Origin of the sequence: Streptomyces sp. NPDC050509, from assembly GCF_044457965.1 — a bacterium.
GTDB lineage: Bacteria > Actinomycetota > Actinomycetes > Streptomycetales > Streptomycetaceae > Streptomyces.
This window is the reverse complement of the sequence record NZ_JBITHL010000010.1, coordinates 115,344-229,515: the sequence shown is the minus strand read 5'-3', so window position 1 is coordinate 229,515 and position 114,172 is coordinate 115,344. Positions and strand designations below refer to the sequence as shown.

94 protein-coding genes, 2 tRNA genes and 4 pseudogenes (2 of these 100 only partly in view) are annotated in these 114,172 nt (G+C 70.6%); 56 read left to right on the top strand and 44 right to left on the bottom strand.

Annotation, left to right across the window (positions count from 1 at the left end; genetic code table 11):
- Positions 1–1,103, top strand: the end of a protein-coding gene (gene mgtA, locus ACIBJC_RS28250; RefSeq protein WP_399297141.1) for a magnesium-translocating P-type ATPase. The gene continues 1,651 nt to the left of window position 1, outside the view; 1,103 of the gene's 2,754 nt are visible here — the last part of the coding sequence; the start codon falls outside the window, past its left edge; it ends in the stop codon at positions 1,101–1,103.
- Positions 1,104–1,117: 14 nt separating this feature from the next.
- On the opposite strand, the gene ACIBJC_RS28245 is transcribed toward mgtA, so the two are convergent.
- A complete protein-coding gene (locus ACIBJC_RS28245) occupies positions 1,118–2,689 on the bottom strand; it encodes an LCP family protein (RefSeq protein ID WP_399297139.1) in 1,572 nt (523 codons plus the stop codon).
- 162 nt (positions 2,690–2,851) lie between these two features.
- Here ACIBJC_RS28245 and tatA point away from each other — a divergent pair, with 162 nt between their 5' ends.
- A complete protein-coding gene (gene tatA, locus ACIBJC_RS28240) occupies positions 2,852–3,118 on the top strand; it encodes a Sec-independent protein translocase subunit TatA (protein ID WP_399297137.1) in 267 nt (88 codons plus the stop codon).
- Between the two features lie 32 nt (positions 3,119–3,150).
- Here tatA and ACIBJC_RS28235 read toward each other — a convergent pair whose 3' ends face one another.
- Positions 3,151–3,381 carry a hypothetical protein gene (locus tag ACIBJC_RS28235; RefSeq protein WP_329824139.1) on the bottom strand — a complete coding sequence of 77 codons (231 nt, stop codon included), beginning with the start codon at positions 3,379–3,381 and terminating at the stop codon, positions 3,151–3,153.
- Between the two features lie 169 nt (positions 3,382–3,550).
- Positions 3,551–5,575 (bottom strand): molecular chaperone HtpG, encoded by a 2,025-nt coding sequence (gene htpG, locus ACIBJC_RS28230; protein WP_399297135.1) that lies wholly within the window; start codon positions 5,573–5,575, stop codon positions 3,551–3,553.
- A 378-nt stretch (positions 5,576–5,953) separates the two neighbouring features.
- Between htpG and kdpF the strand changes: the two genes are divergently transcribed.
- From kdpF to ACIBJC_RS28205, 5 genes are all read left to right on the top strand, one after another.
- On the top strand, positions 5,954–6,043 hold the full coding sequence (gene kdpF, locus ACIBJC_RS28225) for a K(+)-transporting ATPase subunit F (RefSeq protein ID WP_037727062.1): 90 nt from the start codon (positions 5,954–5,956) through the stop codon (positions 6,041–6,043).
- Between the two features lie 7 nt (positions 6,044–6,050).
- Positions 6,051–7,796, top strand: a complete 1,746-nt coding sequence (gene kdpA, locus ACIBJC_RS28220) for a potassium-transporting ATPase subunit KdpA (protein WP_399297132.1) — start codon at positions 6,051–6,053, stop codon at positions 7,794–7,796.
- Complete coding sequence (gene kdpB / locus ACIBJC_RS28215) at positions 7,793–9,982, top strand: potassium-transporting ATPase subunit KdpB (protein WP_399297130.1); 2,190 nt, start codon at positions 7,793–7,795, stop codon at positions 9,980–9,982. The genes kdpA and kdpB overlap by 4 nt, the downstream gene beginning before the upstream one ends.
- A 5-nt stretch (positions 9,983–9,987) precedes the next feature.
- A complete protein-coding gene (locus ACIBJC_RS28210; protein ID WP_399297128.1) occupies positions 9,988–10,671 on the top strand; it encodes a potassium-transporting ATPase subunit C in 684 nt (227 codons plus the stop codon).
- A 119-nt stretch (positions 10,672–10,790) separates the two neighbouring features.
- Positions 10,791–14,090, top strand: a complete 3,300-nt coding sequence (locus ACIBJC_RS28205; RefSeq protein WP_399297126.1) for a type ISP restriction/modification enzyme — start codon at positions 10,791–10,793, stop codon at positions 14,088–14,090.
- 11 nt (positions 14,091–14,101) lie between these two features.
- On the opposite strand, the gene ACIBJC_RS28200 is transcribed toward ACIBJC_RS28205, so the two are convergent.
- The 6 genes and pseudogenes from ACIBJC_RS28200 to ACIBJC_RS28175 form a co-directional block, all read right to left on the bottom strand.
- A complete protein-coding gene (locus tag ACIBJC_RS28200) occupies positions 14,102–14,389 on the bottom strand; it encodes a hypothetical protein (protein ID WP_399297124.1) in 288 nt (95 codons plus the stop codon).
- A gap of 236 nt (positions 14,390–14,625) precedes the next feature.
- Positions 14,626–14,817, bottom strand: coding sequence for a hypothetical protein (locus ACIBJC_RS28195; protein WP_399297123.1), 192 nt, complete (start codon positions 14,815–14,817; stop codon positions 14,626–14,628).
- Between the two features lie 56 nt (positions 14,818–14,873).
- Positions 14,874–15,056 (bottom strand): histone-like nucleoid-structuring protein Lsr2, encoded by a 183-nt coding sequence (locus ACIBJC_RS28190; RefSeq protein ID WP_399297338.1) that lies wholly within the window; start codon positions 15,054–15,056, stop codon positions 14,874–14,876.
- 15 nt (positions 15,057–15,071) lie between these two features.
- A pseudogene (locus tag ACIBJC_RS28185) lies at positions 15,072–15,563 on the bottom strand (SMI1/KNR4 family protein); the annotation flags it as partial.
- Between the two features lie 17 nt (positions 15,564–15,580).
- On the bottom strand, positions 15,581–15,772 hold the full coding sequence (locus ACIBJC_RS28180; RefSeq protein WP_399297121.1) for a hypothetical protein: 192 nt from the start codon (positions 15,770–15,772) through the stop codon (positions 15,581–15,583).
- 10 nt (positions 15,773–15,782) lie between these two features.
- On the bottom strand, positions 15,783–16,634 hold the full coding sequence (locus ACIBJC_RS28175; protein WP_399297119.1) for a helix-turn-helix domain-containing protein: 852 nt from the start codon (positions 16,632–16,634) through the stop codon (positions 15,783–15,785).
- Between the two features lie 213 nt (positions 16,635–16,847).
- On the opposite strand from ACIBJC_RS28175, the gene ACIBJC_RS28170 reads away from it, so the two are divergent.
- The 3 genes from ACIBJC_RS28170 to ACIBJC_RS28160 all read left to right on the top strand — a co-directional run bounded on the left by ACIBJC_RS28170 (position 16,848) and on the right by ACIBJC_RS28160 (position 19,700).
- Entirely contained in the window at positions 16,848–17,372 is a 525-nt protein-coding gene (locus ACIBJC_RS28170) for an ATP-binding protein (protein WP_399297117.1), read from the top strand.
- A 70-nt stretch (positions 17,373–17,442) separates the two neighbouring features.
- Positions 17,443–18,642: an ATP-binding protein gene (locus ACIBJC_RS28165; RefSeq protein WP_399297115.1), complete on the top strand. Its 1,200-nt coding sequence runs from the start codon at positions 17,443–17,445 to the stop codon at positions 18,640–18,642.
- Complete coding sequence (locus ACIBJC_RS28160) at positions 18,639–19,700, top strand: ParA family protein (protein WP_399297113.1); 1,062 nt, start codon at positions 18,639–18,641, stop codon at positions 19,698–19,700. The genes ACIBJC_RS28165 and ACIBJC_RS28160 overlap by 4 nt, the downstream gene beginning before the upstream one ends.
- Here the strand turns inward: ACIBJC_RS28160 and ACIBJC_RS28155 are convergent.
- Positions 19,669–21,174, bottom strand: coding sequence for a hypothetical protein (locus ACIBJC_RS28155; RefSeq protein ID WP_399297111.1), 1,506 nt, complete (start codon positions 21,172–21,174; stop codon positions 19,669–19,671). The two genes, ACIBJC_RS28160 and ACIBJC_RS28155, sit on opposite strands and share 32 nt — an antisense overlap.
- A gap of 73 nt (positions 21,175–21,247) precedes the next feature.
- Here ACIBJC_RS28155 and ACIBJC_RS28150 point away from each other — a divergent pair, with 73 nt between their 5' ends.
- Both ACIBJC_RS28150 and ACIBJC_RS28145 read left to right on the top strand, forming a co-directional pair.
- A complete protein-coding gene (locus ACIBJC_RS28150; protein ID WP_399297109.1) occupies positions 21,248–22,054 on the top strand; it encodes an SDR family NAD(P)-dependent oxidoreductase in 807 nt (268 codons plus the stop codon).
- Positions 22,055–22,184: 130 nt separating this feature from the next.
- Positions 22,185–23,477, top strand: a complete 1,293-nt coding sequence (locus ACIBJC_RS28145; RefSeq protein WP_399297107.1) for a methyltransferase domain-containing protein — start codon at positions 22,185–22,187, stop codon at positions 23,475–23,477.
- 71 nt (positions 23,478–23,548) lie between these two features.
- Here the strand turns inward: ACIBJC_RS28145 and eno are convergent, their stop codons facing one another.
- On the bottom strand, positions 23,549–24,832 hold the full coding sequence (gene eno, locus ACIBJC_RS28140) for a phosphopyruvate hydratase (protein ID WP_399297105.1): 1,284 nt from the start codon (positions 24,830–24,832) through the stop codon (positions 23,549–23,551).
- Between the two features lie 102 nt (positions 24,833–24,934).
- Here eno and ACIBJC_RS28135 point away from each other — a divergent pair, with 102 nt between their 5' ends.
- Together ACIBJC_RS28135 and ACIBJC_RS28130 are read left to right on the top strand one after the other, a co-directional pair.
- Positions 24,935–25,798 (top strand): winged helix-turn-helix transcriptional regulator, encoded by an 864-nt coding sequence (locus ACIBJC_RS28135; protein WP_399297103.1) that lies wholly within the window; start codon positions 24,935–24,937, stop codon positions 25,796–25,798.
- Between the two features lie 59 nt (positions 25,799–25,857).
- Positions 25,858–26,388 (top strand): HXXEE domain-containing protein, encoded by a 531-nt coding sequence (locus ACIBJC_RS28130; protein ID WP_399297101.1) that lies wholly within the window; start codon positions 25,858–25,860, stop codon positions 26,386–26,388.
- Between the two features lie 711 nt (positions 26,389–27,099).
- Here the strand turns inward: ACIBJC_RS28130 and ACIBJC_RS28125 are convergent.
- The gene (locus tag ACIBJC_RS28125; RefSeq protein WP_399297099.1) at positions 27,100–27,531 is read right to left on the bottom strand and encodes a hypothetical protein; all 432 of its coding nucleotides are present in this window, start codon (positions 27,529–27,531) and stop codon (positions 27,100–27,102) included.
- Positions 27,532–27,721: 190 nt separating this feature from the next.
- Positions 27,722–28,882, bottom strand: coding sequence for an ATP-binding protein (locus ACIBJC_RS28120; RefSeq protein WP_399297097.1), 1,161 nt, complete (start codon positions 28,880–28,882; stop codon positions 27,722–27,724).
- A gap of 271 nt (positions 28,883–29,153) precedes the next feature.
- Between ACIBJC_RS28120 and ACIBJC_RS28115 the strand changes: the two genes are divergently transcribed.
- Positions 29,154–29,309 carry a DUF6193 family natural product biosynthesis protein gene (locus ACIBJC_RS28115; RefSeq protein WP_399297095.1) on the top strand — a complete coding sequence of 52 codons (156 nt, stop codon included), beginning with the start codon at positions 29,154–29,156 and terminating at the stop codon, positions 29,307–29,309.
- 73 nt (positions 29,310–29,382) lie between these two features.
- Here the strand turns inward: ACIBJC_RS28115 and ACIBJC_RS28110 are convergent, their stop codons facing one another.
- From ACIBJC_RS28110 to ACIBJC_RS28080, 7 genes are all read right to left on the bottom strand, one after another.
- Entirely contained in the window at positions 29,383–29,661 is a 279-nt protein-coding gene (locus ACIBJC_RS28110) for a hypothetical protein (RefSeq protein ID WP_399297093.1), read from the bottom strand.
- Between the two features lie 44 nt (positions 29,662–29,705).
- Positions 29,706–30,146, bottom strand: coding sequence for a hypothetical protein (locus ACIBJC_RS28105; protein WP_399297091.1), 441 nt, complete (start codon positions 30,144–30,146; stop codon positions 29,706–29,708).
- A gap of 110 nt (positions 30,147–30,256) precedes the next feature.
- Positions 30,257–30,568, bottom strand: a complete 312-nt coding sequence (locus tag ACIBJC_RS28100; RefSeq protein ID WP_399297089.1) for a hypothetical protein — start codon at positions 30,566–30,568, stop codon at positions 30,257–30,259.
- Positions 30,569–30,665: 97 nt separating this feature from the next.
- Complete coding sequence (locus tag ACIBJC_RS28095; RefSeq protein ID WP_399297087.1) at positions 30,666–31,142, bottom strand: DUF4265 domain-containing protein; 477 nt, start codon at positions 31,140–31,142, stop codon at positions 30,666–30,668.
- A gap of 605 nt (positions 31,143–31,747) precedes the next feature.
- Complete coding sequence (locus ACIBJC_RS28090) at positions 31,748–32,629, bottom strand: IS5 family transposase (RefSeq protein ID WP_399297085.1); 882 nt, start codon at positions 32,627–32,629, stop codon at positions 31,748–31,750.
- 379 nt (positions 32,630–33,008) lie between these two features.
- A tRNA-Pro gene (locus ACIBJC_RS28085) sits at positions 33,009–33,082 on the bottom strand.
- A 142-nt stretch (positions 33,083–33,224) separates the two neighbouring features.
- Positions 33,225–34,166: a metallophosphoesterase gene (locus tag ACIBJC_RS28080; protein ID WP_399297083.1), complete on the bottom strand. Its 942-nt coding sequence runs from the start codon at positions 34,164–34,166 to the stop codon at positions 33,225–33,227.
- A gap of 130 nt (positions 34,167–34,296) precedes the next feature.
- On the opposite strand from ACIBJC_RS28080, the gene ACIBJC_RS28075 reads away from it, so the two are divergent.
- Complete coding sequence (locus ACIBJC_RS28075) at positions 34,297–34,767, top strand: GatB/YqeY domain-containing protein (protein ID WP_399297081.1); 471 nt, start codon at positions 34,297–34,299, stop codon at positions 34,765–34,767.
- A 153-nt stretch (positions 34,768–34,920) separates the two neighbouring features.
- Here the strand turns inward: ACIBJC_RS28075 and ACIBJC_RS28070 are convergent, their stop codons facing one another.
- A complete protein-coding gene (locus tag ACIBJC_RS28070) occupies positions 34,921–37,206 on the bottom strand; it encodes a transglycosylase domain-containing protein (protein ID WP_399297079.1) in 2,286 nt (761 codons plus the stop codon).
- Between the two features lie 397 nt (positions 37,207–37,603).
- Between ACIBJC_RS28070 and ACIBJC_RS28065 the strand changes: the two genes are divergently transcribed.
- The gene (locus tag ACIBJC_RS28065; protein WP_030353248.1) at positions 37,604–37,948 is read left to right on the top strand and encodes a WhiB family transcriptional regulator; all 345 of its coding nucleotides are present in this window, start codon (positions 37,604–37,606) and stop codon (positions 37,946–37,948) included.
- A gap of 309 nt (positions 37,949–38,257) precedes the next feature.
- Here the strand turns inward: ACIBJC_RS28065 and ACIBJC_RS28060 are convergent, their stop codons facing one another.
- Positions 38,258–39,757 carry an ArsA-related P-loop ATPase gene (locus ACIBJC_RS28060; protein ID WP_399297077.1) on the bottom strand — a complete coding sequence of 500 codons (1,500 nt, stop codon included), beginning with the start codon at positions 39,755–39,757 and terminating at the stop codon, positions 38,258–38,260.
- Positions 39,754–40,719, bottom strand: coding sequence for an ArsA family ATPase (locus ACIBJC_RS28055; protein ID WP_399297075.1), 966 nt, complete (start codon positions 40,717–40,719; stop codon positions 39,754–39,756). The genes ACIBJC_RS28060 and ACIBJC_RS28055 overlap by 4 nt, the downstream gene beginning before the upstream one ends.
- Before the next feature lie 71 nt (positions 40,720–40,790).
- On the opposite strand from ACIBJC_RS28055, the gene ACIBJC_RS28050 reads away from it, so the two are divergent.
- The 4 genes from ACIBJC_RS28050 (at position 40,791) to ACIBJC_RS28035 (ending at position 43,502) form a co-directional block, all read left to right on the top strand.
- A complete protein-coding gene (locus ACIBJC_RS28050; RefSeq protein WP_106965770.1) occupies positions 40,791–40,952 on the top strand; it encodes a DUF4177 domain-containing protein in 162 nt (53 codons plus the stop codon).
- Complete coding sequence (locus ACIBJC_RS28045) at positions 40,949–41,419, top strand: RidA family protein (RefSeq protein WP_399297073.1); 471 nt, start codon at positions 40,949–40,951, stop codon at positions 41,417–41,419. The genes ACIBJC_RS28050 and ACIBJC_RS28045 overlap by 4 nt, the downstream gene beginning before the upstream one ends.
- A 239-nt stretch (positions 41,420–41,658) precedes the next feature.
- Positions 41,659–42,669, top strand: coding sequence for an NUDIX hydrolase (locus ACIBJC_RS28040; protein ID WP_399297071.1), 1,011 nt, complete (start codon positions 41,659–41,661; stop codon positions 42,667–42,669).
- A complete protein-coding gene (locus ACIBJC_RS28035) occupies positions 42,666–43,502 on the top strand; it encodes an MBL fold metallo-hydrolase (protein WP_399297069.1) in 837 nt (278 codons plus the stop codon). Before ACIBJC_RS28040 ends, ACIBJC_RS28035 begins: the two co-directional genes overlap by 4 nt.
- 94 nt (positions 43,503–43,596) lie before the next feature.
- Here the strand turns inward: ACIBJC_RS28035 and ACIBJC_RS28030 are convergent, their stop codons facing one another.
- On the bottom strand, positions 43,597–44,271 hold the full coding sequence (locus tag ACIBJC_RS28030) for a Crp/Fnr family transcriptional regulator (protein WP_015034542.1): 675 nt from the start codon (positions 44,269–44,271) through the stop codon (positions 43,597–43,599).
- Positions 44,272–44,623: 352 nt separating this feature from the next.
- Here ACIBJC_RS28030 and nth point away from each other — a divergent pair, with 352 nt between their 5' ends.
- The 3 genes from nth to ACIBJC_RS28015 all read left to right on the top strand — a co-directional run bounded on the left by nth (position 44,624) and on the right by ACIBJC_RS28015 (position 47,646).
- A complete protein-coding gene (nth, locus tag ACIBJC_RS28025) occupies positions 44,624–45,484 on the top strand; it encodes an endonuclease III (RefSeq protein ID WP_399297067.1) in 861 nt (286 codons plus the stop codon).
- Between the two features lie 189 nt (positions 45,485–45,673).
- Entirely contained in the window at positions 45,674–46,378 is a 705-nt protein-coding gene (locus tag ACIBJC_RS28020) for an NUDIX hydrolase (RefSeq protein ID WP_399297065.1), read from the top strand.
- A 68-nt stretch (positions 46,379–46,446) separates the two neighbouring features.
- Entirely contained in the window at positions 46,447–47,646 is a 1,200-nt protein-coding gene (locus ACIBJC_RS28015) for a MarP family serine protease (protein ID WP_399297062.1), read from the top strand.
- A gap of 57 nt (positions 47,647–47,703) precedes the next feature.
- On the opposite strand, the gene ACIBJC_RS28010 is transcribed toward ACIBJC_RS28015, so the two are convergent.
- From ACIBJC_RS28010 to ACIBJC_RS27985, 6 genes are all read right to left on the bottom strand, one after another.
- Positions 47,704–47,883, bottom strand: coding sequence for a hypothetical protein (locus ACIBJC_RS28010; protein ID WP_329824112.1), 180 nt, complete (start codon positions 47,881–47,883; stop codon positions 47,704–47,706).
- A gap of 152 nt (positions 47,884–48,035) precedes the next feature.
- Positions 48,036–49,031 (bottom strand): alpha/beta hydrolase, encoded by a 996-nt coding sequence (locus ACIBJC_RS28005; protein WP_329824111.1) that lies wholly within the window; start codon positions 49,029–49,031, stop codon positions 48,036–48,038.
- Positions 49,028–49,522, bottom strand: a complete 495-nt coding sequence (locus tag ACIBJC_RS28000; RefSeq protein ID WP_399297060.1) for a phage holin family protein — start codon at positions 49,520–49,522, stop codon at positions 49,028–49,030. Before ACIBJC_RS28000 ends, ACIBJC_RS28005 begins: the two co-directional genes overlap by 4 nt.
- Before the next feature lie 85 nt (positions 49,523–49,607).
- Entirely contained in the window at positions 49,608–51,008 is a 1,401-nt protein-coding gene (gene nhaA, locus ACIBJC_RS27995) for a Na+/H+ antiporter NhaA (RefSeq protein WP_399297058.1), read from the bottom strand.
- Positions 51,009–51,185: 177 nt separating this feature from the next.
- On the bottom strand, positions 51,186–53,144 hold the full coding sequence (acs, locus tag ACIBJC_RS27990; RefSeq protein ID WP_399297056.1) for an acetate--CoA ligase: 1,959 nt from the start codon (positions 53,142–53,144) through the stop codon (positions 51,186–51,188).
- 270 nt (positions 53,145–53,414) lie between these two features.
- Complete coding sequence (locus ACIBJC_RS27985) at positions 53,415–55,802, bottom strand: bifunctional SulP family inorganic anion transporter/carbonic anhydrase (protein WP_399297054.1); 2,388 nt, start codon at positions 55,800–55,802, stop codon at positions 53,415–53,417.
- Positions 55,803–56,060: 258 nt separating this feature from the next.
- Between ACIBJC_RS27985 and ACIBJC_RS27980 the strand changes: the two genes are divergently transcribed.
- Complete coding sequence (locus ACIBJC_RS27980; RefSeq protein ID WP_399297052.1) at positions 56,061–57,341, top strand: hypothetical protein; 1,281 nt, start codon at positions 56,061–56,063, stop codon at positions 57,339–57,341.
- Between the two features lie 45 nt (positions 57,342–57,386).
- On the opposite strand, the gene ACIBJC_RS27975 is transcribed toward ACIBJC_RS27980, so the two are convergent.
- The gene (locus ACIBJC_RS27975) at positions 57,387–58,373 is read right to left on the bottom strand and encodes an ATP-binding protein (protein WP_399297050.1); all 987 of its coding nucleotides are present in this window, start codon (positions 58,371–58,373) and stop codon (positions 57,387–57,389) included.
- A gap of 102 nt (positions 58,374–58,475) precedes the next feature.
- Here ACIBJC_RS27975 and ACIBJC_RS27970 point away from each other — a divergent pair, with 102 nt between their 5' ends.
- Complete coding sequence (locus tag ACIBJC_RS27970; RefSeq protein WP_399297048.1) at positions 58,476–59,444, top strand: oxidoreductase; 969 nt, start codon at positions 58,476–58,478, stop codon at positions 59,442–59,444.
- Between the two features lie 304 nt (positions 59,445–59,748).
- Here ACIBJC_RS27970 and ACIBJC_RS27965 read toward each other — a convergent pair whose 3' ends face one another.
- Entirely contained in the window at positions 59,749–60,594 is an 846-nt protein-coding gene (locus ACIBJC_RS27965; RefSeq protein ID WP_399297046.1) for an HAD family hydrolase, read from the bottom strand.
- A 513-nt stretch (positions 60,595–61,107) separates the two neighbouring features.
- On the opposite strand from ACIBJC_RS27965, the gene ssd reads away from it, so the two are divergent.
- The 7 genes from ssd to ACIBJC_RS27930 are packed head-to-tail and all read left to right on the top strand — an operon-like array spanning position 61,108 to position 66,142.
- Entirely contained in the window at positions 61,108–62,205 is a 1,098-nt protein-coding gene (gene ssd / locus ACIBJC_RS27960; RefSeq protein WP_399297044.1) for a septum site-determining protein Ssd, read from the top strand.
- Complete coding sequence (locus tag ACIBJC_RS27955) at positions 62,202–63,386, top strand: TadA family conjugal transfer-associated ATPase (RefSeq protein WP_399297042.1); 1,185 nt, start codon at positions 62,202–62,204, stop codon at positions 63,384–63,386. The genes ssd and ACIBJC_RS27955 overlap by 4 nt, the downstream gene beginning before the upstream one ends.
- Positions 63,387–63,409: 23 nt before the next feature.
- A complete protein-coding gene (locus tag ACIBJC_RS27950) occupies positions 63,410–64,276 on the top strand; it encodes a type II secretion system F family protein (RefSeq protein ID WP_399297040.1) in 867 nt (288 codons plus the stop codon).
- Positions 64,273–65,049: a type II secretion system F family protein gene (locus ACIBJC_RS27945; protein WP_399297038.1), complete on the top strand. Its 777-nt coding sequence runs from the start codon at positions 64,273–64,275 to the stop codon at positions 65,047–65,049. Before ACIBJC_RS27950 ends, ACIBJC_RS27945 begins: the two co-directional genes overlap by 4 nt.
- A gap of 55 nt (positions 65,050–65,104) precedes the next feature.
- On the top strand, positions 65,105–65,317 hold the full coding sequence (locus ACIBJC_RS27940; RefSeq protein ID WP_399297036.1) for a DUF4244 domain-containing protein: 213 nt from the start codon (positions 65,105–65,107) through the stop codon (positions 65,315–65,317).
- A complete protein-coding gene (locus tag ACIBJC_RS27935; RefSeq protein ID WP_399297034.1) occupies positions 65,304–65,732 on the top strand; it encodes a TadE family type IV pilus minor pilin in 429 nt (142 codons plus the stop codon). The genes ACIBJC_RS27940 and ACIBJC_RS27935 overlap by 14 nt, the downstream gene beginning before the upstream one ends.
- Positions 65,729–66,142: an Rv3654c family TadE-like protein gene (locus ACIBJC_RS27930; protein WP_399297032.1), complete on the top strand. Its 414-nt coding sequence runs from the start codon at positions 65,729–65,731 to the stop codon at positions 66,140–66,142. Before ACIBJC_RS27935 ends, ACIBJC_RS27930 begins: the two co-directional genes overlap by 4 nt.
- On the opposite strand, the gene ACIBJC_RS27925 is transcribed toward ACIBJC_RS27930, so the two are convergent.
- On the bottom strand, positions 66,030–68,573 hold the full coding sequence (locus ACIBJC_RS27925; RefSeq protein WP_399297030.1) for a DEAD/DEAH box helicase: 2,544 nt from the start codon (positions 68,571–68,573) through the stop codon (positions 66,030–66,032). The two genes, ACIBJC_RS27930 and ACIBJC_RS27925, sit on opposite strands and share 113 nt — an antisense overlap.
- Positions 68,574–68,652: 79 nt before the next feature.
- On the opposite strand from ACIBJC_RS27925, the gene ACIBJC_RS27920 reads away from it, so the two are divergent.
- The 12 genes and pseudogenes from ACIBJC_RS27920 to ACIBJC_RS27865 all read left to right on the top strand — a co-directional run.
- On the top strand, positions 68,653–69,006 hold the full coding sequence (locus ACIBJC_RS27920; protein ID WP_003967428.1) for an STAS domain-containing protein: 354 nt from the start codon (positions 68,653–68,655) through the stop codon (positions 69,004–69,006).
- Between the two features lie 102 nt (positions 69,007–69,108).
- A complete protein-coding gene (locus tag ACIBJC_RS27915; RefSeq protein ID WP_399297028.1) occupies positions 69,109–69,561 on the top strand; it encodes an ATP-binding protein in 453 nt (150 codons plus the stop codon).
- A gap of 219 nt (positions 69,562–69,780) precedes the next feature.
- The gene (locus ACIBJC_RS27910) at positions 69,781–72,192 is read left to right on the top strand and encodes a sodium-translocating pyrophosphatase (RefSeq protein ID WP_399297026.1); all 2,412 of its coding nucleotides are present in this window, start codon (positions 69,781–69,783) and stop codon (positions 72,190–72,192) included.
- A gap of 310 nt (positions 72,193–72,502) precedes the next feature.
- Positions 72,503–73,096, top strand: a complete 594-nt coding sequence (locus tag ACIBJC_RS27905; RefSeq protein ID WP_399297024.1) for a small secreted protein — start codon at positions 72,503–72,505, stop codon at positions 73,094–73,096.
- Positions 73,097–73,241: 145 nt separating this feature from the next.
- Complete coding sequence (locus ACIBJC_RS27900; protein ID WP_399297022.1) at positions 73,242–74,789, top strand: methyltransferase; 1,548 nt, start codon at positions 73,242–73,244, stop codon at positions 74,787–74,789.
- 181 nt (positions 74,790–74,970) lie between these two features.
- On the top strand, positions 74,971–75,168 hold the full coding sequence (locus ACIBJC_RS27895) for a hypothetical protein (RefSeq protein ID WP_329824091.1): 198 nt from the start codon (positions 74,971–74,973) through the stop codon (positions 75,166–75,168).
- 432 nt (positions 75,169–75,600) lie between these two features.
- Positions 75,601–78,462, top strand: coding sequence for a type I DNA topoisomerase (gene topA, locus ACIBJC_RS27890; protein ID WP_399297020.1), 2,862 nt, complete (start codon positions 75,601–75,603; stop codon positions 78,460–78,462).
- A gap of 188 nt (positions 78,463–78,650) precedes the next feature.
- Complete coding sequence (gene tmk, locus ACIBJC_RS27885) at positions 78,651–82,016, top strand: dTMP kinase (protein ID WP_399297018.1); 3,366 nt, start codon at positions 78,651–78,653, stop codon at positions 82,014–82,016.
- A 147-nt stretch (positions 82,017–82,163) separates the two neighbouring features.
- A complete protein-coding gene (locus tag ACIBJC_RS27880; RefSeq protein ID WP_399297016.1) occupies positions 82,164–83,369 on the top strand; it encodes a DNA polymerase III subunit delta' in 1,206 nt (401 codons plus the stop codon).
- A 108-nt stretch (positions 83,370–83,477) separates the two neighbouring features.
- A complete protein-coding gene (locus tag ACIBJC_RS27875) occupies positions 83,478–85,034 on the top strand; it encodes an alpha/beta hydrolase (protein WP_399297014.1) in 1,557 nt (518 codons plus the stop codon).
- A gap of 106 nt (positions 85,035–85,140) precedes the next feature.
- Positions 85,141–85,214: transfer RNA gene (locus tag ACIBJC_RS27870), tRNA-Thr, on the top strand.
- Between the two features lie 423 nt (positions 85,215–85,637).
- Positions 85,638–85,900 (top strand): annotated as a pseudogene (locus ACIBJC_RS27865) (ATP-dependent RecD-like DNA helicase); the annotation flags it as partial.
- A gap of 67 nt (positions 85,901–85,967) precedes the next feature.
- Here the strand turns inward: ACIBJC_RS27865 and ACIBJC_RS27860 are convergent.
- Entirely contained in the window at positions 85,968–86,570 is a 603-nt protein-coding gene (locus tag ACIBJC_RS27860) for a hypothetical protein (RefSeq protein ID WP_399297012.1), read from the bottom strand.
- Positions 86,571–87,033: 463 nt separating this feature from the next.
- Entirely contained in the window at positions 87,034–87,570 is a 537-nt protein-coding gene (locus ACIBJC_RS27855) for a hypothetical protein (protein ID WP_399297010.1), read from the bottom strand.
- Between the two features lie 532 nt (positions 87,571–88,102).
- Between ACIBJC_RS27855 and ACIBJC_RS27850 the strand changes: the two genes are divergently transcribed.
- Positions 88,103–88,852 carry an SMI1/KNR4 family protein gene (locus ACIBJC_RS27850; protein WP_399297008.1) on the top strand — a complete coding sequence of 250 codons (750 nt, stop codon included), beginning with the start codon at positions 88,103–88,105 and terminating at the stop codon, positions 88,850–88,852.
- A gap of 72 nt (positions 88,853–88,924) precedes the next feature.
- Here the strand turns inward: ACIBJC_RS27850 and ACIBJC_RS27845 are convergent, their stop codons facing one another.
- A complete protein-coding gene (locus ACIBJC_RS27845; RefSeq protein ID WP_399297006.1) occupies positions 88,925–89,371 on the bottom strand; it encodes a hypothetical protein in 447 nt (148 codons plus the stop codon).
- 171 nt (positions 89,372–89,542) lie between these two features.
- Here ACIBJC_RS27845 and ACIBJC_RS27840 point away from each other — a divergent pair, with 171 nt between their 5' ends.
- Complete coding sequence (locus ACIBJC_RS27840; RefSeq protein ID WP_399297004.1) at positions 89,543–90,154, top strand: DUF3592 domain-containing protein; 612 nt, start codon at positions 89,543–89,545, stop codon at positions 90,152–90,154.
- Between the two features lie 326 nt (positions 90,155–90,480).
- On the opposite strand, the gene ACIBJC_RS27835 is transcribed toward ACIBJC_RS27840, so the two are convergent.
- The 3 genes from ACIBJC_RS27835 to ACIBJC_RS27825 form a co-directional block, all read right to left on the bottom strand.
- A complete protein-coding gene (locus ACIBJC_RS27835; protein WP_399297335.1) occupies positions 90,481–91,428 on the bottom strand; it encodes an alpha/beta hydrolase in 948 nt (315 codons plus the stop codon).
- 259 nt (positions 91,429–91,687) lie between these two features.
- Positions 91,688–93,097 carry a dihydrolipoyl dehydrogenase gene (gene lpdA, locus ACIBJC_RS27830; protein ID WP_399297002.1) on the bottom strand — a complete coding sequence of 470 codons (1,410 nt, stop codon included), beginning with the start codon at positions 93,095–93,097 and terminating at the stop codon, positions 91,688–91,690.
- 89 nt (positions 93,098–93,186) lie between these two features.
- Positions 93,187–94,272, bottom strand: a complete 1,086-nt coding sequence (locus ACIBJC_RS27825; RefSeq protein ID WP_399297000.1) for an alkene reductase — start codon at positions 94,270–94,272, stop codon at positions 93,187–93,189.
- 154 nt (positions 94,273–94,426) lie between these two features.
- Between ACIBJC_RS27825 and ACIBJC_RS27820 the strand changes: the two genes are divergently transcribed.
- Complete coding sequence (locus ACIBJC_RS27820) at positions 94,427–95,029, top strand: TetR/AcrR family transcriptional regulator (protein ID WP_399296998.1); 603 nt, start codon at positions 94,427–94,429, stop codon at positions 95,027–95,029.
- Between the two features lie 109 nt (positions 95,030–95,138).
- Here the strand turns inward: ACIBJC_RS27820 and ACIBJC_RS27815 are convergent, their stop codons facing one another.
- Complete coding sequence (locus tag ACIBJC_RS27815) at positions 95,139–95,717, bottom strand: TetR/AcrR family transcriptional regulator (protein ID WP_399296996.1); 579 nt, start codon at positions 95,715–95,717, stop codon at positions 95,139–95,141.
- A gap of 119 nt (positions 95,718–95,836) precedes the next feature.
- On the opposite strand from ACIBJC_RS27815, the gene ACIBJC_RS27810 reads away from it, so the two are divergent.
- From ACIBJC_RS27810 to ACIBJC_RS27785, 6 genes and pseudogenes are all read left to right on the top strand, one after another.
- The gene (locus tag ACIBJC_RS27810) at positions 95,837–96,520 is read left to right on the top strand and encodes an SDR family oxidoreductase (protein ID WP_399296994.1); all 684 of its coding nucleotides are present in this window, start codon (positions 95,837–95,839) and stop codon (positions 96,518–96,520) included.
- A 214-nt stretch (positions 96,521–96,734) separates the two neighbouring features.
- Positions 96,735–96,869: a hypothetical protein gene (locus ACIBJC_RS27805; RefSeq protein WP_399296992.1), complete on the top strand. Its 135-nt coding sequence runs from the start codon at positions 96,735–96,737 to the stop codon at positions 96,867–96,869.
- Positions 96,870–96,890: 21 nt separating this feature from the next.
- Positions 96,891–96,959, top strand: a pseudogene (locus tag ACIBJC_RS27800) (hypothetical protein); the annotation flags it as partial.
- Positions 96,960–97,010: 51 nt separating this feature from the next.
- Positions 97,011–97,367 (top strand): N-6 DNA methylase, encoded by a 357-nt coding sequence (locus ACIBJC_RS27795; protein WP_399297333.1) that lies wholly within the window; start codon positions 97,011–97,013, stop codon positions 97,365–97,367.
- 197 nt (positions 97,368–97,564) lie between these two features.
- A complete protein-coding gene (locus ACIBJC_RS27790; RefSeq protein WP_399296990.1) occupies positions 97,565–97,702 on the top strand; it encodes a hypothetical protein in 138 nt (45 codons plus the stop codon).
- 154 nt (positions 97,703–97,856) lie between these two features.
- On the top strand, positions 97,857–99,542 hold the full coding sequence (locus ACIBJC_RS27785; RefSeq protein WP_399296988.1) for an SWIM zinc finger domain-containing protein: 1,686 nt from the start codon (positions 97,857–97,859) through the stop codon (positions 99,540–99,542).
- A gap of 207 nt (positions 99,543–99,749) precedes the next feature.
- Here ACIBJC_RS27785 and ACIBJC_RS27780 read toward each other — a convergent pair whose 3' ends face one another.
- The 4 genes and pseudogenes from ACIBJC_RS27780 to ACIBJC_RS27765 form a co-directional block, all read right to left on the bottom strand.
- Positions 99,750–101,054 (bottom strand): M50 family metallopeptidase, encoded by a 1,305-nt coding sequence (locus ACIBJC_RS27780; protein WP_399296986.1) that lies wholly within the window; start codon positions 101,052–101,054, stop codon positions 99,750–99,752.
- Between the two features lie 35 nt (positions 101,055–101,089).
- A pseudogene (locus ACIBJC_RS27775) lies at positions 101,090–101,221 on the bottom strand (1-deoxy-D-xylulose-5-phosphate reductoisomerase); the annotation flags it as partial.
- Positions 101,222–101,406: 185 nt separating this feature from the next.
- Positions 101,407–102,672 carry a cytochrome P450 gene (locus tag ACIBJC_RS27770; RefSeq protein ID WP_399296984.1) on the bottom strand — a complete coding sequence of 422 codons (1,266 nt, stop codon included), beginning with the start codon at positions 102,670–102,672 and terminating at the stop codon, positions 101,407–101,409.
- An 80-nt stretch (positions 102,673–102,752) separates the two neighbouring features.
- Positions 102,753–104,222 carry a cytochrome P450 gene (locus ACIBJC_RS27765; RefSeq protein WP_399296982.1) on the bottom strand — a complete coding sequence of 490 codons (1,470 nt, stop codon included), beginning with the start codon at positions 104,220–104,222 and terminating at the stop codon, positions 102,753–102,755.
- A 235-nt stretch (positions 104,223–104,457) separates the two neighbouring features.
- Here ACIBJC_RS27765 and ACIBJC_RS27760 point away from each other — a divergent pair, with 235 nt between their 5' ends.
- On the top strand, positions 104,458–112,041 hold the full coding sequence (locus ACIBJC_RS27760; protein WP_399297331.1) for a type I polyketide synthase: 7,584 nt from the start codon (positions 104,458–104,460) through the stop codon (positions 112,039–112,041).
- A gap of 12 nt (positions 112,042–112,053) precedes the next feature.
- Positions 112,054–114,172, top strand: partial view of an amino acid adenylation domain-containing protein gene (locus tag ACIBJC_RS27755; RefSeq protein WP_399296980.1) — the start only. The gene runs 15,767 nt beyond the window's last position; the window shows 2,119 of its 17,886 coding nt (coding positions 1–2,119); the start codon lies at positions 112,054–112,056; the stop codon falls past the right edge of the window.

Below are 114,172 nucleotides of genomic sequence, written 5' to 3'. Positions count from 1 at the left end.
TCGTCGCCCTCCGCGACGCGCTCGCCCCGACGGCGGCCGACGCGCTGGAGGTCTTCGCGGCCCGTGGCGTCACCGTCAGGATCCTCACGGGCGATCACCCCGGAACGGCGGCCCGCGCCTGCCAGGACCTCGGGATCCCCCTGGGGCCGCCGGGCGAGGGCGAGGTGGTCACCGCCGACCGTATCGACGGTCTCACCGACGCCGAACTCGCCGAGGTCGCCCGGCACACCACCGTCTTCGCGCGCTGCACACCCGAGCACAAGGCCCGTGTCGTCGCCGCCGTACGCGCCCACGGCCACACCACCGGCTTCCTCGGCGACGGCGTCAACGACCTGCCCGCGCTGCACTCCGCCGACGTCGGGATCTGCCCGCGCGACGCCGTCGACGTCGTACGCGAGTCCAGCGATGTCGTCCTGGCCAAGAAGGACCTCACCGCGATCGACCACGCGATCAGCGCCGGACGCCACTCCAGCGGCAACATCGCGACCTATCTGCGGATCACTCTCTCCTCAAACCTCGGCAACGTCATCGCGATGCTCGTCGCGGGCCTGCTGCTGCCCTTCCTGCCGATGCTCCCGGCCCAGGTCCTGGTGCAGAACCTCTGTTTCGACGCGGCGCAGCTCGCCTTCGCGTACGACCGGCCGGGGCCCGAGGCGCTGCGCCGGCCGACGGAGCTGCGGTCGCGCGCGTTCCTCCGGTTCATCACGGGGTTCGGGCTGATCAACGCCACCGCCGACCTGGCGACGTTCGCGGTGCTCGCGCTCGCCCTGCACACGACGGCGGACGGGACCACCCAGGCGGCCTTCCACTCCGGGTGGTTCACGGAGAACCTGCTCACCCAGGCGCTGGTGATGCTCCTGCTGCGTACGAGCCGTACCGGAGGGGGACCGGTCCGCTGGGCCGCCGCCGGGCTCGCCGTGACCGGGCTGCTGCTGCCGCTCTCCCCGCTCGGCCCGGCCCTCGGGATGCCGGCGCTGCCCGCGCTGTACTACGTGCTGCTCGCCCTGGTCCTCGCGCTGTACGCCGCCGGTCTCGCGGTGGCGAGGGGGCGCCACGAGCGGCGGCACGTACCGGACGGGGCGAGCGTCGCGGTTCAGCCGTAGGACAGTCGTAGGGCTCAGCCGTAGGAGAGGTTCGAGCAGGGGTCGTCGTCCGCCGAACGGGCGTCGTCGGTCACGGCGGACGGTACGGAGCCGGGGGCCGGAGCGGAGGGGGATCCTGCCCCGTCGGTCCCGTCGGCCGGGGCGTCCGCGTACGACGTGCCGAGCACGACATCGATGCCCGAGGTGGTGGACACGGGCGTGACCTCCGCCCCGGGGAAGAGCCGCGCGACGGTCCTGGCCCGGTCCTCCAGACCGGCGCCGTACTCGATCACGGTGGTGGTGCGGTCCTGGCTGCTCGCCGTCGCGGCGCCGGTGACGACGAAGTCGTGGTCCGTGAGGGTACGGGAGGCCCGCGCGGCCAGCCCGGTGACGGTGGTGCCGTTGTACACGGCGACGCTGATGCCGCCGCCCGAGACCTGGCCGGAGGCCTCGCCGGTGGCGCTCTGCGTGGGGGAGGCGGGGGAGCCGGTGGCCTCCTCGGTCCCCGCGTCCTTCGTGCCGCTGGCGTCCTTGCCGTCGACGGTACGGTCCGCCTTCAGCGCCGCCCACAGCTCGGAGGCGTCCGGCTCGACGATCGCGACGCGCGCCCCCTCGTACCGCCAGGGGATGGTGACGAACTTGGTGTTGTGCAGGTCGATGTCCTTGAGCGACATCATGAAGCTGATCAGCTTGTCGGCGGAGCCGAGCCCAGGATCCACGGTCATCGACCGGGTCGCCGCGTTCGCGAGCGGCAGCAGCTTGGTGGGGGTGAGGCCGTCGCTCTTCACCTTCTTGAGCAGACCGGCGACGAAGGCCTGCTGGCGCTTGATCCGGCCGATGTCGGAGCCGTCGCCCATGCCGTGCCGGATCCGTACGTAGTCCAGCGCCTGCCGGCCGGAGACGGTCTGGGCGCCCTGGGTGAAGAGACGTTCGCCCCGGGTGGCGCGGTTGGGGTTGAGATCCTTCTGGTAGATGTCCTGGGGCAGGCACACCTGGACCCCGCCGACGACCTCGGTCAGCTTCGCGAACCCCTTGAAGTCGACGACGACGGTGTGGTCGACGCGCAGTCCGGTGAGGTGCTCGACGGTGTTCTGGGTGCAGGCGGGGTTGCCCTGGGCGCTCTGCCCCAGGGAGAAGGCCGCGTTGAACATGGTGTTGACCTGCGTCTTCGTCCACGTACCGTCGGGCAGCCGGCAGGGCGGGATGTCGAGGAGCGTGTCGCGGGGTATGGAGACGGCGACCGCGTGCTGGTGGTCGGCGTAGATGTGCAGCAGGAACGCGGTGTCGGAGCGGCCGATGTCGTCCTTGTCGCCGCCGCCCAGCGAGCTGTTGCCGTCCGTCCGCGCGTCCGAGCCGATGACCAGCACGTTCTGGCCCTTGGAGGTGCCTACGGGCCGGTTGTCGGAGAGGCCGCCCGCGCTGAAGGTGTTGATGTTCCCGCTGAGCTTGAGGTAGATCCAGCCGATCCCGGCGGTAGCGAGCACGAGCAGGGAGAGGGCGACGACGAACGACGTGCGCAGCCCGCTCCGCTTGCGCCGCCGGGAGCGGGCAGGGGCGGCGCGACGGCTCGTACGCGCGGCTGGAGTGTGCTGGCGGCTGCCTGCCATGTGTGCGCCCTCATCCCTCTGGCCGACCTCTTGGTTGTACAGTTGCGCAATGTAGCAACTTTAGTGAGAGGTGCGGACCCCGGGTGCGTGAGTGACGCGGGGCACCGGCCGATTCGGGATTCCCGGCCGGTTCGGGATGCGACGAGAGGAAGGCGGGGCGGCATGTTGCGTAACGGGTTGGAGCCTTGGCACCTGCTGATCGTGGCCATCGTGTTCATCGCTCTGTTCGGCTCGAAGAAGCTGCCGGACACCGCACGGGCCGTGGGCAAGTCCCTGCGCATCCTCAAGAGCGAGACGAAGGCGATGAAGGAGGAGGGCGGCGCCACGGCGGACACTGCCGCCCCGCCCGCCTCTTCCTTCTCGCCTCCCCCCGCCTCGCCTTCTCCCTCGCCCCCTTCCTCGCCCTCCTCCGCCTCTTCGGATCGCTGAGGGGTACGTCCGGTCCCGTCCCCGTCAGGTCCTCAGGGGCTGGCCAGGTCGAAGCCGTACCGCAGGGGCTCGCCCTGTACGCGCGGGTCGCGCCGGTAGACGAAGAGCGCGTCCACGTGGGCGCCGCCCGACGGGCCGTCCAGTTCGCAGGGGTATGTCACCTGCACCACGGACGGCCGGTCGGCGACCCGCATCCGTACCCCGTTCGCGGGTCCTCCGTCGAGGACCGCGACTTCCCATTCCGTTCTGCCGTGATCATCCATGGCAATACTTTAGAGGTTGCGCAATCTTTGAACCATGGTGCACGGGGTGCGCTCCGGAGCATCCGGAGGGCGGTACGTACGCCGGAGGGCGGCCACTGACGCCAGTGACCGCCCTCCAAAGTGTTCCGTATCTCGCGGCCGGAAGGCCCGGGAATCCGGAAGCCGGGAACTACAGGGTTCGCTCCAGCCGGTCCGCCATCAGCTTGACGAAGCGTGACGGGTCGGCCAGCTCGCCGCCGTCCGCGAGGAGTGCCATCCCGTAGACCAGCTCGGCGGCCTCGGCGAGACCGGCGTCGCCCGATCCCGTGTCCGTCGCGTCGTCCGATCCCGCGTCCGCCGCGTCAGCCTTCTGGCCGGTGTGGGCCGTGCGCATGCCGACGACCAGCGGATGCGTCGGGTTGAGTTCGAGGATCCGCTTGATGTGGGGCACGTCCTGGCCCATGGCCCGGTACATGTTCTCCAGCGCCGGCGTCACGTCGAAGGTGTCCCCGACGATGCAGGCGGGCGACACCGTGAGGCGCGAGGAGAGCCGTACCTCCTTCACGTGCTCACTCAGCTTCCCGGACATCCAGGTCAGCAGCCCGGCGAAGTCCTGCTGCTGCTTCTCGCGCTCGGCCTCGACCTCCTTCTTCTCCTCCTCGGTGTCGAGGTCGACCTCGCCCTTGGCGATCGACTGCAGCGGCTTGCCGTCGAACTCCGGGACGGACTGGACCCACACCTCGTCGACGGGGTCGGTCAGGAGCAGCACCTCGAAGCCCTTGGCGCGCAGGGCCTCCATGTGCGGCGAGTTCTCGATCGCCGTACGGGACTCGCCCGTCATGTAGAAGATGTGCTGCTGTCCCTCCTTCATGCGCTCCACGTACTGCTGGAGGGTGGTCACCCCCTCCTCGTCGTGGGTCGAGGCGAACGACGAGACGCCGAGAATCGCGTCGCGGTTCTCGAAGTCGCTGAGCAGCCCTTCCTTGAGAACCCGGCCGAATTCCTTCCAGAACGTCGTGTAACGCTCCGGGCGGTCGGCCATCATCTCCTTCACCGTCGACAGCACCTTCTTGACCAGGCGCCGGTGCATCAACTGGATCTGCCGGTCCTGCTGAAGAATCTCGCGCGACACGTTCAGCGAAAGGTCCTGGGCGTCGACCACACCCTTGACGAAGCGCAGATAATCGGGCATCAGCGCTTCGCAGTTGTCCATGATGAAGACGCGCTTCACATAGAGCTGGACTCCGCGCTTGCTCCCCTGTGTGAACAGGTCCTGCGGAGCGTGGGACGGGAGGAAGAGCAGCGCCTGATATTCGAAGGTGCCTTCCGCCTGCATACGGATGGTTTCGAGCGGGTCGCTCCAGTCGTGGCTGACGTGCTTGTACAGCTCGCTGTACTCCTCGTCGGTCACCTCGCTCCTGGACCGGGCCCACAGCGCCTTCATCGAGTTGATCGTCTCGGGCTCGGGCGTCGCGTCAGCGCCGGCGCCGGCGGCGTCGGCATCGGCCGTTCCGTCGGCGTCCGCGCCCGCGTCCGTCTCGTCCACGGCGGGCTTCGCCTCGGCGGCCATGCGGATCGGCCAGGTGATGAAGTCCGAGTACCGCTTGACGATCTCCTTGATCTTCCACGTGGACGTGTAGTCGAAGAGCTGGTCCTCGGCGTCCTCCGGCTTCAGTCGCAGCGTCACCGCCGTACCCCGCGCCGCGTCGTCGACCGTGTCGACCGTGTACGTGCCCTCGCCGGTGGACTGCCAGCGGGTCCCCTTGCTCTCGCCCGCGCGCCGGGTCAGCAGGGTGACCTCGTCGGCCACCATGAAGCTTGAGTAGAAGCCGACACCGAACTGCCCGATGAGTTCTTCGGAAGCCGTGGCGTCCTGCGCCTCCTTGGCTTCCTTCATCTCCTTCAGGAACTTCGCCGTACCGGAATTCGCGATGGTGCCGATGAGGTCCACCACGTCGTCGTGCGACATTCCGATGCCATTGTCACGTACAGTCAGCGTGCGCTGTTCCTTGTCGACCTCGATGTCGATATGAAGGTCCGACACGTCTTCCTGTAGTTCGCTCCGGAGAACTTCCAGTCGCAATTTGTCCAGCGCGTCGGACGCGTTGGAGACCAGCTCACGAAGAAATACATCCTTGTTCGAGTAGATCGAATGGATCATCATCTGGAGGAGCTGGCGTGCTTCCACCTGAAACTCGAACGTCTCGGTCGTCATATCCAAGGATTCCTTTCCTCGCTCATATCAGCAGCGTCGGCGCGTGGAGCCGCCCTTCATCGTATCCAGCCCGCGTCGCCGTCAACCCGCGATCCCCGCACGGCGTAAGAGAGCCGTCAAGCCGGCGACCGGAGCCGTATGGACACCGTCAACGGAAGACGGAAGCCCCGAATGAGGGGGTTTCCTCAGGACGTCCGGTTTCGTCAGGACGTCCGGTTTCCTCAGGGCGTCCGGCTTCCTCAGGACGTCCGATTCCTTCCGTACCTCACCCGTACCGAACCTCATTCAGGAGCTCACGATGGCCGATCTGGCCTTCGTCGTCACCACGGTCGCGGTCTTCGCGCTGGTGGCCCTCGTCGCCAAGGGGGTGACGAAGCTGTGACCGCCGAGAACATCGTCGGCCTGGTCGTGGCCGTCGCCCTGCTGGGATATCTCGTCCTCGCCCTGCTGTTCCCGGAGAGGTTCTGAGCCCGTCATGAGTTCTGTCCTCGCCAGTACGCTCCAGTTGCTCGCGCTGATCGTGGCGCTGGGGCTGGCGTACCGTCCGCTCGGCGACTACATGGCCCGCGTGTACGCGTCCCCCCGGGCAGACTCCGGCTCGGGCTCCGGCTCCGGCTCGGAGGCCGGTTCGGGTTCGGGTTCGGGCTCCGGCTTCGGCTCCGTGCGCCATCTGCGGGTCGAGAAGTGGATCTACCGGGCCATCGGCGCCAACCCCGCCACCGAGATGCGCTGGCCCGCCTATCTGCGCGGTGTCCTCGCCTTCTCCGTGGTGAGCGTCCTCTTCCTCTACCTGCTCCAGCGGGTCCAGGGCGGGCTCCCCGGCTCGCTCGGCTTCTCCTCGATCGACCCGGACCAGGCGTTCAACACCGCCGCGTCGTTCGTCTCCAACACCAACTGGCAGTCGTACTACGGCGAGCAGTCCATGGGCCCGGTCGTCCAGACCGGCGGGCTCGCCGTGCAGAACTTCCTCTCCGCCGCCGTCGGCATGGCCGTCGCGGTGGCGCTCGTACGGGGCTTCGCCCGCTCCCGTACCGGCGAGCTGGGGAACTTCTGGGCCGACCTGGTACGCGGGACCGTACGGATCCTGCTGCCCATCTCCGTCATCGGCGCCGTCGTCCTCGTCGCCTGCGGCGCGATCCAGAACGTCGCCGGCATCCACGAGGTCGGACAGTTCCTCGGCGGGCCGCAGCAGTGGAACGGCGGCGCGGTCGCCTCCCAGGAGGCCATCAAGGAGCTGGGGACCAACGGCGGAGGCTACTTCAACGCCAACTCCGCCCACCCCTTCGAGAACCCCAACGGGATCTCCAACCTTTTCGAGATCTTCCTGATCCTGCTCATCCCGTTCGCGATGACCCGGACCTTCGGCAGGATGGTCGGTTCCGTCAAGCAGGGGTACGCGATCCTCGCCGCGATGGTGACGATCTGGATCGGCTTCACGGCGCTGATGCTGTGGACCGAGTTCCACCACGGCGCCCCCGCGTTCGACATCGCGCGCGGTGCGATGGAGGGCAAGGAGACCCGGTTCGGGGTCGGCGGCTCGTCGCTCTTCGCGGTCGCCACCACGCTCACCTCCACCGGCGCGGTCAACGCCTTCCTCTCCTCCTTCACCGGATTCGGCGGCGGGATCGCGCTGCTGGGCATGCAGCTCGGCGAGATCGCGCCCGGCGGGGTCGGCTCCGGGCTGTACGGGATGCTGATCATGGCCGTCATCGCGGTGTTCCTCGCCGGTCTGATGGTCGGACGTACACCCGAGTACCTGGGCAAGAAGATCGGCACCCGCGAGATCAAGTTCGCCGCGTGCTACATCCTCATCACCCCGGCGCTGGTCCTCTGCTTCACAGCCGTCGCCATGGCGCTGCCCACCCCGGGCCACTCGATGACCAACTCGGGGCCGCACGGCTTCTCCGAGATCCTGTACGCGTACACCTCGGCCGCCAACAACAACGGCTCCGCCTTCGCCGGGCTCAACGCCGACACCCAGTGGTTCAACACGAGCCTCGGGATCGTGATGCTGCTCGGCCGCTTCGTCCCGATGGTGTTCGTCCTCGCGCTGGCGGGTTCGCTGGCCGGGCAGCGGCCCGTCCCCTCGACCGCGGGCACCCTGCGTACCGACAAACCCCTGTTCACCGGCCTGCTCGTCGGCGCGATCCTGATCGTCACCGGGCTGACGTACTTCCCCGCGCTGGCGCTGGGGCCGCTGGCCGAGGGGCTGGCGTCATGACCGACCGTACGAAGAGGCAAGAGGACGCGATGTCCACTCCCACCCCTACTCCCTCCCCCAACCCCAACCCGGCGCGCGCGCCGCACAGCGACCTCTCCGGCGGAATCGGCCGGTCCGCCGGAGCCACCGGACGGGTCGGCGTGGGGTTCTTCGACCCCCAGCAGTTGATCAGCTCGCTCCCGGACGCGCTCAGGAAGCTCGACCCGCGGGTGATGATCGCGTCCCCGGTGATGTTCGTGGTCGAGGTCGGCTCGGTCCTCACGACCGTACTGGCCATCCTGGACCCGGGCGCCTGGTTCGGCTGGGCCATCGCCGCCTGGCTCTGGCTGACCGTGGTCTTCGCCAACCTGGCGGAGGCGGTGGCCGAAGGCCGTGGCAAGGCGCAGGCCGACACCCTGCGCCGGGCCAAGACGGACACGGTCGCGCGCCGGCTCACCGGCCGGAGCGCCGGCGCGGGCGAGGAGCGCGTCCCGGGTACGGAGCTGCGCATCGGCGACCTGGTGGTGTGCGAGGCGGGCGACATCATCCCCGGTGACGGCGATGTGACCGACGGGGTCGCCTCCGTGGACGAGTCCGCGATCACCGGCGAGTCCGCGCCCGTCATCCGCGAGTCGGGCGGCGACCGCTCGGCCGTCACCGGCGGTACGAAGGTGCTCTCCGACCGGATCGTCGTCAAGATCACGACCAGGCCCGGTGAGACCTTCATCGACCGGATGATCGCCCTGGTCGAGGGCGCGGCCCGGCAGAAGACGCCCAACGAGATCGCGCTGAACATCCTCCTCGCGTCCCTCACGATCGTCTTCCTGCTGGCGGTCGTCACCCTCCAGCCGTTCGCGAAGTACGCCCACGCCGAGCAGTCGATGATCGTGCTGGCGGCGCTGCTGGTCTGTCTGATCCCGACCACCATCGGCGCGCTGCTCTCCGCGATCGGCATCGCCGGCATGGACCGCCTCGTCCAGCGCAACGTCCTGGCCATGTCGGGGCGCGCGGTCGAGGCGGCCGGCGACGTGTCCACGCTGCTGCTCGACAAGACCGGCACGATCACGCTCGGCAACCGGCAGGCCGCCGAACTGGTCCCCGTACGCGGCACGGACCAGGCCGAACTGGCCGACGCCGCCCAGCTCTCCTCCCTGGCCGACGAGACGCCCGAGGGCCGCTCCGTCGTCGTCCTCGCCAAGGAACGGTACGGGCTGCGCGAACGCCACCAGGGCGAACTGGCCGGCGCCGAGTGGATCGCCTTCACGGCACAGACCCGGATGTCGGGCGTCGACATCACGGAGAACGGCGCCGCGCGCAAGGTACGCAAAGGCGCGGCCGGTTCGGTGACCGCCTGGGTCACCGAGCGCGGCGGCCAGGTCTCCGACGACACCCGCGCACTCACCGACGCGATCTCCCAGGCGGGCGGTACGCCGCTGCTGGTGGCCGTCGAGGACGGCGCGGGCGCGCGCGTGCTGGGCGTCATCCACCTCAAGGACGTCGTCAAGGACGGCATGCGGGAACGGTTCGACGAGCTGCGCCGCATGGGCATCAAGACCGTCATGATCACCGGCGACAACCCGCTCACCGCGAAGGCGATCGCGGAGGAGGCGGGCGTGGACGACTTCCTCGCCGAGGCCACGCCCGAGGACAAGATGGCCCTGATCAGACGGGAACAGGCGGGCGGCAAGCTCGTCGCGATGACCGGCGACGGCACGAACGACGCGCCCGCGCTCGCCCAGGCGGACGTCGGCGTCGCCATGAACACCGGGACCTCGGCCGCCAAGGAGGCCGGGAACATGGTGGACCTGGACTCCAACCCCACCAAGCTGATCGAGATCGTGGAGATCGGCAAGCAGCTCCTGATCACGCGGGGCGCGCTGACGACGTTCTCCATCGCCAACGACGTCGCCAAGTACTTCGCGATCATCCCGGCGATGTTCGCGGTCGTCTATCCGGGCCTGGACAAGCTCAACATCATGCGGCTGTCGTCGCCCGAGTCCGCGATCCTCTCGGCGGTCGTCTTCAACGCCCTGATCATCATCGTGCTCGTACCGCTGGCCCTGCGGGGCGTACGGTACCGGCCGACCAGCGCGGACCGGATGCTCCGGCGCAACCTCGGGATCTACGGCCTCGGCGGCCTCGTCGCGCCCTTCATCGGCATCAAGATCATCGACCTGCTCATCTCCCTCATCCCCGGAATCGGCTGACCGTCATGAACACCTCCGTACGCAACACCGGACGCCTCCTGTGGGCCGGGCTGCGCGCCCTGCTCGTCCTGACCGTGGTCTGCGGGATCATCTACCCGCTGGCCGTCACCGGCGTCGCCCAGGGCCTCTTCGCCCACCGGGCCAACGGCTCGGAGGTCACCTCCGGCGGCAAGGTCGTCGGCTCGGAACTCATCGGCCAGACCTACCTCCTGCCGAAGAGGAACCCTGCCGACCCCACCGAACCGGCCCGCCCCGACCTGCGCTGGTTCCAGCCGCGCCCGTCCAACGGCCTGGGCACCAACACCGTCAACACCCAGTACAAGCTGCTGCTCTCGGGCGCGACCAACCGCTCCGGCGACAACAAGGAACTGATCGCCTGGGTCACGGACGCCAAGGCCGCCGTCATCAAGGACAACTCCACCCCGGGCCACCCGATCACCCCCGACGCCGTCCCCCCGGACGCGGTCACCTCGTCCGGCTCGGGCCTCGACCCCGACATCTCCCCGGCCTACGCCCACCTCCAGACCAACCGCGTAGCGCAACGCAACCACCTCCCCGCCGCCGGGGTACGCGCCCTGGTGGACGCCCACACGACGGGGCGCACGCTGGGCTTCATCGGGGAGCCGCGGGTCAACGTCCTGCGACTCAATGTGGCGCTCAAGGCGTTGACGTCCGCCGGAGCCCGCTAACGGTTGGCGTTGAGGGCCGTGACGTTCCCTCGATATAACGTTCCGTCTTCCCTTGTTGACGTCATGTAGTTAGTCTCTGTGCTCTGACGCGATCCACGGGGGGAAAGATGTCAGGGGGGATGTACGACTGGCTGCTCGCCGCCGTGGCAGAGTTCGGGCGGATGTCCAAGCTCAAGTTGTCCGGCGGCGGCAGCGCGGAAGCCGCCATTCGCGGGCCACTTGAGACGCTGCTCCAAGCGGTGGGCGAGCGCCACCAGCAGCCCGAAGTCACCTGGCATGACGAGTTCCGTCTCGCCGATCTCGGGGTGCGGCCCGATTACGCCGTCCGTGCCGGCGGTGAGCTGACCGGCTACATCGAGCTCAAGAGGCCCGGTCTTTCCGTTGACCCCGACTCTTTCAGCAAGGCCAACAAGGAGCAGTGGCAGAAGCTGCGGAACCTCCCCAACCTGCTCTACTCCAACGGGACGGAGTGGAGGCTGTTCCGGGACGGACGGCAGTGGGGGGAGACGGTCCACTTCACCGGCTCACTGAAGAGCGCGGGAGACAAGCTTGCTCCTGTTGATCCAGGGGCATTTGACGCCTTGCTGAAGACCTTTCTCCTGTGGAAGCCCGCCCCAATTCTCCGAGTGGCCCGTCTCGTCCAACATGTTGCGCCGCTGTGCCGTCTGTTACGGTCTGCTGTCCTCGAACAGTTGGCCGTAGAGGCCAAGTCCTCCAGCCCGGACGACGATGTACGTGCCCGGCCTTTCACCGGCTTGAAGAACGACTGGCGCAAACTGCTGTTCCCCACCGCCGACGACGCCACGTTCGCGGACGGCTACGCCCAGGCAGTCACTTTCGCTCTCTTACTGGCCTGCTCGGAGGACCTTCTGAGCGAAGACACGAGCCTGCATGAGGTCGGCCGACTGCTGGACGCGGACCACGCGCTGATGGGCAGAGCACTGCAGTTGCTCACCGACCATGTCAACGACCGCTTCAGCGTCACCCTCGAACTGCTCCAGCGCACCATCGTCCGCGTGAACTGGCCGGCCATACGCGCCGGCAACCGCGACGCTTATCTCCATCTGTACGAAAACTTCCTGACGGTGTACGACCCTGAGCTGAGGCAAAGGAGCGGCTCCTACTACACGCCGCGTGAGGTCGTGGAGGAGATGGTCCGCCTCACCGAGGAGGTGCTGCGTACGCGACTGGGACAGCCAGATGGCTTCGGCGCGGACGAGGTACAGATCGTGGATCCGGCGATGGGCACGGGGACTTACCTTCACACGATCATCGAACGAGTCGCGGCGCAGGCCGTCGAGCGGCATGGCGAGGCCATGGCACCCGACGCCATCTCCCGGCTCGCATCACGCCTCAGCGGCTTCGAGTTGCAGATGGGACCCTTCGCCGTCGCGGAGTTACGCACGTCGGATCTCCTCAAGCGCTACGACGCGCCCTTGCCCGGCGGCGGCCTCAACCTCTTCGTCACGGACACGCTCGACAATCCCTTCGTGGAGGACGAGTACCTTCCATCCACGGTAGGCCCGCTCTCCGAATCCCGAAGGCGTGCCAACGCTCTGAAGGCGAATATCCCCGTCACGGTCGTCATCGGGAATCCCCCCTATGACGCCAAGGCGGAGAACAGAGGCGGATGGGTGGAGAGAGGGGGCGGGGAGCATGATGTGCCCTTGCTCGACAGCTTTCGGTATCCGGATAACGGCCGCTACGAGCACATGCTCAAGAATATGTACGTGTACTTCTGGCGGTGGGCTGCCTGGAAGGTTTTCGACGCTCATGAGGACGACCGCCACGGCGTGGTCTGTTTCATCACCCCATCCGGATGGGCGACCGGCCCCGGCGGCCGGGGGATGCGTGACTACCTGCGGCGTACGTGTGATGAGGGCTGGATCATCAACCTTTCCCCCGAAGGGCAACGTTCGGACATCGCCACTCGTGTTTTCCCCATAGTGGCCCAACCGCTCGCCATCTGCGTTTTCGTCCGCAAGGCAGGTGTCGAGCGCAGCAAGGACCACCGCGCGCGGGTGCACTATCGTGCGCTTGCGGGCAGACGCGCCGAGAAGTTCCAGCAACTTCGTGAGATCGGACTGGACGACGACGGCTGGCGAGGCGCCCATGTTCAGCGAGTACGGCCCTTCACCCCGCTGACCGAGTCCGGTTGGGAGGAGTTCCCGGCCCTGGACTCCCTCTTTCCTTGGGGCAGTCTTGGCACCACGTCGAACCGCGCCTGGGTCAGTTCTCCTTCCGCTGAGACTCTGCGCCGCCGTTGGGTAACCCTCGTACGGGAGACCGACCGGGCAGACAAGGGAAAGCTGTTCAAGGAGACCCGTGACCGCACACTGAATACCAAGAAAGCCCCGCTGCCCGGACAGCAGGCCCATCCTTGCCCCATTGGCCAGGAAGTCTCTGTCCGCCCTGAACTGATTCGCACGGCATTACGCAGCTTCGACCGGCAATGGCTGATCGCGGACAACCGAGTGCTCGACTATCCACGCTCCGAACTATGGGCATCGCTTCAGGACGGCCAGCTCTTCCTGAATCAGCAGTCGTCACACGAGATAGATTCAGGGCCGGCCGTGGTGGCGACTCACCTCATACCTAACACGGACCATTTCAACGGTCGGGGCGGGCGGTTCATGCCCGCCCTGCACACTGACGGCTCTCCCAACGTTCCCCCCGGACTGCTCACCTGCCTCGCTCGCGTGCTGGGTACGGAACGGATCACCGTGACCGAGCTGGTCGCGTACACAGTCGCCGTTGCCGGACACAGTGCCTTCACCGAGCGATTCTGTGAAGAGCTGCTCACCCCGGGCGTCCGTCTGCCCCTGACCCGTAACCGGGCGTTATGGGATCGGGCAGTCGCACTCGGCAACGAGGTTCTGTGGGCCTCGACATACGGCGAACGGTGTACGGACGCTGCCGGGGGAAGACCCGACGGCCGGATCGAATTTCCGGTGGGAGACGAGCGGCAGGTCCGTTACCTCACCCGCATCGGCGACGGAGTCCCGGACCGTATCCACTACGACGGCGACACACGGACTCTCCACATCGGCGAGGGAAGTTTTGCGCCGGTGCCCGAAGTCGTTTGGGCCTACGACGTCGGTGGCATGCGCGTGGTCAACAAGTGGTTCGGCTACCGCAAGGCCAGCCCCAGCAGCAAGAAGACAAGTCCCCTGGACGACATCCACGTCGAGCAATGGCCACAGGAATGGACCAGAGAACTGATCGAACTGCTCTCCGTACTGCGCCGTCTCACAGACCTGGCTCCTGCTCAGAACGAGCTGCTCGTCGAGATACTCGCCCAACCCGTGCTTACGCACACGGAGTTGACAGCCGTTGGCGTCCTGCCGGTCACGAAGGCGAGCCGCAAGGCGCGGCGGAGTCCGGCAGACGGGCTCTTCGCTCAGGGCGAGGCCATCTGATCGGAAGCCGCTCAGCCGGAGTCGCGCAGCCTGATGGCCGCCTCTTCGAAGGTGAGGGATCCCTCGGCCAGCCGACGAACGCATCGAGCCAACTCGGGCGCCCGCGTCTGGTGGGCCGACACAAGCTGCGCGACCTGACTCAGCCGCTCCTCCGAGGACTCGTACAGGGCACGAAAATGAACGGCTGTTCCGAGGTCCGTGGCGACGAGCGAGCCGTGGGTCCGGGTGATCAGCTTCAGCCAGATCAGGGACGGAAGATCGGCACGGACCTGGTCGGGATCCAGCCCATGAGCGACCACCGCTTCCGCGGAGTTCGTACCGTCGTCGGGGTCAGGCAGGGGGGCGGACGCTACCTGTGCGAGTAACTGCCTCTGTGAGCCGGTGAGGTCTGCGTGGGGCAGGGGGCCTGTGAGGTGCATGCCGCCATGCCTAGCACACGGCACTGACAGCCCCGCCGTCCGGCCGTATCGTCGGGATTTGATGATGGAGGCCCGGGTGGAGCTTGCCGCTCCACCCGGGTCCATGCCCGGGGCGGCTACAGCAGGTGGTCGGCCTTGCCGGCTTTGATGTCGCGGATGAGGGTGGTGAGGGCTTCGCGGGTGTCCGTGAGGTAGGTGTCTTCCTGGCCCGCGACGGCGATGTAGGCGTTGCCGTTCGCGTCGGTGCCGATGCGGAAGCAGGTGCTACCTTCCCCACAGAAGGGCTGCTCCCATGCGATGACGGGCATCTTGGCTCCTTGCCGTGTCGGCTGAGTGCCATTGAATGGTATGGCAGATCCGGCGCTCACCGTGATGCCTCGTACGCTTCGCGGATGGTCGAAGGGATACGCCCGTGGTCGTTGACGAGGTAGCCGTTCGCGCGGGCCCAGAGGCGTATCGCCTCGCCCTCCGGCCTGTGACTGCCCACACCGTGCTTGGCGGTCTGGTCCGTACTGCCTCGGGAGACCCCTTCCAGCCGGTCCGCCACATCCTGGAAGAAGGCGGACAACGACGGGTATGCGCCGTCCTCGGGGGAGGACCCCTCGGCCCAGGATCCGACGCTTCCGGTGCACGTGTTCAGGAACTTCCCGTAGAAGCCGTCGGCTTCCGCGGCGATCGGCACCCATTCCCTGCGCCAGGAAGGGCAGTCAGCGTCTTCGGACCGTTCCATCTCCTCCGTGGTCATCTTGTGGAGGTAGACCCGCTCGATGTCCGTGAGGCCGAGAAGGAGCCCGCCACTGGGGATGACTCCCTGGCACCCCAGCGCCACCAGACTCGATCGGGCGGGCTGTCTGCCGGCATCGATGTCGTTCACCAGGAGCCACTGCCGCATCTCCCTCGGCAATGCCAGGCCCATGCGGCTTTCCGCTTCGGCGACAGCCGCTGGGTTCCCCGGGCCACCGAGCTCAGCGAAAACACCAGGGGCGTGCCGCTCCAGCCAAGCGGTCACCCGGCCCCACGCCTGCCGGACCTCTCCTGCTTCGTCTGTTGGCATTTCTTCTCCAGCAATCCCTAGAGCAGGTGGTCGGCCTTGCCGGCCTTGATGTCGCGGATGAGGGTGGCGAGGGCTTCGCGGGTGTCCGTGAGGTACGTGTCTTCCTGGCCTGCGACGGCGATGTAGGCGTTGCCGTCCGCGTCGGTGCCGATGCGGAAGCAGTTGTTGCCTTCCCCGCAGAATGGTTCTTCCCAGGTGATCTCGGTCATGGTGTTCCCCTCATAGCTCGCGGGCGAGGCCGTGGATGAAATCGCGTGAGGCGCTTGCTGACAAGCATTCCTTGTCCATCCACTCCAAGTGGGCTCGGTACTTGGCGAGGTGCGGCTCGGTGTGAAGGAAGTCCGGACCGTGGGCCGAATCGACCTGCGCGGTGTCGAGTTGGGACACGGCTCCCTCCGCGTAGAGCAGGGCGTGTCCCGCGCCCGGGAAGCTGCCGCGTTCGAAGGGCACTATGCGGATGGTGACGTTGTCCCTATCGGATGCCGCGATCAGCGCGTTGAGCTGACTACGTGCTGCTTCGCGACCGCCGAAGCGCATGCGCAGCGCCGCTTCGTGTACGTAACCCATGAAGCCCGGAGGCTGTTCCCGGCCCAGTACTTGTTGCCGTTCCATGCGGTGGGCCACGCGAAGTTCGACTTCGAGGCGCGAGAGCGCTGGCAGGACCGCCGCGAAGATGCTGCGGGCGTAATCCTCGGTCTGGAGCAGGCCGGGCACATGGGCGGTCTGCGTCGTCTGAATGCCGACCGCGTGCCACTCCAGTTCCGCGATGTCCAGCAGCCCCGGTGAAAGTCGGCCCCGGTACTGGTCCCACCAGTTCCGCCCCGAGGGCGTGGCGAGTTCGAACAGCGCGGACACGTACTCCTCATCCGTGCATTCACAGTGCGTCGCCAGAGTCCGGAGCCGGTCCGTACTGATGTGGCGGATGCCCGATTCGATGTGCGAGATCTTGCTGCGATCGACACCGAGCAGCCCGGCGGCGTACTCGATCGACATGCCCGCGCCGGTGCGCAACTTGCGGACTTCTGCGCCAAGTCTCTTCTGGCGCTGCGTTGGTGCTGTCCGTGCGGCCATGAAGACCCTTCCTTTCGGCCGGTGCTCAGTGTGCCGGGCGTCACCCTATAGGTCTATTGGGGCCCCAAGTTTCACCGATGGGTGGAACTTGGGGCCCCCGATGCCCTACCTTCAGTGATGCGGCGCTCACTTACAGCAAAGCAGAAGCGCATCGCGCGAGCCCGCCTGCCTCCTCCTGCCACAACAACCAGCGCATCAGCGAGCGGAGTTGTCATGCCTGAGAGCGAAACCACACCCGTATCAACGACAAGCGGCCCCACCCCCGGCGTACCGGAGTGTCCGCCGCCGCTGCCCGGCCTCGGGGAGCCGTCGCCCGGGAGTCTCGTGTACGGCCTCACCCTCCCCGCCGGACTGGCCAGCCCCGCGGTCGCGCGGGAGATCGCCGAACTCGTCCTCGACGTGCACGAGATGGAGCGCCTGATCGATCCGGCGCTGGTGGTCGTCCGTGAACTGGTCGCGTACGCCTGCCGGTTCTCCGGGGACGGCGCGGACGTCCACCTCGCCCTGCGGCAACGGGAGGACACCCTGCGCGTCACCGTGTACGACACGCACGCGGCCCACCCGCAGCCCCGCCTCGCCGCCCTCTGCGACGAGCGGCGCCGCTCCGCCCTCTCGCGCACCCCCGACGTGGTGGCGGCCCACCGGGGCGCGTGGGGTTTCCGCGCCGCCGAGTGCCCGGGGGCCGGTACGTGGACGTGGGCGACCCTGGTGGACACGCCCCGGAGCTGGGCGGCCTGACGGAAAGACGTCATCACCGCCGCCGTGCCGCAGTGGGCACGGCGGCCTCGAACGACCGTGGACTGAGAGAATGCGTACCGTGAGCGAAGACGATCTGGCAGACATCCTCGGTACCCGAGAGAGCACCACGCTGGAGTTCAAGCGCACCGCCAAGCGTGAAGGCAAGCGTGGGGACGCCATCGCCAACGCGGTGTGCGCCATGGCGAACGACCTGTGCGGCAGCGGGGGAGGCGACATCCTCGTCGGGGTGGATGACCACGGTGAGCCGGTGGAGGGCGTCGACACCACTGATCGTGCTCTGCTGGCCCTCACGGACCTGCGGGACGACGGCCGTATTCTCGACCGGCCGTCGCTCACCGTGCGTGCGGCCCGGTTCAAGGGCAAGCCCGTCGTACATCTGCGGGTCGAGGCGTCCGCTGCTCCACCCGTGCGGTGCGAGGGCGTGATCTGGGTCAGGCCCGGCCCCACCACCCGGCGGGCCGGCCGCGAGGACGAACGCGTTCTGTCGGAACGCCGCCGCGCCAAGGACGCTCCGTTCGACACCCAGGCAGTGGCGCGGGCCACGCGCGATGATCTGGACCTCGATCTGTTCCAGCGTTCGTATCTGCCCTCCATGGTCGATCCCGATGTGATCGAGGAAAACGGCCGTCCGCTCGGTGTGCAGTTGTCCTCCTGCCACCTCGCCACGCCCGAGGGTGTGCCCACGGCGCTCGGCTTGTTGACCATCGGGATTGACCCGTCGAGCGGGATTCCGGGGGCGTACGTTCAATTCGTACGGTATGAAGGCGCCGATCTCGACGCGCCGATCGCCGACGAGCAGGAGCTGAGGCAGAACCTCATCGGGACTGCCGCCCGGCTCGAACCCCTGCTGCGGAGCAATCTGCGGACCCGGATGGTGGGGGAGGGATTCCGCGAGACCCCGCACCCGGACTACCCGCTGGAAGCACTCCGGGAGATCTGTATGAATGCGCTCATGCACCGGAACTACGAGACTTCGTACGCTCCCACGCGCATCGTGTGGTTCGACGACCGTATCGAAGTGACCAATCCGGGCGGGCCGTTCGGACAGGTACGGGACGACAACTTCGACCGGGTCACGGACTACCGCAATCCCTCGCTCGCGGCTGCGCTGAAGGGACTCGGATACGTCAACCGCTTCGGCCGGGGTATCGGAAGGGTCCGCGCCGCCCTGGAACGGAACGGCAATCCGCCCGCCGAGTTCCAGGTCGACGACTCGTCCTGGGCCGTAACCCTCCGGAGAGCCGCATGACCGCGACATCGATCGCGCTGTTCAACAACAAGGGCGGCGTCGGCAAGACCACCCTCGCCTATCACCTGGCGCATATGATCAGCCGGTTCGGGCTGAGTGTCCTCGCGGTGGACCTGGACCCGCAGGCGAACCTCACGTCGATGTGCCTGGACGAGAACGAGATCGAGGACCTGTGGTCCCACCCCTCCGAGCTCATCGCGCAAGGCGCGGCCGCGGCGACGCTGCCCGGCATGGGGCGGGTACGGGAGGACCGGACCGTCGCCGACGCCGTGCGGCCCATCCTTGAGGGGACCGGGGACGTCGCCCTCGTCGAGCCGGTTTCACTCAAGCCGGGGTTGTGGCTGCTGCCCGGTAGCCTTGATCTCAGCCGATTCGAGGACAAGCTTTCGAACGAGTGGTTCAAGTCGTTCGCCGGGGACGTCGCCGCGATCCGCACCACCACCGCGTTCCACCGCATGATCGAGCACGCTGCCGCCGCCGTCGACGCCGACATCGTGCTGATCGATGTCGGTCCCAACCTGGGCGCCATCAACCGGGCGGCGCTGATCGCGGCGGACAGCGTGCTGATGCCGCTGGCGGCCGATCTGTTCTCGCTCAAGGGGCTGAGCAACCTGGGGCCGACCCTGCGTGAGTGGCGGCGGAACTGGCAGCACGTCGTCCTGCCCCAGGTGCCGCCCGGCATCTCCGCGCCGCCTGCCCGGATGACTCCGCTGGGATATGTGATCATGCAGCCGGAAATGCGTCTCGACCGGCCGGTCAAGGCGTACGGCCGTTGGTTGGAGCGCATTCCGTGGGTCTACTCGGCCGCTGTGCTCGATGACCCGGATCCGTCCCGGAACGATGATCAATACCGCATCGCGACCCTGCGCAACTACCGCAGCCTGATGCCGCTGGCGCATGACGCCCGAAAGCCGATGTTCGAACTCAAGGCGGCGGACGGTGCGCTCGGCAGCACACAGAAGTACGTGCAGACGTGCTATCGGGAGTTCCGGGAGCTGGCGGAGAACGTTCTGCGGCTCGCGGAGGTCAGGAAGAAGGCGGAGGGGACGGCCGGCTGAGTCCCCGCCGACGCCGGTACAGAGCCACCAGGATCACGGCAGCCACGGCTCCGCCCGCGCCCGTCGCCCACAGGGCCGGGTTCCGGTACGGCGGGGCGGGGGAGGCGTCGAGGGGGATGGTGGCGGTGTCGTTGGCGGGGGTGCGGTCGTAGGGGTTGTACGTGCGGATGGTGCCGCGCGCGCCCGGGACCTGGCGGTCGATGCGGATGTGGAAGTCGATCGCGGTCGGGCCCTCTTCGTACCGCGCGTCGTAGAAGCCGTCGACACCGATGTCGCAGACGAACGCCCCGCCCGGTTTCTCCGGCCGCTTGCACGCCCAGGTTCCGTCCGAGCCCTCGAAGACGTACGGAATGGAGGTGACGGTGGTTCCCTCCGGCGGGACGACCTCGAAGCCGCCCTGCGTCTCGGAGTCGGTCAGCCGGCCGGGGCCGTGGTCGCGCAGGCCGAGCCGGACCTTCACCGTGTCGCCCACCCGGCCCCGTACGGTCGCCGTCACCGGTTCGTAGTCGGCCTGCACGGTGGTCTCGACCTTGACCTCGCTGCTGCCGTGCGTGAGGCCCCGGGCGGCCGTTCTGACCAGCGTCAGCGGGGCGTCCGTACCGCGCACCGTCAGGCCGTCGGGCTTCTGGGGTTCGGACGACCAGGAGTAGGACAGCGTGCCCGCCAGCTCGCCGGGGGCGGCCGTGTAGCTGATCGGGGAGCTGACGCGGTACGCGGTCCGCGCCGCGGCCCGGGTGGGGAACGTGCACCACGCCGAGGTGGAAGTGGTGTCGAAGGAGCAGTTGGCGGGGCGCGATGTCAGCAGCAGGCCGTCCCGCACGGTGATGTGCAGGGCGACGCCGCGCTCCGTGGTGAACCGGCTGTGGTTGGCGAACCTGGGGGTCAGCGGCGCGGACGTGCCCGGGGCCAGGCCCTTGACCGTCTTCTCCTCCTCGGGCGTGTGCAGTGTGGGGCCGCCCACGGTCATACGGGTCGTGCCGATGACCGGGGCCGCGTTGTCGGCAGTGGCGATGTACGTCACCGTCCCGCTGTCGCCCGGCCGTACGCCGTCCACGCCACGCAGGGTGAAGGGCGCGTTGGCCTCCCCGTCGCCGTTCTGCACGTCGCCGTAGACGCAGGTGAACACGGGGCCGCCGCCGGTGCAGTTCCCGTAGCCGCCCTTCACCGCCCGCGCGACGCCCGCCAGCCCCGACGTGTCCACGACGACCCTGACATTGCGGGCCGGGCCGCCGTCGCTGGGCTCGACGGCGACGGGGACGACGAAGTCGCTGTTCTCGGCTTTGGCGCCCTCGTCGGCGTGGTAGATGGAGAAGGCCGCGGGGGCTTCGAGCCGGAGCGCGACCTCGCGCTCGCGGGGGGCGTCGGCCGAGGCGGGCACGGAGGCCGTGGCAAGCAGGGTGAGGATGCCTGCCGTGAGGGCGGCCGGGCGTCGGGCGATCCGTATCCGTATTCGTATCCGTATCCGTCGGAGCATGCGGGCACTATGCCAGTGCCCGCCGGTGAATTACCGATGGATCCGCCGGAGGACCGGCTCCTATGCTCGGTCGATGACCACACGGGAGAGCACATACGGGCACCACGAGGGCCTGCTGACGGGCCGCGTCGCGATGATCACGGGGGCGTCCAGCGGCATAGGCGCGGCAGCCGCGAAACTCTTCGCGCGGGAGGGCGCGGCGGTCGTCCTGACGGCGCGCCGCGCCGACCGGCTCCAAGCCCTGGCGGAGGAGATCACCGCCGGGGGCGGCCGCGCACTGGCCGCCCCCGGCGATGTCAGCGACTCGGGTGATGTCCGGCGTACGGTCGAGGCGGCCGTGGAACGGTTCGGCGGTCTCGACTGCGCCTTCAACAACGCCGGTTACGCCACCCTCGAATCCTGTCTGCACGAGACGGACGACGAGGTGTACGAGCGCACGATGGACGTCAACGTGCGGGGTGTGTGGAACTGCATGAAGCACCAACTGCCGGTCATGCTGGCCTCGGGACGGGGCGGGTCCATCGTCAACACCAGCAGTACGGCAGGCCGTTACGCCACCGGCGCCTCCGTGCCGTACGTCGCCTCCAAGCACGCGATCCTCGGCATCACGCGCGCCGCCGCGGCCGAGTACGGAGAGCAGGGCATCCGCGTCAACGCGCTCGTCGTCGGCACCACCCGCAGCGAGATGACGGACGAGGCGGTACGGCAGGTTCCGGGGCTGGAGGAGGCGTTCATCGCCCCGCAGATCCAGAAGCGTATGGCCGCACCGCAGGAGATCGCGGAGGCGGCCGTCTGGCTGTGCAGCGACCGCTCCTCGTTCGTCACGGGCGCAGCGATGCCCGTCGACGGGGGGATCTCGGCGCAGGCCAAGGCGGGCTGACGCGGAAGGGGACCGCGTGGCCGGTGCCCGGCCGCGTATGCGAGACGTGACGCCTCATTGACTGGCATGTGCGGTGCGCTCACCCTGGTCTGAGCCGTACATGCGGCCTCCGCCGACTGGTGAGGCTGGGGTGAGGGCTGTGGGCGTCCTGGTGGTGCAGCACGCGCGAGGCGAAGGCCCGTACGCGATCGGCGAGGCCCTGGCGGCGGCCGGGCTGCCCGTGCGGCTGTGCCGGGTGTGGGCCGGGGATCCGCTGCCGGAGAGCCTGGCCGGCGTCGAGGCGCTGGTGGTCATGGGCGGTCCGGCGGCGGCGTACCGCGACGACGGCTTCCCCACCCGCCGCGCCGAACTGGCCCTGCTGCGCCGGGCGCTGGCCGCCGAAGTGCCGGTGCTCGGGGTCTGCCTGGGCGCGCAACTGCTGGCGGTCGCGGCGGGCGGCGCCGCCCGTACGGGGTCCGGGCCGCAGGTGGGGTGGGGCGACGTACGGACGAGCCCGGCGGCGGCCAGGGACCCGCTCCTCGCCGGTACGCCCGAGCGGCTGCGCGTGCTGCACTGGCACGGCGACACCATGACCCTGCCCGACGGGGCGGTGCCGCTGGCCTCCTGCGAGCGGTATCCGGTACAGGCGTTCCGGGTGGGCGGGGCCGCGTGGGGGCTCCAGTTCCACCTGGAGGCCGACAAGGCCGCGGTGGACGCGTTCGTGGCGGCGTTCCCGGCGGAGGCGGCGACCGCGCCCGGCCTGCGGGAGGCCGCGCCGGAGGAGTTGGCCGCGCCGGCGCCATACCGGGACCTGGTGTTCGGGCGGTTCGCGGCGCTGGTGGCCGCACGGGCCGGGCACACCGCGACCCGTACCTTCTTCACCCCGAAGGCCGACTCCTGGGAGACGCGTTTCGCCGCCGACGGGCCGCGCTACGCCCAGGCCGTCGCCCGCCTGGGGCTGCGCCCCGGTCAGACGGCGCTCGACCTGGGCTGCGGCACCGGGCGCGCCCTGCCCGCGCTACGCGCCCAGGTGGGCGACAAGGGGGCGGTCCTGGGCGTGGACGTCACCTCCGCCATGCTCCTGGCGGCGGCCAGGGAAGGGCGCGGCGGGCCGGCGGGCCTGCTGCTCGCGGACTGCTGCCAACTGCCTTTGCCGCCGGGCACGGTGGACGGAATCTTCACCGCCGGGCTGCTCGACCACCTCCCCGACCCGGCCGCCGCCCTGCGCGAATGGGCCCGGGTCACCGTGCCGGGCGGCGCCCTGCTCCTCTTCCACCCCTCCGGCCGCGTCGAACGCGCCGCCCGCCACGGCCGCCCGCTGAGCCCCGACGACCCGCTGGGCGAGCCGAACCTGCGGCCCCTGCTGGCCGGCGGCGGCTGGCGGCTGGAGTGCTACGAGGACGCGACCCCGTACTTCCTGGCCCGCGCGGTCCGGGTCGGTTGAGGCGTACGGGCCCCGTGGCCGGCGTACGCGGCTGAGGCGCCGGGGCGCGGCTCGCCGAGACGTACGCCGCCTCAGCGCCGCAGCCCGAGGGCGTCCCGCCCCGCGTAACGCGCCTGGCCGCCCAACTCCTCCTCGATACGAATGAGCTGGTTGTACTTGGCGGTGCGGTCCGAGCGGGAGAGCGAGCCCGTCTTGATCTGGCCGCAGCCCGTGGCCACGGCGAGGTCGGCGATCGTGGTGTCCTCGGTCTCGCCGGAGCGGTGCGACATGACCACGGTGTAGCCGGCGCGATGGGCGGTGGCGATGGTGGCGAGGGTCTCCGTGAGCGTGCCGATCTGGTTGACCTTCACCAGGATCGAGTTGGCGACGCCGTCGCGGATCCCCTCGCGCAACAGGGTCTCGTTGGTGCAGAAGACATCGTCGCCGGTGAGCTGGCAGCGCTCCCCGAGCCGGGCGGTGAGCAGCCGCCACCCGTCGTGGTCGTCCTCGGCCATCGGGTCCTCGATCGACGCGACGGGATAGCGGTCGACGAGGGAGGCGAGGTAGTCGGCGTGCTCGTCGGGGGTACGGCGCACGCCCTCGCCGGTGTAGTCGTAGACGCCGTCGCGGAAGAACTCGGAGGTGGCCGGGTCCATGACGACGGTGATGTCGGTGCCGGGCTTGTAGCCGGTGCGCTCCACGGCCCGTACGACGAAGTCCAGCGCCTCCTCGGCGGTCCGCAGATCCGGCGCGAACCCGCCCTCGTCGCCCACGCCGGTGCCGTGGCCCGCGGCGACGAGGTCGCGGCGCAGGGTGTGGAAGACCTCCGAGCCGATCCGTACGGCCTCGGTGAAGGTGGCCGCGCCGATCGGCGCGATCATGAACTCCTGGAAGTCCAGCGGATTGTCCGCGTGCGCGCCGCCGTTGATGATGTTCATCATCGGTACCGGCAGCAGCCGGGCGTCCACCCCGCCGACGTAGCGGTAGAGCGGCAGCCGGTGGGCGCGCGCGGCGGCCTTGGCGGTGGCGAGGGAGACGCCCAGGATGGCGTTCGCGCCGAGTCTCGCCTTGTCCGGGGTGCCGTCCAGTTCGATCAGCGCCGCGTCCACGGCGGCCTGGTCCTCCGCTTCGAGGCCCACGACGGTGTCCGCGATGGAGTCGTTGACGGCGTCCACGGCACGCCGGACCCCCTTCCCGTGGAAGCGGGCCGGGTCCCCGTCGCGCAGCTCCACCGCCTCGCGGGCGCCGGTGGAGGCCCCCGAGGGCACGGCCGCGCGTCCGGTCGAGCCGTCCGCCAGCTCGACGTCGACCTCGACGGTGGGGTTGCCGCGGCTGTCGATGATCTCGCGGGCCGTGATGCGGGTGATGGCGGTCATGATGCTGCTCCTCACGTTGGGTCCCTGTTGGAGGGGGTAGGACAGCCAGTAAGTTCAATTCAGAAACAAAGTGAGTTCCGAAAGGGAACGTACTATGGGTCCATGAGGATGCACAACGCCGCCGCCGACGAGCACTGCGGGATCGCCCAGGCCGCCGTCATCACCGGCGACTGGTGGAACGTCCTGGTCCTGCGGGAGATCGCGCGCGGCCACGTACGCTTCGACGCCCTCGCCGCCGAACTCGGCCTCTCCCGCAAGGTCCTCACCGAACGCCTCGGCCGGCTCGTCGCCTCCGGGGTTCTGCGCCGCAGCCTCTACCAGCGCCGGCCGGTCCGTTACGAGTACCTGCTCACCGACTCCGGACTCGCCCTGCTGCCCCTGCTCGTGGCCATGCAGGACTGGGGCGACCGCTGGGTGCTCGGTGACGGCGGCATCACCGCGACGGCGGCGCAGGACGGCGCGGAGCACGCCCGCGTCCACGCGCTCGCCGGGACGCGGCTGGCCGCCGGTCTCGAACTGCCCTCCGGCGACGGCACCGACCACCCCGTCGTCGCGCCGGACGCCGCGACGACCGTCCTGTTCACGTACCCCGGCACCGGGGTGGACTGGAGCGACGAACCGATCCCCGGCGCCGCCGGATGCACCCTGGAGAACCGGCTGTTCCGCGACGCCTGGCCCGAATTCCGGCGCGCGGACGTGGCGGTGCACGGGATCAGCAGCCAACTCCCGTACGAACAGGCGTCCTTCGCCCGTACGGAGGCGATCCCCTACCCGCTCCTCTCCGACGCGCAACACCGCCTGGCCGCCGCCCTGCGCCTGCCCACCTTCCGCGGCGCGGGCCGCCTGCACCTCAAGCGACTGATCCTCGTCGTCGACCGGGAACGGACGGTGCGGCACGCGCTGTTCCCGGTCGAGGACATCCCGCACGCGGTCGAAGAAGCTCTGCGCCTCGCTACGACGACGTGACTCAGGCGGCCGCGGCGCGTCATGATGGCCCGGAGGCACGACGGACGAGCGGGGGCGGAATGGGCGCGTCGCGGGCGGTCACATGGGGGCTGCTGGCCGCCTTCGTGGTGCACGACCTGGAGGAACTGGCCACGATGCCCGGCTGGGCCGACGCCCAGGTCGACCGATTGCGGGAGGCCCACCCGCAGGTCCCCGAACGCGTCTGGTCCGCGATACGGGTGACCCCCGGACACGCGGCCACCGCCATCGGCCTGATGGGCCTGGTGGTCGGCACGGCGGCGGCCGACGGAGCCAGAACCGGCGGAAAGTCGCCCTTCTTCCAGACCGTACTGGCCGGATTCGGCCTCCACGCGGCCACTCACCTGGCACAGAGCGCCGCCCTGCGCGGCTACACCCCCGGCGTGGTCACGGCCCCGCTGGTGGTCGCCCCGTTCTCACTCTGGGCCTGGCGCGAACTGCGCCGCGCCGGCGTCCTCGGAGAGGTCGACACCCGAAGGGCACTGACGAGCGCCGCCCTCTTCCCGGCGGGCATCCTCGGGGTGCACGCGGCGGCATACGGAATCAGACGCCTGACCCATCGAACACCCTGAGAGCCGCCCCCGCGCAGCACCCCGGACGCTCGCGAACTCCTCGGCCGTCAGCGGTTCCGGCACATAGCCTTCCCACTCGGGCACCGGCAACTCGGCGGTCATCCTGTACCGGGTGTCGAGGTCCGTATCGCACGCGGCGGCGGCAGGCCCCAGATCGGCCCCTCGGAGCTCCACCTGCCGGACCACCCAGCCGTCGTCGCCGACCTCGAAGTAGAACCAGACGTCCTCCTCGTCCCAGTAACTACGGAACCACCGCCTCATCGGGCCGTCACGTCATCGGGGGCAGGAAGGGGCCGCGCCGGATCGGTTCCGACGGCGTCGCGGAGGCCGGGCGGCACCCCAGCCGCGTGCGCTGCCCGTCCCACAACGCGACAGGGCCGGTCTCCCATAAAGGAGACCGGCCCTGACCTGGTCTTTCTGGCTGTCGGGGTGGCGGGATTTAAACCCACGACCTCTTCGTCCCGAATGAGGTTCGGTGAAGATCGCTACCAGGGCTGATGGGTATCTGTACTGGTCAGAGGCTTGGAGTGGGTTGGTCTCGTGTGGCCTCGGCCGCCCTGCGGGGGAAGATCATCTCCCAATCTTCTCCCAAGCCGCGGAGGGTCGGCGCTCGCTCGGGTGGAGCAGCAGAAACGGCCAAGCATTGCCCTCGCACATTCACGTTGCGATGGTGACTGTCACGCCCGAAATTCCCGGCCTGGTTGGGTGGGCTCAGGGCTCCGAGTGCCCATGGGCGTCGTACCCCGTCTCTTCATCACCGACGAATGTGAGAGCTTCGCGGCCGATGCCCAGCGCATCAAGCAGCAAGGTGAGCGCCGCGTCGACGTCTTCCGTGGAGCGGCCCACCGAGACGATGGTGTCCTGGCAGGGGCTTCCTTCGAGCCGGTGGAGAGAGAAGTCCACGCCCCGGATGCGGAGCATCGCGACGTCGACGGACCCCAGGTCCTCCCAACTGTGCTCGATGGTGAGTCGCAGCCGTGCTGCTAGCGCCTCCAACGGCGGCGCGAGGCTAGCAACTGCACGAAAGAGGCCGCCGACGTACCACCACATACCGAACTGGAAGGCGGGGTTGGGATTTCCCGGCCAGTACGCCGCCGCCGACGCCCACTCCGGATTCGGCCCCGGCACTTCAATGTGTTCCACCGCACCCTCACCGCCCGTCGAGGAATCCTATCCAGGGCTTGGAACGTGACCGCGACGAGATTCCGGTCGGAGCCCTACAACCGGCCAGGGCTGTTCGTCGCCCCACTCGCTAACTCGCCGTCGGTTGCCTCCGCGTCGACCACTCCCCACGGTCCCCGCTCAGCGGACTGCCGGGGCGGTCCCATGCCGCTCAGCTCCTGTCTGCGTCCGTGACGATCCGGTCGATGATGGCTACGGCCTGTTCCGGGTGTTCCTCCAGCCATCTGCCGAGGTGCTCCTGGACGGCCTCATCGACGCTGGTGCGTACGAGGCTGTTGCCCAGGATGCCGCGGGTGGCGCCCTCGAACTCGGGTTGGTCCAGCTTCACGGACACGACCGCTGTCAGGCCGGCGGCTACTTGATCAGCGCTGAGATCGGAGTCCGCCTCGGCCAGCAGTCGCCGCCTGCGCGCGTAGGCGCTGACCGCGGCCGCCGCCCCGTCGCGGAAGCCCACCAGGTGTGTCCCGCCGTACGGGGTGGGCGCGCTGTTGGCGAAGCTGCGGATCTGCTCCTCGCGGGAGGTGCCCCACCGCAGGGCCACCTCTGCCGTCCCTGCCGTCCGCAGGTCCTCCCATCCGAAGCCGATGACCTCAGGGTGAACCGGTGTCCCTGCTGAAGAGTCAAGGAAGGCAACGAAGTCCCGTACCTCGCCCAGGAATCGTTCCGACCGGGGCTCGCCCGGAGGGCGTGCGTCGGTCAGGGAGATGTCCAAGCTCCGGTTCAGGAAGGCCAGTTCCCTGAAGCGTTCCGCCAGCACCGCGAACGAGCACTCCACGGTCTCGAATATGTCGGCGTCGGGCCAGAAGGTGATGGTCGTCCCGCTACCGGACGCTGCCCCCACTACGGTGGGTGGGCCGACGGCGACACCGCACGTGTACTCCTGAACCCAGTGGGCACCGTCGCGCCGCACCTCGGCCGTCAGCCGGCTCGAGAGGGCGTTGGTGACGCAGGGGCCGACGCTGGCCAGGCCCACGGCCACGGTGTCGCGGCCGACGGGCTCCCTCCCGACGCACATGTCGGTCAGCAGGGTTTCCAGGCCGGGACCATCCGGGTCCCCGATGGCCTCAACGGGGACACCCGGCCCGTCGTCGGCGACTCTCACGCCGCCGTCGGAGGTGAGGGTGACATCGACGGCACTGGCGCGGCCAGCCAGCACCTCGTTCACGGCCCGGTCCACGACCTCGAACACGGCGTGGTGCAGGCCGCGTGCGCTCGTGGAGCCGACGAACATCCCGGGCCGCTTCCGAATGGCCTCGACCCCCTCCAGTACCGTGATGTGGCTGGCGTCGTACTCGTTGACGTTCTCACTCATGAGTTCCCCCTCCGGCCGTGTCCAGCAGACTTGCCCAGCCTAGGCGGATCCCTGAAAAACGCCAGGTCAGAGCAGGTATAGCGAGGTCATGACTGGGCGGGTGAGCGCCTGCCTGGATTCAGGTGACCCAGGTGTCGGGGTCGACCAGCAAATTGCGGCCAGGCACCGGCCGAGGCCGCGTATGACCCTTTTCCGGCCCCACCAAGGCCCCTTATCTCAGGGCGAGATGCGGAGTTATGTCGCGCCCCCTTGATGGTGACTCCCACCGAAGGTGGGTTCCCCGTTACCGCACCGCGTGACGACGCACCTGCGGGCCGAGGTCCTCGGCGAAACGGTCACGGCCGGAGAGGTCGTCGCTGTGGCGGTGTCCCACCTTCCTACCGGCCTCGGCCCGGCCGTGGAGGGAACCGCCAACCGAAATGAGTGACGCATGCGGCCGCCGCATCCTGTCGGCACGATGAGGGGCAGCTCCGCCGACCTGAAGGTCGTCGGCTGGCATGTCAGGCTTCGGGGGCCGTGAGGTGTCGCCGGGCGGCGGCCCAGACAACTTCGAACTTCTCGAAGGTCAGCGGCTCCTCGACGTGCCCCTCCCAGTCGGTGACGGGCGACTCGGCAGTGAACCCGTACCGGGCGTCGTCGTCCTCGGCCGTCGCGGCTGCGATGGGGCGCAGCGCGGGCCCTTCGAGTTCGACCTGCCGGCTCACCCAGCCGTCGTCGCCGACCTCGAAGTAGAACCATGTGTCTTCTTCGTCCCAGTAGCTGCGAAACCATCGCGTCACCGTCCCATCTTGGCCCAGCAGCGTCGTCTCTGGTACTTCCGCGGTCAGTGGAACCAGACGACGAGCCGTACGTTCTCCGCGCCGTGCAGTTCGCCCAATGTCCGCATCACCTGCCAGACCGGTCCCCAGTGGGTGCTGTCTCCCGCGACGGTGCGGCGGCTGCGTGCGCCGGAGCCATCGGTCTCGTCCCAGTCGGCGGCGCTCAGTTCGGCCCAGGTGGTCCAGGTGGTGCCATGGACGTACTTGGGCCCTCCGTGGGAGGTGAAGTCGGCGCGCACCCCGTCGGAAGTGTCCTCCGGAAGTCCGCGCTTCTCGGTCAGCGGCCGGAACCCGAAGGTGTTGCGCACTCCGAAGAGGCAGGCGGGTGCGTTGTAGGCGTTGCCGGTGTTGAGGAGGAACAGTTCGATGGCGGCCGTCCAGACCGCGTCCTCGTCGTCCTCGCCCCAGGGCCTGCACTCGATCATTCCGCTCACGTCGGTGGACATGCTCGGATTCTGGCGGGCAGAGGTGGGGCCTGTCGTCCGGGTTTCATGACGGCCTGTCCTCGCAGGAGAGATCGGTGGGGCCGAGGGCTCCTGGACTACCCACGGTCCGCTTAATGGGCTGGAGATCGCACCCATTGCAGGAGTCCGGACAGTGCCTTGACGAGATCCTCCTCTGTCTGGAGGAGACGATGCTCAGGGCGGAACTGACCGCTCTCGACGTCTACGTGGTCGAGTTCCGCCTCGCCGGTGTCCCAGACGGTGATGGTGGCGAATCGCGCCTTGGCGCTGAGGGTCACCCAGGCGCTCGCCTTGCTGCGGCCGTCGGCCGGAGAGGTGTCGAGCTCACAGCCGATTGCCGCTGCTCGGAGGTTGGCCTCCTGGTGGTTGCGCCAGGCAGCAAGAGCATGAAGGAAGTCGGTCATGGTCTCTCCGTCGGAAGGATCCGCGCCGGGGCTGGCACGAAGGAAGCAAGGCTGCTCGGGCTTCGTATGTCTACGTCGTCGGAGAAGTCCCGAAAAGTCAGGCATTCCACCACGCATCGGTGCCGCAGCCAACTTCGTAGTGCCACCACCCTTCCTCCTGCCCTTGATGCAGGAGCGCCTTGATCCCGGCGAAGTCCGCGTCAGCCGGCGCGGTGAAGGCCACCATGGGGAAGTCCTCTCTGAAGACCTCGCCTCCGAGCCCGAACGCGGACAGACGCTCATGCACCGCATGGGGACTCCGTCCCAAAGGGCCGGTAGGGATGGGCACGACGCGAATCGTGCAGTTCCCGACGGTGCTGACCCGCCCAACGGCCCAGTGGCGGCCGTCGGCGTCAGTCTGATATCGAACCACGTCACCTTCAGAGACCCCGTCCTGGAGGAAGGGGATGTTCCGCACGAGGGCGGTGTCGTCACCGAACTTCGTTGCCCAGAGACCCTCTGTGTCCTGCGGGAACCATCCCTCGCGAGGGATGAACCTGAACCAGATCTTGATCCTCTCGCCCACACTCTCCATGACGGGCATCATGCGCCGCCCGGAAACGGCATTCCGCACCGGGGCCAACTCAGTGCGTTGTGGCAAAGGGAGTCCCTGTTCGATGAGCAGGGGCTTCTTCGTGTGCGGGGCATGATCGCGACGGGGTAGGGGCAGGCAGCGGGCGGCTTGTTGTTGATCGAGGAGGGTGCGATGCCGTCGGTGCTGGGGTTGATGGAACAGCGTGAGGCGCGGGCGAGGCAGGATCTGGAGTCCTGGACGGAGGTCCTGGAGCAGGCTCAGGCGGAGGTGGATGCCGCGCGGGAGCGGGGCGAGCGGGCCCGGGTGGGGCGTGAGGAGCTCGTGTCGGTGCTGGCCGGGGAGAGCCCGGTGAATACGCCGGTTCCGGTGCCGTCCGGTGGTGAGTTGGCTGCCGCCGTGGGATCGAGCGGCCCCGGCTCGGGGCATGGTGAGCGGCCGTCGGTGTGGCGGCCTGGCATGGGCGAGGAGGTGCTCGGCGGCCTGTATCGGGAGGTGTTCGCCGCGGTGGTGGCCGCTTCGGGGCCGGTGAACGGGGTGGAGCTGACGCGGGCGGTGGGCCGGGAAGCGGAGATCAAGAACGAGGTGGAGAAGATCCGGCACCGTGCCTATGTGCTGGAGAAGCGGGGCTGGCTGGTGCGGGCGGAGGACGGACGGTTCATGCCTGAGCCCGGAGCAGTCGGCCGGGACGCTTCTCCGGGCCAGCGCGGAGCGTCTGCGGCCAGGCGCCGGGACAGTCTGATCACGGCGGCCCACCACACCATTTGGGCGTGGTGGTCGGGGCGGCGTTCGTGGTCGTGGTTGAGGCGGCGTGAGCGGGCCGGCCAGCTCAGCGTCCGCTCCACGACCCACCTGCGGGCCAGTACGACAAATCCGCGTTGTCCGTCGGAGCGGCGCACGACCTCGATCCGGACTCCGTGACGGGCGAACGCCTTCGCCAGCGCCGGACCCTGGTAGGCACTGTCGGCCCACACCAGCTTCAACAGCCGGCCCGGCTGCTGCATGAACGTCTCCAGCAGCGTGGGGGCGGCCTTGGAGTCGTGCACATCGGCCGTGGTCACGGTCACTTCCAGGAGCAGGCGCTCGGTGTCGGTCAGGATGTGCCGCTTGCGGCCGTCACGTGACTTGCCGCCGTCGTATCCGCGACTGTCCTCGCCGACGGTCTCGGAGGCGTCCACCGACTGACTGTCGATGACTCCCGCACTGGGCTCGGCGTTGCGGCCCGCGCGTTCCCTCGCCGAACGGCGCAGGCGTTCGTACAGTTCACGCACGTAGTCGTAGGTCCGCCAGCGGCGGAAGAAGTCGTGGACCGCCCGCCAGCAAGGGAAATCGACCGGCAGAGCCGTCCACTTCACGCCGTTGTCGACCAGGTAGCGCACCGCGTCGAGCATTGTCCGATGGCAGTACGCCTCGGGACGCCCGCCCCGCTTCAAGAGCCAGGCCGGCACCGGCATCGCCGAGCGGACCTCGGCCCACTCCGCATCCGTCATGTCACTCGGATAGCAGCCTGCCCGCCGTCCCGGAGCGAGCGAACCGAACCGGTGCACGTAGCAGTCACACCCAGGGGTGACCGCGGTGGACGCATGCACAGAGATACTGCTCAACTGATCAGGCAACGGGCTTCCTTGGTCGTGCTGGTGTCGTAACCGCGTCACTACCAAGGGGCCCGTTCTCTCATGCCCGCGACCGCACCCGAACCTCCGTCCAGATGATCACCCGCTGCCGCTCGAACAAGATCCGGTTTGCCACAACGCACTGAGGGAACCCCGACCAAGATCTTCTCCCAGATTCCTCCCAAACGATCACCGCAGATGCAGGAAGGGCCTGACCCTCAGAGAGGATCAGGCCCTTGACCTGGTCTTACGGCTGTCGGGGTGGCGGGATTTGAACCCACGACCTCTTCGTCCCGAACGAAGCGCGCTGCCAAGCTGCGCTACACCCCGATGTCGCCCTTGTGCTGGCGACATCGATTACTTTAGCCCACCGCTGGCCGGAGACGAAATCCGGTTTAGCGGGTCCGGAGACGGTCTGGAGCGCCCGGTGGCTTCCCACCGGGGCTGTTCCGGGGCCACCGGCCCGGTCCCGTCAGGCGCGCTTGGCCGTCAGGGTCAGCAGGGTCGCTTCCGGGGGGCAGGCGAAGCGGAGGGGGGTGTAGCGGTTGGTGCCGCAGCCTGCTGAGACGTGGAGGTACGCGGTGTGGTCCGGGGTGCGGTGGGTGGAGAGGCCCTTGACGCGGTCCGTGTCGAGGTCGCAGTTGGTGACCAGCGCGCCGTAGAAGGGGATGCAGAGCTGGCCGCCGTGCGTGTGGCCCGCGAGGATCAGGGGGTAGCCGTCGGCCGTGAAGGCGTCCAGGGAGCGCAGGTACGGGGCGTGGACCACGCCGATCGAGAGGTCCGCGTCCTGGGCGGGGCCGCCCGCGACGTGTGCGTACCTGTCCCGCTTGATGTGTGGGTCGTCGACGCCGGTGAAGGCGATCTCGTGGCCGTCGATCTTCAGCCGGCCGCGGGCGTTGTTCAGGCCCACCCAGCCCGCCTCGTCGAAGGCGTCACGCATGGGCTCCCACGGGTTGTGCACCGCGGCGACGGCCGGGGCGTTGCCGTTCAGGCCGTGGCGGCCCTGGGCCTTGTCGAAGAGGTAGCGGGCCGGGTTGCGGAGTTTAGGGCCGTAGTAGTCGTTCGAGCCGAAGACGTAGACGCCGGGGTACTCCATCAGCGGGCCCAGCGCGTCCAGCACCTCCGGCACGCCCTCCGGGTCGGAGAGGTTGTCGCCGGTGTTGACGACGAAGTCGGGGCGCAGCCCGGCCAGCGACTGGAGCCAGCGCTGTTTCTTGCGCTGTCCGCTCACCATGTGGATGTCGGAGACCTGGAGGACGCGGAGATCGCGCATTCCGCGCGGCAGCACCGGTACGGAGATCCTCCGCAGCCGGAACGAGCGGGCTTCGAATCCGGCGGCGTAGGCGAGGCCCGCCGCCCCTACTGCCGCGATACCGGCGGTGACTTTGAGGGGAACCCCATAGCGTGCACGCATGTGCCCATCGTCGCAGACGCGCCGGGCGGGAGAGATCCGCGGGGCGGGTGCGGGGCCTCCACGGGGCGGTTGTCCACAGGTGGGGATATCCGCAGGCGGCCACCTCGGCCCACCTGCCACACTTGGCCCCATGACCAGCCTTAAGTCCAGACTGAAGGAAGACCTCACCGAGGCCATCAGGGCGCGGGACGAGCTCCGCTCGGCCACGCTCCGGCTCACCCTCACCGCGATCACCAAGGAGGAGGTCTCGGGCACGTCGGCGCGCGAGCTGTCCGACGACGAGGTGCTGAAGGTGATCGCGAAGGAGGCGAAGAAGCGTCGCGAGGCGGCCGAGGCGTTCGCCCAGGGCGGCCGTGACGAGCAGGCCGAGCGCGAGAAGGCCGAGGGCGAGCTGCTCGACACGTATCTGCCGAAGCAGCTCACCGACGAGGAGCTGGCCGGGATCGTGGCGCAGGCCGTCGCGGAGGCGAAGGCCGCCGGCGCCGAGGGGCCCCGGGCGATGGGCGCCGTCATGAAGATCGTGAACCCGAAGGTGGCCGGTCTCGCCGAGGGCGGCCGGGTCGCGGCCCTGGTGAAGCGGTCGCTCACCGGCCAGGGCTGAGCCGCCGGCCTCCGCTCACCGGCCGGCGCCGAGCCGCCGGTCAGGGCTGAGCCGGGACGGCCGGGACGGCGGCTCGGAACGCACCGGAGGGTGGCCCGCATGTGTGCGGGCCACCCTCCGGTCGGTTACGCGGTCGGAAGCGCGGGTGTGCGGTTACGGGAAGTTCCCGCCGCCGTTCCCGTTGCCACCGCCGTTACGGCCGCCGCCGAACGGGAACTCGAAGCCGCCGCCCGGCTTCCCGTCGTCCGAGCCGCCGTTGCTGTTGCCCCCGTTGTTCGAACCGCCATTGTTCGAACCGCCGTTGTCGGAGCCGCCGTTGTCCCGGCCGCCGTCGCCGCCGCCCGGGTTGTCGCGGTCCGGGTCCTTGGTCTTCGGCGCGTCCGGGATGTCGACGGTGTTGAAGGTCGGCGCTTCCTTGCCGTCCAGTGCCCCGGTGACCGCGTCCTTCCAGATCGGTCCCGGCACCTGACCACCGAACACCTTGTCGTGGTAGGCGCCGCCGATGGTGATGTTCTCCATCTCGACCTGCTGGGAGGGGCTGCCGACCCAGACCGCGCCGGACAGATTCGGGGTGTAGCCGACGAACCAGGCGTTCTTCCTGAGGTCCGTCGTACCCGTCTTGCCCGCGTTGTCGCGGCTGGTCAGACCGGCCGACTCACCGGTACCGGAGTCCACCACGCCCTTGAGCAGGGTGTTGATCGTGTCGGCCGTCTTCTCGGTCATCGCCCGTGAGCAGCTCGACTTCGGGACCTTGAGGCTTCCGCCCGCCACCGTCTTGATGGAGGAGATGGCGATCGGCGTGCAGTACGTGCCACGGTTCGCGAAGGCGGCGTACGCGCTGGCCATCCGCAGCGGCGAGATGCCCTGGGAGCCCAGGGTCAGGGCGGACGGCGACTCGGGGAGCTTCTTGCCGTCACCCTGGACGACGCCCAGCTTGGAGATCGTCTCCGTCACCGGGCAGAGCCCGATTTGCCCTATCATCTGCACGAAGTAGGTGTTGACCGACTTGGCCATCGCCTCCTTCAGCGCGTACGGACCGACCTCGGACTCGTTCTCGTTCTCGGCCGTGTCCCCGCCGGTGTTGACCCATGGCCTACCACTGCACGTCTGGATCGACGCCGGGTACGGCATGTCGTACGGCGACGGGTAGGACTGCGTCGGCGGTACGCCGCGCTCGATCGCCGCCGTCGCGAGGAACGGCTTGAAGGTCGAACCGGTCGGGAAGCCGTAGTTCGAGCCGCCCATCCCGTGGTCGACCGAGAGGTTGATCTGGGTCTCGTTCTTCCCGAAGCCGTACGGCTTGGACTGGCCCATGCCGAGGATCTTGCCGGTGCCGGGCTCGACCAGCGTCACGGCCGTCGCGACCTTGTCGCTCTGGTTGACGTGGTCCTTGATCGACGTCTGCACCGCGGACTGGGCCTGCGGGGCCAGCGTCGTACGGATCGTCAGGCCGCCCTGGCTCCAGACTCCGGCGCGCTCCTCGCGGCTCTTGCCGAAGACCGGGTTCGTCAGGAAGACCTCGCGCACGTAGTCGCAGAAGAAGCCCGCTCCGCTGACCGCCGTGATGCAGCCGTTCTTCGGACGGCTCACCTTCAGCTCGATCGGCGCGGCCTTGGCGCGGTCGGCCTCCGGCTGCGAGATGTCGCCGATGGTGGCCATCCGCTGGAGCACGGTGTTGCGTCGCTTGGTCGCTTCTTCCTCGTCGTTGACGGGGTCGTAACGGCTCGGCGACTGGACGATGCCCGCGAGCATCGCCGCCTCCTCCAGCTTCAGGTCCTCGGCCGACTTCGAGAAGTAGCGTTGCGCCGCCGCCTCGATCCCGTACGCCTGCTGCCCGAAGAACGTGATGTTCAGGTAGTTCTCCAGGATCTTCTTCTTGCCCAGTTCCTCCTCGACCTGGATCGCGAACTTCAATTCCTGGATCTTGCGGCCCAGGGTCTGCTGGGTGGCCTGGGCGACCTTGTCCGGGTCGTCGCCGGCCTCCTCGACGAACACGTTCTTCACGTACTGCTGTGTCAGGGTCGAGGCACCCTGCGCGACGCCGCCCGACTGTGCGTTGCGGTTGACCGCGCGCAGCACACCCTTGAGGTCGATGGCCCCGTGCTCGTAGAAGCGCGAGTCCTCGATCGCGACGATCGCCTTCTGCATGTACGGGGAGATCTTCTTGAGCGGCACGACCGTACGGTCGCGGAAATAGACGGTGGCGATCCGGCCACCCTGGGAGTCCAGGATCGTGGTGCGCTGACTCAGCGGCGGCGTCTTGAGGTTGGCGGGGATCTCGTCGAACCCCTCGACCGTCCCCTTCGCGGCGAGCCCCAGCGCGCCGAAGGCCGGCAGTGCGATTCCGGCGAGCACCGCTCCCGCGAGCACACTCACACCGAGGAACTTGGCGGCCTGCTGGGTCCCGGTCAGACCCCCGCCCGAGCGCTTCTTTGGCATGAGGGCAGCCTACGTTCTCAATCGCCGGACACGCGTCAAGGCTCTGGCCTAAGCTGTCCCCAACTGTCACAGCAGTGCGGTCATGCATCAAGGCCTCCCGATGAACTTCCCGTGAACCCGAAACGCGAGAAGCGATGTCCCAATCACCCTGATCCACCGCCGTATGTCCGTTGTGGCTCGACTGAAATAACCCGACTCTTTTGGATTGTTCCTTTATGCCCTTGGGTCACTCCCCTGGGTGATCTGCCGCGTACGCATAGTCCGTTCGGGCCATTCAAGATTGGGCCCGAAGGGGGTGTTGCGCTGTGCCCGCCTTCCGTAACGTCCTCAACTGGCAACGGTGAATATGCCGCTGCCGCCGTGGGGGAGCCTCGATTCGGGAGAGGACGGCGCCGGCATGGGCTGGGTAACCGACTGGAGTGCGCAGGCAGCTTGCCGCACTACCGATCCAGATGAACTGTTCGTACAGGGTGCGGCGCAGAACAGGGCCAAGGCGGTGTGCACCGGATGCCCGGTGCGGACCGAGTGCCTGGCCGATGCGCTGGACAACCGCGTCGAATTCGGCGTGTGGGGCGGGATGACGGAGCGGGAGCGCCGCGCATTGCTGCGCAGGCGTCCGACCGTCACTTCGTGGCGCCGACTGCTGGAGACGGCGCGTACGGAGTACGAGCGCAGCGCGGGCCTGCTACCCGTGGGCTTGGAGGATGACGAGACGTACGAGACCTACGCGGCGGTCGGGTAGATCCCGGACCGTCCCGGTGCTGGGGCGGATGCGTTTCGGTCCCACCGATACCGAAACGGACTCCGCCCTGGCCGGGAGCCTGCCGGGAGCGCGCTGGGTGTGGCGTGGGCGAGCGGTTGCGAGGCAGGAGTGATCCTCGTGTCGCGCATTGTGGGGGCCATACATCCCCGTGGCCTCGCAATGTCGTCTACGTACCCCCAGCTCCAGCTCTCAGGCGCACCTCTGTGCTCCCAGGTCTACGTCCGTTGCCATTCGACTCGTATGCCACTCGGCTCGTACGCGGGCGTGACGTGAGGGGGCGCGGCTCGATCAGTCGCGCTGTCGGCGTGTCCCTGAGGCGAGACGCTCGCCGATCGTCCTGAGTCCGGCCAGGTCGTGCACATCTCCTGGCAGGGCTCCCACCTCGACCACCGCCACCTCGGGGTGGAGCGCGGTGAAGCGGTCACGGGTGCGCTGCTCACGCTCTAGAACCTGCATGCGCTCGGCGTGCAGATAGAGCAGACCGGCCGTGAGCTGTTCCACAGTTGTGACAGAAGCGGCTGCGTCACCGGCGGCGGAAACGGACACATCCGCCGCAATCTCCTCTGGGGACTCTGAACCTGGAGCCTCTGAGTCTGGAGCCGCTGAGATCGGCTCGTCTGAGGTCTCTGGAGTCTGTGGGGTCTGCGGGGCCTGTGGGGTCTCTCGGCTGTCTGATGTGTCTGATGTATCCGGGGTCTTCTCGGTCTTGTCCGCGTCGGAAGCTGGCTCGGCGGCTACGGGGGGCTCGACGGCTTCATGAAGTCCGTACGGCTCGGACGCTTCGGGAGAGGAGCTGTCCGTGGCGGTAGCGCCACTGCCAGCATTCCCCCGTATCCGATCCGCCATGCGCCCCTCCTCAAGATTTTCCGCCGCGGCCCGCGCCCGCTCCGCCGACAGCCGCGCCGCCCCGCTCCCGTGGACCCGGTTGAGGACCAGCCCCGCCAGCGGCATCTCCTCGGCCGCCAGCCGCTGCACGAAGTACGCGGCCTCCCGCAGCGCGTCCCGCTCCGGCGCCGCCACCACCAGAAACGCGGTGCCCGGGGCCTGGAGCAGCCGGTACGTCGCGTCCGCGCGGGTGCGGAAGCCGCCGAACATCGTGTCCATCGCCGTCACGAACGTCTGTACGTCACGCAGGAACTGACCGCCCAGCAGCTTCCCGAGCGTCCCGGTCATCATCGACATACCGACATTCAGGAACTTCATCCCGGCCCGGCCGCCCATCTTCGCCGGGGCCATCAGCAACCGGATGAACTTCCCGTCGAGGAAGGACCCCAGCCGCTTCGGCGCGTCCAGGAAATCCAGTGCCGAGCGGGAGGGAGGGGTGTCGACGATGATCAGGTCCCAGGAGTCGCGGGCCCGTAGCTGGCCCAGCTTCTCCATCGCCATGTACTCCTGCGTGCCCGCGAAACCGGCCGACAGGGACTGGTAGAAGGGGTTCTCCAGAATGGCGCGGGCCCGCTCCGGATCCGCGTGCGCCTCGACGATCTCGTCGAAGGTCCGCTTCATGTCGAGCATCATCGCGTGCAGCTCGCCGGGCCCCTCGACGCCCTTGACCTGCCGCGGCGTGTTGTCCAGCGAGTCGATCCCCATGGACTGGGCCAGCCGGCGCGCCGGGTCGATGGTCAGGACGACGACCTTGCGACCGCGCTCCGCGGCCCGTACGCCGAGGGCCGCCGCGGTCGTCGTCTTGCCGACCCCGCCGGAGCCGCAGCACACGATGATCCGTGTGTCCCGGTCGTCGAGCAGCGGGTCGATGTCGAGCGGGGCGGCCGTGGAGTCCAGGGTCATGCGAAGACCTCACCAAGTTCCCGTAGCTCTCCCGCCAGCCGGTAGAGACCGGCGAGGTCCATCCCCTCCCCGATGAGGGGAAGCTCGTACGCGGGCAGTCCCAGCTTGGCGAGCACGGCCCGCTGTTCGCGCTCCAGCTCCACACGCTGCGCGTGCTCGGCGGCCTGTTCGAGCAGCGGCCCGACCAGCTTCGCGGGCGTGGCCACCCCGGCCGAGGCGAGTGCCTTGGCCACCTCCTTGCGACGGTCGCCCGCGGCGGCGCGTACGGCGGCCTCGTCCAGGAGGTGCGGACGCACCATGTTCACGATCACCTTGCCGACCCGCAGCTCGGCGCCCTTCAGCTCGGCGATGCCGTCCGCGGTCTCCTGGACGGGCATCTCCTCCAGCAGCGTCACGAGATGCACCGCCGTCTCCGGCGACTTCAGGACCCGCATCACGGCCTGCGCCTGATTGTGTATCGGGCCGATCTTGGCCAGCCCCGCCACCTCGTCGTTCACATTGAGGAAGCGGGTGATGCGGCCGGTGGGCGGCGCGTCCATCACGACGTAGTCGTAAGCGAAACGTCCCTGCTTGTCCCGCCGCCGTACGGCCTCGCACGCCTTGCCGGTCAGCAGCACGTCCCGGACGCCGGGCGCGATCGTCGTCGCGAAGTCGATCGCGCCGATCTTCTTGAGCGCCCGGCCCGCGCTGCCGAGCTTGTAGAACATCTGGAGGTAGTCGAGGAGGGCGCGCTCGGCGTCGATGGCCAGCGCGTACACCTCACCGCCGCCCGAGGCGACGGCGATTTTCCGCTCTTCGTAAGGAAGGGCTTCCGTCTCGAAAAGCTGTGCGATTCCTTGTCTGCCCTCGACCTCGACGAGAAGAGTGCGCTTGCCCTCGGTCGCGAGGGCGAGCGCGAGGGCGGCGGCGACCGTCGTCTTACCGGTACCGCCCTTGCCGCTGACGACCTGGAGCCTGCTCACGTATTCGAGCCTAACCAGTAAGGCCGCGGGCTACGCACGAGGCTGCCACGCGGTACGACTACAGTCGCCCCATGACCAAGTGGGAATACGCGACCGTGCCCCTTCTCGTGCACGCGACCAAGCAGATTCTGGACACCTGGGGCGAGGACGGCTGGGAGCTCGTCCAGGTCGTTCCCGGACCGAACAACCCGGAGCAGTTGGTGGCCTACCTCAAGCGGGAGAAGGGCGCATGAGCGGGACCGTCGACGCCGCCCTCGCCGACCTCGGGCTGACGCTGCCCGAGGTCGTACCGCCGCTGGCCGCCTACCAGCCGGCCGTACGGTCCGGTGCGTACGTCTACACCTCGGGCCAGCTCCCGATGGTGGACGGCAAGCTTCCGGTCACCGGCAAGGTGGGCGCCGAGGTCACCGCGGACGAGGCCAAGGAACTGGCCCGCACCTGCGCGCTGAACGCCCTGGCCGCCGTGAAATCGGTCGTCGGTGACCTGGACCGGATCGCACGCGTGGTGAAGGTCACCGGCTTCGTCGCCTCGGCCGCGGACTTCACCGGCCAGCCGGGCGTCGTCAACGGCGCGAGCGAGTTGCTGGGCCAGGTCCTCGGCGACAAGGGCGTGCACGCGCGCAGCGCCGTCGGCGTGGCGGTGCTGCCGCTGGACGCGCCGGTCGAGGTCGAGATCCTGGTGGAGCTGACCGAGGACTGAGCGGCGCGACTCCTGGACCGGGGAGTCTTTGCCCGACCCCGAGGGGCCCCGCCCGGTACGTGTGTACGGCACGTACCGGGCGGGGCCTCTCCGCGTACGTGAAGGACCTGGACGCCACCCGGACACAGCCGGCACACCGACCCGGACGCAGCCGGCACACCGCCCGGGACGCGGCACGCGCCCCGGCGCGTGGCCAAGTGCCTCTCGAACATCCTCGCGCCAGCGCATAGCATCCGGCCATGTCCAATGGTCAGTGGTACCCGCCCGAATGGCCCGAGCGGATCCGCGCCCTCGCCGCCGGCGAGATCACCGCGGTGACCCCCCGGCGGGCCGCGACCGTGATGCTCCTGCGCGACGAGCCGGGCGGCCCCGCCGTCCACATGCTGCGCCGCCGTACCTCCATGGCCTTCGCCGCGGGCGCGTACGCCTACCCGGGCGGTGGAGTCGACCCCCGGGACGACGACCGCCTCGTCGGCTGGGCAGGGCCGGGCCGCGACGTATGGGCGCGTCGGCTCGGCGTCGACCCGGCGTCCGCGCAGGCCATCGTCTGCGCGGCGGTAAGGGAGACGTACGAGGAGGCGGGCGTCCTGCTCGCGGGGGAGAGCGCGGACACCGTTGTGGGGGCTGTCGGAGACGGGTGGGCGGAAAGCGGTACCCGTGGCTCCCCGGGCGCCCGCGACCCCAGTGACGCCCGTGACGACGATCGGGACGGCTGGGAGGCCGATCGCGCCGCCCTCGTCGCCCGCGAGCTGTCCTTCGCGGACTTCCTGCACCGGCGCGGCCTGGTCCTGCGCAGCGACCTGCTCGGCGCCTGGGCCCGCTGGATCACCCCGGAGTTCGAGCCGCGCCGCTACGACACCTGGTTCTTCGTGGCCGCCCTGCCGGCCGGACAGCGGACCAGGAACGCCTCGACCGAGGCCGACCGTACGGTGTGGATCCGGCCCTCCGAGGCGACGGAGGCGTACGACAAGGGCGAGCTGCTGATGATGCCACCGACCGTCGCGACGCTGCGTCAGCTCCAGTCGTACGGTACGGCCGCCGACGCGCTCGCCGGGGCCGAGGGGCGCGATCTGGCGCCCGTACTGGCCACGGCGCGGCTGGAGGGCGAGGAGCTGGTCCTGAGCTGGCCGGGGCACGACGAGTTCACCAAGCGGGTCGAACCGGCGCCCCCGCACGGCCCGAGCGATCCGAGCAGCCCCGGCTCCAGCCCGAGCCTCAGCGAGCAGAGCCCGAACGGAGGCCCCCGATGAGTGACGCCGCCGCCCTCCCCGGCCAGCCGCGCGGCGGGGTGCTCTCAGGCCCCGCCACCGCCCGCGCCGTGAACGTCCTCGCCCCGAACCCCTCGCCGATGACGCTCGACGGCACCAACACCTGGATCGTCTCGGAGCCCGGCTCCGACCTGGCGGTCGTGATCGACCCGGGGCCGCTGGACGACGTCCACCTCAAGGCGGTCGTCAACGCCGCCGAGAAGGCCGGGAAGAGGGTCGCGCTGACCCTGCTCACCCATGGCCACCCGGACCACGCGGACGGCGCTGCGCGCTTCGCCGCCCTGACCCGTACCGACGTACGCGCCCTGGACCCGGCCCTGCGGCTCGGGGGCGAGGGCCTGGCGGCCGGGGACGTCATCACCACCGGCGGCCTGGAGATGCGGGTCGTGCCCACTCCGGGCCACACCTCCGACTCGCTCTGCTTCCACCTGCCGGCCGACCGCGCGGTGTTGACGGGGGACACCGTCCTGGGGCGCGGTACCACGCTCGTCGCGCACCCGGACGGCAGGCTCGGCGACTACCTCGACTCGCTGCGCAGGCTGCGCTCGCTCACCGTCGACGACGGGGTCGACACGGTCCTGCCGGGCCACGGCCCGGTCCTGGACGACGCGCAGGGTGCCGTCGAGTTCTATCTCGCCCACCGAGCCAACCGGCTCGCCCAGATCGAGACGGCGGTCGAGAACGGCCACCGCACGCCCGAGGAGGTCGTGGCGCACGTGTACGCGGGGGTGGACCGCTCGCTGTGGCCCGCCGCCGAGTTGTCCGTACGCGCACAGCTCGACTATCTGCGCGAGCACGGCCTCATCCCGGAGTAGCCGTACCCCGAGCCTCCTGCGCACACGCCGATGGGCCCCGCCGTCGTCCGGCGGGGCCCATCGGCACATCAGGGGTGAGCGGCGCGTCCCGTGCTCAGCGCGAGCGCTTCGCGAGGCGCTCCACGTCCAGGAGGATCACCGCGCGCGCCTCCAGCCGCAGCCAGCCGCGCTGGGCGAAGTCGGCGAGCGCCTTGTTGACCGTCTCGCGGGAGGCGCCGACGAGCTGGGCCAGCTCCTCCTGGGTCAGGTCGTGGACGACGTGGATGCCCTCCTCGGACTGCACGCCGAAGCGGCGCGAGAGGTCCAGGAGCGCCCGCGCCACACGGCCGGGAACGTCGGAGAAGACCAGGTCGGACATCTGGTCGTTCGTCTTGCGCAGCCGTCGCGCGACGGCGCGCAGCAGCGCCGTGGCCACCTCGGGGCGGGCGTTCAGCCAGGGCTGGAGGTCGCCGTGGCCGAGGCCGAGGAGCTTGACCTCGGTGAGCGCGGTCGCGGTGGCGGTGCGCGGGCCCGGGTCGAAGAGGGACAGCTCGCCGATCAGCTCGCCGGGGCCGAGTACCGCCAGCATGTTCTCCCGGCCGTCGGGGGAGGTGCGGTGGAGCTTGACCTTGCCTTCGGTGACCACGTAGAGGCGGTCGCCGGGGTCGCCCTCGTGGAACAGCGCGTCACCGCGCGCCAGCGTCGCTTCACTCATCGAGGCGCGGAGCTCCGCTGCCTGCTCGTCATCGAGCGCCGCGAAGAGCGGGGCACGCCGCAGAACGTCGTCCACGTGTTCTCTCCTTGTCGACCTGCTCAGGGAACCGTGGTCCCCACCTGCTCAGAGGACCGTGGTCCCCATGATGCCGTACGTGCTGCTTCTTCTCGGGTGGCTCGGCATCCTGGGCTTTCTCCGCCCTCCGCCGAGCTCCGGTTGTTCGAACTGGTTGTTCGAAACCGTGCGATCAGTCACAAGTTTGACGTACGTACGTGCCCCACCGTGCCCGTAGGGCCGATTCGAGTGGTGATCCGCCATGGTCGGGGCGGATGTCAGTGGGGGGCTTTACGCTGGCCGGGTGTCCAACTCGCCGGTGACAGCGCAGGCCAAGGGGGCTGGAAGAGTGTCCGCGGAGCGTAATTCCGCTGTGGGCGAACAGCCTTCGGCGAAACCGAAAAAAGCCGCAAAAGGGTCAAAGGTCAAGGTGGCGACCCCCGCCGCCGGGGCCAAGGCCAAACCGGAATCGAAACTGGCGATGGTCCGCCGGGCCCGCCGGATAAACCGTGAGCTGGCCGAGGTCTATCCGTACGCCCATCCCGAGCTGGATTTCCGGAACCCGTTCGAACTGCTCGTGGCGACGGTCCTGTCCGCCCAGACGACCGACCTCCGGGTCAACCAGACGACGCCAGCGCTCTTCGCCACGTACCCGACGCCCGAGGACATGGCGGCGGCCGTGCCGGAGGAGATGGAGGAGGTCATCAGGCCGACGGGGTTCTTCCGCGCCAAGACCAAGTCCCTCATCGGGCTCTCCATCGCCCTCCGTGACCGGTTCGACGGCGAGGTGCCGGGCCGGCTGGCCGACCTGGTGTCGCTGCCGGGCGTCGGCCGCAAGACGGCCAACGTGGTGCTCGGCAACGCCTTCAATGTCCCTGGCTTGACCGTGGACACACACTTCGGCCGGCTGGTCCGCCGCTGGAAGTGGACGGAACAGGAGGACCCGGAGAAGGTCGAGGCGGAGATCGCCGAGATCTTCCCCAAGAGCGAGTGGACGATGCTCTCGCACCGGGTGATCTTCCACGGCCGCCGGGTCTGCCACTCCCGCAAGCCTGCCTGCGGCGCCTGCCCGATCGCGCCGCTCTGCCCCTCGTACGGAGAGGGCGAGACGGACCCGGAGAAGGCGCGCAAGCTTCTCAAGTACGAGATGGGCGGATACCCGGGCCAGCGCCTGAGCCCGCCCGCCGACTACCCGGGCGAGCCGGCCCCGCCCGCGGGCACGTCGCGGGACTGAGCAGTGGGACTGAGCGGCAGGACCGAGTAGCGGGACTGAGCGGCGGAATTGAGCAGGTGGAGGAGGTGCGCCGTATGAAGGTCCGGGGCACGGCGGGCCGTGGCGGCCGAGCGGGCCGCACGATCGGGTGGGGCCGGACGGGCACGGAACGATCCGGCCGACGGCAGGCGTTGTACGACGGGGGTGCCCATGACGCGCGCTAGAGAGACCTACGACCCATCGGCGGACGGCATCGCCGTCACCACCGAAGGCCTGCCCGACTGGCTGGCGCCCGTCGTCGGCGCCGTCAGGACCGTCCAGGGCGAGCAGCTCAGCCGCTTCCTGCCGCCGGAGAGCGAGGGCGGCCGTCAGTCCGCGGTGCTGATCCTCTTCGGCGAGGGCGACCGCGGGCCCGAGCTGCTGCTCATGGAGCGCGCCAGCAACCTCCGCTCGCATCCGGGGCAGCCCGCGTTCCCCGGTGGCTCCCTCGACCCCGAGGACGGCGACCCGGCGACCACCGGCCCGCTGCGCGCGGCCCTGCGGGAGGCCCGGGAGGAGACCGGCCTCGATCCGGCGGGCGTCCAGCTCTTCGGCGTGCTGCCCCGGCTCTACATCCCGGTGAGTGGCTTCGTGGTGACGCCCGTCCTCGGCTGGTGGCGGACCCCGACCCCGGTCGGTGTCGTCGACCCCGCGGAGACGGCCCGGGTCTTCACGGTCCCGGTGGCCGAGCTGACGGACCCGGCCAACCGCGCGACCGCCCGCCACCCGAGAGGCCACCAGGGCCCGGCCTTCCTGGTCGAGTCCGCCCTGGTCTGGGGGTTCACCGCCGGGGTGATCGACGGGATCCTGCACCACGCCGGATGGGAGCGGCCGTGGGACCGCTCCTGGCAGGTCCCGCTCGACTGGCGTGCATGAAAGGCTGACCCGGTGCCCTGGTCGGGGCCACCGGAGACATTTCCGCGAGGCAAGCGAGGCTACTGACGGTGAACGTGCTGGACATCCTGCTGCTGCTCGCCGCCGTCTGGTTCGCCGTCGTGGGCTACCGCCAGGGGTTCGTCGTCGGCATCCTGTCGGTGGTCGGCTTTCTCGGCGGCGGCCTCGTCGCGGTCTACCTCCTCCCCGTGGTCTGGGCGAAGCTCACGCAGGACTCCGAGGTCTCCACGACGGCCGCCGTCGTCGCGGTCGTCATAGTGATCGTCTGCGCCTCCGTGGGGCAGGCGTTCACCACGCACCTCGGCAACAAACTCCGCCGATACATCACCTGGTCCCCGGCCCGGGCCCTGGACGCCACCGGCGGCGCGCTGGTCAACGTCGTGGCGATGCTGCTGGTCGCGTGGCTGATCGGCTCCGCCCTCGCCGGTACGTCGCTGCCGACGCTCGGCAAGGAGGTCCGCAGCTCCAAGGTGCTCACGGGCGTCTCCCAGGTGATGCCCTCGGACGCGTCGACCTGGTTCACGGACTTCTCGTCCGTCCTCGCGCAGAACGGCTTCCCGCAGGTCTTCAGCCCGTTCGCCCGCGAGCCCATCACCCCGGTCAAGGCGCCGGACCCGGCGCTCGCCGGCAGCCCGGTCGCGGCCCGCGCGCAGCGGTCCATCGTCAAGGTCGTCGGTACGGCCCCGAGCTGCGGCAAGGTCCTCGAAGGCTCCGGCTTCGTCTTCGCCGACCGCCGCGTCATGACCAACGCACACGTGGTCGGCGGCGTGAGCGAGCCGACGGTCCAGATCGGCGGCGAGGGCAAGCTGTACGACGCCAAGGTCGTCCTCTACGACTGGCGGCGCGACATCGCCGTACTGGACGTGCCCGACCTTCCGGCGACGCCGCTCCCGTTCACCGACGAGGGCGCGTCCAGCGGGGACGACGCGATCGTCGCCGGCTTCCCGGAGAACGGCGCGTACGACGTCCGCTCCGCGCGCGTCCGCGGCCGTATCGACGCCAACGGCCCCGACATCTACCGCCGCGGTGAGGTCCAGCGCCGCGTCTACTCGGTCTTCGCGACCGTGCGCCAGGGCAACTCCGGCGGCCCGCTCCTCACCCCCGAGGGCAAGGTGTACGGAGTGATCTTCGCCAGGTCGCTCGACGACCCCGAGACCGGCTACGCCCTGACGGTCGACGAGATCCGCGACGACATCACCCTCGGCCGGACCGCGAACCAGCAGGTCGACACCCAGGGGTGCGCGCTCTAGCCGCCGTTGGCCCGGAGCCTGAACCTGAGCCGGTACCGCGACGGGTACGGGGCGGTGTCAGGTGCGTTGATGGCGCAGCCGGGCCGAGACCCAGCGCGCCCTGCGGCGGAGAATCAGCGAAATGCCGAGCCGGGCATCATGGCGCTGATCATCGGAGCCGCCCCTTCTGTGGGTGATCGGCCCCGAGGCCGAGCGGCGGTTGCGTGCTGCGTCACCGTAGTCGTGCGTCCAGCCCATACCCCGACGTCTGCCCGTGCCCCATGGTCGGTAACCGCCCCGGAGGCGGCCAATCGGCCTATGCGTCCGGCATTTGGCTGTTCGTAGGACAAGCGTTCGTGACGTTCGCCCGATGGTGTGTGCGCCGCTCACGTTTGCGGTCCACCGGCCCTTCAACGGTCCGGTTCGGGGTCCTTGAGCCAGTTGATGAGCTCCGACGAGAACGCCGCCGGATCCTCCTCGTGCGGGAAGTGTCCCAGACCGTCGAACAACCGCCAGCGGTACGGCGCCTCCACGTACGCGGCCGACCCGGCCGTGCTGCGCGTACGCATCGCCGGATCGAGTGACCCGTGGAGCTGAAGCGTCGGCACCCGCACGGGCCGTTTCATCCGCCGGTTGAACTGGATGCCGTCCGGGCGCGCCATCGACCGGACCATCCAGCGGTACGGCTCGATCGAACAGTGCGCCGTGGACGGAATGGCCATCGCGCGCCGGTAGACCCCGATCGCCTCGTCGTCGGGCAGCCGGGGCCCCGACCACTCCTGGATCAGCCGCCCCACCAGCGCCGCGTCGTCGGCGAGCAGTTGACGCTCCGGCAGCCACGGCCGCTGGAAGCCCCAGATGTACGAGCCGGCCCGGCTCTGCGAGAAGTCGGAGAGCATCGCCGAGCGCCAGCGGCGCGGATGCGGCATCGAGGAGACCGCCAGCCGGCGCACCAGCTTGGGCCGCATCACGGCCGCCGTCCAGGCGAGATAGCCGCCCAGATCATGGCCGACGAGCGCGGCGTCGGGCTCACCGAGGGAGCGCACCACGCCGGTGATGTCGAGGGCCAGGTTCGCCGGGTCGTAACCGCGCGGCGTACGGTCGCTGCCGCCCACCCCCCGCAGATCCATCGCGACCGCCCGGTACCCGGCGTCCGCGAGCGCCGGGAGCTGGTGCCGCCACGTCCACCAGAACTGCGGGAAGCCGTGCAGCAGCAGCACCAGCGGCCCGTCGCCCATCTCGGCGATGTGGAAGCGCGCGCCGTTGGCCGCCACGTCGCGATGGGTCCAGGGCCCGTCGAGGCGTACGGGGGAGCCCGGCGCCGGCGCGGCCCGGTGGGCCGGGGCCGGCGAACTCGCCGGGGTCGTACCGGGGGTGGCGCCGGGCTCGGAATCAGGGGCGGTCATACGGTCGAGCGTGCCACAGACTTGGCGCCTTCCCCGACCTCGCGCGGGTGCGGCTTCACGTTCTGGAGCACGGCGGCGGTCTGCTTGGCCGAGGCGATGGACTTCTCCGGCGGCTTGACCTTCTTGAACTTCCTGATCGCGAGAAGCGCCAGCAGCCCGGCGATCAGCAGGAACGCGGCGCCCACGATCAGGAACGACCAGGCGAGGCCCAGGCCCAGATTGTGGATTCCGTACGCGGCGGCGAAGCTCAGCACCGGCAGCGCGAACAGCGCGAACACCGCCGCGACGGCGATGGCGGCGCCGCCGACGACACCGCGCTTGACGTCCTGCCGGACCTCCGCCTTGACCAGGGCGATCTCATCGTGCACCAGTGCGGACATCTCGGCGGTCGCCGAGGCGACAAGCTGACCGATACTGCGGTCCACACTGCCGGCCTCGACAACGGTGCCGGTCGTGACAGCGTCGGCGACGTGCATGCCGGGGTCGCTCATCGGTGACTCCCTACCTTCTCGCTCTTCTCGTCTGCGGATCGCAGGTCGGTCCGTCTGCGCGATCGCAGGTCCGTCGGATGTCCGATCATGCCGGACCGGGGGCGTCATCGCGCGCCGCCCCCGCGTGTTCCGCCAGCCGGCGGTGTTCCGCGGCCTTCGCCTCGTACAGCGCGGCCATCCGCAAGTGGTACCCCGGATCATCCTGTTCATAGATGTCGGGGATGCCGTCGAGGTCCTCGTCGCGCTCCTCCGCCTCGTACAGCGCACGGTACGTACGGACCCGCATCTTGAGCAGCGCGCCCGCCAGCACGGCGGCGATCAGGGAGCCCGTGAGCACCGCGGCCTTCACCTCGTCGGTGAGCCCCGGATCGGTGGCGAAGGCCAGCTCGCCGATGAGCAGCGAGACCGTGAAGCCGATTCCGGCGAGCGTGGCGAGGGTGAAGACATCGGGCCAGGCCAGGTCCTCGTTCAGCTCGGCGCGGGTGAACCGTACGGCCAGCCACGTACCGCCGAAGATGCCCACGGCCTTGCCGACCACCAGCCCCAGGACCACCCCGAGGGTCTCCGGCTCGGTGAAGACCCGGCCGAGCGCGTCCCCGGAGACCGAGACACCCGCCGCGAAGAGGGCGAACAGCGGCACGGCCAGGCCCGCCGAGAGCGGGCGGACAAGGTGCTCGATGCGCTCGCCGGGGGAGCGCTCCTCGCCCTCGCGCCGGGTGCAGCGCAGCATCAGCCCCATCGCGACCCCGGCGATGGTGGCGTGGACGCCGCTGTTGTACATCAGCCCCCAGACGACCAGGGCCAGCGGAACGTACACGTACCAGCCGCGCACCCCCTTGCGCACCAGCAGCCAGAAGACGGCGAGGCCCGCGAACGCGCCGCCGAGCGCCAGGAAGTTCAGGTCGCCGGTGAAGAAGACGGCGATGATCAGGATCGCGAAGAGGTCGTCGACGACGGCGAGGGTGAGGAGGAAGGCGCGGAGCGCGGACGGCAGAGACGTGCCGAGGACCGCGAGAACGGCGAGGGCGAAGGCGATGTCGGTGGCGACGGGCACGGCCCAGCCGCCGAGCGACCCACCGCCCACCGTGTTGACCAGCACGTACACCAGAGCGGGTGCGGCCATACCGGAGAGCGCGGCGACGACGGGGAGGGCCGCGGCCTTCGGGTCGCGCAGCTCCCCGGCCACCAGCTCGCGCTTGAGTTCGATGCCGGCGACGAAGAAGAAGACGGCGAGCAGACCGTCGGCCGCCCAGTGCTGCACGGAGAGGTCGAGGCCGAGCGCGCTGGGCCCGAAATGGAAGTCGCGTACGGCGTCGTAGGCCCCGCTGAGCGGGGTGTTCGCCCAGACGAGGGCGGCGACGGCGGCGATGAGCAGCAGCACACCGCCGACGGTCTCGGCGCGTAGCGCCTCCGCGACGTAGTTCCGCTCGGGGAGCGGGAGCCGTCCGAGGAACTTACGTGGGTGAGTGGGGGCAGGCGCGGGCATCCGGCATCCTCCGGTCGGGGGCATGGCGTATCACATGCCGACCAGACTTCCCGGCTCCCCTATGGACTTCGTGTTCATTTGTTGACGCGTTCCTCACCCTACCCGGATGGGCGGAACGGGGCGCCGGCGTGTGGATCTCCGCCGGGCGCCCCGTCCACCGGGCGCGGGTGCCGGTGCTCAGTCCTCGCTGGTCGCGCCGGGGAGCTGGGTCTGGATCAGCTCCATGACGGACGAGTCGGTGAGGGTGGTGACATCGCCGAGCTGGCGGTCCTCCGCGACGTCCCGCAGCAGGCGCCGCATGATCTTGCCGGAGCGGGTCTTCGGCAGTTCGGCCACCGGAAGGATCCGCTGGGGCTTGGCGATCGGGCCGAGCACCCCGCTGACATGGCTCCGCAACTCGGCCACCAGACCGTCGTCCACGGAGGCGGTGCCGCGCAGGATCACAAAGGCGACGATGGCCTGACCGGTGGTCGGGTCGGCGGCGCCGACGACCGCGGCCTCGGCGACCTTGGGGTGGGAGACGAGCGCGGACTCGACCTCGGTCGTCGAGATGTTGTGGCCGGAGACCAGCATCACGTCGTCGACGCGGCCCAGCAGCCAGATGTCGCCGTCGTCGTCCTTCTTGGCGCCGTCCCCGGCGAAGTACATGCCCTCGAAGCGGGACCAGTACGTGTCGATGAACCGCTGGTCGTCGCCCCAGATGGTGCGCAGCATCGACGGCCACGGCTCGGTGAGGACGAGATAGCCGCCGCCCCCGTCGGGCACCTCGCGCCCCTCGTCGTCCACGACCGTGGCGGAGATGCCGGGCAGGGCGCGCTGCGCGGAGCCCGGTTTCGTCGCGGTCACGCCGGGGAGCGGCGAGATCATCATGGCGCCGGTCTCGGTCTGCCACCAGGTGTCCACGATCGGGGTCGTGCCCGCGCCGATGTGCTCGCGGTACCAGATCCACGCCTCGGGGTTGATCGGCTCGCCGACCGAGCCCAGCACGCGCAGGGACGACAGGTCGAACTTGGCGGGGATGTCGTCCCCCCACTTCATGAACGTACGGATCGCGGTCGGCGCGGTGTAGAGGATCGTCACCCCGTACTTCTGGACGATCTCCCAGAACCGCCCCTGGTGCGGGGTGTCGGGCGTGCCCTCGTACATCACCTGTGTGGCGCCGTTGGCGAGCGGCCCGTACACGATGTACGAGTGGCCGGTTACCCAGCCGATGTCGGCCGTGCACCAGTACACGTCCGTCTCGGGCTTCAGGTCGAAGACGGCGTGGTGGGTGTAGGCCGCCTGCGTGAGATAGCCGCCCGAGGTGTGCAGGATGCCCTTGGGCTTACCCGTCGTACCGGACGTGTAGAGGATGAAGAGCGGGTGTTCGGCACCGAACGCCTCGGGGGTGTGCTCGGCGGACTGGCGGCCCACGATCTCGTGCCACCACACGTCCCGGGAGGCGTCGAACGCGGTGTCCTGTCCGGTACGGCGCACCACGAGGACGTGCTCGACCTGCGGGCACTTGGCGACGGCCTCGTCGATGGCCGGCTTGAGCGCGGACGGCTTGCCGCGGCGGTAGCCGCCGTCGGAGGTGATGACCAGTTTGGCGTCGGCGTCCTGGATCCGGGAGGCGACCGCGTCGGCGGAGAAGCCGCCGAAGACCACGGAGTGCGCGGCTCCGATCCGGGCGCAGGCCAGCATGGCGACCGCGGCCTCGGGGATCATCGGCAGATAGACGGCGACCCGGTCCCCCTTGCGGACGCCCAGCTCGGTGAGGGCGTTCGCGGCCCGCGACACCTCGTCCTTCAGCTCCGCGTAGGTCAGGGTCCGGCTGTCACCGGGCTCGCCCTCGAAGTGGATCGCCACGCGGTCGCCGTGACCGGCCTCGACATGGCGGTCGACACAGTTGTAGGCGACATTCAGCTCGCCGTCCGCGAACCACTTCGCGAACGGGGGGTTCGACCAGTCGAGTGTCTCGGTCGGCTCGGTGATCCAGGTGAGCCGCCTCGCCTGCTCGGCCCAGAAGCCAAGCCTGTCCGCCTCGGCCCGCTCGTACGCCTCCGCCGTCACATTGGCGTGCGCGGCCAGCTCGGCCGGCGGAGTGAACCGCCGCTCCTCCTTGAGCAGGTTGGAGAGGGAAGAAGTCTCGCTCATCGTCCCGTCTCCTCCTTGAGAAGATTGGCCAGGCTTTCGTTGCTCACGACATCTCCCTTTCCCAGGGCGTCCTAGCGTCCTATGTGTCCCGGGGCTAGCTCATCAGGCGGATGTCCTGGTGACAAGGGGCTTCCCCTCCGCCCTCGCTCTCCCCGCCAGGTCTCCCGCCCGGTGCCCTGCCGGGCGGGAGCGGCCCGCTTCCCCCGGACGGGTGGGTGGGAAGAGGAGGGAAGGGGCCACACAGTCTCACGGATGCGGTACGCGGACGGTTCAGGCGCGCGACTCCTCCCGCGCGGTGGGCGCCACCCGGTTGAAGACTTCTTCGTCCCGGGCGGCGACGGCGCCGGTCCCGACGCCGTCCGCCAGCAGATACGCCTGGGCCTCGCCGACATGGAAGTACATGCCGTGCAGCTCCAGCCGTCCCTCGGCGAGTCCACGCGCGACCGCGTCATGGGCCCGGAGATGCTCCAACTGCTGGACCACATTGGTCAGACAGAGCTGCTCGACCGCGTCGGCCGGCAGCCGCCCGGAGATTCTGGCCCATGCGTGCTGACGGCTTCTCATCCGCGCCAGGCTGGGCTGCCCGTGGCGTAGCCAGCGCGCCAGCGGGGTCGGCGGCGGGTGGGCGGACCCGGCGTCCGGCTCGGGCGTGTTGAGCAGGGCCTGCATCGCCCCGCACCCCGAATGGCCGCATACGGTGATCGACTCGACGCGCAGCACGTCCACGGCGTACTCGATCGCCGCGGCCACCGAGTCGTCCGCACCGTTCGCCCCCGGTGGCGGCACCAGATTCCCCACGTTCCGTACGGTGAAGAGGTCGCCCGGACCGCTGGACGTGATCATGCTCGTGACCAGCCGGGAGTCGGCGCAGGTGAGGAAGAGCTGGGAGGGGCGCTGGCCCTCGCGCGCCAGCCGCGCCAGCTCACCGCGCACCAGCGGGGCCGTGTCGCGCTGGAAGGAGCCGAGCCCGCTGGCCAGTTGGCGCCCGCCCGGCGACCGGACCGTACCACCGCCCCCAGGGCCCGCGCCCGGCACGGTGGCAGCGGCACCCGACCGGGGGGCGGCCGGTGCGACGTGGTGGTTGCGCCAGGGGGCCCAGGGGCGGCAGCGCACATGCGGCTCGTCGGAGGGCGGCTCCGCGATGCTGCCGCCGGTCCGGCCGGTGAACTGCGCCGTACCGCCCTGGGCGACATGCGCGGTCCGCCAGTCGTGCAGGGCTTCGTACGCCGCGTGGTCCATGAAGGATCCGTCCAGCTCCACCACGCACCGGGCGTCCTGCGGGATCTGATGCAGCATCCGGCTGAGTCTCGGCACGGCGAGGAAGGTCAACTGGCCCCGGGCGCATACCCGGTGGACGCCGTCCCGCTCCTCCACCGTGATCCGTGTCCTCGTCAGCCGGTGCAGCGCGACCGCCACGGCCACCGCGATGCCGATCACGACCCCTTCCAGGACGCCGGTGAACACCACGGCGGTAAGCGTCACCGCGTACACCAGTAGTTCGCGGTTGCGTCGGACGCTGCGCAGGTGCGTGATGTTCACCATCTGGACCCCGACGACCATCACCAGCGCCGCCAGGGCCGCCAGCGGGATCAGATCGAGCACCGGTACGAGCAGCAGGGCCGCCACCGCGATCCACAGGCCGTGCAGCATCGTCGAGTTCCGGCTCACACCGCCGGCGGCGACATTGGCGGCGCTGCGCACGGCGACCCCGGTGACGGGGAGTCCGCCGAGCGCGCCGGAGACCAGGTTCCCCGCGCCCTGTCCGGCCAGCTCCCGGTCGAGCCGGGCGCGCGGGATCCGGACGCCCGGCGTCTTGCGCGCGGCCACCAGTTTGTCCACGGCGACCGCGGACAGGAGCGATTCGACGCTGCCGACCAGAGTGATCGTGAGGACGGCGGCGAGCAGTCCGAGCACCGGCCCCTCGGGCAGCTCGGGCATGGCGTGGCTGCTCCAGGACGGCAGGTCGACCCGCTCCAGGCGCAGCCCGACGAGAGCCGCCGCCGTCGTGGAGAGGGTCACCGCGGCGAGAGCGGCCGGGATCTTCCGTAGGGCCCGGCCCGCGCGTCCGGGGGCGCGCGGCCAGAGGAGCAGCACCGCGACGGTCAGGGCGCTCACGGAGAGGGCGCCCGGGTGCGGATGGGCCAACTGGGCGGGCAGGCCGCGCACATTGGCGACGGCGGAGCTCTGCGGCGAACCGCCGAGCACGATGTGGAGCTGGGCCAGGGCGATCGTGACGCCGATGCCCGCGAGCATGCCGTGCACGATCGCCGGGCTGACGGCGAGCGCGGAGCGGGCCACCCGCAGTGCCGCGAGGCCGAGTTGGGCGAGGCCGGCGCAGACGGTGATGGCGCAGGTGGTGCGCCAGCCGTATCGCTGGATCAGGTCGGCCGTGACGACGGTGAGTCCGGCCGCGGGCCCGCTGACCTGGAGTGGGGCGCCGCCCAGCCGTCCGACGACCAGACCGCCGACCGCGGCGGCCACCAGGCCCGCCTGAAGGGGTGCGCCGGTGGCGAGCGCGATGCCCAGCGACAGGGGCAGTGCGATCAGGAAGACGGCGATGGAGGCGGAGAGATCGGCCCCCGCGATCCGGAACCCGGGGCCGCCCGGCGGCGTGGGGCGGGCCGGGCGGTCGGTGTGCGTGGAAACGCCGGCAGTCATATGTCCCGTCCCCTCCAGGCGGCTGGCGGATGCGTCAACTCAACTCTTGGTAAACGGATCGTAATGGAGGGTAAAGATTAAGGCATGACATTTCGGGCAAATGGACTAGTCATTCACCCAGGGTGATGATTAGTCATTTTGTACGGCTTGTCGTTTCTTCTTCTAATCAGTCTCAGTGCGAGGTTGTCGGCGCTCGACGCCGCGCCGGCAGTCGCCGCTCGGCACTTCGGTACTGAATCTGAAGGAAGAGGTGGGCGGATGCTGGCCGCCACAAAACGAATCTCCTTCGGCGCTGCTGTCATGGCGCTCGCCGTCGGCCTCGCCGGATGCTCCGGTGCTCAGGGCGCCAAGGAGGAAACGTCGAAGGGCTCCCAGGCGGCGAAGCAGGCGCACGGGGCGCCCGGTGCCGTACGGCTCATCGGTGACGGTTCGACCGCGTTCACCGGCGCTCAGCCTCAACTCGGCAAGCCGCAACGGCTGAAGCCCGGACAGAAGCCCCCGCAGTTCGTGGTGTTCTCCTGGGACGGCGCCGGCGAGGACAGTCAACAGCTCTTCTCGTACTTCCGGGAGGTGTCCAAGAAGTACGGCGCGAAGATGACGTACTTCCTGAGCGGCGTCTACCTGCTCCCCGAGGAGAAGGCCAAGCAGTACGACCCGCCGAAGCACACGATCGGCACCTCCGACATCGGCTTCAACGACACCAAGGGGATCAAGGACACCCTGCGGCAGGTACGGGCCGCCTGGAGCGAGGGCAACGAGATCGGCACCCACTTCAACGGACACTTCTGCGGCAAGAACGGCGGCGTCGGCACCTGGTCCGTCGACGAGTGGAAGAGCGAGATCAACCAGGCCAAGTCGTTCGTGAAGGGCTGGAAGACCAACTCGGGCCTCCAGGACGAGGCTCCGCTGCCCTTCGACTACGACAAGGAGCTGATCGGCGCCCGCACCCCGTGCCTGGAGGGGCAGAAGAACGCGATGCGCGCGGGCAAGGCGATGGGCTTCCGCTACGACTCCAGCGGCATCGGCAACCAGGTCTGGCCGAAGAAGAAGGAGGGGCTGTGGGACGTCCCGCTCCAGCTCGTCCCGGTGCCGGGCCGCGAGTTCGAGACGCTCTCGATGGACTACAACTTCATGTACAACCAGTCGGGGGAGTCGAGCGGCGACGAGTCGCAGCACACGTACTGGGGCAACCAGATGCGTGACGGCCTGCTCCAGGCGTTCGACCGCGCCTACAAGGGCAACCGCGCCCCGCTGATCATCGGCAACCACTTCGAGTCCTGGAACGGCGGCACGTACATGCGCGCCATCGAGGAGACCATCGAAACGGTCTGCCCCCAGAAGGACGTGCAGTGCGTGACCTTCCGCCAGCTTGTGGACTGGCTGGACGCGCAGGACCCGGCGACCCTGGAGAAGCTGCGGGGCCTCGGCGTGGGCGAGGCCCCCAAGGGCGGCTGGGAGGCCTACACGAGGGCCACGCCCCCGCTGAACTCCGCCTCCCCGGCCACCTCGGCCTCCCCGGCGGTGGCCGCGAGGCACTGAGCGGCCCCGGACCCCGGGACTCCGGGACGGCCGTCCTGATCTCCGTCAGGACGGCTGGGGCAGGGCGAGCGCTTCGCTGAGTACGAAGGCGGGGTCGACCTGAGACGCGAGGTCGACGCCCGTCTTCGCGTTGCCCCAGCTCTCGGCGTTCCTGAGGTGGAAATGGACCATCTGCCGTGTGTAGCGCTCCCAGTCGCGCAGCTCGTACGAATCCTCCGCCGTGTCCTGCAGCGTCTGGAGGGCGCAGCGGTTGTCCGCCTCCAGCAGTTCGAACCGGGAGGGCCGGCCCTTCTCCATCGCCCGCACCCACTCGGAGTGGCCGACCGTGACGAGCAGGTCCTCGCCCACCTCGTCACGGAGGAACTCCACGTCGTCCCGGCCCTGGACCTTGTTGCCGACGACCTTCAGCGAGACACCGAAGTCCCGCGCGTACTCCTTGTACTGGCGGTACACCGACACGCCCTTGCGCGTGGGCTCGACCACCAGGAACGTCATGTCGAACCGGGTGAACATCCCGGAGGCGAACGAGTCGGAACCGGCCGTCATGTCGACGACCACGTACTCGTGGGGCCCGTCGACGAGATGGTTCAGGCACAGCTCCACCGCGCCGACCTTGGAGTGGTAGCAGGCCACCCCCAGATCGGATTCCGAGAACGGGCCGGTGGCCATCAGCCGGATCTCGCCGTCGTCGAGAGCCACGGGGCGGGCGCACGCGTCGTACACCGGGTTGTTCTCGCAGACCCGCAGCAGCCGCGATCCCTCGCCCGGCGGTGTCGTCTTGATCATCGCGTCCACCGAGGCGATCCGCGGGTTGGTGCCCCGCAGATACTCCTTGATCAGCGGGAGATGCGCCCCCATCGCGGGCAGCGTCGCGGCTGTTGTCTCGTCGAGGCCGAGCGCGGCCCCGAGGTGCTGGTTGATATCGGCGTCCACCGCGACGACGGGAGCCTCATTGGCGGTCAGATGGCGGATGAAGAGCGAGGACAGCGTCGTCTTGCCGCTGCCGCCCTTCCCCACGAAAGCGATCTTCATGTTCACGTAGGGTAGTGGCAATCTCGCTCCCGGTGAGGGGTCCGGGGTGGAAAGACCACTCCAAGGTGGGACGCGAGCGCGGGGCGCGTAGCCTCGCTACTTATGAGTACGACAGCCTCTGACGCCTCCTCCGCGCCACGGCCGGAGGACCCCCTGGCCACACTGGCCGCCCTGCCGGGCGTTCCCGGCACGGTGGAATCCGTACGCAAGGCCGTCGACCGGGTCTACGGGCACCGTGTGATGCGGCGCCGCGGCAACGAGGTCACGGCCGAGGCGGCCCTGCGGGCGGCGCGGGGGTCGGCTGCGCTGTCCGGGGCGGACTGGGCGCTCGAAGAAGTGCGCCGGCGCAGTGACTTCGGCTCCGACGCCGAGGCCCGTACGGTCGGCGCAGCCCTGCGGCTGAACGCCGAGGCCGGCCAACTGCTCTCCGTCTGGTCCCAGTCGCCGCTCCGGGTGCTGGCCCGGCTGCACCTGGTGGCGGCCGGTGGCGCCGGGGTGTCCGACCGCACCGTGGGGCGGCCCCGGCTGGCGGGCGAATCGGTCGTGGAGGCGCCCGGCTCCGGTGCCGCTGCCCCGGACGGCGGAGCGTCTTCGTCCGGAGCGCCGTCGGTCGGGGCGCCCTCTTCCGGAGAGTCGTCGGTCGAGGAGGCACCTGCCCAGGTGCCGCTGGCCGGGACGCCGCTGCCGGACGCCGACGAGGTGGCCGCACGGCTGGACGGGCTGGCTCGGCTGGTGATCGCGACCAGCGCGGCGCCCGCGCTGGTGACCGCCGCGGTGGTGCACGGCGAACTGCTGGCGCTGCGCCCCTTCGGCTCGTACAACGGCCTGGTGGCGCGGGCGGCCGAGCGCGTCGTGCTGATCGGCAGCGGGCTCGACCCCAAGTCGATCTGTCCTGCGGAGGTCGGCCACGCGGAGCTGGGGCGCGCCGCGTACGCGGCGGCCTTTGACGGCTATCTGTCCGGAACCCCGGAGGGCATGGCGGCGTGGATCACGCACTGCGGTCGCGCGGTCGAGCTGGGGGTACGGGAGTCGACGGCCGTCTGTGAGGCGCTCCAGCGGGGCGCGGCCTGAGGCCGGTCCCGCACGAAGTTGCGGCGGCGCCGTATGGGCACCGCCGCTGGCATGTCCGCCGGGTTACCAAGCGTCCTCGTATGTTGCCCATCAGGTCGGGTGCTTTGCCCGTCACCTGGTGCGGCTGGCCCGTAATCGACGGGTCGACGTCGCGTGGGTGCTCGGCTTCCATGCTCGGTCCGTGGGGCCTGGTGCGTAAAAAGGTGATCCTCTCGGATGTCCTTGGTCTCGCGGGCCGTTGAGTCCTTTGTACTCCTGTCGGCCAGGATGCGGAACCCCAGGCCCCACTTCTTTACTTTTAGGTTCAAACACGGGCAAAGGGGGCCGACTGCCGACGGCGGCTGGCGTACCAGACCAGTCCGGCCGTCGCCGCCGCCGCACCCACCGCTGCCGCCGCGACCAGCGCGGGGCGGGGAGGCATCGAGAAGGCGGGCAGCCGCTGCTTCAGCCGGACGGGCCGGTTGAAGACGAGAACCGGCCATTCGCGACCCGCCGCCTCGCGCCGCAGTGCCCGGTCCGGGTTGACGGCGAAGGGGTGGCCGACCGACTCGAGCATCGGCACATCGGTGATGGAATCGCTGTACGCGTAACAGCGGGCCAGGTCGTACCCCTCGGACGCGGCCAGCGCCTTGACCGCCTCCGCCTTGGTCGGCCCGTACGCGTAGTACTCCACCTCGCCGGTGAAGCATCCGTCGGTGCCGACGACCATCCGGGTGGCCACGACCCGGTCGGCGCCCAGCAGTTCCCCGATGGGCTCGACGACCTCCGCGCCCGAGGTGGAGACGATCACCACGTCGCGTCCGGCGGTGTGATGCTCCTCGATGAGGGACGCCGCCTCGTCATAGATGATCGGGTCGATCAGATCGTGCAGGGTCTCCGCGACGATCTCCTTGACCTGCTGGACGTTCCAGCCTTTGCAGAGCGCGGAAAGGTACTCCCGCATCCGCTCCATCTGGTCGTGATCCGCGCCCCCGGCGAGGAAGACAAACTGTGCGTACGCGGTGCGCAGCACGGCACGGCGGTTGATCAGGCCGCCTTGGTAGAAGGACTTGCTGAAGGTCAACGTCGAGGACTTCGCAATGACCGTCTTGTCCAGGTCAAAGAAGGCTGCTGTGCGCGGCAAGGAGTGGTTTTCCACGAGGTCGAGCATATGCGCCCACCATTCGGCGTAAGGTGCGGCGCGTGGGTTTGCCTGAGAAGGCTCTCGGGTACACCATGGAAGTCACGGATCGTTCGCGACCGTGCTAACCCGGTCCGGCTCCTCCCCCCCCCGAGTCGGCCGTGGGGACGACCCCCGCTCTCCCCCCCGGCGGGGGTCGTCGCATGTCCGGACGCGTTTTTGGCCCTCGTGCCACGGCGTCCCCCTCTCTTTGATCTCTACGCGCGGCGACCTCGCCACCAGCATGCCCGTCACCGTGTGTAGTCGATGCGCTCCGCTCCGGAAGTCACCGGTATGAGCTACCGGGATATTCACAACTGGTGAGTTGTCCACAGTTTTCCAGCAAGATCCACACGATTTCTTGTTGTCCTGCACGGTGATTCCGACCGCGAACTTCGCGGAAGCCGGAATCAGGGATACCGGATCAGTGCGAGATCGCGGAGAGAAGCGCTCGCGGATACCGGATCACGTCAGAGATAGGGGGCGGAGATCGTGGCTGGATCCATGACATCCGATCGCTCGCACGGACCGGGCGGGCACCGGGCGGGACCGCTGATCCTCACCGAGGACGTGGAGTTGCTCGACGACCTGCTGCGCCTGTGCGCCGCGGCCGGCGCCGAGCCGGAGGTGCACCACGCGGTGCCGGAGCGGAAGGGCTCCTGGGAGGACGCGCCGATGGTCCTGGTCGGGGACGACGCGGCGGCCCGCTGCCGGGGCGCCACGCGCAGGCGCGGAGTGATGCTCGTCGGGAAGGACCAGGACGACCCGGGCGTATGGCGGCGGGCGGTGGAGATCGGCGCCGACTGCGTACTGCGGCTGCCCGACGCGGAGAGCTGGCTGGTCGACCGCATCGCGGACGCCGTCGAGGGCGTGGGCCGGCCGGCGCTGACCGTCGGAGTGATCGGCGGCCGGGGCGGCGCCGGGGCCTCGACTCTCGCCTGCGCCCTGGCCGTTACCGCGGCGCGCGCCGGTCGGCGCACCATGCTCGTGGACGGCGATCCGCTCGGCGGAGGGCTCGACGTTCTGCTCGGCGGCGAACAGGCCGAGGGCCGGAGGTGGCCGGATTTCGCGGCTTCCAAGGGGAGGGTGGCGGGCGGCGCCCTGGAGGAGTCGCTGCCGTTCCTGCACGAGCTGCGGGTGCTCAGTTGGGATCGTGGGGATTCGGTGGTGGTCCGGCCGGAGGCCATGAGATCGGTGCTGGCAGCCGCCCGCAGGCGTGGCGGTGTGGTCGTCGTGGACCTTCCGCGCCGCGTGGACGAGGCCATGGCCGAGGCGCTCGCCCAGGTGGACCTGGGGCTGCTGGTGGTCCCGGCCGAGCTGCGGGCCGTCGCAGCGGCCGGACGGGTGGCCTCGACGGTGGGCATGGTCCTTCATGATCTGCGCGCGGTGGTCCGCGGCCCGTACGCCGCCGGCCTCGACGAGCAGTGGATCGCCGACGCGCTGCGCCTTCCATTGGCGGGCGAACTTCCTCTGGAACCAGGACTGTCGGAGGCCCAGGAGAGCGGAGCGCCGCCGGGATCCCGGGCGCGCGGCCCGCTCGCGGCGTTCTGCGCGGCTTTCTGGGAGCAGGCCCTCGCCGGGGACGGGAGCGTGACGGCATGACGTCCACGACGCCTCTGACGTCCAGGCCCGCCTCCGCGGCCGGCGGGCTGCTGGACGCCGTACGGCAGCGGCTCGCGGAGAGCGGGGCCGAGCCGACACCGGCCAGGGTGGCCGCCGCCCTGCGGGCGCAGGGGCGGCTGCTCGGCGACTCGGAAGTGCTCGGAGCCGCCGAGGAGTTACGGTGCGAGCTGGTGGGCACGGGTCCGCTGGAGCCGCTGCTCGCCGACCCGTCCGTGACGGATGTGCTGGTCTCCGCACCGGACCGGGTCTGGGTGGACCGGGGCAGGGGTCTCGAACGCACGGCGGTGTCGTTCGCGGACGCGGCTTCCGTACGGAGGCTCGCGCAGCGGCTCGCCGCTGCGGCCGGCCGCAGACTCGACGACGCCAGGCCCTGGGTCGACGCACGGCTGCCCGACGGGACACGGATGCACGCGGTGCTGCCACCGGTCGCCGTCGGCTCGACCTGTCTGTCGCTGCGGGTGGTGCGCCCCAAGGCGTTCTCGCTCGCGGAGCTGACCGAGGCCGGGACGGTCCCGCCGGGCGGCGAGCGGCTGCTCCGCGCGCTGATGGACGCCCGGCTCTCGTTCCTGATCAGTGGCGGTACGGGCACTGGGAAGACGACGCTCCTGTCCACCCTGCTCGGCCTGGTCGGGGCGCGCGAGCGGATCGTACTGGCCGAGGACTCGGCGGAGTTGAGGCCCGACCATCCGCATGTGGTGCGGCTGGAGGGCCGCCCGGCGAACCAGGAGGGCGCCGGCCTGGTGACCCTGCGGGATCTGGTCCGGCAGGCGCTGCGGATGCGGCCGGACCGGTTGGTCGTCGGTGAGGTCCGCGGACCCGAGGTCACGGAATTGCTGGCCGCCCTGAACACGGGACATGAGGGTGGCGGCACGGTGCACGCCAATACGGCGGCGGACGTACCCGCGCGGCTGGAAGCCCTCGGGACAGCGGCGGGGCTCGACCGGACCGCGCTGCACAGCCAGTTGGCGGCGGCGCTGTCCGTCGTGATCCATCTCGTACGGGACCGTGACGGGCGCCGGAGACTCGCCGAGGTACATGTGCTGGAGCGGGACGGTGCCGGGCTCGTGGTGCCGGTGCCCGCGCTGCGCTGGGGCATTGACGCCTTCGCGTACGAGCGGGGCTGGCCGCGGCTGCGGACGCTGCTCGGGGGTGCGCTGTGACGGTGTCCATGAGAGCGGCGTCCATGACGGCCGTCGCGTGTGCGGCGGTGCCGTGCGCGGTGGCCGCCGTACGGCTGGCGGTCCGCCAGGAGAAGGGGCTGCGCCGGGCCAGGCTGCTGCTGGCGCCCGTCGGCACGCCCCGGGGGCCGGCGCCCGGGGAGCCACCGTGGGAGGGCCTGCTGCCGAAGATCCGTGAGCGGGCGCGTGGGCTGCCCCGGGAGTGGCTGTGCGTGCCTCCCGCGGCGCTGCTCGCCCTGCTGGGCGAGTCGGCGCTGCCGCTGCTCGGAGGCGCGCTGGCGGTGCCGCTGGTGGGGCGGCGACTGCGGGCCGTCGAGCAGCGCAAGGAGCGGGAACGGCGGGCCGACGGGATCCTGGTGCTCTGCGGTGCGGCCGCCGGCGACCTGCGGGCGGGTCTCCAGCCCGTACAGGCCCTGCTGAGCGCGGCGGCCTTCACCGGCGGGCTGGGCGACGCCGAGCCCGCCGTACTGGCCGCCGCGCGCTTCGGCGGTGACGTGCCGGACGCGTTGCGGCGGGCGGCGTGCGAGCCGGGGGCCGAGGGCCTGGTGGGGCTCGCGGCGTGCTGGCGGGTGGCCGTGGACGGCGGTGCGGGACTGGCCGCCGGGCTGGACCGGCTGGAGGCGGCCCTCCGGGCGGAGAGGGACCAGCGGGAGGGGCTGCGCGCTCAGTTGGCGGGCGCCTGGTCGACGGTTGTGGTGCTCGCGCTGCTGCCGGTCGTGGGGCTGGCGATGGGCTGGGCGCTGGGCGCGGACCCCCTGCGTGTGCTGCTGCACACCCCGGCCGGGCTGGGGTGCCTGGCGGTGGGCGGCCTGCTGGAGGCGGTGGGGCTGTGGTGGGCGGCTCGGATCGTACGGACCGGGGAGGCGCCATGAGCGCCGTCTTCGTCCACGGGCTGTGGACGGCTGTTGCGGTGCCGGCCGCCGTCGGGTGCCTGGCTTTCGCCGTATCGGCCGGGCGCTGCGCACGGCGGGTGCGCGGGCGGCTGGCGGTGCTCCAGGGCGCCGGGCACGGACCGCTGCCTGTCCGGGCGCGTCCGTGGCGGACGGAACAGGCCGGGCGCTGGGGCCCGCCGATCGGCGTGGTGATCATCGGCTGGGCCCTGATCGGTGGAGCGACCGGAGTGGCGGTCGGCCTGGCCGGGGCGTACGGGATCCGGAGATGGCTGCGTACCCACCGGCCGGACGACCGGTCCCTGGCCGAAGCGACGGCGAGACAGCTTCCGCTCGCGGCCGACCTGCTGGCCGCCTGTGTCGCGGCCGGGGCCGGGCCGCGCGAGGCCGCTGAGGCCGTCGGCGAGTCGCTGGGCGGTCCCGTCGGCGACCGGCTGGCGCGTACGGCGGCCGAGATCCGGCTCGGCGGTGAACCGTCCGAGGCGTGGGGGAGGTTCGGCGCGATACCGGGCGCCGCCGGGCTGGCCCGCTGCCTGGAGCGGGCGGGCGCCACCGGAGCACCGGCGGCGGAGCCGGTGTCCCGGCTGGCCGACGGCTTCCGGGCGGCCCGGTCCCGGGACGCGGTGGCCCGGGCCCAGCGTGCCCAGGTGCTGATCACCGCGCCGGTGGGGCTGTGCTTCCTGCCCGCCTTCCTGGCGGTGGGGGTGGCCCCGGTGGTCATCGGCCTGGCGAGCGGGCTGCTGAGCGGCAACTGATCTTTTCCGTCAACAAATTCTGACGATGTGTCACGGGGAACACGGGGAGAGTCATATGCGGACACGATGGACACGGCGAGCGGACAGGCTGCGCCGGACCTGGCTGCGGCGGGCACGGGCCGACACGGGGATGACGACGTCCGAGTACGCGGTGGGGACGATCGCCGCCTGCGCCTTCGCGGCGGTGCTCTACCGGGTGGTCACGAGCGGGGCCGTCTCGGGCACGCTGCAGGGGCTGATCGGCCGGGCGCTCGATGCGCAGTTCTGAGCCGGACCGTACGGAGCGGGACTCGGTGACGGCGGACAGGGGCTCGGTGACGGCGGAGGCGGCCGTGGCGGTGCCCGCGCTGGTGGTCTTCGCTTTGTCGCTGGTCTGGGGGCTGACGGCGGCCGCCGCGCAGATCCAGTGCGTGGATGCCGCCAGAGCGGGGGTGCGGGCGGCGGCCAGGTCCGAGCCCCGGGCCGTGGCGCTGGCCGCCGCCCGGTCGGCCGCCCCGAAGGGCGCCCGGGTCACCCTGGGCCGTACGGGCGATCTGTGGCGGGTCCGGGTGGAGGCACCGACGCCAGGACCCGGCTCACTGGCTCTGACGCTCACGTCCGAGGCCGTCGCGTCGGCGGAGGATGCCCAGGACGGCCCTGGAGGGGCCCCAGGAGGCCCGGGACCGGTGGAGGTGACTCCATGAGCCGGGACCGTGGTGCGGCGACGGTGTGGGCGGCCATGGCGGCGACCACGATGTGCGTGGTCTTCGCGGCGGTGCTCGCCCTGGGCCAGGCGGTCGTCGCGCGCCACCGGGCCGGGGCCGCCGCGGACCTGGCGGCTCTCGCCGCGGCCGACCGTGCGCCGAGCGGTCCGGCCGTCGCCTGCCGCGGGGCGGCCGAGGTGGCGGCGGCGCAGGGTGCGCGGGTGGTGCGGTGCGTGCTGAGCGGGGAGATCGCGGAGGTGACGGCCGTGGCGCGCCTCGGTCCGTACGCGCCCACGGTCAGGGCGCGGGCCGGTCCGCCCCGATCGGCGTACCCGCCGGACCCGCTGCCTCCACCGGAGGCGCCGTACCCGGATCAGCCGGGTCCGGCTGATCCGCCGGCGCCGCCCTGAGCAGTTCGGTCAGCAGCCGTACGGCGCCCCGCTTGTGCAGCGGGTCGTTGCCGTTGCCGCATTTGGGCGACTGGATGCAGGACGGGCAGCCCGCCTCGCACTCGCACGAGGCGATGGCCTCACGGGTGGCGGTGAGCCACGCGCGGGCCGTACGGAAGGCGCGCTCCGCGAATCCCGCGCCGCCGGGATGGCCGTCGTACACGAAGACGGTCGGCAGAAGGGTGTCCGGGTGCAGCGGTACGGAGACGCCGCCGATGTCCCGGCGGTCACAGGTCGCGAAGAGCGGCAGCATGCCGATGGAGGCGTGTTCGGCGGCGTGCAGCGCGCCGCCGAGCTGCTCGGGGTTGATCCGGGCCGCGTCGAGCTGGTCCTCGGTGACCGTCCACCACACGGCCCGGGTGCGCAGGGTCCGTGGTGGCAGATCGAGCTTGCTCTCGCCGAGCACTTCGCCGGTGATGAGCCGGCGGCGCAGGAAGGAGACGACCTGGTTGGTGACTTCGACGGAGCCGTAGCACAGGCGTCCGGTGCCCCAGGCGATCTCGGTGTCGGTTTCGAGGACGGAGATGGCGGTGGTGTCGCGGGCGGTGGTGGAGTACGGCGGGTTGGCCTCCTCGACCAGGGCGACCGACTCCGGCAGGTCGAGCTGTTTCACCAGGTAGGTGCGGCCCTGGTGGAGGTGGACGGCGCCGTCGTGGACAGCGGTGTGGCTGGCCGCTTCGTCGACGGTGCCGAGCAGCCGCCCGGTCGAGGCCTCGACGATCTGGACGGGTCGGCCGCCCTCGCCCCGGATGTCGGCGAGATCGGCGGCCCGCTCGCGGCGGGTCCAGTACCAGCCGGAGGCGCGGCGGCGCAGCAGCCCCGCGGACTCCAGTTGCGGCAGCAGGGCGGGCGCGGCCGGGCCGAAGAGCGTCAGGTCCTCCTCGGTGAGGGGGAGTTCGGCGGCGGCGGCGCAGAGATGGGGGGCGAGGACGTACGGATTGTCCGGGTCGAGGACGGTGGACTCCACCGGCTGCTGCAACAGCGCCTCGGGGTGGTGGACCAGGAAGGTGTCCAGCGGGTCGTCCCGGGCGACGAGGACGGCCAGCGCGCCCTGTCCCGACCTGCCCGCCCGGCCCGCCTGCTGCCAGAGCGAGGCCCGGGTGCCGGGGTAGCCGGAGATCACGACGGCGTCCAGGCCGGAGACGTCGATGCCGAGCTCCAGGGCGGTGGTGGCGGCGAGGCCGAGGAGCTCGCCGGAGTGCAGGGCGTTCTCCAGCGCGCGGCGCTCCTCCGGGAGGTAGCCGCCCCGGTAGGCGGCGACCCGGCGGGCCAGCGAGCGGTCCACCTCGGCGAGGCGTTCCTGGGCGATGACGGAGATCAGTTCGGCGCCGCGCCGGGAGCGTACGAAGGCGACCGTACGGACGCCCTGGAGGGTCAGATCGGTGAGGAGGTCGGCTGTCTCGGCGGTGGCGGTACGGCGTACGGGCGCGCCCCGCTCGCCGTGGAGCTCCGTGAGCGGGGGCTCCCACAGGGCGAAGACCATTTCGCCCCGGGGCGAGGCGTCGTCGGCGACCTCGTGCACGGGCAGACCGGTGAGCCGGCCCGCGGCCTGGGCGGGCTCGGCGGCGGTGGCCGAGGCGAGCAGGAAGACCGGGTTCGCGCCGTAGCGGGCGCAGACGCGGCGCAGCCGGCGCAGCACCTGGGCCACGTGGGAGCCGAAGACGCCGCGGTAGGTGTGGCACTCGTCGATGACGACATAGCGCAGCGAGCGCAGGAAGGAGGCCCAGCGGGGGTGGGACGGGAGGATGCCCCGGTGCAGCATGTCCGGATTGGTCAGCACGTAGTTCGCGTACTGCCGGACCCATTCGCGCTCCTCCACCGGGGTGTCGCCGTCGTAGACGGCGGGGCGCACGCTGTTGCCGAGCGGGGCCGCGAGGGCCTTCACGGCGCGCCTCTGGTCGGCGGCGAGGGCCTTCGTCGGGGCGAGGTAGAGCGCCGTGGTGCCCCGGCCGTTGGGCGCCTCGGAGCCGTCGAGGAGCGTGGTCAGCACGGGGGCGAGGTAGGCGAGCGACTTGCCGGAGGCCGTTCCGGTGGCGATCACGACGGACTCGCCGTCCAGGGCGTGCTCGGCGGCCTGGGCCTGATGCGTCCACGGATGGTCGATGCCCGCCCGCTGGATGGCGTTGATCACTTCCCCGCGGATGCGATCGGGCCAGACGGCATGACGGCCCTCACGTGGGGGCAGGTGCTCCGTATGGGTGATGCGCGCAGCACGGCCCGCCCCTGCGGCGAGCCGGTCGAGGACCGTACCGGGAGAGGGGCGTTCGCCCCCGGTCTGCGGGGGTCCACTGGGGCGATGTTTCCTGGCCATCGGCATCGAGTGTGTCACTGGCATGACGGACAATGAGCCCAAGGCGTCGTGCATGACTGCCGGTAAGTGATTGAATGCCATCGCGGCTGGCGATACGTCCCCTGGCTCCGTCGGGGAGACCCGAGGGGCGACCGCTCGATAGCAAGGTGCTGGAGGATCCGTGGACCTGTCCCTGTCGACTCGCAATGTGTCCGGCCCTGGTGGCGACCGTACGGTCGTCGAGGTCGGTGGCGAGATTGATGTGTATACCGCGCCCAAGCTGCGCGAGCAGTTGGTCGAGTTGGTGAACGACGGCAGCTACCACCTGGTTGTCGACATGGAGGGCGTGGACTTCCTGGACTCGACCGGTCTCGGCGTGCTCGTGGGCGGGCTGAAGCGTGTGCGCGCCCATGAGGGCTCGCTGCGCCTGGTCTGCAACCAGGAGCGCATTCTCAAGATCTTCCGGATCACCGGTCTGACCAAGGTGTTCCCCATCCACACCACGGTCGACGAGGCCGTGGCGGCCACCGACTGAGGTCGGACGCCGCTTTCCGGAGGAGTGGGCAGAGGCACCGGGCGTCGCGCCCGGATGCCCGCGCCCGTGAGTTTGCACGCCCGTACGTTCGAGGGGGATCGCATGGCCACCGTTGAACTCCGCTTCAGCGCCCAGCCCGAACATGTCAGAACGGCCCGTCTGGTGGCGGCTGCCGTGGCTCGCCGGGCAGGCGTCGACGAAGCTGTGTTGGACGAGGTCAGACTCGCGGTCGGTGAGGCATGCAGCCGCGCGGTCGGGCTGCATCGCAGTCATGGCATCACCGATCCGGTGCGCGTCGTGCTCACCGAGGAGGAGAAGGTTTTCTCCATCGAGGTCGGCGACGGGGTGTCCGGTACGGGCAGCGCCGGTGCCGGGGCCTCGGCGGCGGGCGAGGGCGCGTCCTCGGGCGACTACGAGGGTGATGCCGAGGGCGAGGACGAGATGGGCCTCGCGGTCATCAGCGGCCTCGTCGACGACGTCGAGGTGACTTCGGGCGACGACGGCGGCGTCATCCGGATGAGCTGGCCCACGACACCACCTGTCGCGACGTCCTGATCATTCTGTCGGCCGACCCCTTCCGGCCGTCCCGAGAAAGGCCCTGCTGAGCAGGGCCTTTCTTATTTCCGCCCGGCTTCGTAAACGCTTTTATCCCATTACTCGTTTCCCGGGTGATTCCTTATGTCAAGGTCAATTACGCTGTGGCGCGCTCTGTTTTGATCAGGTTCCGCTCCCTACAATCCGTCCATCTTGAACGCTGAGCGTCAAGGAGGACGAATGGCGGGACACTTCCAACCACAACTGTCCGAGCACCCCACTTCTCTTGCGGCCGCGATACTCACGGACGGCAATCGGCTGATCGTGATCGTCATCGCGGTCGTCGCGCTGGCCGCACTGTTCGTCGCCCAGTTGCTGGTGCGTCAGGTCCTGGCGGCCGGTGAGGGCACCGATTCCATGAAGGAGATCGCGGCCGCTGTACAGGAAGGCGCGAATGCCTATCTGGCCAGGCAGTTGCGCACCCTCGGCGTTTTCGCCGTGGTGGTTTTCTTTCTGCTCCTGGTGCTGCCGGCCGACAACTGGTCGCAGCGTGCGGGACGTTCGCTGTTCTTCCTGGTGGGTGCGGGATTCTCGGCGGCCACCGGTTACATCGGCATGCGTCTCGCCGTACGCAGCAATGTGCGGGTGGCGGCCGCGGCGCGTGAGGCGACTCCGGCGGAGGGCGAACCGGAAAAGGATCTGACGGCTGTCTCGCACAAAGCCATGAAGATCGCATTCCGTACCGGCGGCGTGGTCGGCATGTTCACGGTGGGGCTCGGGCTGCTCGGCGCCTCCTGTGTGGTCCTCGTCTACGCGGCCGACGCCCCCAAGGTCCTGGAGGGCTTCGGCCTCGGCGCCGCGCTGATCGCCATGTTCATGAGGGTCGGCGGCGGCATCTTCACCAAGGCCGCCGATGTCGGCGCCGACCTGGTCGGCAAGGTCGAGAAGGGCATCCCCGAGGACGATCCGCGCAACGCCGCCACGATCGCCGACAACGTGGGCGACAACGTCGGCGACTGCGCGGGCATGGCCGCCGACCTCTTCGAGTCGTACGCCGTGACGCTCGTCGCCGCGCTGATCCTCGGCAAGGCGGCCTTCGGGGACTTCGGCCTCGCCTTCCCGCTGATCGTCCCCGCGATCGGCGTGGTGACCGCGATGATCGGCATCTTCGCGGTCGCCCCGCGCCGTGCCGACCGCAGCGGCATGAGCGCCATCAACCGCGGCTTCTTCATCTCCGCGGTGATCTCGCTCGCCCTCGTGGCCGTGGCGGTCTTCGTCTACCTGCCGTCCTCGTACGCGGAGCTGGACGGCGTCTCCGACCGGTCGATCCTCACGCACGGCGGCGACCCGAGGGTCCTGGCCCTGGTCGCGGTCGCCATCGGTATCGTCCTCGCGGCCCTGATCCAGCAGCTCACCGGCTACTTCACCGAGACCACCCGGCGCCCGGTCAGGGACATCGGCAAGTCCGCCCTGACCGGCCCCGCCACGGTCGTGCTCGCGGGCGTCGCCATCGGCCTGGAGTCCGCCGTCTACACGGCGCTGCTGATCGGTCTCGCGGTGTACGGGGCGTTCCTGCTCGGCGGTACGTCGATCATGCTCGCCCTCTTCGCGGTGGCCCTGGCCGGCACCGGGCTGCTCACCACCGTCGGCGTCATCGTCGCCATGGACACCTTCGGGCCGGTCTCCGACAACGCCCAGGGCATCGCCGAGATGTCCGGCGACGTGACGGGCGCGGGCGCCCAGGTGCTCACCGACCTCGATGCCGTGGGCAACACCACCAAGGCGATCACGAAGGGCATCGCCATCGCCACGGCCGTACTCGCCGCGGCGGCGCTCTTCGGCTCGTACCGGGACGCCATCGCGACGGCCGTCGCGGACGTCGGGGCCAGAGCCGACGAACTGACGCTCAGCCTGGACATCTCCCAGCCGAACAACCTGGTCGGGCTGATCCTCGGCGCCGCGGTCGTCTTCCTCTTCTCCGGGCTGGCGATCAACGCGGTGTCCCGGTCGGCCGGCGCGGTGGTCTACGAGGTGCGGCGGCAGTTCCGCGAGCACCCCGGGATCATGGACTACACGGAGAAGCCGGAGTACGGGCGCGTCGTCGACATCTGCACCAAGGACGCGCTGCGCGAGCTGGCCACGCCGGGGCTGCTCGCGGTGCTCACCCCGATCGCCGTGGGCTTCTCGCTCGGCGTCGGGGCGCTCGGATCGTTCCTGGCGGGCGCGATCGGCACCGGCACCCTGATGGCCGTCTTCCTCGCCAACTCCGGCGGCGCCTGGGACAACGCGAAGAAGCTGGTCGAGGACGGCCACCACGGCGGCAAGGGCAGCGAGGCGCACGCCGCGACGGTCATCGGCGACACCGTGGGCGACCCGTTCAAGGACACTGCGGGGCCCGCCATCAACCCGCTGCTGAAGGTGATGAACCTGGTCGCGCTGCTGATCGCCCCGGCGGTCGTGCAGTTCAGTTACGGGGCCGACGCCAGCGCGGGGGTCCGCGCGCTGGTCGCGGTGCTCGCCCTGGCCGTCATCGTGGGCGCGGTCTACGTCTCCAAGCGGCGCTCGGTCACCGTGGACGACACGGGCGGGGGCGGCGGGGAAGGCAGCGGCGGCGGCAGCGAGAAGTCGCCCGATCCGGTGGCGGCCTCATGACAGCCGGTCATCCGCCGATCGTCCACCGATCATCGAATGGCCCCTTCTCCTCACTTCTCGCTGCCTAGCTGATCGGAGCCGGTCAAGAAACGTACGGGCGGCGCGGATTGACGCGCCGTCCGTACGTGGCCGGGCCCAGGCCGACACGCGGGGCGAGGTACGAGCCGTCCCGCCGCGGGCCGTGTGCGTGAGGTGTCTCTCCCTTGGTGCAAATGGCTGCAATAGCCTACGTACCGGACGTCCGGCGCATGGCTGCCGCCCCGTCGGCGTGTATGTTCCGGGGCCGAGAGCCTTGGAAGGGACCCATCCGGTGAACAAGAAGCTTGTGGCCGCGCTGTCCGGCGGTGCGGTACTGCTCATGGCGCTGTCCGGTTGCAGTAGCGAAGACAACGACAGCAAGGTGAACGACTGGGCCAAGAAGGTCTGCGACCAGGTCCAGCCACAGCTAAAGAAGATCGCGGACGCCAACACGTCCATCCAGCAGGCGACCTCGGACAGCAGCAAGCCCGCTGACGTCCAGACGACGGACTCCGCCGCCTTCCAGTCCATCTCCCAGGCGTACAAGTCGCTGGGTGCCGCCGTGAACAGCGCGGGCGCCCCGCCCGTCACCGACGGCGAGAAGACCCAGCAGGAGGCCGTCAAGGAGCTCAACTCCACCGCGACGTCCTACGGAGGCCTCAAGACCAAGGTCGACGAGCTGGACACCAAGGACCAGGCGAAGTTCGCCGACGGCCTCAAGGGCGTCGCCGACGAACTGGCCACCCTCAGCAAGAGCGGTGACAAGGCGCTCCAGAAGCTCCAGTCCGGCGATGTCGGCAAGGCGATGGCGAAGCAGCCCGGCTGCCAGAAGCCCACGGCCGGCGGCGCGACCGCCTCTCCCACCACGGCGGGCAGCCAGTCCTGACCGGCGCGGCGGTGTCCGCCCGCGGTCCACGGGCCGCGGCGCGCGGCTCGCGCTCTCGAACGCGGCACACGCGGCCCGGCCCGGACCCACGCGTCCAGGGGCCGGGCCGCGGGCCGTTGTCAGTGGGAGACGCCACAATGGGCGGGTGAGTACGACCAGCCTTCCCGCGCCCGACCACTCGCCCCGACTCCGTGCGGCCCTGCTCGCCGCCGACTTCACCGCCGACGGCCTCCTGGAGCTGCTCGGCGCCCCCGCCTACGCCGCCCTGGCCCGCAGCGAGACCGTGCCCGCCCTGCGCGCCACCCGCGGCGACACGCCGCTCGAAACGCTCGTCCGGCTCTTCCTGCTCCAGCGCCCCGTCCCCCGGGAGCGCGCGGAAGCCGCGCTTCCGCTGGAGGCCGCCCTGAAGGACGGCTGGGTCGTACAGGACGGCGCGCGGATCGCCGCCGCCGTGGACGTACGGCCGTACGGCGGACCCGAGGGGCAGGACTGGTTCATCGTCTCCGACCTGGGCTGCTCCGTCGGAGGTGCCTCCGGGGCGAGCGGCCACGGCGAGGGCGTGGTGCTCGGTGTGGGCGGCGCCTCGACGACCCTGGCCGGGCTCACCGTCCGTACGCCTGTGGGCAGCGCGCTGGACGTGGGCACGGGCTCCGGCATCCAGGCGCTGCACGCCGCTCAGCACGCCACCCGCGTCACCGCCACCGATCTCAACCCGCGGGCGCTCGGCTTCACCCGCCTGACGCTGGCGCTCTCCGGCGCGCCCGCCGCCGAGCTGCGCGAGGGCTCGCTCTTCGAACCGGTCGGGGACGAGACGTACGACCTGATCGTCTCCAACCCGCCGTTCGTGATCTCGCCCGGCGCCCGGCTGACCTACCGGGACGGCGGGATGGGCGGGGACGATCTGTGCCGCACGCTCGTTCAGCAGACGGGGGACCGGCTGAACGAGGGGGGATACGCGCACTTCCTCGCCAACTGGCAGCACGTGGAGGGGGAGGAATGGCAGGAGCGGCTGCGCTCGTGGGTGCCGCGCGGCTGCGACGCCTGGATCGTGCAGCGCGAGGTCCAGGACGTGACGCAGTACGCCGAGCTGTGGCTGCGCGACAGCGGCGACCACCACAGCGATCCGCAGGCGTACGCGGCGCGCTACGACGCCTGGCTGGACGAGTTCGAGGCCCGCGGGACGAAGGCCGTCGGTTTCGGCTGGATCTCGCTCAGGAAGTCGGGCGCCGCGCAGCCGTCGATCGTCGTGGAGGAGTGGCCGCACTCGGTGGAGCAGCCGCTCGGCGAGAGCGTACGGGCCCACTTCGAGCGCCAGGACTACCTGCGGGCGCGTGACGACGCCGCGCTGCTCGCCGACCACTTCGTCCTCGCGGCCGAGGTCGTCCAGGAGCAGGTCGGGCTGCCGGGGGCCGAGGACCCCGAGCATGTGGTGCTCCGGCAGAACCGCGGAATGCGCCGGGCCACCAAGGTCGACACGGTCGGCGCCGGGTTCGCGGGGGTCTGCGACGGCTCCCTGAGCGCCGGGCGGATCCTGGACGCGATCGCCCAGCTCATGGGGGAGGACCCGGTCCTGCTCCGGGACCGGACCCCGCAGTCGATCCGGCTGCTGGTGGAGGAGGGCTTCATCGAACCGGCCCCGGTGCCGGCCCCGGGCTCCGCACCCGGCTCGGCACCGGACCCCTCGCCGAGATGACGCCGCCGAGATGACGTCGCCGGGATGAGCCTTCCCCGGCCTTCCCCGGTGAGCCGCCGGCCGGTCGGCGATGCGCCGCGTTCACCCGGAGTTCGCGCCGGGTACGTCCCGGGCTGCCAGCATCCGCCTACTGGATTCCCGGCGCCATGGAACGGGCGCCACGGAGCAACGGGGGGCGGGCATGGAGAGCGAGCCGGCGATCTTCGCGGGAGTGGTGTTCACGCTGTTCGGGGCCGGGCTGCTGCTGTGGACGGGCGCTCGCGTCCTGCACCGGGCGCCGGTCGCGCACGGCGTCCGGCCTGCGGCGTCCATCACGCTCGCGACACTCTCGGGCGTGGTCTTTCTCGCTCTCGGCGTGTGGTGCTTCGGTCGTATCTGATCCAAGCGTTCCACCACCTTGCCGCAACCGCCGGGCCGTGATCGTCCAGGCCCGCCGTGCTCCGCCGCCGTCCCCCGGACCTGCTGCGGAAGCATGCCGGACCTGCGCCGGGACCTGGGCGGGACCCGGGCCGGGCCGATGCCGCAGGCCTCACGAGGCACCCCTGCCCGACCGGCCCCTGGCGCCCCGGCGCGGACGCCGCCGAAGCGGCCCGACGCGGCGGGCGCGGGGGTCCGGGCGGCAGGAATGGCTGGAGTCGGGTTACCGTTCGAGTGGCCGTTGCGGTCTTTCGTCGTTTGACACGGGGGCGGGTTGTACCGTCACACTCCGCAGCGAAGCAGCGTCATCGCTGGGCGGTCCCGCGCCCCGCCGTGCCGTTCTGCCGTACTGCCGTACGGGCCCACCCAGCGTCGACCGGAGAGAAGAGCGAAGTTGTCCCCGACCAGCGAGACCGCAGACGGCGGCCGCCGACTCGTCATCGTCGAGTCGCCTGCCAAGGCGAAGACGATCAAGGGCTACCTCGGCCCTGGCTATGTCGTCGAGGCGAGCGTCGGGCACATCCGCGACCTCCCGAACGGCGCCGCCGAGGTGCCCGAGAAGTACACCGGCGAGGTGCGCCGCCTCGGTGTGGACGTCGAACACGACTTCCAGCCGATCTACGTCGTCAACGCGGACAAGAAGTCGCAGGTCAGAAAGCTCAAGGAGCTGCTGGCCGAATCCGACGAGCTCTACCTCGCCACCGATGAGGACCGCGAGGGCGAAGCCATCGCGTGGCACCTCCAGGAGGTCCTCAAGCCCAAGGTCCCCGTCCACCGGATGGTCTTCCACGAGATCACCAAGGACGCGATCCGGGCCGCCGTCGCCAACCCGCGCGAACTGAACCAGCGCATGGTCGACGCCCAGGAGACCCGCCGTATCCTCGACCGGCTGTACGGCTACGAGGTCTCGCCGGTCCTGTGGAAGAAGGTCATGCGCGGCCTCTCCGCGGGCCGCGTCCAGTCCGTCGCCACCCGGCTCGTCGTCGAGCGCGAGCGCGAGCGCATCGCCTTCCGCTCCGCCGAGTACTGGGACCTGACCGGCACGTTCTCCACCGGCCGCCCGGGGGACTCCTCCGACCCGTCGTCGCTGGTCGCCCGGTTGAACTCGGTCGACGGCCGGCGCGTCGCCCAGGGCCGCGACTTCGGCCCGGACGGCCGGCTCAAGTCCGACCAGGTGCTGCACCTCGACGAGGCGAACGCGCGGGCGCTGGCCGCCGCGCTGGCGGAGTCGTCCTTCTCCGTGCGCTCGGTCGAGTCCAAGCCGTACCGCCGCTCCCCGTACGCGCCCTTCCGTACGACGACGCTCCAGCAGGAGGCGTCGCGCAAGCTCGGCTTCGGGGCGAAGTCCACGATGCAGGTCGCGCAGAAGCTGTACGAGAACGGCTTCATCACCTACATGCGTACGGACTCCACCACGCTCTCGGACACCGCGGTCTCGGCGGCCCGCGCCCAGGTCACGCAGTTGTACGGGGCGAGCTATCTGCCGGACAAGCCGCGTACGTACGCCGGGAAGGTCAAGAACGCGCAGGAGGCGCACGAGGCGATCCGTCCCTCGGGCGACCGTTTCCGCACCCCTGCGGAGACCGGACTGAGGGGCGACCAGTTCCGGCTGTACGAGCTGATCTGGAAGCGGACCGTCGCCTCCCAGATGAAGGACGCGGTCGGCAACAGCGTCACCGTCAAGATCGGCGGGACGTCGAGCGACGGCCGGGACGCGGAATTCTCCGCCTCCGGCAAGACGATCACCTTCCACGGCTTCATGAAGGCGTACGTCGAGGGCGCGGACGACCCGAACGCGGAGCTGGACGACCGCGAGCGCAGGCTGCCGCAGGTAGCCGAGGGCGACGCGCTCTCCTCCGAGGAGATCTCGGTCGACGGCCACGCCACCAAGCCTCCGGCCCGCTACACCGAAGCCTCGCTGGTCAAGGAGCTGGAAGAGCGCGAGATCGGCCGCCCGTCGACGTACGCCTCCATCATCGGCACCATCCTCGACCGCGGTTACGTCTTCAAGAAGGGCACAGCGCTGGTGCCGTCCTTCTTGTCCTTCGCTGTCGTCAACCTGCTGGAGACGCACTTCGGCCGACTGGTCGACTACGACTTCACGGCCAAGATGGAGGACGACCTCGACCGCATCGCGCAGGGCGAGGCCCAGTCCGTGCCGTGGCTCAGGCGCTTCTACTTCGGCGAGGGCGACGACAACGCCGGTGCAGCCTCCAGCGCGGGCAACGGCGACGGGGACCACCTCGGCGGTCTCAAGGAACTCGTCACCGACCTCGGCGCGATCGACGCCAAGGAGATCTCCTCGTTCCCCGTCGGCGACGGCATCATGCTGCGCGTCGGCCGGTACGGGCCGTACGTGGAGCGCGGCGAGAAGGACGCGGAGGGCCACCAGCGCGCCGATGTGCCCGAGGAGATGGCACCCGACGAGCTGACGGTCGAGTACGCGGAGGAGCTGCTGGCCAAGCCGAGCGGCGACTTCGAGCTGGGCGCCGACCCGGTGTCCGGGAACCAGATCGTGGCGAAGGACGGCCGCTACGGCCCGTACGTCACCGAGATCCTGCCGGACGGCACGCCGAAGACCGGCAAGAACGCGGTCAAGCCCCGTACCGCCTCGCTCTTCAAGTCCATGTCGCTCGACACGGTCACCATCGACGACGCGCTCAAGCTGATGTCGCTGCCGAGAGTGGTCGGGACCGACGCCGAAGGTGTCGAGATCACCGCGCAGAACGGCCGGTACGGCCCGTATCTGAAGAAGGGCACCGACTCGCGGTCGCTGACCAGCGAGGACCAGCTCTTCGACATCACGGTCGAAGAGGCGCTGGCGATCTACGCCCAGCCCAAGCAGCGGGGCCGGGCCGCGGCCAAGCCCCCGCTGAAGGAGCTGGGCACGGACCCGGTGAGTGAGCGTCCCGTGGTCGTGAAGGACGGGCGGTTCGGCCCGTACGTCACGGACGGCGAGACGAACGCGACCCTGCGGACGGACGACAGCGTCGAGGGGATCACCCCGGAGCGCGGATACGAGCTGCTTGCGGAGAAGCGCGCGAAGGGCCCGGCCAAGAAGACCGCCAAGAAGGCGGCGAAGAAGGCTCCGGCCAAGAAGGCGCCTGCCAAGAAGGCGACGACGGCGAAGAAGACCGCCGCCAAGAAGACGACGGCCAAGAAGGCGGCCGGAGCCGGCACGACGACCGCGGCGAAGAAGACGGCCGCCAAGAAGTCGTCGGCCTCGGCTGCGGGCTCGGCGAAGACGGACGCGTAGCGGTCGAACGCGTAACGGACGCCTGGACGCCCGGCCCGGATACCCCGACGCCCGGACACCTCGACCCCCGTAACAGAGGCGGGTCGGGGCCTCCGGGGGCGGGCGGCGAGCGCCGGCGAGGGTGGCCACGTGGTCGTTTGTTCGGACGGGGCTCCAGGGTTGTCGGTGGCTCCGGATAGGCTGGGCGGATGACGCGAGCCGAGCAGCCAACGGTCGTGAGCGCCCCCTCCGACTCCGACGCACTTGCCGCAGACTCACGAGAGCGCGCCGTTCGATCTCTGTTGCGCCTTCCTCCGCTGCGGCGGTTGTGGGGCGCCCAGTTCGTCGGCGGGGTAGGCGACGCACTCGCCGTTCTCGTGCTTCTGCTGCTGTCGTTGCAAGCGGCGATCGCCGAGGGTTCGTTCGGTACGGGATACCGGGGAGCGGCGTTCGCCGTCGCCGCCGTGTTCGGTGCCCGGATCCTGGCCACGCTGCTGTTCGGCGCGGTGCTGCTGGGGCCGCTGACGGCCCTGGTCGCGCCCCGTACGGGAGCGCCCGGAGCCGCCGGGAAGTCCGGAGCCGCCGGGAAGCCGGGGGCGGCAGGGACGTCCGTGGCGGCGGACACGGCGCCTGACGGGGCCGAGTCCGGCGAGACCGCCGCGAAGTCGGCCAAGCCCGCCAAGCCGGCCAAACCGGAGCGGGACGGCGGGCCGCTGGACCGCCGCTGGACGATGATCGTCGCGGACGTCCTCCGCCTCGGTCTGCTGATCGTCGCGCCGCTGTGGCTCGACTGGACCCCCGACCGCGCCCTTCCGATCCTCCTCAGCACCGTCTTCGTCGTGGGCGTGGCCGAGCGCTTCTGGACGGTGGCCAAGGAGAGCGCCGCCCCGTCCCTGCTGCCGCCCCCGCCGCTGGAGGGCGCCGCCGTACGCCCGCTGCCCGACCATCTCGACGCGCTGCGCCGGCTCTCGCTCCGTACGACGTTCCTGTCCGTCCCCGCCGCCGCGGCTGTCCTGCTCGTCGCCACGCTGATCGGCAACCTGTTGGGCACGGGCATCGAGTGGTTCTCGCTGCATCAGGCGGCGCTCGGCTCGTACGTCGCGGCCGGGCTGTTCTCCGCGTCCGTCTCCGCGCTTTACTTCCTGGAGCTGCCCGACGGGCCGACGCCCCGCCCGCGCTCCCCGCTCGAAGGACTGCGCCGCCCCGGCGGCTCCAGCTCCGGTGGCGGGGACAGGGGCCGTACGGGCGCGGTGCCGCTGTTCGTCCTCGCCTGCGGCGCGATCGCCGGGGCCGTCGCGGCGGCCGTGGGCGTCTCCGTCCTCCAGGCCAAGGACCTCGGCGGCGGCCCTGTCGCCTTCGCCCTGCTGGTCCTCGCGCTGACCGGCGGTACGGCGCTGGGCATCCGCAGCGGCGCGAAGGTGCTCCCCGCCCTGTCCCGGCGCCGGCTGTTCGCGCTGGGCATCGCGGTCACCGGTGTCGCGCTGCTCGCCATGGGACTCGTACCGGACACGGCGACGGTGCTGCTCCTCGCTCTGTTCGCCGGCTTCACCGCGGGTGTCGTGGCGTATACCGGCCACGCCCTTATCGATGTGGAGATCGAGGAGTATCGTCGACAGCGAGTCACCGAACACCTGCAAGCTGTAGTCAGGGTCTTTGTCGCGCTCGGCGCCGTCGTCGCCCCCCTCGTCGCCGCGGCCATCGGCCCGCACCGCCTCGCCGGCGGCACCTTCGTCTTCGCGCACGACGGCGCCGCGTTCACCCTGATGCTGGTCGGCGCGCTGCTGCTGCCCGTCGCGGCGGTCGTCCTCGCCAAGACGGACGACCGGTCCGGCGTGCCGCTCCGGCGTGACCTCCGCGACGCGCTGCGCGGCGGAGCCGACCCCGTACAGGCCCCGGTCGCGACCGGCTTCTTCCTCGCCGTGGAAGGCGGGGACGGTGCCGGGAAGTCCACGCAGGTCGAGGCGCTGGCCAACTGGATCCGGGCCAAGGGCCACGAAGTGGTGGTCACGCGCGAGCCGGGCGCCACCCCGGTCGGCAAGCGGCTCCGGTCGATCCTGCTCGACGTGTCCAGCGCCGGACTCTCCCACCGCGCCGAGGCACTGCTGTACGCGGCGGACCGCGCCGAGCACGTCGACTCGGTGGTCCGCCCCGCCCTGGAGCGTGGCGCGATCGTCATCTCCGACCGCTACATCGACTCGTCCGTGGCCTATCAGGGCGCGGGCCGCGACCTCTCCCCGACCGAGATCGCCCGCATCTCGCGCTGGGCGACGGACGGTCTCGTACCGCACCTCACGGTGCTGCTCGACGTCTCCCCGGAGGCGGCGCGCGAGCGCTTCACGGAGGCGCCGGACCGGCTGGAGTCCGAGCCCGCCGAGTTCCACCAGCGGGTGCGGTCCGGCTTCCTCACCCTGGCCGCCGCCGACCCGACGCGTTACCTCGTCGTGGACGCGGGCCAGGAGCCGGAGGCGGTCACCAAGGTCGTACGGCACCGGCTCGACCAGCTTCTGCCGCTCTCCGAGGCCGAGATCGAGGCCCGGGAGGAGGCGCGCAAGGCCGCCATCGAGGAGGCCCGCCGCAAGGCCGAGGAAGAAGCCGCGCGCAAGGCGGAGGAGGAGCGGCTGGAGCGTGAGCGCCAGGCGCAGCTCGCCAAGCTCCGTGCCGAGGAGGAGGAGCGCAAGCGCCGCGAGCTGGAGGAAGCACGCCGGCTCGAGGAGGAGCGCCGGGCGGAGGAGGCCAGGGCGCGCGCCGAGGAGGAGCGCAGGGTCGCCGAACAGGAGCGCGAGCGGCGCGAGGCCGAGGAGCGGGCGTACGAGGCGGAGCAGGCGCGTCTCAGGCGGCAGGCCCAGGAGGAGGCCAGGCTCCGCGCGGAGGCGGAGGAGCGGCGTCTGGAGAAGCAGCGCAAGGCGGAGGAGGCGCTGCTCCGGGCCGAGGAGGCACGCCGGCGCGCGGAGGAGGCCGCGGCTGCTGCGGCTGCCTCGGCCGAGGTCTCGCCGAACGAGATCACGGTGCCCACACCGGTGGTCAAGCCGAACCTCAGGAAGCCGGACATCACCCCGGAGGACGTGACGCAGGAGGTTCCGGCGGTACGCCCGGACACCCGGCGGCCCGAGGGCGACCGTCCCGGCGCCGGACAGGACAGGCCCGGCGCTGCCGACGAGACGGCCGTCCTGCCGCAGGTGCGTGACGAGCCGCGGGGGCCGCGCTACGGGCGGAACGATGCTTCACGCGAGGCGCGCGCTGCCGACGAGACCGCTGTCCTGCCACCGGTACGGAACGGCGACGCGGCGCCCGCGCGCGACAGCGATCCGGCGGACCGGGTGCCGCGGGACTTCTTCCGCAAGGACGACCCGGCGCCGTCGTCGGGGGAGCGGGAGAACGAGCGCACGAGGGAACTGCCGGTGATCGACCCGGACGCCGCTCCGGAGGCCCGCCTCCAGCGCCCGCCGGAGCGCCCGCGCCGCCGCTCGGACTGGGCGGAGGAGACACCGCTGGACGATCTGCCGACCCTGGCGGACGAGCTGCTCGGCGGGCGTGACGACGATGGTGACGACACCGACGGCAAGCGCCGCCGTTAGACCTGGCGACGGACCGGAGGCCGTGTGGGGCCGGATTGTCAGACCCCGGCCCCACAATGGATTCCGAGCGCGTCCGTCCCGTCGGGACGGCCCACGGCACGGAGCCGCAGGGCCATGCGCCGCGCGGCGAGAAGGGGGTGACAGCGCATGACCGTATGGGACGAGCTGGTCGGGCAGGACCGCGTCCAGGAGACGCTGGCCGCCGCCGCCCGTGACGCCGACGCGCTGGTCACGGCCGAGGCCGGGGGCGGCACCCCGCCCGAGGCGTCGAAGATGACGCACGCTTGGCTGTTCACGGGACCACCGGGCTCGGGCCGGTCCACGGCGGCCCGCGCCTTCGCCGCGGCCCTTCAGTGCACCAGCCCGGACCGCGCCCTCGGCGGGGAGCCGGGGTGCGGGTTCTGCGACGGCTGCCACACGAGCCTGATCGGTACGCACGCCGATGTGGACGTCATCCGTACGGACCTGCTCTCCATCGGCGTCAAGGAGACCCGCGAACTGGTGCGCCGCGCCCAGCTCTCGCCGGCCGGCGGGCGCTGGCAGGTCAATGTGCTGGAGGACGCCGACCGCCTCACCGAAGGCGCGGGCAACGTCCTGCTGAAGGGGGTGGAGGAGCCGGCGCCCCGGACGGTCTGGCTGCTCTGCGCGCCCTCCTTGGAGGACGTTCTGCCCACGATCCGCTCCCGCTGCCGCCATCTCGTCCTGCGTACCCCTCCCGTGTCCGCCGTCGCCGACGTCCTGATCCGGCGCGACGGCATCGAGCCGGACGCCGCCCACGCCGCGGCCCAGGCGACCCAGGGCCACATCGGGCGGGCCCGTCGGCTGGCCACCGACCCACGGGCCCGGGCCCGTCGCGCCACCGTGCTCAAGATGCCCCTGCGCGTGGACGACATCGGCGGGTGTCTCAAGGCGGCGCAGGAGCTGATCGACGCCGCCACCGAGGACGCCAAGCAGGTCGCCGAGGAGGTCGACGTCAAGGAGACCGACGAGATGAAGGCCGCCCTCGGCGCCTCGGCGGGCGGCAGGATGCCCCGGGGCACGGCCGGGGTGATGAAGGAGCTGGCCGACCGCCAGAAGCGCCGCTCCACCCGTACGCAGCGCGACAGCCTTGATCTGGCCCTCACCGACCTGACGGGGTTCTACCGCGATGTGCTCGCGCTCCAGATGAGATCACGGGTCGCGCTCGCCAACGCCGACGTACGGGACGCGCTGGACCGGGTCGCCCGCGCCTCCACCCCGGAGCGGACCCTGCGCCGCATCGAGGCGATCGTCGCCTGCCGCCAGGCCCTGGACCGTAACGTGGCGCCGCTCCTCGCGGTGGAGGCGATGGCCGTGTCGCTCAGAACGGGCTGACCAGGGGCGGACTCGTCCGTACGGCCGGAAAGTCACCCGTACGGGCCGTGATTCACCCGTACGAGCGTGGCCGGAGCCCGGGCGTGGCCGGGCGGCTAGCATCCGTGGATGGACACCAGGCGCCTGTTCCGTATCTCCGCCACCGCGCTGGCCGCTGCCGGTCTGCTGGTCTCCGGCTGCAGCGCCGGCGGCTCGCCGTCGGAGGCGTCCGCGTCGGATTCATCCTCTTCGTCCTCCGGGTCGGGGTCCGCGGGCCCGGCCGCGCTGAAGAGGTACTACGAGCAGAAGCTCACGTGGCGCGGCTGCGGTGTCCCCGACTTCCAGTGCGCCACGATGAAGGCCCCGCTCGACTACACGAAGCCGGGCGGCACCGAGATCGACCTGGCGGTCGCACGCAAGAAGGCCACGGGCCCGGGCAAGCGCCTCGGCTCCCTCATGGTCAACCCGGGCGGCCCCGGCGGCTCGGCCGTCGGCTACCTCCAGGCGTACGCGGGCATCGGCTACCCGGCCCCCGTCCGCGCCCAGTACGACATGGTGGCCATCGACCCCCGCGGAGTGGCCCGCAGCGAGCCCGTCGAATGCCTCAGCGGCAAGGAGATGGACGCGTACACGCAGGTCGACCAGACCCCCGACGACCAGGCGGAGGTCACCAAGCTGACCGAGTCCTTCAAGAAGTTCGCCCAGGGCTGCGAGAGGCGCTCAGGAACGGTCCTCCCGCATGTCTCCACGGTCGAGGCCGCCCGCGACATGGACGTCTTCCGTGCGGTCCTGGGTGACCGGAAACTGTCGTACGTCGGCGCCTCGTACGGCACCTTCCTCGGGGCGACCTACGCGGAACTCTTCCCGAAGCGCACCGGCCGCCTCGTCCTCGACGGCGCGATGGACCCGTCCCTCCCGGCCCGCGAGCTCAACCGCGACCAGACGGCCGGCTTCGAGACGGCCTTCCGGTCCTTCGCCGAGGACTGTGTGAAGCAGGCGGACTGCCCCCTCGGCCGGAAGTCCCCGGCCGATGTCTCGAACCGTATGAAGGCCTTCTTCGCCAAGCTGGACGCGCGGCCCGTCCCGGCGGGCGGGGACCGCGAGCTGACCGAATCCCTCGCCACGACCGGCGTGATCGCCGCGATGTACGACGAGTCCGCCTGGCCCCAACTCCGCGAGGCCCTCGCCGGCGCGATGGACGGCGACGGGGCGGCGCTGCTCGCCCTGGCCGACTCGTACTACGAGCGCGAGAGCGACGGGACGTACGCCAATCTGATGTTCGCCAACTCCGCCGTGAACTGCCTGGACCTCCCGCCCTCCTTCACCGGCCCCGACGAGGTCACCAAGGCGCTCCCCTCCTTCGAACAGGCGTCCCCGGTCTTCGGCAGGGGCCTCGCCTGGGCCGCCCTGAACTGCACGTACTGGCCGACGGAGGCCACCGGCGCCCCCCACCGCATCGAGGCGAAGGGCGCGGCCCCGATCGTCGTGGTCGGCACCACCCGCGACCCGGCCACCCCCTACAAGTGGGCCCGGTCCCTCGCGGACCAGCTCTCCTCCGGCACGCTCCTCACCTACAACGGCGACGGCCACACGGCGTACGGCCGCGGCAGCGACTGCATCGACACGGCGATCAACGCCTACCTCCTGGAGGGCACGCCCCCCGCCCGGGGCAAGACGTGCTCCTGACCGCCCTGACCTGCGAGAACCCCTCCGCACCGGGGGTGTACGGAGCACCCCTCGAAACTGTGTAGACTTGGCGGCGCCGCAGACCGCAACATGGTCCGGACGGCATGCCGCCTTAGCTCAGTTGGCCAGAGCAACGCACTCGTAATGCGTAGGTCTCGGGTTCGAATCCCGAAGGCGGCTCAGAGAAACCCCAGGACTCACTCGCCGTGACCTGGGGTTTCTTCTTTGAGTGACCTTGGAATCCGGGCTATTCGGACAGTTGGTGTCTACGCGTCGCAATGCGTAGGTTGTTGATCTACTACCTGTCGTGCATGGGTAGCTGAAGGGGCTTTGAACTGCGGTTTTGCTGCGCTGAAGCATCGAATTGGTCCGATGGGAGGCATGTTCAGTGGACAGCCGGTGAACAGCTGTGCGTGATGCACCGTCAGAAGCCTCTCGCTCCCTTTGACCGGTGTGTGATGTGCCGCGTGACCGGGGGAAGGGGACGGGCGGCATGGGGCTGTGCAGTTTCGACAGACAGCAAGGCTGGTCGCTGGGCTTGGCGGGTTTCTGCGGTGAGCATCAATGAGCTCGTGCAGGCGCTTCATGGGCGGCCCCACCCACGGCCCGATCCCCTCGGTACGGCTGACCAAGATCTTCCGACAGGCCCAGCAGTCCGGGGTGGTGACCATTACCCACCGGATCAAACAGGGCCTGCCCCGCTGACAGACGGCCTGCCCGCCTTCTTCCTCTTCGTGAAGGACGACGCCGGCAACGCTGCCGGTCTCAACGTCGACGTGGTGGCTAGGCGGACCCCGCGGAAATTCGGCCTTGACCCGCGCCGCGACGTCCGGGTGCCGGCCCCCGTGCACCGCTGCCCCACCGGTCGCCCTACCGCCCTCGCAGCCCTCCGCCTCCTGGCCGAGGGTCCTTGCGACCAGATCTGAGCGCGCCTCAGCGGGTTGTCAGGCCGGCGTCAGTGAGGCGTCGCATCAGCGAGGACTTGGCACGGTGCTGATCGCGCAGGTCGTGGAGGCGCCGGGCGAACTCCTCGGGGGTGTCCGTCCGGTCGTGGACTTCGCGGAGGTCCTTCAGGAGGGTGACGGCGTTGTCGTAGGGGCCGGGCTGTTTCTGTCCGATCAGGTTGGCGATGTCCTGCCAGGCTTGCTCGGCGTTCTCGGCGAGGTGGTCCAGGCGGCTCTCGCGGGCCAGCTGTTCGGCCCGGCGGGCCTGTTCCTGCTGCCGGGTGTGCTCGCTGCGCACCTCGTGGGCGGCGTCGAGGAGCTCTGCGGCTGAGCGGCGCCGGGGGGCGGTGGGCGGTTCGGCTGTGCCGTGGGACGCGGCGCTGCGGGCGGGCAGAAGCGTGGTGGGCAGGCGCAGCATCAGGCGCCGCGAGCCCCAGTGGGCGAAGTACAAGTGGGCGTCGTACAGCTGCTCCACCAGTTTGCGCTCATTGCCGCGGAAGTTGCCGTACTGGTACTCGTTGACGAAGTGCGTCGCGCTGATCCTGGCCCGGCTCGACAGGGCCCGCACCTGCTTGAGCTCGTCCTTGGTCAACGGTCGGTCGATGGCCTGGAACTCGTAGTACGTGGCTCTTCTTGGCCTCGGTGTTGCGCGTGATCCGGCCGACCTGCTGGATCACCCGGCCCTTGAACGAGATGGGGCTGGCCAGGAACAACATTACGGAGCGGCCGTCGCGGCCACGAGTACGGGCGCCGTGCGTGGCCGCAGACCACCACGGGCAGAGGCCGACTACCCAAGGGCGGCGCTGCCGCACAGGCCGGGAAGCGGCCTTGAAGCCCTTCCGGGCCAGGCACAAGGGCCGCCCCGTGGCCACCACCCAGAAGCGATCCGAGCCGCTCCTCCCCGACCGCGGAGGCCTTCTCTGAGTTCCTCAAGCTGCGAGCGTTGCATCGATGGCTGGAGTCCGTCCTTCGTTCAGGGACGGTTCGTTGCTCCACCCGGCCGGGACAGGGCAAGGGCTGCCGCCGCGGCCAGTAGGGCGGTGGCGACCGCCGCCCTACTGGCCTCGGCGGAACGCGTCGAGCGCCGCGTCCGATGTGTTGGGGGCTCCGAGGAGGGTGACCATCAGCGCGACGCCCAGGAGAGGACCGGTCTGGCGTGCCATCGTGGTGACGGCCGAGCCCGTGGCGAAGCGGGTGGGAGGCAGCGCCGCGGCGGCCGGGCCGACCAGGGTGGGGAGAGCGAAGCCGACACCGATGCTGGTGAGCGGCATCCCGGGGAGGAGCCCGGTCGCGTAGGGCGGGTCCGTGCCGAGCACGGTGGCCCACCAGGCGAGTCCCGCGCCAAACAGCAGGCAGCCGAGCGCGGCAGTGCGGCCCGCACCGAAGCGGCGGACGACGGGGCCGGAACTGACGGCGAGGAGCGGGACGACCAACGGGCCCGGGGCGATCGCCAGTCCGGTGCGGATCGCCGAGTACCCCCACACCTGCCGGCACCGGAGCACCGAAGTAAGCAGCATCGCCGCGAACGCGGCCGTGAAGAACGGGGCCGCGACCTTCGCGGCGGCGAAGGCAGGGGTACGCAGCGTCGGCAACTCGACGATCGGGGCGGGGTGCCGGGCCGATCGCAGGACGAAGGCGGTGGCGAGGGCGACCGCCGCGAGCAGCGAGACGAGGACCCTGAGGGAACTCCAGTCCCAGGCATTCGACTTGACCAGTCCGAGTGCCAGGGCTCCGATCGCGACGGTGAGCAGGGCGGCACCCGCGAGGTCCGGGAGGCGGCCCTCGCGGTCCGGGCGGGAGTCGGGCGGGCGAGCGGTGTCCCGTCAAGGAGCAGATGTCGCAACAGGCCCACCGACCCAAAACTGAGCGCCAGGTTGGTCTCACTGCGCGAGGCGAAGACACCGACTGTCAACGATGTGGGCCGACCCTGACCGGCGATGGGTGCGGAGAGCACCGAGCTGAACTGTGCCGGTCCTGAGCACCGACCGTGGTCATGGTCCCTGGCGGGTGTTTGTCGGAACGGCTTTGGACCGGTTGACGCCTGGGTGATCCTGCCCATGTGACAGGCTCGTGCGCATGAGACCCGACCTGGTACTCGTCCGCGAGCTGATCGAGGAATCGCCGTTGATCAGTGCCCGGCCGGGTGCCGGCGTGCCGGACGCGTGGATCCGCGCGGCCGAGTCCGTCGTGGGCACGCTGCCGCCCTCGTACCGGTGGTGGCTGACGGAGTACGGCAGCGGCACGTCGGCCGGTGCGCGGATGGCGACGGTCGCTCCACCCGGGACGCGTTCCGATGGGGACGACGACATCACGGGCGGATGGCGCCTCGACGGGGACCGGCTCTGCTTCTGTTCCGAGCCCGATGGCGGTGGCACCTACCACTTCGCGCTCGACCGGAGGTCGGGCGAGGAGTACGCGGTGGTCCGCCGCGACCTCGGGAGCGGCCAAGAAGAACTGGTGGCAGACACGTTCGCGGGATTCCTGACCGTTCAGGCGGCCCAGAGCAACGGACTCGGTGCCGGGCCCACCTCCGCACTGGCCCGGCTCTGGCGATCGACGCCGGGGGTCCTGCTTCCCAACGGCGTGCTGATCTACGGCCCACACACCATCCTTGAACGCAATGAGACTTACCAAGTAGGCGAATACGCGCCGGACTGGATCCTCATCGGCGACGACAGCGGAGGCAGTGGCCTGTTCATGCGGCGCCACCCCCGTGACCGGACAACGGTCCATCTTCTCGATCTCGGGGCCGGCGAGCAGGACATCGACAGCTGCGGTGTGAGCGAAAAGCTGACCGACAACCTCCTCGACTGGCTGCGGCGCAACGGCATCCAAGAGGGGCGCGCGACCGCGGAAGGCGCCGGAGAATCCTGAGTGATCGGTCGGACCGCGAAGCTCTCGATCGTCAACTGCCAACAGGGCGAACGTCTGTCGTCTTACTCGGCCCTAATGTGCCGACGAGTGTTCGATGCCAAAGGTCCAATCGAGCATGCTTTGAAAGAACTCGACAACTCCCTGTTCTTCGCTGTACCAGGCGCATGCCGAGTCGTTGACGCGTTGCCACACGACGGGATACGTGTGGTCGGGTTGCTGCAGCGGGACAGCCCAGCTGACGACGTTCTGTTCCTCCTCGGCGATGAACAGATACCCGTCTGCGATCTCCAGCTCTTCCAGCGTGAAGATCGCGTTGTGGGCGTTGAGCAGTTCCTCGCAGTCCCCGAGGTGGTGGTGAAACGCGGTGAGCTCGGGCGGGAGGCTCGTACCGAGCCGATGCTCCGTCTCCGCGATCAAGGTCAGCGGCCTGCCGTCGGTCGGTGTCCACGCTCGTCCGAGGTACTGGGTGGGGAACCTCCGCAACGAGACGTCGTGGTCACCTTCACGCTTTGCTGTCACCGCCGCAGTCTATGGGGCGACCTGCCCGGCGCTTCGTACGCGCAAGCGATTGCCGAAGTCGTTCAAACCGTCCGCACCTGAGTTGTGGTCCACTGGCCTGCCCCGAAACGATCGCTCCTCGGGTGGACGGGGTAGACCGGTATCGACCGATTAAATTACGTCAGGGAGCCGATGAGTACGAAGCCCGCGCGTCCACGCAATCTGCTCAGATATCTCACGATCACATCCATCGCTATGATCGTTGTGGGGCTGTGCGGTTTCGTCGCGATCGTGGTATTCGCCATACCGAGCCACGCAAAGGTTATATCCGCCTTGAAAAGTCGCGGGGTCCAGACCCACGCGACTGTCACGAGATGTCAGCAAGCCCTCCACGACGAAAACGGTGGCGAGCTGTCAGTCACCTGCTGGGTACGCTTTACCCCGTCCGGTGGGCGTTCCGTTGAATCGCCGCTGAAATTCAAGACACGGCAGGTAAGGGACGGCTACACCATGGTCGTAGTGTACGACCCGAAGGGCACCGGCACGGTCGCCCTTCCCTCGGACCTCGGCTACTGGAATACTCTCACCAGGAATACCCTCGATCTGCTTTTGCTGGTCATCTCAGCGGCAATGGTGCCTCTGGGGATCGCAGGTCTCGTCCTGCGTAGGCTTTTCGGGAGCTTTGCGAAGCGGTACACGGAAAATTTCGACGAAATTGACCAGGCCGCCACTCTGTACCTCGGTCCGGACGCGGCCCAGGCCATGGCTCAGGCCTGGACCCGGGCCAGATCTTCCGAGAAGTGAGCATTCATCGGCTGGTTCCGCACAGCACGCGAGGTGATCGAGGAGCCCAGTTTCGGGTGAGTCGCGGATACGGCCCGCCCAGTCCTGGGCCGTGGCTATGTGTTCGTGCTGCAGGCCGGTTTACGGGTTGGGCTGGATGAGCAGGGTGGGGGCGACGGTTCGCTGAGTAGCCAGTGGCTGTTGACGTCGCGTTGGCGACGGGGTGGCCGGTCTTCAGTGGTGTTGGCTGGGCTGGATGAATCGGCTGAGGGCGGCTGCTGTCGTGATCAGGGCGGGGATGAGGGGCAACGCGGTGGTGCTTCCTTTCGCGTCGGCGAGGTGGGTGATCACTGCTGCTCCTGTTGCGCTGCCGGCCATATCGAAGGTGCTGAGCCAGGACATGGTCTCGGTGACCTGTCCGGTGGATGCCAGATCGCCTCCGGTGGCGCGGAGCGTGGCGCTGCTCGCTGGGGTCGTGCTCGGGCTGCGAGGCCGGCTACCGCCAGGCCCGCGGGTTCTTGGCGGGCCTGGCGGTAGCCGGTGGCCTGTCCCCGAAGGTCACCGGCGCCGCGGCGTTCCATCGCACCTTCTCTTCGGGCGGCTCGGGCGCCGAGGTGGTGGCGCAGCCACTGGCCCGTCTGCTGGATGGCCCGGTTCGTTTCGGGGACGCGGCCGGCGCCCAGGATGAAGGAGTGCTGGCCCTCGGGCATTTCATGGACCTCGCTGGTGACCCCGTGCTCGGCGAGGCGGCGGCCGAGGGTGATGCCGTCGTCGGCGAGGATCTCGTATGCGCCGTAGTGGACGGTGGTGGGTGGCAGGCCGGTCAGGTCGGCCCTGGCCAGGCTGATGGCCGGGTCGGCGAAGTCGACGGCGGGGTCCTGCTGCCAGGCCGCCCGGAAGCGTTCGAGTGAACTGCGGCTCAGCATGCGGTCGTTCTTCTCGTTGCCGTCCACCGCCGGGTGCGTCAGGGTGAGGTCGGTCCACGGCGAGACGCTGACGATTGCGCCCGGCAGTTCTTCGCCCTTGGCGCGCGGGCGCAGCGGCAGCATCACCGCGAGGGTGCCGCCGATGGAGTGGCCGGTGCAGCCGATGTTCTTGGGCTCGTAGCCCTGGGAGAGCAGCCGGCGGTAGGCGGTCTCGGCGTCGTCGAGCTGGGCGGGGTAGGGGTGTTCGGGCGCTGGGCGGAAGTCCACGACCAGGGAGCGGATGCCGCCCGCCTTCGCTACGCGGCCGGCCGCCTTGCGGTCGGAGTGTATCGAGGCGGCGACCGATCCGCCGAAGTGGAAGTGGAGCAGCGCCTTGTCGGGGTCGGCGCCCTCGGGGATGGCCCGGAGGGCGGGGGCGCCGCCCGCGTCGGCTCGGCGTAGGTGAGGCCTTCCGGCTCGGTCGAGGCCCGCTGGTAGGAGTCGACGATGTCGCGTACGACGGCCAGTTCCAGGCCGGGTGCCGACGACTTCGCGCTCGTCATCGCCTGGAACTCGGCGAACTCGTGTGCCTCTTGCTTACTGGCATGGTGGATCTCCCGGTGGGGGGCCCGTGTCCGCGTACGTGTGCTCAGAGGTTGATCATGTGGCCGGTGAGGCCGTGGAACGCCTCTTGCAGCGCTTCGCCGAGCGTGGGGTGGGTGTGGACGTTGCGGGCCAGTTCGGCGGCGGTCAGGTCCCACTTCTGCGCGAGGGTGAGCTCGGGGAGGAGTTCGGCGACGTCGGCGCCGATCATGTGTCCGCCGAGGAGTTCGCCGTGCGCGGCGTCGGCGACGAGCTTGACGAAGCCGCCCGGTTCGCCGAGGCCCTGAGCCTTGCCATTGGCGGTGAAGGGGAACTTCGCGACCAGCACGTCATATCCCTCGTCCCGGGCCTGCTGCTCGGTCAGTCCGAACGAGGCGACCTGCGGCCGGCTGAAGGTCGCGCGCGGCATCATCCGGTAGTCGCCCAGTGGCATGGTCTCCGCCCCGGCGATCGCTTCGGCCGCGACAACACCCTGGGCCTCGGCAACGTGGGCGAGCTGGAGCTTGGCGGTGACGTCACCGATCGCGTACAAGTGCGCCACGGTGGTGCGCATGTACGCGTCGATCGCGATGGCGCCCCGGTCGGTGAGGGAGACGCCGGTGCTCTCCAGGCCGTAGCCGGTGGTGCGGGGTGCGAAACCGACGGACATGAGCACCTTGTCCGCACGGACGGCGGTGCGCTCGCCGTTTCCGTCGGCTGCCGTACAGGTGACGGTCACGGACGTGCCGTCGTCGTTCACGGTCTCGACCCTGGTGGAGGTGAGGAGGGTTATGCCGAGCTTCTTGTACTGGCGGGCGATCTCCTTCGACACGTCGGCGTCCTCGTTCGGCAGGGCGCGGTCGAGGAATTCGATGACGGTGACCTCGACGCCGTAGTTCCGCAGGACGTAGGCGAACTCCATTCCGATCGCTCCGGCGCCGACGATGACGATGGAGCGGGGCAGTTCGCGCTCGAGGATCTGGGCCTCGAAGGTGACGACGTTCTCGCTGAGTTCCACTCCGGGCAGCAGCTTCACCGTGGAGCCGGTGGCGATGACGGCATCGTCGAAGGTGACGGTCTGCGTGCCGCCTGCGGTGAGTGCGACATCGATGGTGCGGGCGTCGGTGAAGGTGCCGTGGCCGTCGATCTCGGTGATGGCGTTCTTCTTCATGAGGAAGTGCACGCCCTTGACCCGGCCATCGGCCACCTGACGGCTGCGGTCGTGGGCGGCGCCGTAGTCGAACGTCACGTCGCCCGAGATGCCGAATTGCTTCGCCTGGTGGTGGAAGGTGTGGGCGAGTTCGGCGTTGCGCAGCAGCGCCTTGGACGGGATGCAGCCGACGTTCAGACAGACGCCTCCCCAGTACTGCTTCTCGATGACGGCGACACTCTTGCCGAGCTGGGCGGCACGGATCGCGGTGACGTAACCGCCGGGTCCCGCGCCGAGGACGACGACGTCGTAGTGCGCGCTGCTCATGAACACTCCTTCATGCGTCCGCTTCCTTCCTGGTCATCGTCCTGCCGGGCGTACCGGGGCGCCCGGCAGGACGGTTCACCGGCCAGTGGTCAGCCTTGGCTCTGCGCGAGGGTCGGGTAGTCGGTGTATCCGGCGGCGGCGCCGCCGTACAGGGTTGCCGGGTCGATCTCGTTGAGCGGGGCGCCGGTGCGCAGGCGCTCGACGACGTCCGGGTTGGCCAGGGCGAAGCGGCCCAGCGGAGCGATGTCGGCGAACCCGGCGTCGATGTCGTCGGCGATCTGCTCGCGCGTACGGCCGTAGCGGACCAGGAGCAGGGCGGTGGGCCACACTTCGCGGAAGGAGCTCAGCAGTTCGTCGTCTCCTACGTGGTGGACGTGCAGGTAGGCGAGGTTCAGCGGGGCCAGCTCGCCGACCAGGTGGCGGTACTGGGCGCGGACGGCTTCAGTGTCGCCCTCGTCTATCCCGCCGAGCGGCATGGATGGGGACAGGCGGATGCCGACCCGGTCCGCGCCGATCTCCTCGGCCACCGCGCGGGCGACCTCGACGACGAGGCGGGAGCGGTTCTCCACCGAGCCGCCGTAGGAGTCGGTGCGGTGGTTGGCGTTCGGGGAGAGGAACTGGTGCAGCAAGTAGCCGTTCGCGCCGTGGATCTCCACACCGTCGGCGCCGGCGGCGATCGCCGAGGCGGCGGCGTGCCGGAAGTCGGCGATCGTGCCCTGGATGTCCGCGAGGGTCATCGCGCGCGGTACGGGCGTCTTCTGCGGGCCGGTCGGGGTGAAGATGTCCTGCTCGGCGGAGATCGCCGAGGGGGCGACCGACTGGCGGTGGTGCGGCGTGTTGTCGGGGTGGGACATCCGCCCGACGTGCATCAGCTGGATGAACAGCGACCCGCCGCCTCCGTGCACGGCGTCGGTGACCTCGCGCCAGGCGGCGATCTGCTCGGGGGTGTGGATGCCCGGCGTGTTCGGGTAGCCCTGGCCGTCGGCGGAAGGCTGCGTGCCCTCGGTGATCAGCAGGCCGAGGGAGGCGCGCTGGCCGTAGTAGGTCGCGGCCAGCGGGCCCGGTGTGCCGTCGGCGTTCGCCCGGCTGCGGGTCAGCGGCGCCATCGCGAGGCGGTGCGGGAGCTCGATGCGGCCGAGCTTGAAGGGCTGCCAGAGGGAGGAAGACGTGGTCATGAGGGGTGCGGTCCTTTGCGTGGATCAGTGGGCGGCCGGACGTCGCCGTGGGACGATGACATGAGTCCGTATCTGAACTCCATCAGCAACGACTGTACTCATAACTGAGTGCAGTCAGGGTAAATTCCCCCGAAGCGGCCGAAGGGTGCCCCGCATGCCACGCGCTCCCCAGCCGGCCGGCCGACGCGAGCGGAACAAGCAGCTCAAGCTGGACCGCATCACCGCCGCCGCCCGCGAACTCTTCGCCGAACACGGCGTCGACGAGGTCACCACCCAGCAGATCGCCGAGGCGGCCGACATCGGCACCGGGACCCTGTTCCTCTACGTCAAGAACAAGGGCGAGCTCCTGCTGCTCGTCCAGAACGCCCTGTATGCCGAGGTCCTCGAACGCGGCCGGGCGGACGCGGAGAAGACCCCCGACGTACTGGAGGCGGTGACGGCGATCGTCCGGCCGGTCGTCGAGTGCAACCGCACACAGGTCGACAACGGGCGGGTCTACCTGCGCGAAATGGTCTTCGGCGACCCCACCGAACCCCGCCACCACGAGGCCCTGACCATCGCCGGACAGACCGAAGAGGCCATCGCCGCCGTCCTGCGCCGGGGCGAGCGGATCGGTACGGATCATGCTGCGACGCTGGCGCGCGTCGTGTCCGCGGTCATGTTCCTGACCATGGCGGCGAGCGTGAACGCCGCGGCGAGCGCTGAGGAGATCGTGCGCGACATCCGGGGGCAGGTCGCGGCCCTGCTGCCGCGCTGACGGCGGTCGCGGCTGCGCGCACCCGCCCCGGGATCGCACCGATCCCGCCCGGTCGGCGCCCCGCGGGTTCATGCGGTGCGCGCACGTCGCCCGGAGGTGGCGCTTCTGATCAGCCGGTTTCCGTCAGGGCCGCGTGCGCGGCGGCGAGGATCTGCTCGGAGAGCGGGGAGCCCTTGGTGGCCCGGGCCAGAACGAGCGCGCCGAACAGAGTGCACAGGCGGGCGATACCGTCCTCGTCACCGTCCCCGCCGGCCTCATCGGCGCCGAGGAATGCGGCGAAGCCGGCCACCCCCTCGGTGTATACGCGGCGTGCCTCAGCGCCCCCGCCCTCCCGCGCGATGTCACTGGCGAGCCCGGCGACCGGGCAGCCGTCCGCCGCGTCGTCGCGGTGCTCGACGGAGAGGTAGGTGTCGATCAGCGCCCGCTGGGCGGCGTCGCGCCGCCCGTCGTACCGCTCGATCCCGGCCGCGTGGCGCCGGGTGAGCTCGGCGAAGGCGTGGGCGGTGGCCTCGTCGACGAGCGCCCCCTTGGAGTCGAACTGCTTGTAGAAGGCACCGTGGGTCAGGCCGGACGCCTTCATGAGGTCGGCGACGCTGACCTGCGTCCCCCGTTCCCGGAGCAGCCGGGAGGCGGTGTCCACCACCCGCCTGCGGTTCTCCTCCGCCTGCGCCTGCGATACCCGGCCCATGGCCCACCTCACATTTAGATGCCGATTGGCATCTATCGTAACCGGCGTTTAGATTAGATACGTAATCTAAATCGTGGGTGGCCCGCCGTCGCCCGCCAGGACCGGAAGCAGAGGCACACATGGAACTCAAGAACGCGGTCGCAGTGGTCACCGGCGCCAACCGAGGACTCGGACGGCAGCTCGCAGCCCAGCTCGTGGAGCACGGCGCGAAGGTCTACGCGGCGGCCCGGCGTCCCGAGACGATCGACCTGCCGGGCGTCACCCCGCTGCGCCTCGACGTCACGGACCAGGAGTCGATACGAGAGGCGGCCCGCATCGCGTCCGATGCGACGCTGCTGATCAACAACGCGGGCATATCCACCGGCGCGACGCTGGTCGGGGGCGACCTGGACGAGGTGCGCCGGGAGATGGAGACCAACTTCTACGGCCCGCTGGTCGCGACCCGGGCCTTCGCCCCCGTCATCGAGGGCAACGGCGGCGGCTCCGTCCTCAACGTCCTGTCCGTCCTGTCCTGGTGGCACCCGGCCGGCGGCGGCTCCTACGCCGCTTCCAAGGCCGCCGCCTGGGCGCTGAGCAACGCGACCCGCGAGGAGCTGGCGCCTCGCGGCATCACCGTCTCGGCGCTGCACGTCGGCTACATGGACACCGACATGGCCGCCGGCGTCCCCGCCGACCAGAAGACGTCCGCCGCCGACGTCGCCGCCCAGGCATTGCTCGGCATCGCGACGGGCCTGCCCGAGATCCTCGCCGACGACACCACCCGGCAGGTCAAGCAGAGCCTCGCCGCACTGAACGCCGCCTGAGCCAGGAACACGGCTCGACGGCACGCGGGGCCCCGCGCCGGTGACGGCCCCTGGCCGTGCCCGCGCGGGGCTGCGTGAACGAAGAAAACGCCACAGACTCATTCGTACCGGAAGAAACCGGTCCGAACGGAATTCCCGGCCTCTCGCAGGGGGATACGGAACGGAGACGACGACGTAGGCCTTCCTGGTCGAGAAGTCCGGCGACGCGTCCGGCATGCGCGCCGCGGAGATCCCCGACCCCCAGGCCGGCGCCGACGATGTCCTGGTCAAGATCCACGCGGCGAGCGTCAACCCGCTGGACATGAAGATCCGCGACGGCGCTTTCAAGACGTTCATGTCGCCCGGCTGATGGCGGGGCTGGTCGGGCCTCGAAGCCGGTGAACGTGTGCTGGACCCGGTCTGTGGATCGGGAAGGCTCCTTGTCGAGGCCGCGCAATGATCTCGACGTCAGGGGACTGGGCGCGGTGTATCACTCGGGTGCGGCAGGGATATCAGTACCGAGGCGCGCCGGGTGGCGGCGATGAACCTCGTGCCCAGCCCGCTGCCCGGAGATCTCGGCGCCGGGGCCGTTGACAGTCTGCGGGGCGGATCCACAGGGCCGGCCGCTGATGTCGTACGCGCCGATCCACCTTTCAGGATGTCTGGTTGGGGACACGACGAACTCGTCGGAGACTCGCGCTGGGGCTTCGGCCAACCGCCCAAGGGCAGTGCGAACTTCGCCTGGGTCCAGCACATCCTGAGCGCACTCGCTCCGCGAGGGTGTGCTGTCGTCCTGTTGGCGCACGGCGCCGCGAGGAGCGCTCGGGGCGATGAGAAACAGATCCGGCAGCGCAGGGTGGATACGTAGAGCCGTCCGGGCTCGCGGGTAGTTCTTGAGGCCGGCCGCTACCTGGGGCGCGAACTCCTCGCCAAGGCCCGCCTCCACCCGATCGATTCAGAACCCGACGGCACCGCCCTGCCCGTCGAACTCACCGCACAGCCTCGAACGAGATCACCGAGTGGCCGTCGACACGGCTCCAGGGGACGTGACCGCACCTCGCGGCGATGCGCCCGGATCGCCTGGACGGTGTCGAGGCACTGCCGCCTCCGAGCAGCATCAGCGGCGTACCGCGCGGGGAGCGGCGCACCCGGCAGCCACTCCTCGGCGGCCTGCCGCTGCTCGGCCCTGTCCCGGACGGTTGACCGAGGGCCTGGGGAGGGCAGGATGACCGGCCGACCACCCCTGGCGCTGGACGAGTTGGAGGTCAAACCCGCCGAAGTCATCGGCCCGCCCCCCTGGCCGCCGCTACGCTGACAGCGCGTCAAGTGCACAACCACGGCAGGGCGGAAAGAAAACATGCGCGGCCTTACCGAGGCGAGCCTCAAAACGCTGGCCGGCCCCCGTTCCTACGAGCGCGGGCTCGGCTGTCTCGATGCGGTGTCCGGGGTCGAGGTCGGTGACGGCTGGGTCACCGCGAGCGTCCACGGCACCGAGCGGTACGAGGTGGAGCTGGCCCTGGACGGACCCGGCGGGCTGTCCGGCGAGTGCGACTGTCCCTTCGGCCTGGAGGGCAACTTCTGCAAGCACCTCGTCGCCCTCGGCCTGACGGTGCTTGCCCGGCGGGAGAGCCTGCCGCAGCAGCGGAAGGCGGCCCGGGGGCGGGCGCAGGACCTGGAGGCGTGGCTGTCCGCCCTGTCCAAGGACGAGCTGCTCGCTCTGGTGCGGGAACAGATCGGTGAGGACCGGCATCTGCGGCGCCGTTTGGAGCTGCGGGCTGCGAGCGCCCGGGGGGACCTCGCCGCGGTCAGGGCCCGTATCCGCGATCTGCTCGACATCAGTCCGTTCGCGCAGTACGGGTACGTCGAGTGCGCCGATGCCCGCGCCTTCGCCGACCAGGCCGGGGAGGCGGTGTCCGCGATCGGCGGGCTGGCCGGCTCGGGCCGGGCCGGTGACGCGGTCACCCTGTCGAGGGAGGCGATGCGGCTGCTGGGCGAGGCGGTGGAGAGCGTCGACGACTCCGACGGCCGGCTCGGGCAGGTGGGCGCGGACCTCGCCGACGCTCATCTCGACGCGTGCCGCGCGGCGCGCCCAGACCCGGAGGAGCTCGCGCGCTGGTTGATCGGCCATGCGTTCGGCGACCTGGACGACGGCCTCACCGACATCGATCCGCTCGACTACGAGGACGTCCTCGGTGAAAGGGGGATGGCCGTCCTGCGGAAGCTGGCGGTCCAGGCGTGGCGGGGCAACCGCCGAGGCTGGGCGGAGAAGCATCTGATGGAGCGCCTGGCGAAGGCGGGGGGCGACGTCGACGCGGTGATCGCCGTGCACGCGGCCGACCTCTCACCGAACGGTCACACGCACCTGGTCATCGCCCGCGAGCTGGACACCGCCCGGCGCCCCGACGAGGCCCTGAGCTGGGCGGAACGCGGCATCGGGAAAGCCAGGGACACCCGGGAACTCTCCACCGTCGACACCGCCCTCGTCGACTACCTCTGCGACCGCTACGTGCAGGCGGCCCGGCTTCCCGAATTCCTCGCCCTGCGCCGCGACCACTTCGGCTCCCGCCGCACTCTGCTCGTGTACCAGCAGTTGCGGGCCGCCGCCCGGGCCGCGGACTGCTGGCCCGCCGAGCGTGAGGGCGCGCTGGCTCTGCTGCGTGCCGATGCGGGGCGGCGGCAGGAAGGCCGGCACGGCTGCCCTGTCCTGGTCGACGCCCTGCTCGACGACAAGGACGTCGACGCAGCCTGGCGGGCAGCCGACGAAACCGGCGCCCACGACCGGCAGTGGCTCACCCTCGCCGACCAGGCCAGGGCCAACCGTCCCGCCGACGCCCTCGGGGTCTACCTGCGGCTGGCCGAGCCGCTGACCAAGCAGACCGGCAACGCGTTCTACGAGCAGCTGGTCAGCCTGCTGCTGAGCATCCGCGACTGCCACCGCCTCCTGGGCACACCGGACGAGTTCACCGCGTACGTAACCGCTCTGCGCACCGCCCAGAAACGCAAGCGGAACCTGATGCGGCTGATGGACGGACACGGCCTGTGAGCGTGGTACAAGCTGCCCGGGACCACGCAGCGGCCGAACCGTTACGTCACGGCTCAGTTGATCCTCGTCGACATCGCCGCGCTGAAGACGCTGCCCGACTGCCCGTAATTCGTGGGCCATTTCCTTTTCTCGCGGAAGAGCCCCGTTCATTCCTCCGTACGGATCTACGGGGCAAGGGACGGGGCTCCGGCGGATTCCGAGGGGCGTTCAGCTGATCCTGACCGGGTTGACGACGTCCGCGATCAGGACGAGGGCGGTGAAGGCGATGAAGATGCCCGCCACCACATAGGCGACCGGCATCAGTTTCGCCACGTCGAAGGGGCCCGGGTCGGGGCGGCGCAGGAGTTTGGCCAGGTTGCGGCGGAGCGATTCCCACAGGGCGCCGGCGATGTGGCCGCCGTCCAGGGGGAGCAGCGGGACCATGTTGAACAGGAACAGGGAGAGGTTGAAGCCCGCCACGAGCATGAGGAACGTGGCGACCTGCTGGGACGCGGGGATGTCCAGGGTGGCGATCTCGCCGCCCACGCGGGCCGCGCCGACCACGCCCATGGGGGACTCGGGGTCGCGTTCGCCGCCGCCGAACGCCGCGTCCCACAGGGCGGGGATCTTGGAGGGCAGGGCGAACAGCGACTCGACGCCGTTGACCATCATGTCGCCCATGCGGTCCACGGACTGGGCGAAGGTCTGCGGGACGATGCCGGAGGCGGGGGTGAAGCCGAGGAAGCCGGCGTACACGTACTCGTCCTTGACGTAGGCGCCGTCGCCGTCGGTCCTGCTGACCTGGTTCTTGATCAGGTGGGCCGTGAGGTCGACCTCCTGGCCCTTGCGGTCGACGGTGAGGGTGATGTCCTTGCCGGGGTTGTCGCGGATGTCGGCCTGGAGGGTCGACCAGTCCTTCACGGGCTGCCCGTCGAACGCGACGATCTTGTCGCCGGCCTGGAGGCCCGCCGCCTTGGCGGGGGCGGCCGGGTCGCCCTTCTCGCACGTGGAGCGTTTCTCGTCGGCCTGGATGACGCAGGCGGAGACCTTGCCGACGGTGGTGGTCTGTGTGTTGATCCCGAACGACATCATCACGGTGAGGAAGATCGCGACCGCGAGGATCAGGTTCATGAACGGGCCGGCGAACATCACGATGACGCGTTTCCACGGCTTGCGCGTGTAGAAGAGGCGCCGTTCGTCGCCGGGCTTCAGCTCTTCGAAGGCGGCCGCGCGGGCGTCGTCGATCATTCCGCCCAGTGGGGAGGTCGAGCGGGCCTCCAGACGGCCGTCGGGGCCGGGCGGGATCATGCCGATCATGCGGATGTAGCCGCCGAGGGGGATCGCCTTGAGGCCGTACTGGGTCTCCCCCCTCTTGCGCGACCAGATGGTCGGGCCGAAGCCCACCATGTACTGGGGCACCCGGATACCGAAGAGCTTGGCGGTCGACAGGTGCCCCAGCTCGTGCCAGGCGAACGAGAGCAGCAGGCCGATCACGAAGACGACCATGCCGAGGATCGTCATCAAGGTGGTCATGCGCGCGCCTCCGCGTGGGTCCGCTCGGTCGAGGTGGCCTCGGGCCCGTGTAGGTCCGGGGGCGCCGCCTGGGCCGGTGTCCGTCCGTCCGTGAACTCAGCCATCGAGTGGACATACGACTGGGGGTGCACGATCACCTCAACGCGCTCGAAGGGAATGTCGACGAGCGTCGCCCGGGCGGCCCGGAACGGGGCGGCGCGCTCCCCGGCGACAGCGACGGCGACGGGGGCGGACGCGGGGGCGGCGACGGGGGCGGACGCGGGAGGCGCCGGGCTGTTGCTCATCCCTCCATATGGTGCCGTACGACAGGCCGTGCACGACAGCGCCTTCGTCCTTCGGGACAGTCGTACGGTCAGAGGCGTACCGGCAGTTCGGCCAGCCTGCGCATGCCCGGGTGCGGCTGCTGCCAGGTGAACTGCGACTCGTCGACCGCGAGCGTCAGCCCGGGGTACTTCCGCAGCAGCGCGCCGAAGGCGATCTCGCCCTCCTCCTTGGCCAGTCCGGCGCCGAGGCAGTAGTGCGGGCCGTGGCTGAAGCCGACATGCTGCTCGCCGCGGAACTCGTACGTGCGCGTGATGTCGAGCCGGTCCGCGTCGGGGAACCGCCGTGGGTCGCGGTTGGCGCCGATGAGGATCGCCATGACCCGCTCGCCCGCGGCGATCGGCACCCCGCCGAGGTCGAGGTCGACGGTGGCGTGCCGGGGCCGGGTCAGCATGACGGGGGTGCACCAGCGCATCAGCTCGTGGATCGCCTTCGGCAGCAGCGAGAGGTCCGACCGCAGCAGGGCGAGCTGGTCGGGGTGGGTGAGCAGGGCGGCCGTTCCCGTGCCGATCAGGTACGACGTCGTCTCGTGCCCGGCGACGCCGAGGTCGAGCAGCAGCATCACCAGCTCGGTGTCGCTGAGCCGGTCGCCGTCCTCGTCCTGGACACGGATCAGCGCGTCGATGAGGTCGTCGGCCGGTTCGGCCCGCCGCCGCGCGATGAGGTCCCGTATCTGCGTCACCATGGCGCGCATCGCCTCGGGGAGCGTCATCGCGCCGGGCCTGACGTGCCACATCGCGGCGTGGCTCCATTCGAGCCAGAGCGGACGGTCCTCCTCCGGTACGCCGATCAGATCGCAGATCACGGTCAGCGGCAGTGGATGCGCGAAGTGCTCGATGAGGTCGACCACGCCGTTCTCGGCGTGGCCGGGGAGCGCGTCGAGGAGTTCCTGGGTGACCTTCTCCATCCGGGGCCGCAGCTCCGCGATGCGCCGCGCGGTGAACGCCCGCGACGCCAGCTTGCGCAGCCGGGGATGGCCCGGCGCGTCCAGCTCCGCCATGCTCGCGGCGAGGTAGGGGCGGGCGATCTCCTCGTCGATGCCGATCGCGACCATGCCCTCGGCCCGGCGGTCGGGGACGGCGCCGCCGGGCACCGACGCCGGGTTCACCACGAACCGCGGGTCGTCGAGGATCGTGCGGACCTCGGCGTCCCGGAGGAACATCCAGCACGGCTCGCCGTCGATGAAGGTCCCCCGCACCGCGGGGCCCGCCTCGCGGAGCCGGGCCGTCGTGGTGTACGGATCGGCCTGGAATTCCGGTCCCATCAAGGAGAAGGCGGGTTCCGGGGTGGTGGTCATGGTGTTCTCCGTTTTCCGTTCCCTGGTGGGGTTCACGGTGGGGGTCCCGTTGTGGGTCCCGTCGGGGGTCCCGGTGGGGTTCACGTCTCTTGGCGTACGTGCCGGCTCAGCCGCAGCGGGACCGCGTCCGGCCGCAGCGAGGCCTTGACCGCCGGCCGTACGACCACGCCGGGCTCCGGGCGCAGCCGCCAGGTGCCGAGGATGCGGGCGAGCGCGATGGCCGACTCGGTGTGCGCGAACTCGTCGCCGATGCACTTGCGGCTGCCGCCGCCGAACGGCACGTATCCGCCCTTGGGCAGATGGTCGGCGGCGCCGGGCAGCCAGCGGTCCGGCCGGAACACGTGCGGCTCGGGGTAGAGATCGGGCCGGTGGTGGATGACGTACGGGCTGTAGAACAGGTTCGAGCCCTCGGGAAGGCGCGTGTCCAGCAGCTTGGACTGGGTGCGCAGCCGCCGGTGGAAGATCCACACCGGCGGGTACATGCGCAGGGTCTCGGTGAGCACGCGGCGGGTCAGCTTGAGCTTGCCGACATCGGCGAGGCCGACCCCTTCGTCGGGCAGTTCCCCGGCCTCCTCGCGGATACGGTCCTGGAGGTCCTCGTCGAGCGAGACCAGGTGGAGCGCCCAGGCCAGCAGGCTGGCCGTGGTCTCGGTGCCGGCCATGAAGACCGTCAGCACCTGGGCGTGCACCTCCTCGTCGGTGAGCGCGTCGCCGTGTTCGTCGGTGCTCTCCAGCAGCATGGAGAGCATGTCGCCGTGGTCCCGGCCGCTGCGGCGGTAGTCGGCGATCAGATCGGTGACGGTCCGGTTCATCCGGGCGATCGAGGCGTCGAACCGCCGGCCCGTGGCCGTGGGCACCCAGCCGAGCCCGGACATCCGCGCGAACAGCTTGTGGCGGGCGCCGTCCATGATGTTCGTGAGGTCCTCGCGCACCTGCCCGACGGTGTGCTCGCCCAGCGCCGAACTGAACATCGTGCGCGCGGTGACCCGCATCGCCAGCCGCTGCATCTCACCGACGCCGTCGAGGATCCGCTCGGCAGGCCAGGAGTCCGACACCGCGCGGATCTCGGTGTCCATCAGCGTGGCGTACTGGTTGAGGCGCTCGTGGTGGAAGACCGGCTGGACGAGCCTGCGCTGCCGTTTGTGCGGTTCGTGCGGGGCAACCACCAGGCCGTCCTGGACGATGAGCCGGGTGGCCTCGTCGAAGGTGCCGCCCTTGTCGAAGGTGCGTCCGTCCTGGAGGACATGGTGGGTCAACTCGGGGTCGCACAGCATCCACACGCGGACCGTGCCCAATTGTAAACGGACGAGGTCGCCGTGTTTCGGCAGGCTTTCCAGAAATCCCAGTGGATCACGCCACAGCCGGATGATGTGCCCGAGGCCGCCCCAGGATCCCGGAATGGCATTGAGTGTGTAATTTCGGTCTTTCCCGCGCACGACCGGCCTCCGATCAGGGATATGACACGGCCGAGAGTGTAGCGAAAGCCCGACGGATCGGTCGAGGTCCGGAAAACACTTCGTTGCCTTGACTTCGCCCTTCCTGACGGTCATCCGGCGGTCATCCGACGGTCAAGGGTGCGGATACGGTTTCAAGCCAAGATCATAAACTTTGGCGTTCTCGGAGTGGTTGTCGTGACCTGCGTCCTGTGCCTATCGTCGGGGGCTGTGGTGCGGCAGGGGCTTACGGGGGTGGGAAAAATCGATGTACAGCAAGCGTTTACCTGTCCAGCGGCAGGGTAATGTGACGCGGGGAGAAGAGCCCGCCATTCCTGCGCGCGGCGACGTATTGACGCCGGCGTCGGCGAATGCGCACGACCATGATCCCATCGCCCTTGTAGGAATTTCCTGCCGCTTTCCCGGAGCACCGGGGCCCGCGGAATTATGGCGATTGCTCAGCGAGGGTACGGACGCGGTTCAACCGGCTCCGCCGGAAAGGCTCTCCGAGAGTTCACTCGCCGGTTCCGGACTGACCGCGGCGCAGACGAACGCCGTACGCCACGGCGCCTTTCTCGACCGGATCGACGAGTTCGACGCGGGATTCTTCTCCATCTCCCCGCGCGAGGCCGCGGCGATGGACCCGCAGCAGCGGCTCGCGCTGGAGCTGGGCTGGGAGGCGCTGGAGGACGCGGGACTCGGCGCCGCCGCGCGCGGCGGGACCACCGGGGTGTTCGTCGGCGCGGCCTCCGGCGACTACGCCGTCCTGCTCGACCGGCTCGGCGCCGCGGCCAGGACCGCGTACACCTTCACCGGCACCCAGCGCGGCGCGATCGCGAACCGGCTCTCCTACTTCCTCGGCCTGACCGGGCCGAGTTACACCGTGGACGCGGGCCAGTCGTCCTCGCTGGTCGCCGTGCACCTGGCCGCCGAGAGCCTTCGGCGCGGCGAATGCGCACTGGCGCTCGCCGGCGGCGTCCAGTTGAACCTCCTGCCCGAGAACGCCTTCGCCGCCGCCCGGTTCGGCGCGCTGTCCCCCACCGGCCGCTGCCGTACCTTCGACGCCGCCGCCGACGGCTTCGTACGCGGTGAGGGCGGCGGGCTGGTGCTGCTCAAGCCGCTGTCGCGGGCGCTCGCCGACGGCGATCCAGTGTACTGCGTGCTGCGCGGGAGCGCCGTCAACAACGACGGCGGCGGCGACGCCTTCGCCGTACCGGACGGCGCCGCACAGCGCGAGGTCCTGCGGCTCGCGTACGAGCGGGCCGGGCTGACGCCGGACCGTGCGGGATACGTGGAACTGCACGGCACCGGGACGAAGGTCGGCGACCGGATCGAGGCGGCGGCGCTCGGCGCGGCGCTCGGCCGCCCGGGGACCCCGCTGCGGGTCGGCTCGGTCAAGACCAACATCGGGCACCTGGAGGCCGCGGCCGGGATCGCCGGGCTGCTGAAGACCGCGCTCTGCCTGAAGAACCGGCGGCTGGTGCCCAGCCTCCACTTCACCGCCCCGCCCCCGGACATCCCCCTCGACGCACTGAACCTGCGGGTCTGCACCGAGACGGCCGCGTGGGACGCGCCCGACGGCGAACGCGTCGCCGGCGTCAGCTCCTTCGGCGTCGGCGGTACGAACTGCCACGTCGTCCTGACGGACGAGGCCCGCACCCCGGAGCCGCACCCCACCCCGCGCGCACCCGCGGGCCCCGTGGCCTGGGTGGTGTCGGCCGCCTCCGCCCAGGCACTGCGGGCACAGGCGGGGCGGCTGGGCGAGGCCGTGGCCCAGGAGGATGTGACCCAGGAGGCCGCGCGCCACGAGGCCGTGGCCCAGGAGTCGGTGGCCCACGATCCGCGCGATGTCGCGTTCTCGCTGGCCAACGCCCGCACCCCGCTGCCCGTACGCGCGGTGCTGATCGCCGAGGACCTGGCCGGGTTCTCCGACGCGCTCGCCGCCGTGGAGAAGGGACAGCCCCACCCCTCCGTGGTCACCGGCGTGGCGGGCGACCCCGGACGGACGGCGTTCGTCTTCCCCGGCCAGGGTGCGCAGTGGGCCGGGATGGCCGCCGAACTGCTCGCCACCTCACCGGTGTTCGCCGAGCGGATCGAGCGCTGCGCCGCCGCGCTGGAACCGTACGTGGACTTCTCGCTCACCGAGGTGCTGCGGGACGGCGGGGCCGCGCTCGACCGGGTGGAGGTCGTTCAGCCCGCGCTGTGGGCCATGATGATCGGACTGGCCGCGCAGTGGCGCGCGTTCGGCGTGCGCCCCGAGGCCGTCGTCGGCCATTCGCAGGGCGAGATCGCCGCCGCGCACCTCGCGGGCGCGCTGTCGCTGGAGGACTCCGCGAAGATCGTGGCGCTCCGGGCGCGGGCGCTGGCCGCGATCGACGGCACCGGCGCGATGGCCGGGGTCGACCTGCCCGCCGCCGAGGTGTGCGCCACCGTGGACGGCTCCGTCACGGTCGCGGCGGAGAACGGGCCCTCCTCGACCGTGATCGCCGGACCGCCCGACCAGGTGCGCCGGTTCGTCGACGCGTGCGCCGAACGCGGGGTGCGGGCGCGGCTGATCCCGGTCGGGTACGCCTCGCACACCGAGGCCGTCGACGCCCTGCGCGAGCGGCTGCTCGGCGAACTGGCCGGGGTGCGGGCGAGGCCGTCCGAGATCCCGTTCTACTCCACCGTCACCGGCACCGTGCTCGACACCGCGGGGCTGGACGCGGCGTACTGGTTCCGCAATCTCCGGCAGCCGGTGCTGCTGCGCCCGGCGACCGAACTGCTGGCGGCCCACGGGTTCCGGACGTACGTGGAGGTCAGCGCGCACCCGGTGCTGACGATGCCGGTGCAGCAGACCCTCGCGGCCGGTCCGCCGGTCGCCGTCACCGGCACGCTGCGGCGCGGGGACGGCGGGCGGCGGCGGCTGCTGACGTCGCTGGCCGAACTGTACGTACGCGGCGTGGATGTGGACTGGTCACCGGACCGGGACCTGGCGGACCGGGACCGGGGCGACGCCCGCCGGGTCCCGCTGCCGCGCTACGCCTTCCAGCGACGCCGGCACTGGCTCGGGGCGGGGGAGGCACCCACCCCGGGGCCGGATCCGGTAGGCGCTCCGGGCACGCACGCTTCGGGCACGGACGTTCCGGTTACGGAGGAACCGTCGCCCATGGACGCGCTGGGGCTGGTCCGTGCCACCGCCGCCGCCGTGCTCGGCCATCCCGACGCGGCGGCCGTCGACCCGGCGGCGACCTTCAAGGCGCTCGGCTTCGACTCCGTCTCGGTCGCCGACCTCGCCGCCCGGCTGAGCGGGGCGCTCGGCCGTACGCTCTCGCCCGCGGCCGTGTTCGACCACCCGACGCCGGAACTCCTCGCCGGATCGCTGGGCGCACCGACCCGAGTCGAGGCCGCGCGCGCCCGGCCCGTCGACGGCGAGGCCGTCGCGATCGTCGGGATGGCCTGCCGCCTGCCGGGCGGGGCCGATTCGCCGGACGCGCTGTGGGACCTGGTGCGGCAGGGGCGGGATGTCATCGGCCCGTTCCCGGAGGACCGCGGGTGGGACCTCGGCGTCCTGTACGACCCCGATCCCGACCGGCCCGGCAGCAGTCACACCCGGTCCGGCGGGTTCCTCGACGACATCGCCGGGTTCGACCCCGAGTTCTTCTCCATCGCGCCGCGCGAGGCGCTGGCGATGGACCCGCAGCAGCGGGTCGTCCTGGAGACCGCGTGGGAGGCCCTGGAACACGCGGGTGTCGATCCGCGGGCGCTGCGGGGCGCGCCGGTCGGGGTGTTCGTCGGGGCCGGGGCGGGGGACTACGGGCCCCGGCTGCACGAGGGCGGCCAGGACGACTCCGGGTATCTGCTGACCGGCACCGTGCCCAGCGTCGTGTCCGGCCGGGTCGCCTACACCCTCGGGCTGGAGGGGCCCGCGCTCACCGTCGACACGGCCTGCTCCTCGTCGCTGGTGGCGATCCATCTGGCCGTACGCGCGCTGCGGAGCGGGGAGTGCGACCTCGCGCTGGCCGGCGGGGTGACGCTGATGCCCAGGCCGGGGATCTTCGTCGAGTTCAGCAGGCAGCGCGGGCTCGCCCCGGACGGCCGGTCGAAGGCGTACGCGGCGGCGGCCGACGGCACGAGCTGGGCCGAGGGCGCCGGGGTACTGCTGGTCGAACGGCTGTCGGACGCGCGCAGGAACGGGCACCGGGTGCTGGCGGTGATCCGCGGCTCGGCGGTCAACTCCGACGGCGCGAGCAACGGCATCACCGCGCCCAACGGGCTCGCCCAGCAGCGCGTGATCACCAGCGCGCTGGCCGACGCCGGGCTCACCGCCGCCGAGATCGACGCGGTGGAGGGCCACGGCACCGGGACCGCGCTCGGCGACCCCGTCGAGGCACGGGCGCTGCTGGCCACCTACGGGCGCGCGCACAGCGGCGAGGAGCCGGTGTGGCTCGGGTCGCTGAAGTCCAACCTCGGCCACACGCAGGCGGCGGCCGGGGCGGCCGGGGTGATCAAGATGGTCCAGGCGCTGCGGCACCGGCGGCTCCCGGCGAGCCTGCACATCGACGCCCCGTCGTCGCACGTGGACTGGGCGGCCGGCGGGCTCCGGCTGCTGACCGAGGGACGGGAGTGGCCCGGCGGACGTCCGCGCCGCGCCGCGGTGTCGTCGTTCGGGATCAGCGGGACCAACGCGCATCTGATCCTCGAAGAGGGCGACGGCCAGGAGCGGAGGGAGAGCGCCGGTCCCGGCCCCGTGCCCTGGCTGCTCTCGGCCGCGACTCCGGAGGCCCTGCGGGCCCAGGCGAAGAGGCTGCGCGCGTTCGCCGCGGAGGGCGCTGCGGAGGAGGGCGGTAAGGAGGAGGGCGCTACGGCAGACGGTGGTACGGCAGAGGACGGTACGGAGGAGGGCGGTACGGCAGACGGTGGCACGGCAGAGGGACGTACGGACGAGGGCAGGAGCGGTACGGACGAGGGGGCCGACGGCGGGAACCGGGCCGCGGGCATCGCCGACATCGGCCTGTCGCTGGCGACCACCCGGGCCCGGCTCGCCTGCCGGGCCGTGGTCACCGGCGCGGACCGCGGCGCCCTGCTCGCCGGGCTCGCCGCGGTGGAGTCCGGCGAGGAACCGCCCCGGCGGCGCCCGGACGGCGGGCTCGCCTTCCTCTTCACCGGCCAGGGCGCCCAGTACCTGGGCATGGGCCGCGAACTCGCCGCGTGCTCCCCGGTGTTCGCATCGGCCCTCGACGAGGTGTGCGCGCATCTGGACGGGCTGCTGCCGAAGCCGGTGCGCGAGGTCGTCCTCGGTACCGACGCCGCGCTGCTCGACCGTACGGAGTTCGCCCAGCCCGCGTTGTTCGCGCTGGAGACGGCGCTGTTCCGGCTGCTCGAACAGTACGGCGCGCGGCCCGACGCGCTGGCCGGGCACTCGGTCGGCGAGATCACCGCGGCGCATGTCGCCGGGGTGCTCTCCCTGCCGGACGCGTGCGCGCTGGTCGCGGCGCGCGGGCGGCTGATGCAGGCGGCCGGGACCGGCGGGCGGATGGCCGCCGTCCGGGCGGGCGAGGACGAGGTGCTGGCCGTGATCGCCGCGCTGGCCCCGGACGGGGCGTGCCTGGCGGCGGTGAACGGACCCGGGTCGGTGGTCGTCTCCGGCGACCCGGCCGCGATCGGCCTGCTGGGCGAGTACTTCGCCGCGCGGGGCCGGGACGTCAAGCGGCTCCGGGTCAGCCACGCCTTCCACTCGCACCACATGGACCGGGCACGGGAGGGCCTTCTGGACGTCCTCGGAGAGCTGTCCTTCCATGAGCCCGAGATTCCGGTCGTGTCCACGGTGACCGGCCGGTCGGCGACGCCCGGGCAGCTCTCCTCGCCGGAGTACTGGGCCGACCAGCTCCGTCTGCCGGTGCGGTTCGCCGACGCGGTCGCCACGCTCGGAGGGCGGGGCGTCGGGACGTTCCTCGAAATCGGCCCGGACGCGACGCTGACCTCGATGCTGCCTGACGTGGCGTGCGCGCCGGTGCTGCGGCGCGGGGGCACCGACGTGACCGAGGCGCTCGGGCATCTGCTGCTCGGCGGCGCCTCCCTCGATCCGGCGACGGTGTTCCCCGGCGGGCACCGGGTGGAGCTGCCCACGTACCCCTTCCAGCGCCGCCGGTTCTGGCGGGACGGCCCGGCGCGTACGGGGGGATCGCTGTTCCGGCTGGACTGGACCGAGGTGCCCGCGGCGGCGGAACCCGACGAAGCCGTCTCGGTGGTACGGGTCGGGGGCGGCGGGTCCGCTGAGTCCGGCGGGTCCGGCGGGTCCGGCGAGTTCGGCGAGTCCGGTGGGTCCGGCGGGTCCGGCGGGTCCGGCGGGGACGGGGTGGTGGAGGGCGCGTACGCGCAGCTCCACCGGGCGCTGGAGCTGGTACGGGCACGGGTGGCCGGTGACGAGCCGGGCAGGCTCGTCGTCCTCACCCGGGGCGCGGTCGCCGTCGCTGACGAGGACGTCGACCCGGCGCAGGCACCGGTGTGGGGCCTGCTGCGGTCGGCCCAGGCGGAGTTCCCCGGCCGGTTCGTCCTGGCCGACCTCGACGCGGACGCGGACGCGGACGCGGAGGCGGATATCGGCCTCGGGTCCGGTCCTGAGGCGACACCCGGGGCGCTGGGGCGCGCGCTGGCCACCGGCGAACCCCAACTCGCCCTGCGCGGCGGCCGGATCCTCGTGCCCCGGCTGGCGCGGGCCGCCACCGGGCCGAGCCGCCCGCCGTCGTTCGGCACCGGCACCGTACTGATCACCGGCGGTACCGGCGCGCTCGGTTCGCTGCTGGCCCGCCACCTCGTCACCGCGCACGGCGTACGGCATCTGCTGCTCACCGGCAGGAGCGGCGCCGCGGCCTCGGGTGCCACCGCGCTCCGCGACGAACTCGCCGCGCTCGGCGCCGAGGTCCGCGTCGAGGCGTGCGATGTCGCGGACCGCGCCGGGCTCGCTGCGGTGCTCGACCGCGTCCCGTCCGACCGGCCGCTGAGCGCGGTCGTCCACGCGGCGGGCGTCCTGGACAACGCGCTGGTACCGGATCTGACGTCCGATCGGCTCGGTCCGGTGCTCGACCCGAAGGTCCGCGGCGCCTGGCATCTCCACGAACTCACCGCGGGGCTCGACCTCGCCGCGTTCGTGCTGTTCTCCTCGACCGCCGGGCTGCTGGGCCACGAGGGCATGGCGAACTACGCGGCGGCCAACGCGTTCCTGGACGCGCTGGCCCGCCACCGGCACGCCCGTGGCCTGCCGGCGACGGCGCTGGCCTGGGGGCTCTGGGCGACCGGGAGCGCGCTGACCGGGCATCTGGCCGACACGGATCTGGAGCGGCTGGGCCGGTGGGGGATCAGCCCGCTGTCCCCGGGCCGCGCGCTCACGCTGTTCGACACGGCGGTGGCCTCGGGCGAGGCGTGCCTGGCGCCGGTCGCGCTCGACCCGGCCCGGCTGCGCGCGGGGACCTGGCTGCCCGCACCGCTGCGCGGTCTCACGGCGGAGCCCTCCGGGGGCACCGGTGAGCCGGCGCCCGGGGGCACCGGTGAGCCGGCGGCGGGCCCCGGTCCGGCCGACGGCCTGCGGTCCCTGCCCGCCGGGGAGCTCGAACGGGAACTGACGAAGCTGGTGCGCGTACACACCGCCGCCGTGCTGGGCCGGGACGACCCCGCCCGTATCCCGCTGGACACGGCCTTCAAGGACCTCGGGTTCGGTTCGCTGGCCGCCGTACACCTGCGCGGCAGGCTGACCGCCGCGACCGGACTGCCCGTACCCGCCACGCTCGTGTACGACCATCCGTCCCCCGCCGCGGTGGTGCGGTGCCTCCGGAAGCTGATCGCGCCGGCGGACGAGACCGGGGCCGGGGACGGGACCGGGAACGAAGAGGACCTGATCGACGGGATGGACGCCATGAGCCTGGTGCGCATGGCGCTGGACGCCGGACTTTCCGACTGAGGAGCTGCGTACATGACCGCGTCTGCCGACCAGTTGGTGGAGGGCCTGCGGGCCGCGCTGAAGGAGAACGAACGGCTCCGCGGGCGCAACCGGGAGCTGACCGCGGGGACGGACGAACCGATCGCGATCGTCGGCACCGGCTGTCGCTATCCCGGTGGTGTCGCCAACGCGCGGGACCTCTGGCGGATCGTCGCCGAGGAACGGGACGTGATCACCGGCATGCCCGCCGGGCGGGGCTGGGACCTCGACGAGCTGTACCACCCCGACCCGTACGAGCCGGGCCGGTGCCATGCGCGGGGCGGTGGGTTCCTCGAAGCGGCCGACGCGTTCGACGCGGCGTTCTTCGGGATCAGCCCGCTGGAGGCGGCGGCGATGGACCCGCAGCAGCGGCTCGTCCTGGAGACCGCCTGGGAGGCCCTGGAGACCGCCGGGATCCGGCCGGGCGAGCTGCGGTCCACCCCGACCGGGGTGTTCGTCGGCGCGAGCGTCGGCGACTACGCGCCACGCGAGATACCCGAGGAGCTCGAAGGGCAGGTGCTGACCGGGAACGCGCTGAGCGTCGTGTCCGGCAGGCTCTCCTACCTGCTCGGCCTGGAGGGCCCGGCGCTCACCGTCGACACGGCGTGCTCGTCCTCGCTGGTGGCCCTGCACCTCGCGGTGCGCGCGCTGCGGCAGGGGGAGTGCTCGGTCGCGCTGGCGGGCGGGTCGACGGTCATGTCGACGCCGAACAACCTGATCGAGATGTCCCGTCAGCAGGTCCTCTCCGCGGACGGCCGGTGCAAGTCGTACGCCGCCGCCGCCGACGGCGCCGGGTTCGCCGAGGGCGCCGGGATGCTCGTACTGGAGCCGCTGTCGCGGGCGCGGAGCGCCGGACATCCGGTGCTGGCGGTGATCCGGGGCAGCGCGGTCAACCAGGACGGGGCCAGCAACGGCCTGTCGGCGCCGCACGGCCCCGCCCAGGAACGGGTGATCCGCGCCGCGCTCGCCGACGCGGGACTCGGCCCCGGCGACGTCGACGCCGTGGAGGGCCACGGCACCGGCACCCGGCTGGGCGACCCGATCGAGGCGCAGGCGCTGCTGGCGACGTACGGCCGGGGCCGGGCACCGGAGAACCCGTTGTGGCTCGGCTCGGTCAAGTCCAACCTCGGGCACACCCAGGCGGCGGCGGGCGTGGCCGGGGTGATCAAGATGGTCGAGGCGCTGCGCAACCGGTGGCTGCCGAGGACGCTGCACGTCGACGCACCCTCGGAGTACGTCGACTGGGCGGCCGGCGGCGTACGGGTGCTGGAGTCCGGCCGTACGTGGGACGGGAACGGCGCCGGGGACGGCGGACCGCGCCGCGCCGGGGTCTCGTCGTTCGGGATCAGCGGCACCAACGCCCACGTCATCCTGGAGGAGGCACCCGGCACACACGTCATCCCGGAGGAGGCACCCGGCACAAGCGCTGAGCCGGCCGGGAGCGCCGGATCGGCGGCGCCGCTGGCGTGGCCGGTCTCGGGGCGGACGCCGGAGGCGCTGCGCGCCCAGGCGGACCGGCTGCGGGAGTTCGTCGCCGCCCGGCCGCGGCAGGCCCGGGACGTGGCCCTCTCCCTCGCCGCGCACCGGTCGTCGTTCGAACAGCGGGCGGTCGTGCTCGGTACGGACACCGCCGAACTGCTCGCCGGGCTGCGCGCGCTGGCCGAGGGCGCCACGAGCGCCGACGTGGTGACCGGCCGGGCCCGCGACGACGTCGGCACAACCGTCTTCGTCTTCCCCGGCCAGGGCGCGCAGTGGGCCGGCATGGCGAAGGAACTGCTCGTCTCCTCGCCCGTGTTCGCCGCGCGCGTCCAGGAGTGCGCCGACGCGCTGGAACCGTACGTGGACTGGTCGTTGCTCGACGTACTGAGCGGCGACGCCGCGTCGCTCGACCGGGTGGACGTCGTCCAGCCCGTGCTGTGGGCGGTCATGCTCGGACTCGCCGAACTGTGGAAGTCGGCCGGGGTACGGCCCGCGGCGGTGCTCGGCCACTCCCAGGGCGAGATCGCCGCCGCCTGCGTCGCCGGGGCGCTCAGCCTGGAGGACGGCGCGAAGGTGGCGGCGCTGCGCAGCAGGATCGCCGCCCGGCTGGCGGGCAAGGGCGGCGGACTGTGGC

What these genes read in the sequence shown, in the direction of transcription:
- ACIBJC_RS28245 (WP_399297139.1), bottom strand. Translation starts at nt 2,689, where the DNA reads ATGGCAGGCAGCCGCCAGCACACTCCAGCCGCGCGTACGAGCCGTCGC.
- tatA (WP_399297137.1), top strand. Translation starts at nt 2,852, where the DNA reads ATGTTGCGTAACGGGTTGGAGCCTTGGCACCTGCTGATCGTGGCCATC.
- ACIBJC_RS28235 (WP_329824139.1), bottom strand. Translation starts at nt 3,381, where the DNA reads ATGGATGATCACGGCAGAACGGAATGGGAAGTCGCGGTCCTCGACGGA.
- htpG (WP_399297135.1), bottom strand. Translation starts at nt 5,575, where the DNA reads ATGACGACCGAGACGTTCGAGTTTCAGGTGGAAGCACGCCAGCTCCTC.
- kdpA (WP_399297132.1), top strand. Translation starts at nt 6,051, where the DNA reads ATGAGTTCTGTCCTCGCCAGTACGCTCCAGTTGCTCGCGCTGATCGTG.
- kdpB (WP_399297130.1), top strand. Translation starts at nt 7,793, where the DNA reads ATGACCGACCGTACGAAGAGGCAAGAGGACGCGATGTCCACTCCCACC.
- ACIBJC_RS28210 (WP_399297128.1), top strand. Translation starts at nt 9,988, where the DNA reads ATGAACACCTCCGTACGCAACACCGGACGCCTCCTGTGGGCCGGGCTG.
- ACIBJC_RS28205 (WP_399297126.1), top strand. Translation starts at nt 10,791, where the DNA reads ATGTACGACTGGCTGCTCGCCGCCGTGGCAGAGTTCGGGCGGATGTCC.
- ACIBJC_RS28195 (WP_399297123.1), bottom strand. Translation starts at nt 14,817, where the DNA reads ATGCCCGTCATCGCATGGGAGCAGCCCTTCTGTGGGGAAGGTAGCACC.
- ACIBJC_RS28180 (WP_399297121.1), bottom strand. Translation starts at nt 15,772, where the DNA reads ATGACCGAGATCACCTGGGAAGAACCATTCTGCGGGGAAGGCAACAAC.
- ACIBJC_RS28175 (WP_399297119.1), bottom strand. Translation starts at nt 16,634, where the DNA reads ATGGCCGCACGGACAGCACCAACGCAGCGCCAGAAGAGACTTGGCGCA.
- ACIBJC_RS28170 (WP_399297117.1), top strand. Translation starts at nt 16,848, where the DNA reads ATGCCTGAGAGCGAAACCACACCCGTATCAACGACAAGCGGCCCCACC.
- ACIBJC_RS28165 (WP_399297115.1), top strand. Translation starts at nt 17,443, where the DNA reads ATGCGTACCGTGAGCGAAGACGATCTGGCAGACATCCTCGGTACCCGA.
- ACIBJC_RS28160 (WP_399297113.1), top strand. Translation starts at nt 18,639, where the DNA reads ATGACCGCGACATCGATCGCGCTGTTCAACAACAAGGGCGGCGTCGGC.
- ACIBJC_RS28155 (WP_399297111.1), bottom strand. Translation starts at nt 21,174, where the DNA reads ATGCTCCGACGGATACGGATACGAATACGGATACGGATCGCCCGACGC.
- ACIBJC_RS28150 (WP_399297109.1), top strand. Translation starts at nt 21,248, where the DNA reads ATGACCACACGGGAGAGCACATACGGGCACCACGAGGGCCTGCTGACG.
- eno (WP_399297105.1), bottom strand. Translation starts at nt 24,832, where the DNA reads ATGACCGCCATCACCCGCATCACGGCCCGCGAGATCATCGACAGCCGC.
- ACIBJC_RS28135 (WP_399297103.1), top strand. Translation starts at nt 24,935, where the DNA reads ATGAGGATGCACAACGCCGCCGCCGACGAGCACTGCGGGATCGCCCAG.
- ACIBJC_RS28130 (WP_399297101.1), top strand. Translation starts at nt 25,858, where the DNA reads ATGGGCGCGTCGCGGGCGGTCACATGGGGGCTGCTGGCCGCCTTCGTG.
- ACIBJC_RS28120 (WP_399297097.1), bottom strand. Translation starts at nt 28,882, where the DNA reads ATGAGTGAGAACGTCAACGAGTACGACGCCAGCCACATCACGGTACTG.
- ACIBJC_RS28105 (WP_399297091.1), bottom strand. Translation starts at nt 30,146, where the DNA reads ATGTCCACCGACGTGAGCGGAATGATCGAGTGCAGGCCCTGGGGCGAG.
- ACIBJC_RS28100 (WP_399297089.1), bottom strand. Translation starts at nt 30,568, where the DNA reads ATGACCGACTTCCTTCATGCTCTTGCTGCCTGGCGCAACCACCAGGAG.
- ACIBJC_RS28095 (WP_399297087.1), bottom strand. Translation starts at nt 31,142, where the DNA reads ATGGAGAGTGTGGGCGAGAGGATCAAGATCTGGTTCAGGTTCATCCCT.
- ACIBJC_RS28090 (WP_399297085.1), bottom strand. Translation starts at nt 32,629, where the DNA reads ATGACGGATGCGGAGTGGGCCGAGGTCCGCTCGGCGATGCCGGTGCCG.
- ACIBJC_RS28080 (WP_399297083.1), bottom strand. Translation starts at nt 34,166, where the DNA reads ATGCGTGCACGCTATGGGGTTCCCCTCAAAGTCACCGCCGGTATCGCG.
- ACIBJC_RS28075 (WP_399297081.1), top strand. Translation starts at nt 34,297, where the DNA reads ATGACCAGCCTTAAGTCCAGACTGAAGGAAGACCTCACCGAGGCCATC.
- ACIBJC_RS28070 (WP_399297079.1), bottom strand. Translation starts at nt 37,206, where the DNA reads ATGCCAAAGAAGCGCTCGGGCGGGGGTCTGACCGGGACCCAGCAGGCC.
- ACIBJC_RS28065 (WP_030353248.1), top strand. Translation starts at nt 37,604, where the DNA reads ATGGGCTGGGTAACCGACTGGAGTGCGCAGGCAGCTTGCCGCACTACC.
- ACIBJC_RS28060 (WP_399297077.1), bottom strand. Translation starts at nt 39,757, where the DNA reads ATGACCCTGGACTCCACGGCCGCCCCGCTCGACATCGACCCGCTGCTC.
- ACIBJC_RS28050 (WP_106965770.1), top strand. Translation starts at nt 40,791, where the DNA reads ATGACCAAGTGGGAATACGCGACCGTGCCCCTTCTCGTGCACGCGACC.
- ACIBJC_RS28045 (WP_399297073.1), top strand. Translation starts at nt 40,949, where the DNA reads ATGAGCGGGACCGTCGACGCCGCCCTCGCCGACCTCGGGCTGACGCTG.
- ACIBJC_RS28040 (WP_399297071.1), top strand. Translation starts at nt 41,659, where the DNA reads ATGTCCAATGGTCAGTGGTACCCGCCCGAATGGCCCGAGCGGATCCGC.
- ACIBJC_RS28035 (WP_399297069.1), top strand. Translation starts at nt 42,666, where the DNA reads ATGAGTGACGCCGCCGCCCTCCCCGGCCAGCCGCGCGGCGGGGTGCTC.
- ACIBJC_RS28020 (WP_399297065.1), top strand. Translation starts at nt 45,674, where the DNA reads ATGACGCGCGCTAGAGAGACCTACGACCCATCGGCGGACGGCATCGCC.
- ACIBJC_RS28010 (WP_329824112.1), bottom strand. Translation starts at nt 47,883, where the DNA reads ATGGGCTGGACGCACGACTACGGTGACGCAGCACGCAACCGCCGCTCG.
- ACIBJC_RS28005 (WP_329824111.1), bottom strand. Translation starts at nt 49,031, where the DNA reads ATGACCGCCCCTGATTCCGAGCCCGGCGCCACCCCCGGTACGACCCCG.
- ACIBJC_RS28000 (WP_399297060.1), bottom strand. Translation starts at nt 49,522, where the DNA reads ATGAGCGACCCCGGCATGCACGTCGCCGACGCTGTCACGACCGGCACC.
- nhaA (WP_399297058.1), bottom strand. Translation starts at nt 51,008, where the DNA reads ATGCCCGCGCCTGCCCCCACTCACCCACGTAAGTTCCTCGGACGGCTC.
- acs (WP_399297056.1), bottom strand. Translation starts at nt 53,144, where the DNA reads ATGAGCGAGACTTCTTCCCTCTCCAACCTGCTCAAGGAGGAGCGGCGG.
- ACIBJC_RS27985 (WP_399297054.1), bottom strand. Translation starts at nt 55,802, where the DNA reads ATGACTGCCGGCGTTTCCACGCACACCGACCGCCCGGCCCGCCCCACG.
- ACIBJC_RS27980 (WP_399297052.1), top strand. Translation starts at nt 56,061, where the DNA reads ATGCTGGCCGCCACAAAACGAATCTCCTTCGGCGCTGCTGTCATGGCG.
- ACIBJC_RS27975 (WP_399297050.1), bottom strand. Translation starts at nt 58,373, where the DNA reads ATGAAGATCGCTTTCGTGGGGAAGGGCGGCAGCGGCAAGACGACGCTG.
- ACIBJC_RS27970 (WP_399297048.1), top strand. Translation starts at nt 58,476, where the DNA reads ATGAGTACGACAGCCTCTGACGCCTCCTCCGCGCCACGGCCGGAGGAC.
- ACIBJC_RS27965 (WP_399297046.1), bottom strand. Translation starts at nt 60,594, where the DNA reads ATGCTCGACCTCGTGGAAAACCACTCCTTGCCGCGCACAGCAGCCTTC.
- ssd (WP_399297044.1), top strand. Translation starts at nt 61,108, where the DNA reads ATGACATCCGATCGCTCGCACGGACCGGGCGGGCACCGGGCGGGACCG.
- ACIBJC_RS27955 (WP_399297042.1), top strand. Translation starts at nt 62,202, where the DNA reads ATGACGTCCACGACGCCTCTGACGTCCAGGCCCGCCTCCGCGGCCGGC.
- ACIBJC_RS27950 (WP_399297040.1), top strand. Translation starts at nt 63,410, where the DNA reads ATGACGGCCGTCGCGTGTGCGGCGGTGCCGTGCGCGGTGGCCGCCGTA.
- ACIBJC_RS27945 (WP_399297038.1), top strand. Translation starts at nt 64,273, where the DNA reads ATGAGCGCCGTCTTCGTCCACGGGCTGTGGACGGCTGTTGCGGTGCCG.
- ACIBJC_RS27940 (WP_399297036.1), top strand. Translation starts at nt 65,105, where the DNA reads ATGCGGACACGATGGACACGGCGAGCGGACAGGCTGCGCCGGACCTGG.
- ACIBJC_RS27935 (WP_399297034.1), top strand. Translation starts at nt 65,304, where the DNA reads ATGCGCAGTTCTGAGCCGGACCGTACGGAGCGGGACTCGGTGACGGCG.
- ACIBJC_RS27930 (WP_399297032.1), top strand. Translation starts at nt 65,729, where the DNA reads ATGAGCCGGGACCGTGGTGCGGCGACGGTGTGGGCGGCCATGGCGGCG.
- ACIBJC_RS27925 (WP_399297030.1), bottom strand. Translation starts at nt 68,573, where the DNA reads ATGGCATTCAATCACTTACCGGCAGTCATGCACGACGCCTTGGGCTCA.
- ACIBJC_RS27915 (WP_399297028.1), top strand. Translation starts at nt 69,109, where the DNA reads ATGGCCACCGTTGAACTCCGCTTCAGCGCCCAGCCCGAACATGTCAGA.
- ACIBJC_RS27910 (WP_399297026.1), top strand. Translation starts at nt 69,781, where the DNA reads ATGGCGGGACACTTCCAACCACAACTGTCCGAGCACCCCACTTCTCTT.
- ACIBJC_RS27895 (WP_329824091.1), top strand. Translation starts at nt 74,971, where the DNA reads ATGGAGAGCGAGCCGGCGATCTTCGCGGGAGTGGTGTTCACGCTGTTC.
- tmk (WP_399297018.1), top strand. Translation starts at nt 78,651, where the DNA reads ATGACGCGAGCCGAGCAGCCAACGGTCGTGAGCGCCCCCTCCGACTCC.
- ACIBJC_RS27880 (WP_399297016.1), top strand. Translation starts at nt 82,164, where the DNA reads ATGACCGTATGGGACGAGCTGGTCGGGCAGGACCGCGTCCAGGAGACG.
- ACIBJC_RS27875 (WP_399297014.1), top strand. Translation starts at nt 83,478, where the DNA reads ATGGACACCAGGCGCCTGTTCCGTATCTCCGCCACCGCGCTGGCCGCT.
- ACIBJC_RS27840 (WP_399297004.1), top strand. Translation starts at nt 89,543, where the DNA reads ATGAGTACGAAGCCCGCGCGTCCACGCAATCTGCTCAGATATCTCACG.
- lpdA (WP_399297002.1), bottom strand. Translation starts at nt 93,097, where the DNA reads ATGAGCAGCGCGCACTACGACGTCGTCGTCCTCGGCGCGGGACCCGGC.
- ACIBJC_RS27825 (WP_399297000.1), bottom strand. Translation starts at nt 94,272, where the DNA reads ATGACCACGTCTTCCTCCCTCTGGCAGCCCTTCAAGCTCGGCCGCATC.
- ACIBJC_RS27820 (WP_399296998.1), top strand. Translation starts at nt 94,427, where the DNA reads ATGCCACGCGCTCCCCAGCCGGCCGGCCGACGCGAGCGGAACAAGCAG.
- ACIBJC_RS27815 (WP_399296996.1), bottom strand. Translation starts at nt 95,717, where the DNA reads ATGGGCCGGGTATCGCAGGCGCAGGCGGAGGAGAACCGCAGGCGGGTG.
- ACIBJC_RS27810 (WP_399296994.1), top strand. Translation starts at nt 95,837, where the DNA reads ATGGAACTCAAGAACGCGGTCGCAGTGGTCACCGGCGCCAACCGAGGA.
- ACIBJC_RS27805 (WP_399296992.1), top strand. Translation starts at nt 96,735, where the DNA reads ATGCGCGCCGCGGAGATCCCCGACCCCCAGGCCGGCGCCGACGATGTC.
- ACIBJC_RS27790 (WP_399296990.1), top strand. Translation starts at nt 97,565, where the DNA reads ATGCGCCCGGATCGCCTGGACGGTGTCGAGGCACTGCCGCCTCCGAGC.
- ACIBJC_RS27785 (WP_399296988.1), top strand. Translation starts at nt 97,857, where the DNA reads ATGCGCGGCCTTACCGAGGCGAGCCTCAAAACGCTGGCCGGCCCCCGT.
- ACIBJC_RS27780 (WP_399296986.1), bottom strand. Translation starts at nt 101,054, where the DNA reads ATGACCACCTTGATGACGATCCTCGGCATGGTCGTCTTCGTGATCGGC.
- ACIBJC_RS27770 (WP_399296984.1), bottom strand. Translation starts at nt 102,672, where the DNA reads ATGACCACCACCCCGGAACCCGCCTTCTCCTTGATGGGACCGGAATTC.
- ACIBJC_RS27765 (WP_399296982.1), bottom strand. Translation starts at nt 104,222, where the DNA reads ATGACCGTCAGGAAGGGCGAAGTCAAGGCAACGAAGTGTTTTCCGGAC.